At 61.0% G+C, this 115,343-nt stretch carries 86 protein-coding genes and 1 tRNA gene (1 of these 87 running past the window's edge); 45 read left to right on the top strand and 42 right to left on the bottom strand.

Annotation, left to right across the window (positions count from 1 at the left end; translation table 11 throughout):
• The 4 genes in view from C8D82_RS09450 to murJ are tightly spaced (at most 7 nt apart) and all read left to right on the top strand, a layout consistent with a single transcriptional unit that may run on beyond the window.
• On the top strand, positions 1-59 hold the end of the coding sequence (locus tag C8D82_RS09450) for a riboflavin synthase (protein ID WP_116884034.1). The gene continues 592 nt to the left of window position 1, outside the view; only the last 59 of its 651 coding nucleotides appear in the window; its start codon lies off the left edge, out of view; the stop codon is at positions 57-59.
• Positions 56-880, top strand: coding sequence for a hypothetical protein (locus tag C8D82_RS09445; RefSeq protein ID WP_116884033.1), 825 nt, complete (start codon positions 56-58; stop codon positions 878-880). The genes C8D82_RS09450 and C8D82_RS09445 overlap by 4 nt, the downstream gene beginning before the upstream one ends.
• Complete coding sequence (locus C8D82_RS09440) at positions 874-1,593, top strand: pyridoxine 5'-phosphate synthase (protein ID WP_116884032.1); 720 nt, start codon at positions 874-876, stop codon at positions 1,591-1,593. Before C8D82_RS09445 ends, C8D82_RS09440 begins: the two co-directional genes overlap by 7 nt.
• Positions 1,594-1,600: 7 nt before the next feature.
• Positions 1,601-3,223 (top strand): murein biosynthesis integral membrane protein MurJ, encoded by a 1,623-nt coding sequence (gene murJ / locus C8D82_RS09435; protein WP_116884031.1) that lies wholly within the window; start codon positions 1,601-1,603, stop codon positions 3,221-3,223.
• On the opposite strand, the gene C8D82_RS09430 is transcribed toward murJ, so the two are convergent.
• The 5 genes from C8D82_RS09430 to C8D82_RS09410 form a co-directional block, all read right to left on the bottom strand.
• Entirely contained in the window at positions 3,220-3,633 is a 414-nt protein-coding gene (locus C8D82_RS09430) for an EamA family transporter (RefSeq protein ID WP_116884030.1), read from the bottom strand. The two genes, murJ and C8D82_RS09430, sit on opposite strands and share 4 nt — an antisense overlap.
• 82 nt (positions 3,634-3,715) lie before the next feature.
• Positions 3,716-5,365, bottom strand: coding sequence for a right-handed parallel beta-helix repeat-containing protein (locus C8D82_RS09425; protein WP_116884029.1), 1,650 nt, complete (start codon positions 5,363-5,365; stop codon positions 3,716-3,718).
• Positions 5,362-6,804, bottom strand: a complete 1,443-nt coding sequence (locus C8D82_RS09420) for a glycosyl hydrolase family 28-related protein (protein WP_165832973.1) — start codon at positions 6,802-6,804, stop codon at positions 5,362-5,364. The genes C8D82_RS09425 and C8D82_RS09420 overlap by 4 nt, the downstream gene beginning before the upstream one ends.
• 50 nt (positions 6,805-6,854) lie before the next feature.
• On the bottom strand, positions 6,855-7,532 hold the full coding sequence (locus C8D82_RS09415) for a prepilin-type N-terminal cleavage/methylation domain-containing protein (protein WP_116884027.1): 678 nt from the start codon (positions 7,530-7,532) through the stop codon (positions 6,855-6,857).
• A 14-nt stretch (positions 7,533-7,546) separates the two neighbouring features.
• Complete coding sequence (locus C8D82_RS09410) at positions 7,547-8,542, bottom strand: LacI family DNA-binding transcriptional regulator (RefSeq protein ID WP_116884026.1); 996 nt, start codon at positions 8,540-8,542, stop codon at positions 7,547-7,549.
• Between the two features lie 234 nt (positions 8,543-8,776).
• On the opposite strand from C8D82_RS09410, the gene C8D82_RS09405 reads away from it, so the two are divergent.
• From C8D82_RS09405 to C8D82_RS09395, 3 genes are all read left to right on the top strand, one after another.
• On the top strand, positions 8,777-9,526 hold the full coding sequence (locus C8D82_RS09405; RefSeq protein WP_165832972.1) for an SDR family NAD(P)-dependent oxidoreductase: 750 nt from the start codon (positions 8,777-8,779) through the stop codon (positions 9,524-9,526).
• Between the two features lie 76 nt (positions 9,527-9,602).
• On the top strand, positions 9,603-10,406 hold the full coding sequence (locus C8D82_RS09400; protein ID WP_116884024.1) for a metallophosphoesterase family protein: 804 nt from the start codon (positions 9,603-9,605) through the stop codon (positions 10,404-10,406).
• A gap of 73 nt (positions 10,407-10,479) precedes the next feature.
• Complete coding sequence (locus tag C8D82_RS09395) at positions 10,480-12,129, top strand: ArnT family glycosyltransferase (protein WP_116884023.1); 1,650 nt, start codon at positions 10,480-10,482, stop codon at positions 12,127-12,129.
• Positions 12,130-12,141: 12 nt separating this feature from the next.
• Here the strand turns inward: C8D82_RS09395 and C8D82_RS09390 are convergent, their stop codons facing one another.
• On the bottom strand, positions 12,142-12,840 hold the full coding sequence (locus tag C8D82_RS09390) for a hypothetical protein (RefSeq protein ID WP_133245136.1): 699 nt from the start codon (positions 12,838-12,840) through the stop codon (positions 12,142-12,144).
• 151 nt (positions 12,841-12,991) lie between these two features.
• Between C8D82_RS09390 and C8D82_RS09385 the strand changes: the two genes are divergently transcribed.
• A complete protein-coding gene (locus C8D82_RS09385; RefSeq protein WP_116884021.1) occupies positions 12,992-13,705 on the top strand; it encodes an LOG family protein in 714 nt (237 codons plus the stop codon).
• Between the two features lie 188 nt (positions 13,706-13,893).
• On the opposite strand, the gene C8D82_RS09380 is transcribed toward C8D82_RS09385, so the two are convergent.
• Entirely contained in the window at positions 13,894-14,454 is a 561-nt protein-coding gene (locus C8D82_RS09380) for an NUDIX domain-containing protein (protein ID WP_165832971.1), read from the bottom strand.
• Positions 14,455-14,625: 171 nt separating this feature from the next.
• Here C8D82_RS09380 and coaE point away from each other — a divergent pair, with 171 nt between their 5' ends.
• The 5 genes from coaE to C8D82_RS09355 all read left to right on the top strand — a co-directional run bounded on the left by coaE (position 14,626) and on the right by C8D82_RS09355 (position 21,189).
• Positions 14,626-15,219, top strand: coding sequence for a dephospho-CoA kinase (gene coaE / locus C8D82_RS09375; RefSeq protein WP_116884019.1), 594 nt, complete (start codon positions 14,626-14,628; stop codon positions 15,217-15,219).
• A gap of 7 nt (positions 15,220-15,226) precedes the next feature.
• On the top strand, positions 15,227-17,140 hold the full coding sequence (gene rho / locus C8D82_RS09370) for a transcription termination factor Rho (protein WP_116884018.1): 1,914 nt from the start codon (positions 15,227-15,229) through the stop codon (positions 17,138-17,140).
• Positions 17,141-17,169: 29 nt separating this feature from the next.
• Positions 17,170-17,481 (top strand): FtsB family cell division protein, encoded by a 312-nt coding sequence (locus tag C8D82_RS09365; protein WP_116884017.1) that lies wholly within the window; start codon positions 17,170-17,172, stop codon positions 17,479-17,481.
• A gap of 101 nt (positions 17,482-17,582) precedes the next feature.
• Positions 17,583-18,707: a muramidase family protein gene (locus tag C8D82_RS09360; RefSeq protein WP_116884016.1), complete on the top strand. Its 1,125-nt coding sequence runs from the start codon at positions 17,583-17,585 to the stop codon at positions 18,705-18,707.
• 148 nt (positions 18,708-18,855) lie between these two features.
• Positions 18,856-21,189: a right-handed parallel beta-helix repeat-containing protein gene (locus C8D82_RS09355; protein WP_165832970.1), complete on the top strand. Its 2,334-nt coding sequence runs from the start codon at positions 18,856-18,858 to the stop codon at positions 21,187-21,189.
• 10 nt (positions 21,190-21,199) lie between these two features.
• Here C8D82_RS09355 and C8D82_RS09350 read toward each other — a convergent pair whose 3' ends face one another.
• Entirely contained in the window at positions 21,200-23,749 is a 2,550-nt protein-coding gene (locus C8D82_RS09350; protein ID WP_116884014.1) for an alpha/beta fold hydrolase, read from the bottom strand.
• Between the two features lie 114 nt (positions 23,750-23,863).
• Positions 23,864-24,751, bottom strand: a complete 888-nt coding sequence (locus C8D82_RS09345; RefSeq protein WP_116884013.1) for a helix-turn-helix domain-containing protein — start codon at positions 24,749-24,751, stop codon at positions 23,864-23,866.
• A gap of 110 nt (positions 24,752-24,861) precedes the next feature.
• Between C8D82_RS09345 and C8D82_RS09340 the strand changes: the two genes are divergently transcribed.
• On the top strand, positions 24,862-26,442 hold the full coding sequence (locus C8D82_RS09340) for an alpha-L-rhamnosidase-related protein (RefSeq protein ID WP_116884012.1): 1,581 nt from the start codon (positions 24,862-24,864) through the stop codon (positions 26,440-26,442).
• Here C8D82_RS09340 and C8D82_RS09335 read toward each other — a convergent pair.
• The 5 genes from C8D82_RS09335 to C8D82_RS09315 are packed head-to-tail and all read right to left on the bottom strand — an operon-like array spanning position 26,439 to position 32,141.
• Positions 26,439-27,050, bottom strand: a complete 612-nt coding sequence (locus C8D82_RS09335) for a 2-dehydro-3-deoxy-6-phosphogalactonate aldolase (protein ID WP_116884011.1) — start codon at positions 27,048-27,050, stop codon at positions 26,439-26,441. The genes C8D82_RS09340 and C8D82_RS09335 overlap by 4 nt on opposite strands.
• A 4-nt stretch (positions 27,051-27,054) precedes the next feature.
• Positions 27,055-28,152 (bottom strand): sugar kinase, encoded by a 1,098-nt coding sequence (locus C8D82_RS09330; protein ID WP_116884010.1) that lies wholly within the window; start codon positions 28,150-28,152, stop codon positions 27,055-27,057.
• A gap of 20 nt (positions 28,153-28,172) precedes the next feature.
• On the bottom strand, positions 28,173-30,239 hold the full coding sequence (locus C8D82_RS09325) for a hypothetical protein (RefSeq protein WP_116884009.1): 2,067 nt from the start codon (positions 30,237-30,239) through the stop codon (positions 28,173-28,175).
• A 19-nt stretch (positions 30,240-30,258) separates the two neighbouring features.
• A complete protein-coding gene (locus tag C8D82_RS09320; protein ID WP_116884008.1) occupies positions 30,259-30,981 on the bottom strand; it encodes a type II secretion system protein in 723 nt (240 codons plus the stop codon).
• A complete protein-coding gene (locus C8D82_RS09315) occupies positions 30,978-32,141 on the bottom strand; it encodes a sialidase family protein (protein ID WP_116884007.1) in 1,164 nt (387 codons plus the stop codon). Before C8D82_RS09315 ends, C8D82_RS09320 begins: the two co-directional genes overlap by 4 nt.
• A gap of 229 nt (positions 32,142-32,370) precedes the next feature.
• Between C8D82_RS09315 and C8D82_RS09310 the strand changes: the two genes are divergently transcribed.
• From C8D82_RS09310 to C8D82_RS09295, 4 genes are all read left to right on the top strand, one after another.
• Complete coding sequence (locus C8D82_RS09310) at positions 32,371-33,243, top strand: helix-turn-helix transcriptional regulator (RefSeq protein WP_116884006.1); 873 nt, start codon at positions 32,371-32,373, stop codon at positions 33,241-33,243.
• Between the two features lie 203 nt (positions 33,244-33,446).
• The gene (locus C8D82_RS09305) at positions 33,447-34,529 is read left to right on the top strand and encodes a substrate-binding domain-containing protein (RefSeq protein ID WP_116884005.1); all 1,083 of its coding nucleotides are present in this window, start codon (positions 33,447-33,449) and stop codon (positions 34,527-34,529) included.
• A 17-nt stretch (positions 34,530-34,546) separates the two neighbouring features.
• Entirely contained in the window at positions 34,547-39,133 is a 4,587-nt protein-coding gene (locus tag C8D82_RS09300; RefSeq protein WP_133245135.1) for a DUF4350 domain-containing protein, read from the top strand.
• Between the two features lie 21 nt (positions 39,134-39,154).
• The gene (locus C8D82_RS09295; RefSeq protein WP_116884003.1) at positions 39,155-39,955 is read left to right on the top strand and encodes a type II secretion system protein; all 801 of its coding nucleotides are present in this window, start codon (positions 39,155-39,157) and stop codon (positions 39,953-39,955) included.
• A gap of 193 nt (positions 39,956-40,148) precedes the next feature.
• Here C8D82_RS09295 and C8D82_RS09290 read toward each other — a convergent pair whose 3' ends face one another.
• Positions 40,149-40,919, bottom strand: coding sequence for an AraC family transcriptional regulator (locus C8D82_RS09290; protein WP_116884002.1), 771 nt, complete (start codon positions 40,917-40,919; stop codon positions 40,149-40,151).
• A 141-nt stretch (positions 40,920-41,060) separates the two neighbouring features.
• Here C8D82_RS09290 and C8D82_RS09285 point away from each other — a divergent pair, with 141 nt between their 5' ends.
• From C8D82_RS09285 to C8D82_RS09270, 3 genes are read left to right on the top strand one after another with little or no spacing between them, the layout of a single operon-like run.
• Complete coding sequence (locus C8D82_RS09285; protein WP_116884001.1) at positions 41,061-41,837, top strand: type II secretion system protein; 777 nt, start codon at positions 41,061-41,063, stop codon at positions 41,835-41,837.
• 23 nt (positions 41,838-41,860) lie between these two features.
• Positions 41,861-43,576 carry an exo-alpha-sialidase gene (locus C8D82_RS20650; protein ID WP_165832968.1) on the top strand — a complete coding sequence of 572 codons (1,716 nt, stop codon included), beginning with the start codon at positions 41,861-41,863 and terminating at the stop codon, positions 43,574-43,576.
• Between the two features lie 24 nt (positions 43,577-43,600).
• Positions 43,601-45,088, top strand: a complete 1,488-nt coding sequence (locus tag C8D82_RS09270) for a sodium:solute symporter family transporter (protein WP_116884000.1) — start codon at positions 43,601-43,603, stop codon at positions 45,086-45,088.
• Between the two features lie 361 nt (positions 45,089-45,449).
• On the opposite strand, the gene pdxA is transcribed toward C8D82_RS09270, so the two are convergent.
• The 6 genes from pdxA to C8D82_RS09245 all read right to left on the bottom strand — a co-directional run bounded on the left by pdxA (position 45,450) and on the right by C8D82_RS09245 (position 49,932).
• A complete protein-coding gene (gene pdxA / locus C8D82_RS09265) occupies positions 45,450-46,388 on the bottom strand; it encodes a 4-hydroxythreonine-4-phosphate dehydrogenase PdxA (RefSeq protein ID WP_165832967.1) in 939 nt (312 codons plus the stop codon).
• A gap of 1 nt (position 46,389) precedes the next feature.
• A complete protein-coding gene (gene thyX, locus C8D82_RS09260; RefSeq protein ID WP_116883998.1) occupies positions 46,390-47,085 on the bottom strand; it encodes an FAD-dependent thymidylate synthase in 696 nt (231 codons plus the stop codon).
• A gap of 64 nt (positions 47,086-47,149) precedes the next feature.
• Positions 47,150-47,482 (bottom strand): hypothetical protein, encoded by a 333-nt coding sequence (locus C8D82_RS20645; protein WP_133245133.1) that lies wholly within the window; start codon positions 47,480-47,482, stop codon positions 47,150-47,152.
• Positions 47,483-47,991: 509 nt separating this feature from the next.
• The gene (locus C8D82_RS09255; RefSeq protein WP_133245132.1) at positions 47,992-48,549 is read right to left on the bottom strand and encodes an ABC-type transport auxiliary lipoprotein family protein; all 558 of its coding nucleotides are present in this window, start codon (positions 48,547-48,549) and stop codon (positions 47,992-47,994) included.
• 13 nt (positions 48,550-48,562) lie between these two features.
• Positions 48,563-49,246 carry a LysM peptidoglycan-binding domain-containing protein gene (locus tag C8D82_RS09250; protein ID WP_116883996.1) on the bottom strand — a complete coding sequence of 228 codons (684 nt, stop codon included), beginning with the start codon at positions 49,244-49,246 and terminating at the stop codon, positions 48,563-48,565.
• Complete coding sequence (locus C8D82_RS09245; RefSeq protein WP_165832966.1) at positions 49,243-49,932, bottom strand: RsmE family RNA methyltransferase; 690 nt, start codon at positions 49,930-49,932, stop codon at positions 49,243-49,245. The genes C8D82_RS09250 and C8D82_RS09245 overlap by 4 nt, the downstream gene beginning before the upstream one ends.
• Before the next feature lie 140 nt (positions 49,933-50,072).
• Here C8D82_RS09245 and thiI point away from each other — a divergent pair, with 140 nt between their 5' ends.
• From thiI to C8D82_RS09185, 12 genes are all read left to right on the top strand, one after another.
• Positions 50,073-51,275, top strand: a complete 1,203-nt coding sequence (gene thiI / locus C8D82_RS09240; RefSeq protein ID WP_116883994.1) for a tRNA uracil 4-sulfurtransferase ThiI — start codon at positions 50,073-50,075, stop codon at positions 51,273-51,275.
• A 109-nt stretch (positions 51,276-51,384) separates the two neighbouring features.
• The gene (locus C8D82_RS09235; protein WP_207776102.1) at positions 51,385-53,109 is read left to right on the top strand and encodes a GspE/PulE family protein; all 1,725 of its coding nucleotides are present in this window, start codon (positions 51,385-51,387) and stop codon (positions 53,107-53,109) included.
• A 15-nt stretch (positions 53,110-53,124) separates the two neighbouring features.
• Positions 53,125-54,813, top strand: coding sequence for a GspE/PulE family protein (locus C8D82_RS09230; RefSeq protein WP_116883993.1), 1,689 nt, complete (start codon positions 53,125-53,127; stop codon positions 54,811-54,813).
• Between the two features lie 52 nt (positions 54,814-54,865).
• Positions 54,866-56,125, top strand: coding sequence for a type II secretion system F family protein (locus C8D82_RS09225; protein WP_116883992.1), 1,260 nt, complete (start codon positions 54,866-54,868; stop codon positions 56,123-56,125).
• 98 nt (positions 56,126-56,223) lie between these two features.
• Complete coding sequence (locus tag C8D82_RS09220; RefSeq protein WP_133245131.1) at positions 56,224-57,318, top strand: mannose-1-phosphate guanylyltransferase; 1,095 nt, start codon at positions 56,224-56,226, stop codon at positions 57,316-57,318.
• 2 nt (positions 57,319-57,320) lie between these two features.
• Positions 57,321-58,031 carry a type III pantothenate kinase gene (locus tag C8D82_RS09215; RefSeq protein ID WP_116883990.1) on the top strand — a complete coding sequence of 237 codons (711 nt, stop codon included), beginning with the start codon at positions 57,321-57,323 and terminating at the stop codon, positions 58,029-58,031.
• Between the two features lie 141 nt (positions 58,032-58,172).
• Entirely contained in the window at positions 58,173-61,382 is a 3,210-nt protein-coding gene (gene carB / locus C8D82_RS09210) for a carbamoyl-phosphate synthase large subunit (RefSeq protein WP_116883989.1), read from the top strand.
• Positions 61,383-61,453: 71 nt separating this feature from the next.
• On the top strand, positions 61,454-62,866 hold the full coding sequence (locus C8D82_RS09205; protein WP_116883988.1) for a PP2C family protein-serine/threonine phosphatase: 1,413 nt from the start codon (positions 61,454-61,456) through the stop codon (positions 62,864-62,866).
• A 129-nt stretch (positions 62,867-62,995) separates the two neighbouring features.
• The gene (locus C8D82_RS09200; RefSeq protein ID WP_116883987.1) at positions 62,996-64,192 is read left to right on the top strand and encodes a nucleoside-diphosphate kinase; all 1,197 of its coding nucleotides are present in this window, start codon (positions 62,996-62,998) and stop codon (positions 64,190-64,192) included.
• Positions 64,193-64,213: 21 nt separating this feature from the next.
• Positions 64,214-65,566, top strand: coding sequence for an ArnT family glycosyltransferase (locus tag C8D82_RS09195; RefSeq protein ID WP_116883986.1), 1,353 nt, complete (start codon positions 64,214-64,216; stop codon positions 65,564-65,566).
• Positions 65,567-65,590: 24 nt separating this feature from the next.
• Positions 65,591-66,307, top strand: a complete 717-nt coding sequence (locus tag C8D82_RS09190) for a hypothetical protein (protein WP_116883985.1) — start codon at positions 65,591-65,593, stop codon at positions 66,305-66,307.
• The gene (locus tag C8D82_RS09185; protein WP_116883984.1) at positions 66,304-68,199 is read left to right on the top strand and encodes a hypothetical protein; all 1,896 of its coding nucleotides are present in this window, start codon (positions 66,304-66,306) and stop codon (positions 68,197-68,199) included. Before C8D82_RS09190 ends, C8D82_RS09185 begins: the two co-directional genes overlap by 4 nt.
• 209 nt (positions 68,200-68,408) lie before the next feature.
• Here the strand turns inward: C8D82_RS09185 and C8D82_RS09180 are convergent, their stop codons facing one another.
• The 4 genes from C8D82_RS09180 to gatB form a co-directional block, all read right to left on the bottom strand.
• Entirely contained in the window at positions 68,409-69,314 is a 906-nt protein-coding gene (locus C8D82_RS09180) for a DUF4886 domain-containing protein (protein WP_116883983.1), read from the bottom strand.
• Between the two features lie 323 nt (positions 69,315-69,637).
• A tRNA-Met gene (locus C8D82_RS09175) sits at positions 69,638-69,712 on the bottom strand.
• A gap of 70 nt (positions 69,713-69,782) precedes the next feature.
• Positions 69,783-70,397, bottom strand: coding sequence for a DNA repair protein RecO (recO, locus tag C8D82_RS09170; RefSeq protein WP_116883982.1), 615 nt, complete (start codon positions 70,395-70,397; stop codon positions 69,783-69,785).
• Between the two features lies 1 nt (position 70,398).
• Entirely contained in the window at positions 70,399-71,838 is a 1,440-nt protein-coding gene (gene gatB / locus C8D82_RS09165) for an Asp-tRNA(Asn)/Glu-tRNA(Gln) amidotransferase subunit GatB (protein WP_116883981.1), read from the bottom strand.
• A 212-nt stretch (positions 71,839-72,050) separates the two neighbouring features.
• Here gatB and xseA point away from each other — a divergent pair, with 212 nt between their 5' ends.
• From xseA to C8D82_RS09135, 6 genes are all read left to right on the top strand, one after another.
• On the top strand, positions 72,051-73,241 hold the full coding sequence (gene xseA, locus C8D82_RS09160; RefSeq protein ID WP_165832965.1) for an exodeoxyribonuclease VII large subunit: 1,191 nt from the start codon (positions 72,051-72,053) through the stop codon (positions 73,239-73,241).
• A 164-nt stretch (positions 73,242-73,405) separates the two neighbouring features.
• A complete protein-coding gene (locus C8D82_RS09155; protein WP_116883979.1) occupies positions 73,406-74,503 on the top strand; it encodes a substrate-binding domain-containing protein in 1,098 nt (365 codons plus the stop codon).
• Between the two features lie 33 nt (positions 74,504-74,536).
• Positions 74,537-75,319, top strand: coding sequence for a prepilin-type N-terminal cleavage/methylation domain-containing protein (locus C8D82_RS09150; RefSeq protein ID WP_408068571.1), 783 nt, complete (start codon positions 74,537-74,539; stop codon positions 75,317-75,319).
• Positions 75,320-75,330: 11 nt separating this feature from the next.
• Positions 75,331-80,031, top strand: coding sequence for a glycoside hydrolase family 2 TIM barrel-domain containing protein (locus tag C8D82_RS09145; RefSeq protein WP_116883977.1), 4,701 nt, complete (start codon positions 75,331-75,333; stop codon positions 80,029-80,031).
• A 227-nt stretch (positions 80,032-80,258) separates the two neighbouring features.
• A complete protein-coding gene (locus C8D82_RS09140) occupies positions 80,259-80,807 on the top strand; it encodes an HD domain-containing protein (RefSeq protein WP_207776100.1) in 549 nt (182 codons plus the stop codon).
• 45 nt (positions 80,808-80,852) lie between these two features.
• Positions 80,853-81,434 carry a DNA-3-methyladenine glycosylase I gene (locus C8D82_RS09135; RefSeq protein WP_116883975.1) on the top strand — a complete coding sequence of 194 codons (582 nt, stop codon included), beginning with the start codon at positions 80,853-80,855 and terminating at the stop codon, positions 81,432-81,434.
• A gap of 43 nt (positions 81,435-81,477) precedes the next feature.
• On the opposite strand, the gene C8D82_RS09130 is transcribed toward C8D82_RS09135, so the two are convergent.
• From C8D82_RS09130 to C8D82_RS09120, 3 genes are read right to left on the bottom strand one after another with little or no spacing between them, the layout of a single operon-like run.
• Positions 81,478-84,798, bottom strand: coding sequence for a hypothetical protein (locus C8D82_RS09130; protein ID WP_116883974.1), 3,321 nt, complete (start codon positions 84,796-84,798; stop codon positions 81,478-81,480).
• Between the two features lie 9 nt (positions 84,799-84,807).
• The gene (locus C8D82_RS09125) at positions 84,808-85,728 is read right to left on the bottom strand and encodes a DUF1559 family PulG-like putative transporter (RefSeq protein ID WP_207776099.1); all 921 of its coding nucleotides are present in this window, start codon (positions 85,726-85,728) and stop codon (positions 84,808-84,810) included.
• Between the two features lie 21 nt (positions 85,729-85,749).
• Positions 85,750-86,775: a LacI family DNA-binding transcriptional regulator gene (locus C8D82_RS09120; protein WP_116883973.1), complete on the bottom strand. Its 1,026-nt coding sequence runs from the start codon at positions 86,773-86,775 to the stop codon at positions 85,750-85,752.
• A gap of 295 nt (positions 86,776-87,070) precedes the next feature.
• Between C8D82_RS09120 and C8D82_RS09115 the strand changes: the two genes are divergently transcribed.
• Positions 87,071-88,363 (top strand): FAD-dependent oxidoreductase, encoded by a 1,293-nt coding sequence (locus C8D82_RS09115; protein WP_133245128.1) that lies wholly within the window; start codon positions 87,071-87,073, stop codon positions 88,361-88,363.
• 754 nt (positions 88,364-89,117) lie between these two features.
• Here the strand turns inward: C8D82_RS09115 and C8D82_RS09110 are convergent.
• A complete protein-coding gene (locus C8D82_RS09110) occupies positions 89,118-90,023 on the bottom strand; it encodes a hypothetical protein (protein ID WP_133245127.1) in 906 nt (301 codons plus the stop codon).
• Between the two features lie 229 nt (positions 90,024-90,252).
• Between C8D82_RS09110 and C8D82_RS09105 the strand changes: the two genes are divergently transcribed.
• Positions 90,253-91,332 carry a GntR family transcriptional regulator gene (locus C8D82_RS09105; protein ID WP_116883970.1) on the top strand — a complete coding sequence of 360 codons (1,080 nt, stop codon included), beginning with the start codon at positions 90,253-90,255 and terminating at the stop codon, positions 91,330-91,332.
• A gap of 340 nt (positions 91,333-91,672) precedes the next feature.
• Here the strand turns inward: C8D82_RS09105 and C8D82_RS09095 are convergent, their stop codons facing one another.
• The 6 genes from C8D82_RS09095 to C8D82_RS09070 form a co-directional block, all read right to left on the bottom strand.
• Positions 91,673-92,137: a hypothetical protein gene (locus C8D82_RS09095; RefSeq protein WP_116883968.1), complete on the bottom strand. Its 465-nt coding sequence runs from the start codon at positions 92,135-92,137 to the stop codon at positions 91,673-91,675.
• Positions 92,134-92,394 (bottom strand): DOMON domain-containing protein, encoded by a 261-nt coding sequence (locus C8D82_RS09090; protein ID WP_133245126.1) that lies wholly within the window; start codon positions 92,392-92,394, stop codon positions 92,134-92,136. The genes C8D82_RS09095 and C8D82_RS09090 overlap by 4 nt, the downstream gene beginning before the upstream one ends.
• Before the next feature lie 81 nt (positions 92,395-92,475).
• Entirely contained in the window at positions 92,476-97,926 is a 5,451-nt protein-coding gene (locus C8D82_RS09085; RefSeq protein ID WP_116883966.1) for a PAS domain-containing protein, read from the bottom strand.
• A gap of 592 nt (positions 97,927-98,518) precedes the next feature.
• On the bottom strand, positions 98,519-99,535 hold the full coding sequence (gene obgE, locus C8D82_RS09080) for a GTPase ObgE (RefSeq protein ID WP_165832963.1): 1,017 nt from the start codon (positions 99,533-99,535) through the stop codon (positions 98,519-98,521).
• Between the two features lie 174 nt (positions 99,536-99,709).
• A complete protein-coding gene (gene rpmA, locus C8D82_RS09075; protein WP_116883964.1) occupies positions 99,710-99,964 on the bottom strand; it encodes a 50S ribosomal protein L27 in 255 nt (84 codons plus the stop codon).
• Between the two features lie 170 nt (positions 99,965-100,134).
• Positions 100,135-101,742, bottom strand: coding sequence for an ArnT family glycosyltransferase (locus C8D82_RS09070; protein ID WP_116883963.1), 1,608 nt, complete (start codon positions 101,740-101,742; stop codon positions 100,135-100,137).
• Positions 101,743-101,952: 210 nt separating this feature from the next.
• Here C8D82_RS09070 and C8D82_RS09065 point away from each other — a divergent pair, with 210 nt between their 5' ends.
• From C8D82_RS09065 to C8D82_RS09050, 4 genes are all read left to right on the top strand, one after another.
• Positions 101,953-102,573 (top strand): DUF3793 family protein, encoded by a 621-nt coding sequence (locus C8D82_RS09065; RefSeq protein WP_116883962.1) that lies wholly within the window; start codon positions 101,953-101,955, stop codon positions 102,571-102,573.
• A 32-nt stretch (positions 102,574-102,605) separates the two neighbouring features.
• On the top strand, positions 102,606-103,106 hold the full coding sequence (locus C8D82_RS09060; protein WP_116883961.1) for a flavodoxin: 501 nt from the start codon (positions 102,606-102,608) through the stop codon (positions 103,104-103,106).
• A gap of 174 nt (positions 103,107-103,280) precedes the next feature.
• Entirely contained in the window at positions 103,281-104,543 is a 1,263-nt protein-coding gene (locus tag C8D82_RS09055) for an acetylxylan esterase (protein WP_116883960.1), read from the top strand.
• A 687-nt stretch (positions 104,544-105,230) separates the two neighbouring features.
• Positions 105,231-105,410: a hypothetical protein gene (locus tag C8D82_RS09050; protein WP_116883959.1), complete on the top strand. Its 180-nt coding sequence runs from the start codon at positions 105,231-105,233 to the stop codon at positions 105,408-105,410.
• On the opposite strand, the gene C8D82_RS09045 is transcribed toward C8D82_RS09050, so the two are convergent.
• From C8D82_RS09045 to C8D82_RS09015, 7 genes are all read right to left on the bottom strand, one after another.
• Positions 105,402-107,717: a glycoside hydrolase family 5 protein gene (locus C8D82_RS09045; RefSeq protein ID WP_116883958.1), complete on the bottom strand. Its 2,316-nt coding sequence runs from the start codon at positions 107,715-107,717 to the stop codon at positions 105,402-105,404. The two genes, C8D82_RS09050 and C8D82_RS09045, sit on opposite strands and share 9 nt — an antisense overlap.
• Positions 107,718-107,742: 25 nt before the next feature.
• Positions 107,743-108,432 (bottom strand): DUF1559 family PulG-like putative transporter, encoded by a 690-nt coding sequence (locus C8D82_RS09040; RefSeq protein ID WP_116883957.1) that lies wholly within the window; start codon positions 108,430-108,432, stop codon positions 107,743-107,745.
• A 13-nt stretch (positions 108,433-108,445) separates the two neighbouring features.
• Positions 108,446-109,513, bottom strand: coding sequence for a substrate-binding domain-containing protein (locus C8D82_RS09035; RefSeq protein WP_116883956.1), 1,068 nt, complete (start codon positions 109,511-109,513; stop codon positions 108,446-108,448).
• A gap of 527 nt (positions 109,514-110,040) precedes the next feature.
• Entirely contained in the window at positions 110,041-110,616 is a 576-nt protein-coding gene (locus C8D82_RS09030) for a class I SAM-dependent methyltransferase (RefSeq protein ID WP_116883955.1), read from the bottom strand.
• Between the two features lies 1 nt (position 110,617).
• Positions 110,618-112,306, bottom strand: coding sequence for a phospholipid carrier-dependent glycosyltransferase (locus tag C8D82_RS09025; protein ID WP_116883954.1), 1,689 nt, complete (start codon positions 112,304-112,306; stop codon positions 110,618-110,620).
• Positions 112,306-113,697, bottom strand: a complete 1,392-nt coding sequence (locus C8D82_RS09020; RefSeq protein ID WP_207776098.1) for a glycosyltransferase family 39 protein — start codon at positions 113,695-113,697, stop codon at positions 112,306-112,308. Before C8D82_RS09020 ends, C8D82_RS09025 begins: the two co-directional genes overlap by 1 nt.
• Positions 113,698-113,814: 117 nt before the next feature.
• A complete protein-coding gene (locus C8D82_RS09015; RefSeq protein WP_116883952.1) occupies positions 113,815-115,191 on the bottom strand; it encodes an MATE family efflux transporter in 1,377 nt (458 codons plus the stop codon).
• Positions 115,192-115,343 lie beyond the last annotated feature (152 nt).

The raw sequence follows: 115,343 nt of genomic DNA, 5'->3' as shown, positions 1-115,343 counted from the left end.
CGGAGCGCCGGGAGTCGTCGATTTCGATGGACACCCTGCGGGAGGCCGGGTTCCTATGACGGTCCGGCTCGGCATCGGCATCGATCGCGAAGGGGCGCTGCTGGCGCTGCCCGACCATCTGCCGCCGGAGTTCCGGGAACTGGAATTCTCCGGCGAGATGCTCGACAGCAGCACGGCGCGCCGCCGGGTCAACCGGTTCGCTCCCGACCGGCTGGCGCTGTCGGTACACGATCTGGTGCCGCCGGAGCTGGCGCGGCTGGTGCCGACCCAGAAACTGGCGCTGCAATTGGAGTTCACGAAGCTCTTCCGGGCGCGCTGCCGCCGGGCGGCGGAGTTGAAGGCGCAGGAGATCGGCGTGTCGTTCGATCTGGAAACGGCGTTCGGCGACGCCCGGTATGCCGCGGAGCTGATGCGGCTGCTGCGGGCGTGCTGGGGAATTCTGGCGGAGTTCCGCCTGACGCTGCGGTTTTCGCTGCGGCTGCCGCCGGAGCCGGGAAAGCCGGAGTTGTCGCGGTTCGTCGAATTCCGCCGGAGTTGTCTCTGCCCCGCGGTGGCGTTCGCGCTGGAGCTGCATCCGCTGGAACCGGGGATGGCGCGGCTGAATAAAGAGGCGTTGAAGCCGCTGCGGTTCTGCAATGAGCTCTGGCGGCTGGAATTTTCGATGGCGGAACGGCGCCAGGTGGATTTTGAGGCGGTGAACCGGGTTTTGAAGGAGTCCGGCGAGCTGCTGCCGGGGCCGCGGCGGGTGATTCTGGCTCCCGCGTGGTTCAACGGCGAGGAACGGCAGTTGAAAAGTCTGGTCAATATGGCCGCTCCGCTGCTGGGAAAACAGGAAGTTGCAATACCCGAAGAGGAAGAAGGAGGGTTGTTATTATGCTGAATCTCGGAGTGAATATCGATCATGTCGCGACGGTCCGCCAGGCCCGCATGGCCGCGAAGCCGGAGCCGCTGGAGGCCGCCATGCTCGCCGAAAAAGCCGGGGCGTGGGGCATCACCGCGCACCTGCGCGAGGATCGCCGTCATATGCAGGACGCCGATCTGGCGCTGCTGGCGAAACAGGTGCGGCGGCTGAATATGGAGATGGCGGTCACCGACGAGATGGTCCGCATCGCGCTGGAACTCAGGCCTCACAGCAGTTGTCTGGTGCCGGAAAAGCGGCAGGAGCTGACCACCGAGGGCGGCCTCGACGTCGCCGGGCAGCTGGAAAAGGTCGGCAGGGCGGTCGAAACCCTGAAGGCGGCGGGCATCGTGGTCAGCCTTTTCATCGATCCCGACCTTGCTCAGCTCGACGCGGCCGCGAAGGCCGGCGCCGACTATGTGGAGTTGCACACCGGCACCTATTCCAACACCGCCGGAGCCGCCCGCGCCGCCGAGCTGGAACGGCTGAAGAAGGCGGCGGAGTATGCCCATAAGCTCGGCATCCGGGTCAACGCCGGCCACGGCATCGACTACGAAAACATCGACGGCATTCTGGAAGTGCCGCATTTGTGCGAACTGAACATCGGCCACTCCATCGTCGGGCGCGCGATCATGGTCGGCATGGAGCAGGCCGTCCGCGAGATGATCGAACTGATGAAGCCTTACCGGTTCTGATTCCGCGATGGCTCACGCACGGCAGACCGGATTCCTGAAAAGTTCGCTGGGGGTGGCGTTCGCGACGCTGCTGAGCCGGGCGCTCGGACTGGTCCGTGTGATGTTCGAGGCGCGGGTGCTCGGCGGCGGCAGCGTCGCGAGCGCGTGGTTTCTCGCCTTTTCGATCCCGAACCTCTTCCGGCGGCTGCTGGGGGAGGGGGCGCTCGGAACCGCATTGATTCCGCTGGTCGCGCAGGCGGAGGCGGAGCACGGCCCCGACAAGGTGCGGCGCGACCTCGGCGTGGTCTTTGCGGTGCTGAGCCTGATTCTCGCGCTGGTGGTCGCACTGATCGCCGGAGGGGCGCTCGGGCTGCGCGCTTTCGCCCGCTCCGAAACCGGTGCGGCGATGTTTCCGCTGCTTGCGACGGAGCGCATGCAGCTGGTGCTGGCGATCCTGCCGCTGCTGATGCCGTACGCATTCTTCATCTGTCTGGTCGGCGTGGTCGGCGCGGTGTTGAATACCCGCAAGGAGTTCGTGCTGCCCGCACTGGGGGCGCTGCTGCTGAATTTCTTCCTGATCGGCGGGCTGGGCTGGGGATACTATCGGGCGATTCCGCCCGCCGGATTGCCGCAATTCCTGAATGTGCTGTCGTTTCTGGTGCTCGGTTCGGGGGCGCTGCAGCTGGTGTTGATGCTGCTGCTGCTGTGGTATCACGGCCGCTTCCCGTCGCTGAAGCGGGAGAGCTTCCGGGACTGCGCGATCCTGAAACAGCTCTGGAAGCTGGTGCTGCCCGGCATGATCGGCGGCGCGGCGCTGCAGATCAGTTTTCTGGTGGACCGGATGCTGGCGATCTGGCTCGGGCCGCAGGCGGTTCCGGCGCTGAACAACGTGGACCGGATCGTCGACCTGCCGATCGGCATTTTCGCGCTCGCGCTCGGTTCGGTGCTGATGGCCAATATGGCGCAGGCCGCCGCGCGGGGCAGCCGCGAGGAGCTGGCGGAGGATCTGGTGTTCAGCCTGCGCCACGTCTACTTCGTGTGCATTCCGATGGCGGTGCTGGTGATGCTCTTCTGGCAGCCGCTGATCCGGATGCTCTGCCTCGGCGGCAATTACACCGAAAGCGATCTGGAGGCGACCCGCTATGTGGCGATTTTCTACGGCGCCGGGATTCCGTCGTTCTGCGTGCTCAAGGTGGTGCTGCCGGTCTACTATGCGCGCAAGATGATGAAGATTCCGCTCTACTCCTCGCTGGTCTCCATCGCGTGCAACATCATCCTGAACCTCTGTCTGATGTGGACGCTGAAACAGGGCGGCATAGCACTCTCTACGGTGCTCGCGTCGATGCTGAACAACACGATTCTGATCACGCTGCTGCACCGGGAGGGCTTCAATCTGCAGGGGCGGCTGATGCTGCTGACCGGGCTGCGTTCGCTGCTGCTGGCCGGAGCGGTCGGCGTCGGGTTGTATTTCCTGTATCCGCAGTTGCGCCGGATGCTGGAGTTGCCGTGGTTCGGGGAGTTTCCGGCCTTCGTGGCGCTGATGGCTCTTTTCGGCGGCCTCTACTTCGGCGCAAGCTTCCTGCTGCGCGCCGCCGAGCCGCGCGAGTTCTTCGACATCGTGCGCCGCCGGAAAAAAACGGAGAAGCTCTAAAGCAGGAGCACCAGCGAACCGCCGACGATCAGCAGCCCGCCGACGATCACATTCCAGCTGACCTGTTCGTGCAGCACGACGATGCCGAGGAAGATCGTGATCGCGACGCTGAGCTTGTCGATCGGCGCGACTCTGGAGGCGTCGCCGGTCTGCAGCGCCTTGAAGTAGAAGAGCCATGACAGGCCGGTCGCGATGCCGGAGAGGACCAGAAAGAGCAGATTGTGTCCGGTCAGCTCCCGGAGCTTGCCGCCGATGCCGGTGGCAAACACGACTCCCCACGTGATCGCGAGGATCACCGTGGTCCGGATCGCGGTGGCGAGGTTGGAGTCGATATCCCGGACGCCGACCTTGGCCAGAATGGCGGTCAGCGCCGCGAACACGGCGGAGAGCAGCGCGTAATATTTCCACATGTCACAGAATCCTCCCATGAAAAAAACGGTTCCGGTACTATACTGCCGCGGAACCGTTTTTTCATCCCCGGATGACCAGATTTTAATCGGAGGAGGGCGATGAAACGGTGCAGTTTTCCGGCGCGAACGGTCCGCCCTGAAACCGTACCGGCGGAGTCGGTTCAGGAACGGCGGCGAGGTTTTCGACGGTGATATCGCCGCTGCGGAGCTTGGCGTTGCCGCCGCCGATTTCAAACACGGCGGCAAGCGGGTGCGCTGCCGTGACTTCGACCTGGTTCCACTGCAGGCCGCGGCTCTGCAGCAGCCGGATCGCGAAGGTGCCGGGTTTGTTTTCCCGGTTGATTCCGGCCAGTTTGAACTCCCGGAAAGAGCTGTCGAAGGTCTGGCGCACGAAGACGGCTCCGGCCGGAGTTCCGGTGATGTCGACCTTCCGCAGGTCGAGGCCGCGGCACTTCTGGATCTCCAGCATGCCGCCGGTCAGGGCCACGCCGTCCAGCCGGGTGCGGTTCGCCGCGAGCCGGGCGGACTCCTCCGGCTTGACCGGGGCGTCGTCGCCGATCAGCAGGAAAGGCGCTCCCGCGATCGCCGCTTGTTCCACGGCGCAGTCGCGGAAGGTGCGGAACCGCCAGCGGCAGCCGTCGGTGCGGAAATTCTTCAGCCGGACGCCGGAGACGCCGCTCAGGTGGACGCTGTCGTTGCGGCAGCCGGAGATGGCGAAGTTTTCGCACTTCACGTCGAATCCGGCGAACCTGGGATCGTCCAGTCCGGCGTTGAACTGCCAGACGTAGAAGCCGGTGTCGCAGTTCCTGAGCTTCACGTCACGGATTTCGATGCCGCGGCCGGCGAGGTACTGCCACTTGTGGCGCGCTCCGACGGCTCCGGCGTCGACGATGATGCCGGAGCTTTTGCCTTCGACTTCGACATTGGAAATTTTCAGGTCTTTCGCTCCCGCGATCCGGATGCCGTTGGCGCGGCCCCCGGCGGAACGGATGTTGGCCGCGCTCGAATTGGAATTGTTCCATTCGCCGAGATCGGGCAAAGAGAACACGGTGCCAGTTTTGCCGGTGAATTCCGGCGCGTAATAGGTCACGAACGCGAGTGTGTCGTCGCCGGTCTCCTCGCCGGTCACTCCGTCGACCGTCACGTTGCGGCAGGCGTTGAAGTGCAGCCCGTCCGCCCAGCTGTTTTTGACCGTGAAATTCCTGACCGTCACGTCGGAGCAGCCCATCAGCACGGCTCCGGTCTGGGCGGAGGCTTCGACCCGGCAGTTTTCAAGCCGGATGCTGCGCAGGGTTTTGCCCTCCTGCGGGAACCCCTCGAAGCGCAGGCCGTCGCCCATGCTGCGGCGTCTGGGCCTGTTTTTCCAGACGATGCTGACGTTGTACAGTTCGATGTTTTCGGCGGGAGCGCGGAAGGTGAGGCCGTGGCCGCCGCCGTTGCCGTCGGCTTCGAGGTTGTCCATCAGCAGCACCGCACCGGGGGCGAAGTTGATCCTGACGTTGCTGACGCCGTCGAATACCGGGCCGCCGCGCCGGGTGCCGATCCGGTAGGTTCCCGCCGGGAAATCGAGGGTGCCGCCGCCGTCGGCTTTCAGGCGTTCGGCCGCTTTGCGAAGTGCGGCGGAGTCGTCGGCGACGCCGTCCCCGGCGGCACCGAAGGTTTTGACGTCAAGCCCGGCAAGCAGCGTGGCCGCGGGCAGCGAGGCGCAGAGAAGGGTGCAGGCGAATTTCATTTGAGGAGAACTCCGTTGAGGTGGATGGTTTCACTGTCGGCGACCGCCGGAGCCGCCGCAGTACGGAAGCCGCGCAGCTCCACGTCGCGGCTGGTCCGGATCGTGACGGCGGAGTCGGTGCGGCTGTCGGTCAGCGTCAGCCCGGCGATCCGGTCGATCGACAGCGGGGCGTTGCGCAGGTCAAGCCCGGTCAGGTGCAGGTTCCCGGCGGCGACTTCGGCGGGGGAGGCGGCTTCGACCGGTTTCGGCTCCATATTGTGCTCGTAGCCGAAGAATCTGCTGCCCTGAATGCCGAGCAGTTCCAGCGGCGCGCCGGTCAGGGAGAGGTTGGCGAAAGCGATGCGGCCGCGCAGGTTCCGCAGCCTGATCCGGCTGTCGGAACGGACGTTGGAGAGGGTCACGCCGGCGACGCTCTGGATGTCGATGCCGAGCCCTTTGATCCGGCTGACATTCAAATTGTTGACATTCAGCGCGAACTCCCAGTTTTCGGCGGGGGCGTCGGGCAGGATGTTCAGACTGCGCACGATCAGTCCCATGTCGCAGTCGCGGATCGAGGCGTTGGAGATGTTGATATTGCGCGAGGCGAGGTAGCCCCAGCCGACCGCGCGGCTCTCCGTGGTGGCGCGGGCCGCGTCGAGCTGGATGCCCGCCCATTTCCCGGAAACCGCGATATTGGAGATGTTGATGTTGAACCCGCCGGAGATGCGCATCCCGTTGGCGTGCCCGCCGTGCGAAGTGATGTTGACCGCGTTGCTGTCGGAGTTGCACCACTCGTTCAGGTCGGGAAAGGAGAACACGGTGCCGGTTTGGCCGGTGAACTTTTCCGCGTAGTAGGTCACGAAGGCGAGCGTGTCGTCGCCGTTGCCGATGCCGCGCACCCCGTCGACGCTGACCCGGCGGCAGGCGTTGAAGTGCAGCCCGTCCGCCCAGGTGTTCACCGGGCTGAAGTTGTTCACGAAAATATCGGAGCAGCCCATGAACACCGCGCCGGTCTGCGGGCTGTTCTCACCGGTGCAGTTCAGCAGGTAAATGCGGGAGATGGTTTTCGCGTCGTCGGGGAAGCCCTCGAACCGGAACGCGTCGCCGGAACTGCGCGAGCTCGCCTTGACCGCCCACTTCACATGGACGTTTTCGAGCCGGATGTTGGCGGCGGGGCCGCGGACCACGACGCCGTGGCCGCCGCCTTTGCCGTCCTTTTGCAGGTTGTCCATCAGCAGCACCGCGCCGGGGGCGAAGCGGATCGTGACGTCGGAGAGGCCGTCCAGCAGCAGTGCGGCGCGCCGCCGGGTGGTGATCCGGTATTCGCCGGAGGGGAAGTAAAGCTCGCCGCCGTTCCGGGCTTTGAGTTCGCGCACGGCCGCGTCCAGCGCGGCGGCGTTGTCGCCGGAGCCGTCGTTTTTCGCTCCGAACTTCGTCACGTCGATGACCGCGGCATTCATTATGATCCCTCCCAGCAGCAGTACGGTAGAACAAAAGAGGCGGCGGAATTTCATTTTTCGATCCCCCGGACAAATTCACTGGTCAGCGGCGCCATCGGCGCGCGGGCGGAATGGCCGTCATAGTACAGCACGTTGGTCGTGTTGGAGTGCGGGTAGTCAACCCGGGTCGACATATTGGCGGTCGTAAATTCAAAATTATCCCAGCCGTCGGTCAGTTGCGGCGCAATGGTGGGGCGCTTCAGCTTGGTGATCTTGAACGACCATCCGTTTGCCTGAGTGGAAGAACGGCCGTTGAACTCCTCGACGAAAGCGGTATCGTAGACGTAGTTGAAGGCGCGGTAGGTGCCGCCGTCGTACGCATGGGTGCGGCGTGCTCTGGGGCACTTCAGCACATTGTTGATGCGCCCGGCCGCCGCCGCTCCGCCGCCGCCGTCGTTGAAATTGAAATTTCCCTTGTTGATGGTCGTATCAATGGAGGAGAGATAGGGGATGACTCCGAAATACCAGCGCCCGTTGCCGAAATGGTTGGCGCGCGGGCTGGTGGCCCAGTCCTGATTGTCCTGCGCGTATCCGAGATGGGCGACTCCGATCTGCTTCAGGTTGCTGACGCATTTGATGGCCTGCGCCTTGTCACGAGCCTGGTTCAGCGCGGGCAGCAGCATCGCCGCGAGTATGGCGATGATCGCTATCACCACGAGCAGCTCAATTAATGTAAAAATTCGTTTCATATGTGGATCTCCTGTTATGATTTTACGGTAACCGAGTTGCGGACTGTCATCTGCATGTGCAAGGTTCGGCTCTCTTCGGGCCGGAAGGTTTTCTGCTGTTTGGCCAGCAGCAGCCGGACTGCGTGTTCCGCGACCTCCCGCACCGGGAAGCGGAAGGTGGTCAGGGGCGGAATGACTGTCGCGGCCTGCGGCACATCGTCGAAACCGACCACCGAAAGTTCCTCCGGGATGGAAAGCCTCTTTTCAAAAGCCCAGCGGTAGACGCCGAACGCCATCTGATCGTTGCCGGTGAAGATGGCGCTGACCCGCTCCCGGCTGAAGATCGCTTCGGCTCCGGCAATGCCGCTTTCGATCGAATCCTCCCCTTCGAAGATCAGCCGGGAGGTGTGCGGTTCGCGGCGGCTCTCCATGAAGGCGGCGTAGACTGAGATGGAAGGGTCGGGCAGTCCGTAAAGCCGAGTGCGCGATGCGATATAACCGATCCGGCGGTGGCCGTTGCTCCAGAGGTATTCCAGCAGTTCGCGGGTCATCCCTTCGTAGTCGAGCCGCAGCGGGGCGGCCTTGTCGCGCAGATGGGTGACCACCGGAACCGTGCCGCACAGCAGCTCCGCCTCGTTGGAATCGATCTGCGGCAGCAGATTGATGATGCCGTCCACCAGTCCGGTCGAAAAACGGCGCAGCATTTCCCGTCCCTTTTCGAGGTTCAGTCCGGTCAGCCCGACCACCGCCTCGTAGGAGTGGCGGGCCAGTTCGGCGGTCAGCGTGTCGATCAGCAGCGCCGGGCCGGGATTGCGGCACTCGTCCGCGACGATGCCGATCAGCCGGGTGGAGCTGTTCTTCATCGCCTGTGCGAAGAAGTTCGGCCGGTAGTCCAGCTCCCGGATCTTTTCAAAAATCCGCTGCTTGACCGCCGTGCTGATTTCGCGCTTGCCGCTGATCGCATGCGAAACGGTGCTCGGAGAAACTCCGACCGCCTTCGCCACATCGATGATTGTCGTTTTTTTCGTCATGATCCCAACTGGATTTCATATATCAATCAAAACGTTTTGATTGTTTCTTTTATTATGGATCAAAAGTTCCCGTTTGTCAATATCCGGATAGAAGAAATTGTACTTTTTTTGTGAAATCCGGTATGAATTTTACAAAAAGGGAATAAAACCCCCGCAAAAACGGCGGTGCTTGATTTTGGCCGCGGCCGGGGATATCTTATGAAGATGATGAAGTCAACTACGGAAATGCAACGGATGGAACATAAAAAGACAGCGGTGATCACCGGGGCTTCCAGCGGGCTCGGGGCGGCGATGGCCGCGGAGTTCCGCCGGAACGGTTTTCATGTCGTGGCTCTGTGCCGGAAAGCTCCGGCACAGGGGCTGGCCGATGAGTTCATCGCGGCCGATCTGACCGATCCGGAGGAGCTGCGGGCGGCGGCGAAGGAGATCGAAACGCGCTTCGGAGCGGTGGACGTGCTGGTCAACAATGCCGGGATCGGCTCTTACGCGACCTGGGAGGAGCTTTCCGACGCGGAGCTGCGGCGGGAGGTGGAACTGGATTTTCTCGCGCCGGTCGCGCTGACGAAGGAGCTGCTCGGCTGTGTGGCGGCGGCGCGGGGAGCGGTGATCAATATTTCCAGCGCGGCGGCTTATATCCCGGTGGCGTGCATGGGGGCGTACAATGCGGTGAAGGCGGCGTTGCGGATGTTTTCGGTCACGCTTCAGATGGAGGTGGCCGGGCGCGGCGTGCATGTGCTGAATGTGTGTCCGGGGCGGGTGGACACCGGATTTTCAAGCCGGGCCCTCGGCGGGCGCAAGCCGCCGGAGACGCCGGGCCGGACCAGCTCCAGCGCGGAGGTTTTCGCGCGGAAAGTGTTCAACGCATACCGGAAGCGGAAGCGGGAGCTGGTTTATCCCGGCTGGTATTGGTTCGCGATCGTGTTCGCGCGCTGGTTCCCCGGCTGCTGCGAGAGGATCAACCGCCGGGTCTGGCAGCTGAAATAGCCGCTTTGCGCCTTGACAGAACTCCGCGCGGCGGGTATCTTATGGAAAAAGACAGTCAGCTAATACGGGATTTCCGATGAAGATCATCCATTTTTCCGATCCGCATGCCGGCGGTCCGGCCGAGGATTGGCTCGCCTATGTCGACAAACGCTGGGTCGGCGTGTTCAACTACAGATTCCGCCGCCAGTTCCGGCACGACATGTCCAAGCTGAAAAAAGCGGTCGACTATATCCTCGACGTGAAGCCGGATGTGGCGGTCTGCACCGGCGACCTGACCAGCACCGGCCAGCCGGGGGAGTTCGAGCAGGTGCGGCCGATCCTGCAGCCGCTGCGCGACTCCTCGATTCCGCTGCTCTATCTGCCCGGCAACCACGACTGTTACGTGAAGCGGCCGAAGTGTGTGCGCGCGGTCAATGAGATGGTCGAATACCTGTCGCGCGGCGACTACAGATTCGCCGAACTGCCGCTGGTGCGGGAGTACGCGGGCGTGGAGTTCCTGCTGCTGAACTGCAGCCGCCCCTCCAATCTGCTCTGCTCATGGGGCTTCGTCGATCCGCGCGATTCGGAGTATCTGGACCGGGTCTGTTCCGCGCCGAAACGGGGACCGCGGGTGCTGCTGTCGCACTATCCGATGTTCGAGGAGCATCCGATCCTGCGGATGCGTCACCGGCTGTTCGGGCAGAAACGGATTCTGGAACTGATGAAAGAGGGTAAAATCGACCTGTCGCTGTGCGGCCATGTCCACCGGCCCTATCTGAAGGTCGATGAAAGGGGACGCGGCGAGAGCTGCGCCGGTTCCGTGACCCGCAACGGCAGCATGGTCGAAGTCGACTGCGATCCGGCCGGCGGGCCCTTCCGGTTCCGCACGATTGCGCTCTGAGGCGATTGCCGCCCAAGATTTCCGCGGTTTGCGGTTGCAAGTTGACGGTGGCGGCCTTATATTAAATGACGCCATGGGAATCTATTCGGAAAAATCAATACCGCGCTGGGCCGGGGTCATCATTCTGATCGCGGCCTTCATCGCCATTTATCAGCCGTGGCTGCTCGGCGACCGGGAGCTTTTCCGCCTCGAAGGGCTGTATGCGGTTTCGGCGACGGAATTCGACCCCTCCATGCCGATGGTGACCGCGCACGGCGTCGCAATCCAGAATGTATTTCCGTTCTTTCCGGCGATGGCTTCGGTTTTTCAGAAGGTGCTGGGCATGCCGATGGAGTTTTCACTCCGTTTTCTGTCCGTGCTGATGATGGCCGCGACGGCGGTGATCGTCTACTTCGCGGCAGCCAGCGAACGCTCCTACCGGGCCGGCCTGGTGGCCGCCGCGATGTACATCGGCACGTTTCTGGCGCTGGAGAAGGGGATCGAGGGATATCCGACCACGACCAACGCTTTTTTTCTGTTGTCGGCGCAGTTGCTGTTCTTTCAGTTCGGCATCCGGCAGACCAACTGGAATGCGGCGTGGATCGTCGGTTCGGCGCTGCTGGCGATGGGTTTTTTCACCGGCGGCTTCCTGATCATTCTGTATTTCGTATTTCCGATGTTCTTCTTCCGCCGGCCTCTGTCGGTGAAGTCGAAGTTCAGGAAACCCGGATTTCCGGTGGGTGTGGCATTGCTGGCGGCGGCGGTGCTGGTCTGGGGGGCTCCATTCTGGCTGATGTCGCACCGGGTGCCGTTTCAGTATCTGGGCTGGGCGGATTCGACGCTGTGGGATTATATCAGTGAGGTGCTGCTTTTTCCGGTGATGCTGCCGGTCCGGCTGCTGCCGTGGGCGCTGATCGCATGGATGCCGTTTTGCGTGGCGCTTCAGGCGCTGGATACGACGCCGATTTTCAGCCGTTATCTGCGGACGCTGACCTTTGCGACGCTGGCGCTGCTGTGGCTGCTGCCGCAGGGAGAGCCGCGTGAGATTTTCTATTTGCTCGGGCCGCTGTCGATCCTGGTCGGAATCAATTACGAACTCGGAATCCGCCGCTATGGGATCAAGGTCCGCAAACTGCTGGTTTTCTGCGAATATTTCACGGTGGGGCTGGCGCTGGCGGTCGGCGGCATCTGCTTCGCGCCGGAACGGTGGCTGAGCTGGTTCATCAGTTTGAACAATACGCTGGATTTCCGGCTCGCCCCCGAATTCCGGCTGACGGCGCTGGTGGCCGTGGCCGTATTGCTTTCGCTGACCGTATTTCTGCACTACTCCCGCAAAACCCAGCCGGTCTGGCTGATTTTGCTGACGACTACGGCGGCGGCCGGGATTTTCTATGGGATTGTGATGCATCCCTACCGGGCGCAGGAGGAGGTGAAGCGGGAGTTCGGAACCACGATCCGGCGGGCGCTCGACGGACAGCCGGGCGGCACGTTGTACAAAAGCAATATCCTTGACCTTTACGGAGAACTTTTCTACTCCGGCGCGAAAGTGGTGAAGCTTCAGAGTCTGGAAGAACTGCCGGAGGATCAGGAGACGGTTTATTTGATCAGCACCGAATTTCCGCAGTATCCGGACCGCAGCTGGAGCAACCTGCTGCCGCCGGATTACTCCTACCGCAACCACCGCCTCTCTTTGTGGAAAGGAGTGAAGCGGGAACGCAAGGCGCAGCCCGCTCCGCTGATCTGATTCGGGCCGCCGCTATTTGATGTATGGTGACGGTGCGCGGAACGGCCTTGAACCGGAACTGCTTCCCGACGGCGACGACGGCATCGAACTGTGCGGCGACGGAGAGTTGCTGATATATGGCGACGGAGTACGCGGCGACGGCTTTTCTTCCGCCGGGGACGGAGCTGTATCCGGCTTTTCCGGCATATTGCTGAACGTGCGCCGCGATGAGGTGTCCGGAACCGGGGAGACCTGTCGGCTTACCGGTTTTGAGCTGCTTTCCGGATTTTTCGGCATTGCGGAATGGGCGGAACCGGCGTCGGGCGAGACGGCCACCGGTCCGACCACTTCTCCTTTGGCATTGTGAAGGAACATCGGAATTCCCGGTTTGCCGTCGGTCGAATTGAAGGTGGTTCCCGTCTTCGGATCATTGTAGATCACGGTGGAGCCGCTGCGGATCAGCATGGAGGCGTCTTTGCCGCCTTTCGGGGAAAGCACCAGATCCCCCGCCGGTACCGCTCCGGCCAGGTTGGCGCGGAGCGCCGCGGAAGAATCCGAGGAGAGCACGGCCGGGACATGGTGCGGCATCACATGGCCGATCACTTCCGGGACGGTGGTGTCCGGCCCCAGGATCAGTTTGCCCCAGGGCGGGGCGGGCGGTTCCGGAGTTTCTCCGGCGGCCAGTACTCCGCAGCAGGCTGCGGCCAGCAGAAATAAGCATGGTTTCATCATGACGACCTCCCGGTTCGCGTGTTTGCTGTTATTATAATTCAATGATCCGAATTTTTCAAGTCTCAAAAGTAAATTGACTTGACAGGCCGTTCAATTACGGCTATATTCATCTCCACGGTGAGATATTTCAAGAATTGAGGAGATATGGATTATGAGTGAACAATTTGAACCCCATCCCGGGGGGGGATACTATGCCAATACCGACTTTATGCCGGTGGACTCCTGGCGCATTCTGCGCATCATGTCCGAGTTTGTCGAATCTTTTGAAACGATGAGCCGGATGCCGGACAATCTGGTGGCGGTGTTCGGTTCCGCCCGGACTCCGGAGGATTCTCCGGATTATCAGGCCGCCCGGCAGACCGGCGCGATGCTGGTCAAAGCCGGCTACGGCGTGATCACCGGCGGCGGCCCGGGCATCATGGGGGCCGCCAACCGCGGAGCCAAAGAGGCGGGCGGCCGGGCGATCGGTCTCAATATCGAACTGCCGATGGAGCAGCATCCGAATGAGTATCAGACTGATTCGCTGTCGTTCCGCTACTTTTTCATCCGCAAAGTCTGCTTTCTGAAGTACGCGAGCGGAGTGATCGTGTTTCCCGGCGGCTTCGGCACGCTGGATGAGCTTGCGGAAGTGCTGACCATGATCCAGACCCGCAAGATCAACCCGATTCCGGTCATCCTCGTAGGCAAGAAGTTCTGGAACGGCTTCCTGCATTGGATCAAGGAAACCCTCGTCTCGGCGGGGATGATTTCCGAGTTTGATCAGGGGCTTTATCACCTGGTCGACTCCGCCGAAGACGCGGTTTCCTATTTGCAGGCCTGTCACCGCTACGGCCGCAACGGCACCGTGCGTTCCGAAAACAAGTGAGCGGGGCGCCCGCTGCCGGCCCGCCGCAAATCAGGACGGGGCGGCTTATTGGGGGATAAGTTCTCAGGCGCCGGCGAGGGGAACCGGGAGAGGTGCGCGACATCTCCCCCGGAGCTATTCGAAAAGCGCCGATCCCGTGCTCACTACCCTCCGGGTCCTTTGAACTGCTGCTTTCCTGGACGAGGAATTCAGAGTTGCAGCGCGACGATCATCGTGTAGATTTTGGAGTCGATGCCGACTCCTTCGGATTCCTGACGTTTCACGAATTCGGCCAGATGAGTGCGGGAAACCCGGAAACACTCGATGCACTCGCTGTCTTCCGGATGCGGAGTCGCATTCCGGTTCCGGGGAGCGTCTCCGTCGACTTCCATGGTCACCAGTGAAATCGCTTCGCCGGTAAGCCCGGGGGAACTGTAGCCGGGCAATGAGACGGAGAGCACTTTCCCGTGATAACCGGTCTCTTCGTAAAGCTCGCGGACTGCGGTTTCTGCGGGCGTTTCGCCCGGATCGATCAGACCGGCGGGGAATTCCAGCATCAGCCTGCCCGTCGGCGGGCGGAACTGGCGCACGAAAAGAATCTCGTCATCCGGCACGATCCGGGCGATGATGAATACGGCGGAAGCCTCGCCGTCACGGTCCACGGCTTCCCAGTGGCGGAGGCGCCCCCGGTCGTCCTGGAAGGACAAATCTTTCAGCACCAGAAACTTTCCGGCGCCGATCACACTGCGGGACAATATTTTTTGCTGCATGGCACAATCCATAAAATTACTGAATTTCTTTTAAGATGCACTTGCAAAATGGAGATTTCAAGTTAAGTTAAAATAAAATCTTTTCAAATCCTATTTCCAAGCAATTCAATAAGCCACTCCACGGCGGCGGTATCATCGGCAGCCGAGGACGCGAGAGAAGTTTTTATTTTTATGATTTTGGGAATTACCGGCGCGTTCGGCTGCGGTAAAAGTGCCGTCCTGTCGCATTTTGCCGCACGGGGCTGGCAAACCGCCGATGCCGATCAGCTTTGTCATGAATTCTATCAGGAACGCGATCCGTCGTTTCTCTCGGCTCTGACCGGACGCTGGGGAAAACAGGTGCTTGACGCCACCGGCGGTGTAAATCGCCGCGCGTTGGGGAAAATCGTCTTTTCGGATCCGGGAGAACTGGCCGAACTGACCCGGTTGATCTACCCGCGGCTCGGAGAGAAACTGAGGACGCTGACCGGCTCGTGGAAAGAACGTGAACTGAATGGAGCGGTCGAGGTTCCGCTGCTCTATGAAGAACGGTATGAATCGTGGTTTGACGCGACGGTTGCCGTCTGGGCGGCAAAAGAGGTCCGCCATGCCCGGCTGACCGCCGCGCGCGGCTTTACCGCCGCCGAGATCCGGCAGCGGGAAGACCGGCAGCTGGCTTCCGACGTGAAGCTGGAGCGCGCGGACTATGCATTGATCAACAACAGCAGCCGCGAAGAGCTTGAACGCCAGATCGATCTGCTTATCAGTCAATTACAATTAAGGTAACGAAAACATGGATGAAATCACCGAACTTCTTCCGGCCGGCGAGGCCGGAAGCGAAACTTCACAGCCCGCAGCCCCGAAACGCCGCGGCCGCAAACCCAAAGCCAAGACTGCTCCCGCGGAAAAAAGCGAGACGGAATCCGCCGAAAAACTGACTGCCGACCTGCCGTTCATCCCGGAGCCGGAAGCGGTTCCCGCCGCTGCGGCTGCGGAACCGGTTGCCGCTCCGGCCGACCAGCAGGCTGAAGTAGCGGCGACCTCCGATGCGGTGATGCGCGAACTTCTGCTGGAGGAGCTTTCGGAACCCGCCCGCGAAACGCCGGTCCGCAAACGTCAGGAGAACTCCGCGGAGGAGAACGGTCAGGCGGCTCCCCGCCGTGGGCGCCCCCGTCGCGAAAACAACAATCGCGACAATAACAACCGTGAAAACCGCCAACCCCGGGAATTCCAGGAGAACGGCAACCGTGAGCCGCGCGAAAACAACAAACGCGAAAATTACAATAAGCGGGAAAACTACAACAACCGCGAGCCTCGCGAAAATTATAACGGCAACCGCGAACCGCGCGAAAACTATAACGGCAACCGTGAACCGCGTGAAAATTATAATAACCGTGAGCCGCGCGATGAACAGCGCGAAGAGCCGCAGCGCGATCATATCGGTCCCTCGCTGAACATCAGCGAGCTTCAGGAAAAGTCGATGCAGGAGCTTGCCGTGATGGGGGCCGAACTCGGCATCGAGGGCATCGGCGCGCTGGATAAGTCGACGCTGGTGTGCGAGATTCTGCGGGCCAATGCGGAAAAATGCGGCCAGATGTTCGGCTCCGGCTACCTCGAAGTGTTGCCGGACGGTTTCGGCTTCCTGCGGTCGCCCTCCTACAGCTATCTGCCCTGTTCCGAGGACATCTATCTGTCGCCGTCGCAGATCAAGCGTTTCGCGCTGAAAACCGGCGACTTCATCGCCGGCCAGATCCGTACCCCGCGCGAAAAGGAACGCTTTTTCGCGATGCTGAAGGTCGAGAGCATCAACAATGACTCGCCCGAACGCAAGAAGGAGATCATCCCCTTCAACAGCCTGGTCCCCTACTTCCCGACCCAGCGGCTGGTGCTGGAGCGCGATCCTGCGGATTATTCCACCCGGATCGTCGACCTGGTCACGCCGATCGGCAAAGGACAGCGCGGCCTGATCGTCGCTCCGCCTCGCACCGGAAAGACCGTGCTGCTCCAGAAAATCGCGAACAGTATCCGCGCCAACAACCCGGAGGTCAAGCTGATCATTCTGCTGATCGACGAACGCCCCGAGGAAGTCACCGACATGATGCGCAGCGTCGACGCCGAAGTGGTCAGCTCCACCTTCGACGAGCCGCCGGAGCGGCACGTTCAGGTCGCCGAAATGGTGATCGAAAAGGCCAAGCGCATGGTCGAATACAAACAGGATGTGGTGATCCTGCTCGACAGCATCACCCGTCTCGCCCGCGCCTACAACACGCTGCAGCCGCACAGCGGCAAGATCCTGACCGGCGGTGTGGACGCGACCGCGCTGCACAAGCCGAAGCGGTTCTTCGGAGCGGCGCGCAACATCGAGAACCACGGCAGTTTGACCATCATCGCGACCGCGCTGGTGGAAACCGGCAGCCGCATGGACGACGTGATCTTCGAGGAGTTCAAAGGCACCGGCAATATGGAACTGCACCTCGACCGCAACGTTTCCGACCGGCGCATCTACCCGGCGATCAATGTGGAAAAATCGGGCACCCGCAAAGAGGAGCTGCTGCTCCATCCGGATGAACTCAACAAGGTGTGGATCCTGCGCAAGGCGATCAACGGCGTTCCGCCGGCGGAAGCGATGGAATTGCTGCTCGGCCGCCTGAAGAAGGTCAAGACCAACATCGAATTTCTGTTGACGCTTCAACCCGGGAACAACTGATTTTCCGGCAACTCGAAAGGGAAACGATTATGGCGGACCTGCGTAAAAAAAATTCGACGGTGTCGGCGTATCTGCTCTTTCTCGTGGTCCTGCTGGTGGTGGCCGCCGCGGCGATCATGCTGTGGCCGGTCTATCAGGATTACCGGAAGAAGCAGACCGAGCTCAACGACCTCAACGCCCGGCTCAATGACCGCAGGGAGGAGTCGGCGCGCCTGAACACCGAGGTCGCCGATCTCAAGCGTTCCCCGGAGGCGGTGGAGAAGGTCGCCCGCGAGAAGTTCGGCCTGGTCGGAGACAACGAAAGTGTGATCCGTTATCAGGTCCCGGAAAAAGCGAAATAATTTGACATTCCGCCGTTGCATTTGCGCATTGTTATTTATATATTATAAATACCAAGGGAAATTCAACCGCGAACCGTCAGTTTTTATCTCAGGAAAGGGATTTGGCAGTGAAAAAAAATATGTATGTGATTCTGGTCGGCGTTGCCGTTCTGCATATCGCCGTTCTGGGCGGCCTTCTGGTCTCCGGCGGCTGCTCCAGCACCGTGATGAATGAACGCCAGTACGCGCCTGCAGCCGGCGGCGAAACTCCGATGGATGAGTTCACCCGGCAGCCTCCGGTTGTCCAGCCGCAGCCCACGGTCAATGAGCTACCTCCGCCCGTGCCGGTTCCGGCCGCTCCCAAAACGCAGCCTAAAGAGGCTGTGAAACTGCCCGTCTACAAGCCGATGACCGGGGTGACTTCGAGCGGTGGAGTCAGTTCCGCGCCGGTTACCGCGGCCGCCGGCGGCACCTATGTGGTCAAAGCGGGCGATACGGTCGGCAAAATCGCCAATGCGCACGGCGTCAGCCTTTCCGCGATGCTTAAGGCGAACGGACTCGACCTCAACAGCGCCAAACGGATCCGCCCCGGCCGGAAGCTGGTGATTCCGACCGGTGGCAAGCCGGTGACTTCCGTAAAGACCAGTGAAAAGAGTGTGACGAAAGGCAGAAAAGGCGTCGCCCCGGTCAAACCGGGTTCCGCCGCGCCGGTTGCCGCCGACGGCACCTACACGGTAAAGGCCGGGGACACGATTCCGGGGATCGCCAAAAAGCTCGGCATCCGGTCGCGCGATCTGCAGAACGCCAACAATCTTTCCGACGAGGCGACCCGCCGTCTTCAGATCGGCCAGAAGCTGGTCGTTCCGGGCAGGGGCGGTTCCGTCAATACGGTAAGCACCAAGCCGGTGCAGCCGACGCCGCCGAAACAGGAAACCAGTATCGATGACCTGCTTAAGGACGCCCAGAGCGCCGAGGTTAATCGCACTCCGGAGATTCCGCCGGCGGACAACGGCGCGCCTGTGGTTCCGGCTGTGACGGAAAATCCGGTTGTTCCCGTCACGGAGAAACCGAACGAGGTCGTGACCGGCAATTCGCAGTTGTTTGAGATCACCGACGACCAGATTTCGCTGGAAGACTTCGCGAAGAAATACAACACCACGGTCAGCGTTCTGAAGCAGCTCAATCCTGAACTGCCCAAGGACAACACGCTTCGCAAGGGCAGCGTGATCTTCATTCCCGCGGAATGATCCGGTTCGCGATGAAACCTCTCCTCCGGGCTTCGGTCCGGGGGATTTTTTTTTGCCGTTTTTTTCGCTTTTCCGCTTGACCGGGGAGGCGGTTTGATTCATGGTATATCCGGGGAAGTCAATGTTTTTATTTCAGGGAGGGAATCAGATGTTCAGAATCCTGCTGGCCGCGCTGCCGGTTGCGGCGGCCTTTGTATTTGCGGCGCCGGCGGCTGATGCGGCGGTCCTTCAGGAAGGCTTTGGCGCTTCCTCTTCTTTTACCCTGAACGGGCTTTTTGTGCAGCTCTCTCCCGACCGGGACACGCTGCGGATCGACACCACCCGGGCCGCGAATGACTGGAACTGGCTGTTCCGCACCAAAGCCGGGATTCTGAAACCGGGAAGAAATTATGTGGCCACTTTCCGCTGCAGGGTTGAGGAGCCGGATGCGGCGCGCCGTTTTTTCCATTTTCTCTGCCGCCCCGTCTCCGCCGCTGATGCTTCACTGGATTCCCTGCGGCACAACGAGGGCGGCCGGACGGAGTTCCGGCCGGTCACTCTGCGGTTCCGGGCCGGGACGGAGGCGGAAGACTACGCTTTTCAGATTCATGCTTTCCGTCGCCTGAAAGGAGAGATCACCGACTTCAAGCTGGCGGAGGGGACGCAGGACGGCTTTATCCCGATTCAGCGGAATCTGGCGCCAGCCGGCCGGAACGATTGGCGGATTCCGGCCGGGGCGCGGGAGTTCGAGGTAGACCGGCCCGATAATCCGGCGGGAGCCATCGTCGATGCCGCGGAGTTCGGTCTGAATCCGGCCGCCCCCGACAACACCGCCGCCCTGAACCGGGCCATCGCGCACTGTCGCGCCGCCGGAGCGGCCCGGCTTCGGGTTCCGCCGGGAACCTATCGCATGACGGCCGACGCCGCCGTCCTGTTCGACGGCCTGCGGGATTTCGTCTTCGACGGCGGCGGGGCAACCTTTGTCTACTGCAAAAAGCGGGAGCCGAATTTCCTCATCCGGCAGTGCGAGCGGGTCGTGTTGCGCAACTTCAAGGTGGATTGGGATTGGGAGAAGGACCCGCTTGCCAGTCTGGTCGAGGTGGCGCAGGCGGCGGAGGAGTTCGTGGACTTCCGGTTCGTCGAATACGACCGGTTCCCCCGCCGGGATCTGCGCGTTGCGATCGTCAGCAGCTTCGACCCGGCGACCCGGTCGGTCGGCGTCGAGGGAGGTTTCGACCGCGGCTTTGAATTCTTTGCCGGCCGCAACCGGCCCGACACCGAATGGCTGTCCGGCAATGTGCTGCGGCTCCGTCAGAAGGGCGGGCTCGGCCGGTTCCGCGAAGGGCAGCTTTTCCGGATGCAGCATTATTACTACGATATGAATTGCTTTGTGATGGCGGACAACCGCCATCTCTCTCTGGAGGATATTGACATCCATTCCTGCGCGGGCCATGCTTTCACCGTCGGCGGCATTCAGCAGTACTGGCAGTTCCGACGGGTCAATATCGCCCCTCCGGCAGGAGTTTCCCGCCGCATGATCACCTGTACGGCGGATCACTGCCATATTTCGCGCTCGCGCGGCTTTTTCAAAATGGAGAACTGCGAATTCAGCTACGGCGCCGACGACTGCCTGAATGCGCACGACAACACCGGATTCGCCGAGAGATCCGGCGCTCATACCCTCGTGACCCGCAACGCCCGGCAGGATACTTTCCGGGTGGGCGATCCGGTTGAGCTGCGCCACGGCGACTACTCCCCCTCCGGCTTCACGGCCACGGTCCGGGAAGTCCGGGCCGTCGACGCGGCCGCCGGCCGGTATGAGCTTTCCTTCGCGGAGGAGCTTCCGGCGCCGCAGGCCGGAGGCTTCATCCTTTTCAACCGGAATTACGGAACGCGCAACCTGATCATACGCAACAATTTCTTTCATGACAACCGCGCCCGGGGACTCCTGCTTCTGGCGCGGGATGTCACGGTGGAGGACAACCATTTCCGGCATAATGAGATGGGAGCGATCAAGATCGAAACCGGCTATACTCTGAATTCCTGGAGCGAGGGATACGGCGCCGGCAACATCGTGATACGGAACAACCGGTTCGATTCCGTGAACCCGCGCGACGTCGGCAATGACGGCAAGGCGCGTGATATCTATCTGGGGGTCTATCTCAGGACGGACCCGTCGACGGAACGCACCGCTTACCCGATCCTTTCGGACATCCTGTTTGAAAACAATCTCTTCAAGGACAGCTTCGGGCTGGTCGCTTTCATCAGCTCCGCGGGGAATGTGACCTTCCGCAACAACACGTTCGTGAATCCCACCGCGCGGAAAAAGCCGCTGTCCTACCGGGCCGGGTTCCACGTGACCCATTCGGAGAATGTCCGCATCGTCGGCAACCGCTATATCGCGTCGCCGCACGTCCCGGATCCCGGCGTTTCCTACGCCCCGGATTCGGTCAGGGATTTGCAGGTCTACGGCAATACGGTCGTAACGGAACAGGCTCCCTGACCCGAAGCAGCTACACGCGCGGCTGCAGGAAAGAGCGGTAGCCGGCGGCGAGATTTTCCATCGCCTCGCGGTAGAAGCGAATCTGGTCGCGGGTGCCGCAGGCGCAGACCGCCCCGGCGGTTTTGCCGTCCTCGGTCGGCTGGGTCAGGTTGCTGATGGTCATGAAGCCGTTGATCTGGAGGTCGCTCAGCGGACTGATGAAGATTTCCGAGTCGCGCAGGATCGAAATGCCCATCGAACCGACGAATTCGCTCATCGCCTCCGGCATCAGCCGGTGGCCGATCTGGTAGAACAGCGGGTGGATCATCGAATAGAGCTCCAGCAGCTCGTAGCTCTCGCTTTCACCGCGCCGGGTGCGCCACAGGCGGCGGTTGAACTCTTTCTGGAAGTTGATGAACCAGCTCAGCGGATTGTTGCGGTCGAAGTAGCGCCCCGCCCGGATAAAGACCAGACTCAGTTCCCGCTCCGCCGGATTGCGCCCTTCGAGGTCGGTGTCGACCGGAAAGAGCATCTTGCCGTTGCGGAAGAAGCGGTGCTGGGCCATTCCCCAGATGATCATTCCGGCGACCGTGGCGGGGCCTTCCATCAGCGTGGCGTACTTTTCATTCAGCTCCCGGCGCAGCGCCAGCAGCGGCTCGAAGTCCACGAAGAAGCGGCAGCGGAACAGCCGGTTGCCCGCGTACTGCACCTCCGGTTTCGCCGCCGGGCTTCCGGCGGGCGGGAACGGCAGCGTCCCGAAGTTCCCCCAGTTGTGTTTCAGGTCGGCGAGCAGTTCCTGCATCGGCATGCCGTCGACCGGCACGTGGTGGTACTGCATCCAGAGGTCGACTTCCCGGAAATCCGGCGTGAAGCGCGCGATCACATTCAGCAGCCCCCAGCCGGGATTGCGGTATTTGCGCAGATTGGGCGTGGCCAGCCGTCTGGCGTTCAGCGCAACCGGATCGTCCGGCAGGAATTCGCAGTGGATAAAGGTTGCGGTCAGCAGCCGCTCCACCAGGTTCTTGAGCTCGAATCTCGCGGCATAGCTGTAGCCGGGCACTTTGCGGGCCCAGCGCCGGAGCCGGGTCGAAAACCGGCGGCTGACCTCCTTGCTGTCGTGGCGGCGCAGGTTGTTGATCAGCCGGACGGCTTCGCGCATCACCGCCTTGACCGCCTCCGTGTCGAGGAGCTGGAAATTTTCACGCCCCGGGTCGAAGTGCATTTCGATCCACAGCAGCTCGCCGGTGCGGTCGTAGAACGCCTCCGCCACATCCGTGAACCAGACCTTGCGCCGTCCCAGCCGGAACCAGCCGGGGCTGGCCGACCAGTGAAGCTGGCTGTGATTGCGGATGTATTCGCCGAGATGGTGAATCAGCTCCAGCCGGGCCGAAACCGGATTGTCGGGGCGGCTGCCGTGATAATAGTTCAACCGGAAGCAGGAGAGCACGAATTTGGAGTATTCACTGCGCAGGAAAATGCCGGTCGCCTTGCGCCAGCCGTTCTCCTCGGCCCTCATGCCGAGCTTTTTCAGCAGTTGCAGCACCTTGATGAAGCCGAGCAGGAAGATCGTGCCGAAGCTCCAGCGGTCGACCAGCCGGGTCATCCGGAGTTTGTAGACGTCGCGCAACTGGCGCAGCTGATCCATCGAACGCTCCCGCAGCGACCGGGATTCCACCACCGGGGCGGCCGCCTTCGCCGGCAGCAGTTCCGTTGACGTTTCCGGCGCGGGCGCCGGGGGAGCGTCCAGCAGGAAATCGGCGATCAGCCTGCCGGTTTCCTCCGGGCACTCCTCCTGCGGCGAATGGCCGCATTCGGGCAGCACCTCCAACCGTGAACCGGCGATGCAGTCGTGGAATTTTTCACCGTCTTCCATCGGGATAATCCGGTCCTGTGCGCCCCAGATGATCAGAGTCGGCAGCCGCAGCTTGCGCAGATCCTGCTGAAAAGCCGGCACATTCGGAATCAGAAACTGTCTGGCCGCCGCGATCACGCATTCGCGCGAACCGGGCAGCCGCATCGCTTCGGCATAGGCTCCGACCAGCTCCTGACTGATCTTCATCTCGCTGGCATAGGCCTGCTGCATGATCAGATAGGCCATCAAATCCTCGTTGGCGAAGCGCAGCAGCGGATTGTCGTGCGACATCGCGGCCAGAGTTTCGATGAAGGCCGGCACCTGTTCGAACATGCCGGCGCTGTCGATCAGGACCAGTTTGTCGACCCGGCTGCGCACGTCGGAGTAGTTCAGGATCAGCGAGGAGATCGCCCCGCCCATCGAATGGCCGATCAGCACCAGATCCTTCAGGTCCAGCGAACGGATGAAGTCGGCGGTGCTGCGGGTGAAGTCGAACAGCGACAGCCGGTCCGGATCGTTCTTGGACGAATACCCGAAGCCCTTCACATCCAGCCGGATGTAGCGGAAATCCGGCGGCAGGTACTCCAGCACCGGTTCCCAGGTGCAGGAAAATTCCGCGAATCCGTGGATCAGCAGCACCGGTTGACCGGCCGCTTCGTTGTCGAAATAGGCGATCCGGGTGATGACTCCATTTTCATCGGCCTGTTCCAGCCAGCGGCGTTCAATCATAAGCGGAAATCATTTCCTCGCATTCGGGCATTGATATTATCATAAAAGAAATATAACATCTCCCGCGCATTTTTACAGTCCCCGGAGCGAAAAAGCACAGAAAAAGCAAGTTTTTCATTCGGAGTTCATCTGCCGGTAGGCGCGCGGCGAAAGCGCGAAGCGGCGAGTGAAGCATTTGGTCAGGTAATTGCTGTCGCAGAATCCGGTTTTCCGGGCGATTTCCGTGACCGGAAGCCGGGAGCTGCGCAGGAGCTCCGCCGCCTTGTCCAGCCGCAGGCGGTTCAGGTAGTCGATCGGGCTGTCGTCCATCGCCTCCCGGAAAAAGCGGGTCAGCGTCGGGACCGAGCAGCCGCAGTGGCGGGCGACTTCCGCCAGCGCGACCGGCCGGGCATAGTTCTCCTCGAAATAGCGGAGGATGCGTCCGATTTTCATCGTCTCCTCCGAGCCGGTGGTTTCACTTTTGGAGAAAGTGCGGCAGATCAGCAGCATCAACTGCAGGAAAAGCAGCCGGGACATCAACTCCCAGCCGGGCGTCTGCCGCTGCTGTTCGCGCCGCATCCTGAGCGTCAGTTCGCGCGCCTGGTTGAACCGTTCCGCCTCCAGCGTCAGCCGGTTTTTGTAACGGGCGCGCCCGGCCAGCAGCGGATCGCTCTCGAAGAACACATAGTAGCCCAGCAGCGATTTGAGCTGGTCCAGTTCCGCGGCGAGCCGGTCGGGCAGATAGAGGAAGTTCGCGATATTGAGTTTTTTCAAATTCCGGTAGCCGTGCACCTGGCGCGGCTTGATCAGGAACACATCTCCGGGATAGATCGGGTAGCTGCGTTCCTGCAACACGTGCAGCCCGCTGCCGCCGAGCACCAGCACCAGTTCGTGAAACTCATGGCTGTGAAGCAGATCGGAATTTTCCGAATAATCCCGGATGCGCAGCGCGACCGGCATATCCCGGTGGAAATGATGGTCCGACGTGATGAAATGCGGCGCTTTGCCGGGGAATTGATCCATGTTTTCTCCTGATTTCAGCGAAATATACCATTCTGTGATCGGATTATCAAGGTTTTTTGGAAAAAATACGGTATAATTGATAATAATGCAACAAAAACAGGGAGTTGGCCATGTCGATTTATAAAAATGCGATCCGGGACGCCCGGATTCGGGAATATCTGCCGGTGCACCGCGTGATGCTGGCGGAACAGGCGCAAAACGCGGAAATCCTGCCGGGCAATCCGGCGATCCAGCCCTCCATTTCGGGTTCCGAACGTCTCTGCATTCTGCAGCCCGGCGGCGCGCTGTTGCTCGACTTCGGCGTTGAACTGCACGGCGGGGTGCGGATCGTGAACCGCTCCGGCGCGGGGCGCATCCGGCTTCGGTTCGGAGAGTCGGCGAGCGAGGCGATGGGAGCGCCGAATCAGGATCACGCGATTCACGACACCGAACTGCAGGTTCCGGCGATGGGGATGCTCGAATACGGCAACACCGCATTCCGCTTCGTGCGGATCGACGCGCTCGACGCGAAGCTCGAACTGATGAACGTGCTCGCGGTCGCGCTGTACCGCGACCTGAAGCGCGGCGGCTCCTTCCGCTGCTCCGACGAACGGCTGAACCGGATCTGGGAAACCGGCGCCTACACGCTGCTGCTGAATATGCAGGATTACATCTACGACGGCGCCAAACGCGACCGGCTGGTCTGGATGGGGGATCTCCACCCGGAAATCTGCGGCATTCTGTCGGTATTCGACGATGTGTCGCTGATTCCGGCCAGCCTCGACTTCGTGCGGGACCACACGCCGCTGCCGCGGGTGATGAACAACATCACCAGCTATTCTCTGTGGTGGATCGTCAACCAGTACGAATACTATCTGCATCGCGGCGACCTCGTCTATTTACAGGAACAGCGGGAGTACCTGACCGGCCTGCTGCGGCAACTGGAGGAGTATGTGAATCAGGACGGCTCCGAAATGGTGCCGCCGCGCCGCTTCCTCGACTGGCCGAACAACGACAATCCGGTCGCGATGCACGCCGGGCTGCAGGGGCTGCTGTGCCGCGCATTCCAGTGCGGCGCGAAGCTCTGCGGCGCGCTCGGCATCGACGCTTCCCGCCCGCTGGAGTTCGCGCGGCGGATGATGGGTCACGTGCCCGACTGCGGCGACAGCAAGGCGGCGGCCGCGATGCTGACGTTGAGCGGAATCGCGGACCGTTCCGACGTATTGGCGCGCGATCCGTTCCGCGGCGTCAGCACCTTCTACGGCTACTACATGCTTCTGGCGCAGCCGACCGCTCCGGCGCTGGAGCTGATCCGCCGCTTCTGGGGCGGGATGCTGGATTACGGCGCGACCACTTTCTGGGAGGATTTCGACCTCGACTGGCTGAAGAACACCTCGCCGATTTCGGAACTGCCGGTGCCGGGCAAAGACGACCTGCACGCCGATTTCGGCAAGTACTGCTACCGGGGATTGCGCCACAGCCTGTGCCACGGCTGGGCGGCGGGGCCGACGCCGTTCCTGAGCGAACGGGTGCTCGGCGTGAAGTTCCTCGAACCCGGCGGCCGCAAAGTGGCGGTCAGCCCGGAACTGTGCGGCCTCGACTTCGCCGAGGGCAGCGTGCCGACGCCGTTCGGCCCGGTCCGGGTGGCGGCGAGCCGCTCCGGCAGGCCGGAGATCGACGCTCCGGAGGGGGTGGAGGTCGTCGCCGGTTAACGGACGGCGGCGGCGTACACCGCTGCCGCCTGCTCGATTTCGGCGGGTGTTTTTCCCGGCTTGTACAGCGCCGAACCGATTCCGACTCCGGCGCAGACGTCCAGAAACGCCGCGATGTTGTCCGTGTCGACCCCGCCGACCGCAAGGATCGGGGCTTTGATGACCGCTTTGAGGTCTTTGACATAGCCCGGGCCGAGTTTCCCGGCGGGGAAGAACTTCAGGTAGTCCGCGCCCGCGCGCAGCGCGGTGAAGGCTTCGGTCGCGGTGAAAAAGCCCGGAATCGACACGAGGCCGAGCCGCTTGGTCTCGCGGATCACTTCGGGATTCGCATCCGGCGAAATGATGAAGCGGCCTCCCGCCGCCGCCACGTCGCGGACATTTTGCGCAGTGAGGACCGTGCCGGCTCCGGCGAGCAGTTCGCCTGCGGCATGGTACTTCGCCGCCGCGTGCCGGATGCTCTCCAGCGCGTCCGGTGAATTCAGGGGGACTTCGAGCAGCCGGATTCCGGCTGTGCGCAGTGCTTCACAGACGGGGAGCATCTCCTCCGGCGTGATGCCGCGCAGGATCGCCACCACGGGGCAGCGTCGGGCCTGTTCCTGAAACGTCATCGCATCACCTCGCCACCCGGCCCGAACCGGAGCCGTTCATCAGCGCGGCGACCTCCTGCCGGGAGCTGTAGTTGTAGTCGCCGGGGATGGAGTGCTTCAGGCAGCTCGCCGCGGCGGCGAAGCGGATCGCCGTTTGCGGTTCGGCGTACTCATCGCTGTAAAGCGCGTAGATCAGCGCCGCGCCGAAGGAGTCGCCGCCGCCGAAGCGGTCGACGATGTCGCGGATCTCATACGGCGCATAGTTTCCCGCCGCGTCGAGCGGGGCGAAAAAGGCTCCGGCTTCGCGGTCGAAGAGCATCGCCCCCCAGTTGTTGTGGTCGGCGGAGACGCTTTCGCGCAGCGTCACCGCGACTTTCGACACCTTCGGGAAACGTTCGAGCAGCCGCTTCGCGACCTCCCGGTAGCCGGCGGCGTTCAGTTTGCCCGCCTCGACTTCGGTCGCCTCGGAGCGGATGCCGAACACATCGGCGGCGTCCTCCTCGTTGCAGATGAGCCAGTCGGCCAGCGGCACAAGTTTGCCCATGCACTCGGCGGCCAGCTCTTTCGGGGCGGTGCCGGGGCGCCAGTTCCAGAGTTTTTTGCGGAAGTTCAGGTCGCAGGAGATGGTCACGCCCCGCGCCGCCGCCGCCTCCGCCAGCGCCTGCGTCGAACGGCAGGCGTTTTCGCTGAGGGCGTGCGTGATTCCGGTGAGGTGCAAGTGACCCACGTCTTCGAGCATCGCGTCGAAGTCGTACTCCTCCGGGGTGAGCAGCGCGATCGTCGACCCCTCCCGGTCGTACACCACGTTCGAGCCGCGCTGTGCCGCGCCGTGTTCGGCGTAGTAGACTCCCATGCGTCCCCGCGGTTTCCAGTTGATCCGGGTCGTGTCGACGCCGAGGCCGCGCAGTTCCGCCGCGAACGCCTGGGCGACCGGATTCGGCGGCAGCGCGGTCAGGCAGCGGGCTTTCGCGCCGAGCATGGCCAGCGAAGCGCAGACATTCGCCTCGCCGCCGCCGTAAGTCGCTTCAAGAGGGCCCGGCAGGCTCTGGGCGAACCGTTTCCTTCCCGGCGGGCAGAGCCGCAGCATCACCTCGCCGAAACCCGCGATATAATTTTTATTCATAGATCAACTCCCTGTTGGTTTTATCGGTTGCGCCGGAACTTCAGCGCGGTCATCGACGCCGCCGGAAACTCGTGAACGAAGCTGCCGGAGGCCGGTTTCACCGCGACCGGGCGCGGAATCGTATCGGCTGCGGTCTCCGGGGCCGCGGCGGCCAGCACGACACCGGAACCGGCTGCGGCGTCGAAGTTTTCCAGCTTCACCTCCGCCCGGACCGGCTTTTGCGGATCTTTATTGAATACCGTCAGATAGAGGGTGCCGCCGTCGGCGCTGCGGCTGGCGAGCGCCGTCAGGGTGCGGTAGGCCGGGAACACCGGCTGGGTTTCGAGCGCAAAGCGCAGGTTGCGGATTTCGACCGTGCCGGAGAGCGGAGCAGAAACGCCTTCCACACGGAACAGCACTTTGCTTCCCGGAGTGTCGGGCAGCACCTGATAGCTGCCGGTGAATCGCTTCCACTGCGTTGCGGCCTGAATGCCGGAAATCGAAACGGCGGAGGCGGTTTTCTCCCAGCCGCGGCTGTCGACCATGCCCAGGCCGAACGCTCCCGACGGGCGTTCTCCCGGCCGGTCCGGCGTATATTTCGCCTCGAATGAGATCAGATAGCGGAAAGCATCTCCGGCGGGGATCTGTGCCGGGCGCGGCAGTTCGGCGAATTCAGGATAGGCGCTTTTGCCGTCGAATCCGTCGAACCGGATCGTCAGCGAATCCTTTCCCGCCGCGGCCAGTGCGATTCCGGCCGGGAAGTGTTTCCCGGAGATCGCGCCCGGCTTTGCCTCCCCGGCGGGTTCCGGCAGGAGGAGCCGCCCGCCCCGCGACACTGCGAGACCCGGAACCGGAGCCGCGTCGAGGCGCGGCGCATCCGCAACGGCAGTCTGCACAAGTTCGCTGCCGGTATAGCCGCCCCAGGTTTCAAAGAAGGAAACCGGAGCGCGCCGGAGGGTGATTTCACCTTTTTCGTTGCTGCGGAAACTGCCCCAGTAGCCGTTGACCACCTGCCAGTAGTTCGCGCACAGGATGCCGTTTTCCGGCTTCAGCCAGATGCGCTGCAGGTCGGCGTTCATCAGCCCGGCGAGGAAGCTGAACCGCCACGGATACGGCTTGTTGCCGGTCGAACCGATGTTGAATTCGGTCATCGCCAGCGGCAGTTCCCTGCCGGTCAGGGCGCGGGCCTGCTCCCGGTACTGCTTCAGCCGGAATTCTACCTGATCGCCGTAGGCGAGGACGGCGGCCAGCGCCTGCTGCGGCGTCTGGTCCGCGATGCGCGGCGCATAGAAGTGGAGCACCACGAAATCCGCCTCCTTTCCGGCCTGTTCAAGCACGGTGCGGTTCCACGGCGAATCGTACTGTTCGCCGGTTCCCGGCTCCATCACGATCCCGAGCCGCACGGCCGGATCGACCCGGCGCATCGCCGCGGCACAGGAGCGGAAGTAGGCGGCGTACTCCTCCGGCGTGTAGTGGCGGCGCGGCACGAGGTTGTGGCTGCCGTGGCTGCTCTCGTTGCCAAGCTCGAAGTAGCGGACGCAGTACGGTTCTGGATTCCCCCACTTCGCGCGCTTCATCGCCCATGGGTGTTCCGGCGTCGCGGGGGCGTTCAGGTACTCCACCAGTTCGGCCATGTGTTCCGGCAGCTCCTCCGCCGGCAGCGCGTAGTCGGTCATCGTGATGATCGGCTCGGCGCCGAGCGCCCGGCAGAGCCGGATGTACTCGTCGATGCCGAACTTCCAGTCGGGCCGTTCCGAAAGTGGTCCGACCGCCTGCTTCCAGTTGTAGTTGTGCGCGAGGCAGCCGCCCGGATAGCGCATCATGCCGATGCGCATTTCGCGGAGTTTGCACACGATGTTCGGATGGGGCCGGTTCGCCGCCGGGTCCCAGGTCCCTTCGCCCTGCGCGACCGCGTGCGGATTGATCGGCGCATTCAGGGGGCGGTCGAAAATCCCCCGGTCGTCGGCCGCTTCGATGTTCGCTCCGAAGACCAGCGGGTTGACCGGTCCGGCGCTTTTCCCGGCGTCGACCGTGATGCGGGGAGTGCCGGCTCCGGCCGGGAGGAGTGCGGCCAGCGCCGCGATCAGGGAAAACAGTCTGTAGTTCATGGGAAATCTTTCCTGAGGGTTACATGGTCGGCGCGTCTTTGGCGTTCCAGTGGCGGTTCCAGAGGACCTTGCTGCCGCCGAGGTTCAGGTCGTCGTCGATCCGGAACATGATGTTGTCGACGTTGCCGCCGAGAAACAAATAAGTGCCGAATGCGCCGCCGTGCGTCCACTGTCCGTCGGAAGTGCCGGAGGCGACCGAGAAACCGAATTCGATCGATTTGCTGTTGCGGAAACACTGCATCGCCGCATCCGGCTGGCACGTCAGCGAAATCAACTGGGTCGGCTTGTTGCGGACCCGGTTGACCGCCCCCTGCAGACAGGTCGATGCGTCGGACCAGAGGTAGCCGTTGCAGCGGTAGCTCTTCGGCGGGAACTCCGTCGCGGTCCTGACGATTGCGTCTTTCGGGCAGCGCACCAGTTTGATGTCGTCGGATTCCGGGATGTAGCCTCCCTTGATCAGCCAGTGTTCCCACGACCTGCCCGCCTGCGTGGTTTCCGGCAGGCGGTCTTTGAAGTCGCCGGTGTACATCAGGATGGTCGTGCCGATCTGTTTCAGGTTCGATTTGCAACTGATCGCCTTGGCGCGTTCCCTTGCCTGATTCAGCGCCGGCAGCAGCATCCCCGCGAGGATCGCAATGATTGCAATCACTACGAGTAGCTCGATCAGGGTGAACCGGGCAAAAACGGGGAAAGAACGAAGCCCGGACAGGGCGGACGGTTCCGCCAGGGAAAATTTTCTCATGGTACCAACTCCATTTCCTGTTTGTTCATAGTTTGATGGGCAGCGGTTTCCGGCCGGCCGGACAATGAATGGATCACGCGCGGCGGATGCGGGAGGCTTCCCGCCCGGAGATCCGCCTCGGTGAATTCCGCGAGCAGGATTTCGCCTGCGCCGTACCGGTCGCGGTCGTAGACGCAGAGGATCGTTCCGTCGCTCTGCTGGGCGAAATCCGGGTAGGAAACGCCGGTGCGCGGGTCGATCATCATGCCCGGCGTCCAGCTTGCGCCGTCGTCGTCCGAAAGGCAGGCCTCCAGTTTTTCGCGGACCGGGCTGAAAGGGCCGTCACACCGGTGGTTGACCAGCAGCAGCGCCCCGGATTTCAGCCGCCGCAGCGCGAAGCGGGAGCCTGGGCCTCGCAACCGGGAACGGCGCGGAGGCGTCCAGCTCCGGCCGCCGTCGGCGGAGACGGCTTCCGCGATGCCGTAGAGCGTGCGGATCAGCATCAGCAGCGACCCGTCGCGCCGTTCGACGAAGAGATGTTCATCGAAGATCCGGCCCTCCTCCACCCGGACAAGGCCCCGGCGGTGGAAACTTCTGCCGCCGTCTTCCGATACGAAGAGATTCGCCCCCGAATATGCGCGCAGCGATTCGGGGAGGCGCCCTCCGCCGGTTCCGTCACCCCAGACGGAGACCGGCAGCAGCCAGTCGCCGTTCGCCGCGACCGTCGGCTTGTTCAGCATGATTCCGTCGCAGATCCGTTCCGGGCGGCTCCATGAGAGAACCGGGGCGTCCGGCGCGGCGCAGACGCTCTGCCAGACGCCGTTGACGCCGTCGGAGACATCCTTGCCGGTCTCCCGGCAGCGCGACTGGCTCCAGAAGAGCCGGAGATTTCCGGCGGGATCGAGCCACAGCCCGGCGTCGAAACAGCGGATTTCCCGCCCCGGATGATCTACGCGCAGCACGACCGGCCATTCGCCGGGAAGCTGCGGCGTGCAGCGCGCCACCATCAGGTAGTTTTCGGGGCCTTCCCCGTCGCCGCCGCCGTACCAGACGGCGAAGCGGTTCCCGCCGGGCGTCACCTCCACGCCGGGAATCCCCTGAAAACGGGACGGCTCATCGGAGGCTCCCGGCAGAAAACACGGCGCGAGCAGCGGTGAATTCAGTTTGTCAACATCGGTCATTTCAATTTCCTTTTTACATTCGTGCCGCGTCCGGCAGCTCCTGTCACGTTATAATTATACCACCGTTTTGGGGAAAAGCTTCCGGAATTCTCCGGATTTATTCCATTATTTTGATATTTCAACGGATTTGCATTCTGGCGTCGCATGAAGTATATTCTGCTGGCAGTACGGGGAATAGCCCGGATCTGGCGGGCTGTCTGTTTATTCACAATATGGCGGAAAAATCATTATGAAGATCCTGCATTGGGAAACGCTCAGCTTCCGTTCCTCCTCCATCCTGAAGCTGTTCAAACACCATTTGCCGACTGGCGGAGAGATCGAGGAGCACCGGCACGATTTCCACGAAATTTTCTGGATTCTCTCCGGCGAGGCGGAACACGAGGTCAACGGGGAACGGAGCCGCCTCCGGCACGGCGACCTGGTCTGGATCCGGCCGCACGACCGCCACCGGGTGACCGGGGCCAGCCGGCAGCCGCTGCAATTCTACAATCTCGCATTTCCGGCTGAAATCATCGGGGAGCTGACCGCCCGTTACGAGGAGTTCCGCTACTATTTCGGCAGCGACAACCGGCAGCCGATCATGATACCCTTGTCGGAGTCGCTGTTCGAGTGGCTCGACCGCGGCGCGGCGGGACTGCGGAACAATCCTGAATCGCGGCTTGCCCTCGACCGTTTCCTGATGAATCTGGTCGGCGAACTTTCCACGATGCTGGCGAATCCGTACCGCCGCTGCCCGGCATGGCTGCAGGAGGCGGCTGCGGAGCTGGAACGGCAGCCGGAGCACCTGAAGCTCGGCAGCCGGGCGCTGGCGGTTCTCGCCGGGCGCACGCCGGAACATGTCGCGCGCGAGCTGAGGCGCTTTGCCGGCGTCACGCCGAGCGAGGCGGTAAACCGGGCCCGCGCCGACTACGCCGCCCGGCTGCTCTCCGGCAGCGACCTGACGATCACGCAGATTGCATACCAGTGCGGTTTCGGCTCGCTGAGCGGCTTTTTCCCGGCGTTCCGGCGGTTTTACGGGGAGACGCCGCTGGAATACCGCAGGACGCACCGGATTTTCGCGAACATCTGTTTTCCGGACGCCAACGGCTCCCGACGGTACTGAAAGAGTAACTCCGCCGTCCGGCGGGCAGTTTCCTGTGTCATTTTTCCCTGCCGAAAAAAGCGGAGGATTTTCTTTTGTAAATTGGTACTATATTGGTTTAATTGGTTGTATATTTATTCATTTTTTTACAATATGGTATTGACTTTGTTCAAAAATATTGTCATAATATATAACGTGATGATCAAAACGAAAGGATACGGTTCATGATAAAACATGCGGCGGTCAGCCGGAATAAAAATGATTCTCTGTTTCTGGAACTGCAGGAGGCAATCCGACAGGGGCATTTCCCGGTCGGGACCCGGATTCCGACCGAACGCGAACTGGCCGTGAATTATGCGTGTTCGCGGGCGACCGTCCGCAGCAGCCTGCGCAAGCTGGAGGAATTGAAGTTCATCGAGCGGGTGCGCGGTTCCGGCACTTATGTGCGGGAGACGGGCTGCCGGGAACAGGCGGTGTGCTACCGCGTCGCGATCTTTCTGGAAGGCAAGGGAACCTTGGGAGAGGACGATCCGTTTTACAGCAGGATTCTCTCCGGGTTGTTTCAGGACGGCAAAATGGGGTTCCTGCCGGAGATCCATCAGGTCAGAAGCCGGGAGTCGTTTCCGTGGAGCGAGCTGGACCTTTCCAGTTACGCGGGGCTGATCATCGGCTTCCAGTTGTCGCGGGAGGAGGGGGAGGACCTGAACAGGGTCGGTATTCCGTTCGTCGCGCTTGAAAAGCCGGAGGGCGACCTGAGTGTCTCCTACGTCGCGGTGGACAACCGGACCGGCGCCGGGATCGCCACGGAGCACCTGCTTGAATCCGGCCGCCGGAATCCGCTCTTTCTGTGCGGGGAAACTTCGCTGCACATGAACCGGAACAAGATATGCGGTTTTTTCGAGGCGCTGGAAAAGGCCGGAGTTTCGGCCGATCCGGAGCGGATCGTCGAAATCGTGCCGTATGACGAGAAAGCGACCGCCGAAATCATCCGCCGGGAGCTGCCGGAACGGGCCGGTTTCGATTCGCTGCTGATCTACGGGGACTGGGCGACCTGGGCGACGGTCAACTATCTGCGCGAACGCGGGATGCGCATCCCGGAGGATGTCGCGGTGATCATGTACGACGAATTCAACTGGGTGTCGCGGGCGCTGGAGCTGCCGCTCACGTCGGTCCGGCAGCCGCATGCCGAACAGCTGCGGACCGCGCTCGCGATTCTGATGCGCAAGATTCGGGATATGCACCAGCCGCAGGTCGTGCAGACGATCCAGCCGACTTTGCTGGTCCGGCGTTCGAGTATGAACTATTGAGTTTACGGGGGAATATTATGAAAATGAGAGTTCGGATGAGTTTCGCGCTTTTCTGCTGTGCGTTGCCGTTCCTGCCGGCCGCGGCGGCGGAAGGCGCCGGGCTGGCGAGTTGGCTGTGCTGGCCGCCGGGCAAACTCCAGGTGGCTGCCGGGGCGGAGGATTCCCTTGTTTTCGACCAGTTGAACAACACCGGCTTCTTTTCGCTCCCGGTAAAAAAGGCCGGCAGCGTGCTGCGGGAGGTCCGGTTCCGCATCCGGAAACTGCAGGAGAGCCGGGTGGGGAAACTCGAAGTGATGGTTCAGGAAAAGGGAGGCGAGATTTTTTTCCGCGAGATCGAGCTTGCACCGGAGTGGCGGAACCACTCGTTCCGGCTTGATTCGCTGCGGCTCTATCCCTACGGCGGAGCGAAAATCGAGGATGGCAGGCTCGATCCGGCGGCGGTGGAGAGACTCCGCTTCAACGGCTGGCCCGCCGGGCGCAAATTCGAGATCGCCGGTCTCGAACTGGTGTATGCCGAAGAAAGTCCCGACGGCACCGTCCGGGAGAGTGTCGAGTTCGGCAGCGCCGAATGGCACTGCTGGCCGGCCGGCAAGGTCGGCGTGAAACCGCTCGACCGGGACCGCGCCCTGCTCGACCTGATGAAGCCCGGCCACGCTTCGCTGCCGCTTCCCGCGGGCGAGTTTGCCGGAGTGTCGTTCACGGCCCGGCTCGCCGCCGGAGAGACTCCGCTGGAGCAGGAGGTGATGCTGGTCGAGAACGACGGAGAGATCCACTTCACGACGGTGACGCTGGAAAAGGAGGCGAAGCGGTTCAACCTGCCGGTGTCGGCGTTCCGCCTCTACACCTACGGCAATGCGAAAAAGGCGGACGGCAGGCTTTCCGCATCCGGCATCGCCCAGTTGCGGTTCAACGGCTTCGGCAAGCCGAGGCAACTGGAGCTTTCCGATCTGGAACTGCGGTTCGGCGCCCGGAAAAAGGAGGAGGCCTCCGTGGCCGACCGCTTCACCATCAGGCCGATCGAGTGGAAGCCCGCCGGAGAAAAATTCCATTCATATTATCCCGGCGCGCAGGATGTCGGGATCGCCGGAAATGCGTTCACCCGCAATGGCCGCCGCACCTTCCTGCTCGGCGGCTGGCAGCTCGACGTGGAAGGGCCGCCGTGGCTGATGCGCATGTTCGGTGTGGATGTGATGATCTACAACGCGGATGAAATCTATACGCTTTACCCGCCGCGGCGGCTGCCCGACGGCAGGCTTGAAGTGAGCTGGAGCGAAAATCCGTGGTATGAGGCGGTGATGCGCCGCTTCCTCGGCAACGGAATCCGCTTCTGGCACGAACACAAGGCGCACCCGCAGTACAGCCAGCTGCGCAAGCTGCCGGAGTTCAGCGAGGTTTACAAAGCCGGGCACTTTGTGCCGTATGATCCGTTTCACCCGCAGGGCGAGGCGATGTATATGGAGATGTTCAAAACGTGGATGCGCTATACGCGGAAGTACCCGGTTTTCTGCTATGAGCTGTTCAACGAGATGATCTACAACAATCCGCACCGGACCAGCCGCGAAGCGTTCGGCCGGGCGATGGAGAAGAAATTCGGTTCCATTGAAAAGGCGAACCGGGCGTGGGGAACCGCGTTCCGGTCGTTTGCCGAGGTCAACCCGCCCGGCTATGTCGCCGACGGCGGCAGAAACGGGGCGCTTCCGCGCGAAACGCTGGCGGCGCGCGAGGGGCGGATGTACCCGAATCTGCTGGTGGACTGGGAGAAGTTCCAGGAGGAGCGCAGCTATCAGGCCTCCCGCTCTTTGATGGCGAAGATGCGTGCGCTCGATCCCGATCCGAAGGTCTACTCCACGCTGCAGAGCCACCTGAATCTCTGGCTCGACTACACCGGAATCGGCATCAGGCCGGAGATGCTGACCGATTTTTCGGATTTCTATTCGCACGAAGCCGGAATCAACTATCCGGAAACCGGCGGCAGCCGCAGCTTCCACAATCTGGCCGGAGTGCTCAAACCGCTGTTTTTCAGCGACGCGGTGCGCGGCTTTTCGCCGGATAAACCGGTGTTCAATGCCGAGGCGCCGTTGAGCGTGAATGTCCGCGGCGCGCACAAGACGGAGCTGATCGAGAGCGATCTGGCCGGACTGCACCGCAAATGGAAATTTTTCGATGCGACGCAGGCGGAACCGGCGGGCTGGCGGGAAAAGGCATTCGACGACCGCGACTGGGGAAAAGTGACCGTTCCGGCGATGTGGGGCAGCGACGGTTACCGCCTCTGCCAGGTCGGGCTTTACCGGACGGGGTTCAAAGTTGCCGAACCGGCGCCGGGCCGCGTTTACCTGAACGGGCAGGGCTTCGCGGACAAGGCCGAACTCTGGCTGAACGGCCGGAAGATCGGTTCGGCGGACGGCTTCGATGCGAGTTTCACCTTCGACATCACGGATGCGCTTGAACCGGAAAATGTGCTTGCGGTCCGGATTGAAAACCGTTATTTCCTCGACGGCACCTATTACGGCGGAATCCGCGGCTTCGTTTCGGTGAATACGGCCCGGCTGGTGCCGGATTTCAAGTGCGGCGTGGAGGAACGCCATCTGCGCAGCTTCCTGTGGTCGCAGGCGATCCGCGGCACCTCCGGCGTGATGCTCTGCTACGAAGGGAATTTCCTGAAACCGGCGAGCCGCTTCCTGCCCGGCGTGAAAGCCGAGCTTGAAAACCTCGCGGACATCATTTTCGATCCCGCCGCCCGCCGTCCGGCGCAGGTCGGCATGATCTATCCGCTGGAAACGCTGCGCGCCCTCACGCACAAGGACTACCTCGAAACGATCACCAGCCCGGCCACTTCCGACCTGATGCCGTACTATGCGGGCGCGCTGTTCACCCGCAGCGGCGGAGTCGACGTGCTGCGCAACGGCGATCTGGAAAACGGGAAACTGCCGTACCGCGCGTTGATCGCCGCCTCGAATCTGCGTTCCACTCCCGCCGCCGTCGCCGCGTTGCGGCGTTACGTGGAGCAAGGGGGCACGCTGCTGGCGGAGTACGGTTCCTTCACCGTGAACGACGACACCCACGAGCCGCTCGATGCGTCGGCGCTGACCGGGGTGAAAATCCTGGGCTGTGAAACCGCGCCGGCCTCCTGCACTCTGCCCGGCATCGGCACGGTGAACACTCATCCGCGCCGGATCGACGGAACCACCCGCGCCTCCCTTGAGCTGTGCGGCGCAGTTCCGGTGCTTTCGTATGCGGACGGGACGCCGCTGCTGGCCGAACATAAAATCGGGAAGGGGCGCGTCCTTTTCCTGAACGGCACGCTGAAGGCGGAGGCGGTCCGGGAACTGACCGGCCGCCTGCTCCGGGAGAGCGGAGTTGCGCCGCTGGTCGAGCTGGACTCTTTGCCGGGGACCCCGCTGCCCGGCAGCGTGGAGACCGTTTTGTACCGCGACCGCGCGGGAAGGAACGTGCTGTTCCTGCAGAACTTCGACCCGGACGGCGCCGCCTTCGCGAAACTCGCCGGGCTTCCGGCGGGGAATTACCGGATGCGCAACGCTTCGACCGGGCGGAAGATCCCCTCCGTGTCGGGAAAGGCCCTCTGGAGCGCGGAGGAGCTGGCGAAGCCGTGGCCGGTCCGGCTGAACCAGTACGATCCGGTGGTGCTTTTGCTCGAACCGGAAAACGTTGAACCGCTGGCGCTTTCCGGCATCTCGCCGGTCCGGCTTGCAATGCTGAACGAACTCTGGCGCGTCGCCCCGGAGAAACCGGGCCGGCCGACCGTTGCGGTCGCTCCGGTCAGCGGCAGCACCATCGACGGTGCGGTCGGAATCGCGCCGACTGCGTACCGGCTGCTGGCGGACCACGGTTTCAATGTGAAGTTGTTTCGCAACGGAAGTTCGCTCGACGGCGTCGACGTGCTGCTTTTGCAGAACCGGACTTTCCGATTGTCCGAGCCGCGGAAAATCCTCGATTTCGTGCGGAACGGCGGTGCGCTGCTGGTCTGCGGCAACGCATTTCTGAACTATCACGTCGACGGGCGCAATCCGCAGCTGCTCGAAGGGCTGGGACTTGCGGAAGCCGGTCTGGGCGGAGTGCTTTACAATAAAAGTGACGCGCCGCCTCCGGCGGACAAGTTGCGCGTGACCTGCCGCGACTTCACGGCGGACCCCGTCACGGAGCATGTGGAGAGTTTCGTGACCTCCGCCGCGACCTGGCTTACAAAACTGCCGGAGGAGGCCCGGGTGCTGCTGAAAGCGCCGGAGAGTTCGACCGCGCCCGGCAAACCGCTTCTGGCGGAATTTCCGTTCGGCAAGGGCAAGGTCATCTGGATCGGCGACGGCTGGTTCCTGCGCCCGCTGAACCTTGAATTGGGCGGCAACGCCCAGTTGCTGCTGAATATCGTGAACAGGCTCGCGGGCAGGCCCGTCGCCAGGCTGACGCAGGCGGAGCTTGATTCGGCGTTGTTCATCACCGCGGCGAAACTCGAACAGGCGGAGCAGGATGAGAAGGCCGGGCGGACCGTATTCGACCGCCCCGTCTCCGCTCCGCTTTATACGGGCGACGACACCGGGAAAGTAAACGGCATCGCCGGCGGCGATCCGATTGTGGATTTAATGAGGTAATCACAGCGAAAGGAGTGATCCATGAAAAGAAATTTTACTTTAATTGAGCTGCTCGTTGTAATAGCGATCATCGCAATTCTGGGCGGCAAGGTGCCGCCGCCGAGTAACGGGATGTGCGTCGCTTCGCTCCTACTTATCCCGCTGGTGGGCTTCGCCCCCCCGGCCCCCCGGAAGAGGCGCCATTTCACCCTTATTGAGCTGCTCGTTGTAATAGCTATTATTGCAATTCTGGCGGCGATGCTGCTGCCCGCACTGAATCAGGCCCGCGAACGGGCGCGTGCGGCGAGTTGCATGAGCAACGTCAAACAGATCATATTTGCGAACAATATGTATCTCGGAGATAACGACGGAGTGTTTTTCAGCAAGGGCAATTCAAATTGGAGGGATTGGGAGAATCTTGGATTGCATTTGTTCCAGAAGCTCGCACCGTACTGCGGCATTTCCGGCGACTGGAAGGAGTGGGACGGTTCGACCGATCTGATCCGGCGCGAGGCGAAGGTGTTTCTATGTCCCACTGCTCCGAACCGGAAAACGAACTACAGCTACGGCTATAACACCTGGGGGCTGGTCGAGTATCTGGAAAAGGAGTCCCGGTGCTGGCAGCCGAGCATGACTTTTGTGATCGCCGATGCACGCCGCAGCAAAGGCGGAATTTACGATTACAACTGTTTCGGAGATTCCGTCAGCAATTTCGATTACCGGGCCTGGTCGATCAACGAGGGCAGGCACAACTCCTCGAATCAGGTCGGTTTTCTGGACGGACACGCCGAAAATGTGAAAATCAATACTGACGGTGTCCCGTTCAAATATTCAGGTCGGTGATCCGGTGTGATCCCGTGACAGGCAGTCGGAGGCGATTCGCCTGGGGAAGCCTGCCGTTTTGAAGGCAGGCGGGCCTGTCCTTCCTGCGGGCGGCAGACCTTGTGCGCCACGCGGCCTGATTTGCAATCAGGCACCGGTAGCTGAGCGAAGCGCCTCCGGCGGCCGGAGGCACGCCCCGTATGCCCGGAGCCGGTCACGGAGCGAGGAATTTCACGTCGTATTCGCGGCGCGGCAGGGCGCGGTATTCGCCGGGCGTGCAGCCGTGGACTTTACGGAAGATCCGGCAGAAGTAATAGGCGTTGCGGTAGCCGCACTGTTCCCCGATTTCAGAGATGGTCAGGCGGCTGTTGCGGAGCAGTTGACGGGCGTGGCCCATGCGCAGTTTTTTGATGTATTCCGCCGGACTGACCTGCATGTGCTTGTGGAACAGCGCGTTGAAGTAGCTCGGGCTCATCCCGTTTGACGCCGCGATTTCTCGGATCGCCAGTTCCCGGTGGAAGTGGTAGGTGATGAAACGGATCGCAGCGGCGAGTCCGGCGGGAATTTCGGCGGTGCCGTCGATGCTTCCTTCCAGCCGGGTGATCCGGGCCAGCAGCGCCGGCAGCAGGAGGCGGCACTGGTCGAGTGCCTGTTCCTGATAGAGCAGCACCAGTTGTTCCATCCAACTGCGGACGAACCGGTCGGAGCGCACGTCGATCGAGCGCAGGTCGTTGCGGAAAACTCCCGGCTTGGCTTCAAAGACCACATAAAAGGTGCGCACGAAGCCGAGATCGATCTGGCGGTGCTCCAGTTCGGGCGGGATGATCAGGAGTTCACCCGCCGCGATTTTCCGGTCCCGGAACGGGATGCGGTTTTCGCATTCGCCCTCGACGATATAGACCAGTTCGGTTCCATTGTGGCGATGCAGCGGCGTGCTGCGGGTGCTGGCGTGGAACCCTGCGTAAGAAAATTCGACTTCCGGCATCTCCGGCCCTTTCAAAAAAGTAGATTTGTACTATAATAACCGATAAAAGTGATATTGTCAACACTTGGTGCGGAAAAAGTTTTCCGGTATAATATAAGCAGACATGGAATTTCCGTAACCAGGCATCGGGAGGTTATGACAATGACGATTGGCCGAAACACACATTTTACCCTCATTGAGCTGCTCGTGGTAATAGCCGTGATCGCGATTCTCGCGGCCATGCTGCTGCCCGCGCTGAACAAGGCGCGGGACCGGGCGAAACGGACGTCCTGCCTCGGGCAGACCCGTGAACTGAACAACGCGCTGCTGATGTACGCCGGGGACAGCGGCGACATGCTGCCGTTCGTGCGTTCGCAGCCGAACTCGCATCTGCCGTATTCGTGGGAACGCGGTTCTTTCGTGGAGCCGCTCGCCCGTTATGCCGGTTCCGTGAATACGCTGCTGAAGCTCGGCGTCTGCCCGGCATCGGTGACCACGCTCGACGTCGTGAAGAACGAGCGCCGCTACGGGACGGCGGACACCCCCGCCGAATACTGGGAGGTGGACATGCTCTACATCGGCGCGCTCTGCGACCAGCCCTACGGCTACTGGATGGAAGGTCCGCCGCGTTCCGGGGCGCGGCAGAAGCTCACCAAGTCCAAGCCCGGCGACGTGATGGTGGCCGACCAGAATATCTGGATGGAGGGCCGGACCGACTCCCGGATCAACCACGCGGGCGGCCGCCTGACCGGCAAGCTGGAGTTCCTGACCTTCCTGAGCATGATGACCGGCGGCAACCGGGCACACGTCGACGGCTCGGCGCGCTGGATTCCGTGGACCGAGAGCGGCAAGTGGACCGTCACGGAACGCGGGCGGCGGCCGAAAGCCGCCACCGACGGCCACTATCAGCACGGCGGCGGCCGTCCCTACTTCTGGTAATTCCCGGCGAAAGGAACCGAATTGTGAAAATTCTCTGTAAAACCGTTTCCCTTATTCTTCTGATCCTGAACACCCTGCGGCTCGGCGCGCTCGGCGTTGCGGAGTGGCAGTTCTCGGGAGCGTCCCGGCTCCCGGCCCCGGACGAAGTCGCCGGAATTCCGGCGGCCGCCTCCGGGGATGCCTCCCGGCTGGCGCTCCGGGAGGGCGTTCAATTCCGCAACCGCGACGCGGCGGACGACTGCGGCGCCTATCTGCGGATTGCGGACCAGCCGTCGCTGACCGGCCATGACAACGGCAAAAACGGGCTGGCATCGCTGAATCTGGCGGTGCGGTTCCGGCCGGAAACCATCCGTCACGCGGTGCTGCTGCGCAAGACCGATCCGGGAACCGACTTCGGCTATCAACTGTTCCTGACCGGAGAGGGAAAGGTCGCGCTGCGCATCCGGAACCGCGGCGGCAAAACCGTGAACGTCGTCAGCAGGAACCGGGTCCGTCCCGGCGAGTGGAACATGGCGGACGCGACCGCCGACTCGGCGCGCACACTGTACAATCTGCAAGTCCGGCTGAACGGAGTCGTGACCCGGGCCAGCGGCGCTTTCACTCCGCTCTCCGACACCTCCGGGGCGCTGACTGTCGGCGGCCTTGAGCGGGGGCCGGGCAAATCCGGGCAGTACTTCGACGGAACGATTGCTTCGGCTGCCGTTTCCGACGTGACCCGCGCGCTGGACGAACCCGGCGCGGTCGATCCTGCTCCGGCGGACATGACCGGCACACACCTGCCCGGCATCGAACGCATGGAGTTCGTCTATCAGGAGCCGCCGACTCCGGAGTGCCACGCCGCGACGGTCGCGGACCTCGGCAACGGTGAACTGCTGGCGGCATGGTTCGGCGGCACCTGCGAGGGGCACCTTGACGTCGGAATCTGGACGGCCCGTTATTCCGGCGGGCGCTGGTCCAGGCCGGTCGAAACCGTGCAGCGGCTCTATCGGGACGGCGTCTATTACCAGCTCTGGAATCCGCTGCTCTTCCGCCACTCCTCGGGAAAGCTCTTTTTATTCTACAAGTACGGCCGCCCGTTTGAACATTGGGACTGCGCCTATTTGACTTCGGACGACGGCGGCAGGACATGGAGCGCCCCGCATTATCCGGGCGGCAGGCTCCACGGACCGAGTAAAAACAAGCCCGTGGAGCTGGAGGACGGCACCATCTACTGCCCCGCCGGGGGCGATAAAATGGAATATACGCCTGATCTCGGCAAAACTTGGAAGGTCGTCCGTTTCGACAATCCGGAAAAATTCAGGGGCGTGATCCAGCCGGCCCTGCTGCGCCACGGCAACGGCGTGCTGCAGGCGCTCTACCGCACGATGGGCGAAAAGCATCTCGCCGAAAACTGGTCGCATGACAACGGGCGGAGCTGGTCGGCGCTGAAGATGATTTCCCTGCCGAGCAACAACTCCGGCTTCGATGCGGTTGAATTGAAGGACGGGCGGTTCCTGCTGGTCTACAACCACGCCGAAACGCCGGATGGGCGCTGGGGCGGCAAGCGGACTCCGCTGAACGTCGCGGTTTCATCGGACGGGAAGGAGTGGAAGCCCGCGCTGATCCTGGAGGACGGACCCGGCGAATATTCCTATCCGTCGGTGATTCAGGCCGAAGACGGCAAAATCCACGTGATCTACACCTGGAACCGCGTTCGGATCAAACACGTGGTGCTCGATCCGGCAGCACTGGAACGGTAACACTATCTGATCGGAGAAACAACCATGTTCAGACTCGGAGACCTGCTGGCACTGGTGCTCTATTTCGTCGCGATGGCGCTGATGGGCGTCTACTTCGCCCGGAAAAACAAAAGTACCGAGGACTACTTCCTCGGCAACCGCTCTTTTCCCGGCTGGGCGGTCGGGCTGTCGATGCTCGGCACCTCGATCAGTTCGGTGACTTTTCTGGCGCTGCCGGCGGCGGCCTATGCGCTGGATTTCCGGCAGTTCGCGCAGTCGCTCGGCATTCTGGCGGCGGCGGGGATGGCCTATTACTTCTTCATCCCGTTCTTCCGGCGCGGCAGGATGACCAGCGCATTCGAGTATCTCGAAGCGCGCTACGGCAGCGGTGTGCGCTGTTATGCGGCGGTCAGCTTCATCATCCTGCAGTTCGTCCGGCTTGCGACCATCCTGTACCTGATCGCGCTGCCGATGGCGGAGATGACCGGTTTCCCGCTTTTTGCGATCATCGCGGTCACCGGAATCGTAGTCGGCGGCTATACCGTATTCGGCGGCTTCGAGGCGGTGATCTGGACCGATGTGGTGCAGACGATCCTGTTGCTCGGAGGCGGTGTGCTCTGCTTTACCCTGATCGCATTCAAGATGCCCGGAGGCTTTGCGCAGATTTTCGACATCGGCATGGAGTATCACAAATTCAGCCTCGGCCCGATGAGCTTCGCGCTGAACGACCGCACTTTTCTGGTCACGCTGCTGGTCGGCATCGTCGGCTTCATGACCGAATATTCCAGCAACCAGAATGTGATCCAGCGTTACATCGCCGCGAAATCCACCCGTGAAGCGCGCAAGGCGACGCTGCTGTGCATCTTCATGAGCCTGCCGACGTGGGGAAGTTTCTTCTTCCTCGGCGTCTGCCTCTTTGCGTTCTACCATGTGTTCAGTGACGAAACCGTCGCCGGGCTGGCCGCCGACCAGGTGCTGCCGCACTTCATTTTCGCGGAGTTGCCGCCCTTCGTGGCCGGAGGGATCGTTGCGGCCTGTTTCGCGGCGGCGATGAGTTCGCTCTCCAGCTCGATCAACAGCATCGCGACCATCGGCACCGTCGATTTCTACAAACGGTTCGGCAAGGGTAAAACCGACAGTGAGGCGCTCCGTTTCGCAAAAGCCGTGTCGCTGCTGGTGTCGGCCGGCATGATCGGCGGCGCGGTCGGAATTCATTACATCCCCAAAGAGAGCATCAACGATATGACCATCATTCTCGCGTCGCTTTTCGGCGGCGGGCTGCTGAGCATCTATCTGCTCGGATTCTTCACGCGCCGGGTCGGGAACGGCGCGCTGCTCACCGGGCTTGTGATCGCCCTCTGCTTCAATGTGCTGATGATGCTTTCGTCGTTCGGCGTGATCCGGATGCCGTTCCACTCCTACTGGACCAGTATCCTTGTGAACGGTATTCTCGCGCTGATCGCGTGGCCGCTCTCGTGGCTGCTTCCCAACCGCAGGAACCTCGACGGCCTCACCGTCTGGACCCAACGGTAAATGACCGATAGATTTCACTCTACCCCTTGGCCTTCGGAGGTGAGCCGTGGGGAAAGCCTGCCGTTTTGAAGGCAGGCGGGTCTGTCCGCCCTGTCGGTCGGCAGACCTTGTGTGCTACGCGGCCTGATTTGCAATCAGGCTCCGGCAGCTGGGCGCTTCGCGGCGGCAAGCTGCCGCTGCCGTGACTGTCTCCGACGGCCGACGGTTTCACCGTTGGATCACGACCGGCAACGTGCCGGTGCGGCAAATGGCCGATAGGCCTCACGCAACCCATTATTAATACCCCCGGTTTTGAATTTTTACGCAGCAAAAATTCAAAACCGTACCCGGCGCCGGAGGCACGTTCCGGCACGGGGTAAAGTTACGCGCGGCGGATGGCCGTGTCGATGGCGGCGTAGAAGCTGCCCGGATCGGCGACGCCGCGCCAGGCGATGTCGAAGGCGGTGCCGTGGTCGGGGCTGGTACGGACGATCGGCAGTCCGAGCGTGGAGTTCACCCCCGAATTGAACGCAAGCATCTTGAAGGGGATGTGCCCCTGGTCGTGATACATCGAAACGATCCCGTCGTAACGCTCGCGGGTGGATTCGATGAACAGCGTATCGGGGGGAAAGGGACCGTCGATATCGATTCTTTGTTCACGCAGCGCGGCGAGGGCGGGCTTGGTGACGGTTTCATCTTCGGTTCCCATGCAGCCGTTTTCGCCGGCGTGGGGATTGATCGCGGCGGCGGCGAGCTTCGGATGCGGCACGCCCTCGCGCCGGATCACTTCGTCGAGCAGCTTCGCGACGGTCACAATCCGGCCGGGCGTGACCTGCCGGGGGACTTCCGCCAGTGCGATATGGGTGGTCACGAATACCACGCGCAGCCTGCCGGAGGACTGCATCATCACGAAGTCGCGGCAGCCGCAGAGTTCGGCGATGCGCTCGGTGTGGCCGGTGAAGGGGATTCCGGCGAGGTTCACCGAATACTTGTTCATCGGGGCGGTTACGATCGCGGCGACTTTGCCGGCGATCGCATCCTGTGTGGCTAGGGTCAGCGCGTCGTAGGCGAGCTTGCCGCAGCGGGCGGCGGCCTTGCCGATTTCCAGCTCGGCGAACGGGAGCGTCCCGGCTGAAACGACTTCGGGAAGCCGTCCGTGGGTCCACCGTCTTGCCGCTTCGGCGAGGATGGAGGGTTCGCCGTAGATCACGAAGCGGCAGCGGTCCGACCAGCGGAAATCGTCGGCGGCCCGAACGGCGAGTTCGGGGCCGATTCCGGCGGGGTCCCCCATGGTGATCGCGATGACCGGGAGCGTATTCATATTACCAGACCTGGCCTTTCTTCTCGTAATAGGCGGCCACATTCGGCACGATCGGCTTGATCAGCTTCTTGATCGCTTCGGCGTATTCGCGGATTTCGGCCTGGGCGTGGTCGCTGTCGCGCAGTTCGAGGAAGTGGAGCAGATTGGAGAGGTCGACGGTTCCCCAGAAAGTGACCATCATATTCTGCGGCAGCACGCCGCGGGCCTGTTCGCGGCAGACGCCGGCGCCGAGCAGTTTCTCATAGAGGGCGAGGCTGGCCCGGTTGTGGGCGTCGATCTGCGCCTTGAGGTCGTCGCCCTTGAAATCCGGATCGAGGAAGGAGGCCTGCCGGTTGTTTTCGGACTGGCGGCGCAGCGTGCCGGGGGTGTAGAACTCCATGTCGATCTCGGTGTAGCGGCGGGAGATTTCGTTGTAGCTCCAGGTGCGGTGACGGTGCCACTGGCCGCGGATGAACAGCGGGCAGTGTACGCTGAACGTGAACACCACATGCTCCAGCGGGCTGGTGTGGCGGTTGTCGATCAGGTAGTCGAGCAGCTTCACGTCGCGCTCGTCCATGCTGGACTTGAGCTTGCCGAAGGAGACGCGGGCGGCGTTGACGATGGTGGCTTCGCTGCCGAGGTGGTCGATCAGGCCGACCCAGCCCTGGCCGTCGAGGACTTTGACATGATTGGCGGGGGGGACGTTGAGGTGTTCCATGAAACTTTCTCCTATGATTAAAAATGAAAAAATAAAAAACAAAAATAAATCCGCCAAAGGCGGCTTACGCCACCGGCAGCTTGCCGGACGCGGTCCAGCTCTCCCAAAAATAAAAATCTAAAATAACAGCCGCTTTAGCGGCGTCGCCGCCCCGTGCTACGGGGACGCGGTCCAGCGGCGGAACGCTGGTCGGCTGCTGTCGAGCTGCGCCTGCGCAGCTCAGAAGCAGACGAAATGCAAGGTCCGCGAATGCGGACCGCAACCGCAACGATACCACCCGCGCAAAAGCGCTTGCCGGAATCAAAAATAAGCAACGCGAATTTTTGTTTCCGGCGGTAAGCGCGTTGCCGCCGCCATCACCTTTACGGCTACCGAAAAGCGATGCTGAGTTCTGCAACTTTGCCGTTTTTTTCCCTGTCTGACTGATTTATCTGACAGTATAAATACTTCCTTCTGAGTGTCACTACCCCCAACCCCAATGAACTCATACTTCCAGCACCGGTTTCCTGTAAGACTGTTTTCTTCGCCACTTAAAAAGTTTACCCGGTTTAAAGTATTCCAAAGGCGCTTCACGTCGTGGGAGGCTCATGCCCCCGCGTGGCCGTATCTTCAATTATAAACAACCGTTGCCGCCCCTTGCGGCGGCTCCGCGCTCAGAACCGACAGTTTCAAACTTGCTTCGCTCATTTGAAACTGTCGTGCGCTCCGCCGAGCGGTACTGTTCCGGTTGCGGTCCGCATTCGCGGATCTTGCATTTCGCTGTGCTCCGGGCCGCACCTGCGCGGTCCTCCGCACTGCGACCAGCGTTCCGCCGCTGGACCGCGTCCGGCAAGCTGCCGGTGGCGACGGCGGCAAGCCGCCTGTTCTTTTTTTATTTATTTTTTGAGGTCGCCTGTTCTTTTTTATTTATTTTTTTGAGAGGGAAGCGATCAGTTCCCTTACCGCTTGCGCCGCTTTTTCGGCATTTACCGCCATCGCTTTCGCCGCCGCCTCCGGTGCATCCCCCTCATACGGTGTTTCGTACGTGAGCTGCGAAGTCCGTTCCGTCACATCCCCGGCTTTCCCCGAAAACTCCACACTCAAAACCGCGGTATGCCGCGCCCGGTCGAATTCAAACCGGTAGATCGTCGCATTCAGGCGCACGCTTTTTCCCATCTCTCCCGCCGGGTCCGGCAGTTCGGTGCGGATTCGCCGCTGCAACAGCAGCTCCGGGCTCAGCAGCCAGCGGTTGTATTCGTCGGAAGAGAGCCGGTCGCCGCTTTCGCGCACCAGAAATCCCCGGTTGGAGCCGGACAGGTTGCGGAACACCCCGAACCGGATCGGCAACGCCGCCGGTTTGACCGCTTCCGCCGCCGGAACCCCGAGGTCGAAGTCGACCGGCTCCGTGTAACTCGGTCCCATCAGCACGCAGCCGCCCAGCCCCAGAACGAGCATCGGCAGCATCAGCAATCGCATTGGTTTCATTGTTTGTTCTCCTCTATTCCGAAGCGGGGATTTTCAGCACCTGCCCGACCCGCAGCCCGGTACTGCTGCCGAGGTTGTTCGCTTCCATGATGATCCGGTATTTATTGGCGGAACCGTAGAACTGTCGGGCGATTTTACCCGGTGTGTCTCCCGGTTGAACAGTATAACTGCGCTCGCCCGGAACTTGCGGAACCGGCGGCGGCTGTGGTGCGGCCGCCGCGCTTTTCAACTGTGCAATGGCGCGTTGCTGGTTGAGCAGCAGCCGCTTGAGCGAATCCAGCCGGTCGCGCAGCACCTTATTTTCTTTCCGGAGCATCGCCAGCTCGTCGTCCGGCGGCGTCGGCAGCTCCTCGCGGGTCAGGGCGCGCAGCAGCTTGGCTCGGGCGAGCCTGCGGTAGCCCTCGATCAGCTCCCGGTCCGGCGAATGCGGGTCGAGGCGCAGGAACATATTGTAATGGTAGAGCGCCGCCGCCGGATCGGCCAGCGATTCATCGTACAACGTGGCCAGCGTCCGGTGGCCGAGCGCCGAATCGGGGCGCTGCTCCACGAATTTCAGGTAAAATTTCTCGGCGAGCTCGAAGTTGCCCTCTTTGCGGTACTGGTCGCCCTTGAGCATCATCGGGTGTCGGGCCGGATCGCTCTGGCCGCAGCCGGTCGCGAACAGCAGCAGGATTGCGAAAAGGAGTCCATATTTCATCGGCCCGCCTCCGTGATCATCCGGCGGAGTACCGCCAGCCCGCAGACGGCGGCGGTTTCCAGCCGGAGCACATAGGGGCCGAGGTTCAGCGCATGGATGTTCGCGTGCGCCATCGCCTCCTCCTCGGCGGCGGTGAAGCCCCCTTCCGGGCCGACGAACCATGCGACGTTTCCGGCGGCGGGCCGGGGCGCCTCGGCGCCGGGATTTTCCACTGCGCCGAAGTAACCGGTTCCGGAAAATTCCGCCAGCGCGGCGGCCAGCTTTACCGGCGGCGCAATCTTCGGCAGGAACGGATTCCCGGATTGCTTGCACCCCTCCTGCAGCAGCGTTTCCCAGCGGTCGCTCCCCTCCGGGGCCGCGACGGAACGCTCGCAGAGCAGCAGGCGGATCTCCCGCACTCCGAGTTCGGCGGCCTGCTTGAGCAGCGTGTCGAATTTGGCCTTGCGCGGCACGGCGGTATAAAGCAGCAGTCCGGTTTCCGGCTCCGGGACCTGTTCCCGGGAGACGGTCAGCAGCACCCGTCCCGGCTGCACCGTCGCGAGCGCGCGTCCGCCGCGCCCGTCCAGCAGTTCGACGGTGTCGCCGGGAGCGGCGCGCAGCGTCTTGAACAGGTGATCGCTTTCGCGCTTCGCCAGTTCGACCGGTTCGCCGGCCTTTCCCAGTGTGTTGCAGAAAAAACTGTGCATGATCCGTATCCACATCTCCATTTTTGATAATCTAACCTGTAAACCGTTAAAATTCAATGTTCTGATTTGAATTTTAGCGGTCGGGAGGCTATCTTTGAAGCGGATTTTTTTGTTTTGAATCAACGGAGTATCTCGTTTCCATGTACAACTGCATCATCTGCCGCTATCACGAAATCGCCACCAAAGGCAACAACCGCAATATGTTCGAGCGGTGCCTGGTGGATAATCTCAAACACCAGCTTAAAGAGCTCGGAATCTGCAGGGTTCACCGGGTGCGGGGGCGCATCTGGATCGACCGCGCCGATGGCGGCGCATTTTCGGCGGAGGAGCTGGATGCGATCCGGCCGCGCATCGCCGGAACCTTCGGGCTGGAATCCTTTTCCCCGGTGGTCCGGCTGCCGGTGGATATGGATGCGATCCGCCGCGCCGCGCTGGAGATGGCTCCCGAAGAACTCGGGCCGGTGCTGGCGGAAAAAGAGTGCGTGACCTTCCGGGTGCGCGCCCGCCGCAGCAACAAACGGTTTCCGTTCCGCTCGCAGGAGATTGAAATCGACCTGGTGACCAGTCTGGCGAAGAAGTTCGGCGACGGCAGGTTCAGGATCGACCTGAAGCACGCCGAAGTGACGCTGGGCTGCGAGGTGCGCGACGAATTCGCGGCGCTTTTCTGGCACCAGTATCCCTGTCCCGGCGGCTTGCCGGTCGGCAGTAACCCGAAGGTGCTGACCCTGCTTTCCGGAGGGATCGATTCACCGGTGGCGGCGTGGCAGATCATGAAGCGCGGCTGCCCGACCGACTTCATCACCTTCCACAGCGCGCCCTATACGCCGCCGGAAACGGTGGATAAGGTCAGGGGGATTGCTGAGCATCTGAATACGTTCCAGCAGCATGGCGTACTGCACTTGTGCAACCTCGCGCCGATGCAGAAGCTGATCCGCGACAACTGCAATGAACGGTTCCGCACCGTGCTCTACCGGCGTGCGATGCTGCGGATCGCCGAACAGGTCGCGAAAAACACCGGCTGCCGCGCGCTGGTGACCGGCGAGGCGGTCGGACAGGTCGCCAGCCAGACCATCGTGAACATGAATACGATCAACCGGGCGGTCGATATGCTGGTGCTGCGTCCGCTGGTCGGGGCGGACAAGCTCGAATCGATCCGGATTGCCGGGGAGATCGGCACGCTGGAGCTCTCCAACGTGCAGGTGCCGGACAGCTGTACGGTGTTCGCGCCGAGCCAGCCTTCGACGGCGGTCCCGGAACCGCTGGCGGAGGCGGAGGAGCTGAAAATTCCGGGATATCCGGAGGTAATCGAAAAAATCGTCGCAGATATCGTGTCTGTCGCTTGAATTTTCGGCTCCGAAGTATTAACTTCTCAGTAAGAGTAAATTTTAAATTGGAATTCGCCGATCCGCATCACCGGAACCGGGTCGGCACACAGTTACCGGGGGTAGAGGTTTGGCCAGAGATACCGAATACGTGCTCAGTCTGCTCGAAGAATACGGCATGGTGACGCCGGAGCAGGTGGCAAAAGCCCGCGAGGAAGCGGAGACGACCGGCGGATTGACGGACGCCGTCGATATTCTGAAGAAAAACGGCGTGATTCAGGAGCAGGAGCTGCTCGCGATGCTTGCGCAACAGTACGGAATGGAGCTGGTCGATATTTCCAGCTTCGATATTCCGCAGGGGGTGATCGATGCGCTCGGCCCCGACGTGGTGCAGCACTACCGGGTGGTGCCGGTCGCGAAGCACGACAACATCCTGACCGTCGCGATGAGCGACCCCTCCGATATGGAGACGCTCGATACGATTCGCTATATTCTCGGCGGAGACGTCGATGCGGTGGTCGCGCCGCAGAGCCAGATCGAGAAACAGATTCTGAAGCACTATGCGGATGAATCCGAGCAGGTCAAGCATTATGTCGACGACAACGCGATCGGCGATGCCGACATGATCATCGAAAACGGCGAGAACACCAGCGCGTTGGGGGACGCCGAAGCCGACGACGACGAAAACGCTCCGATCATCCGCCTGGTCACGATGCTGATCATCGACGCCTACAAGATGAAAGCGTCGGATATTCACCTCGAACCGATGGAAAAGCGCTACCGCGTCCGCTACCGGGTGGACGGCGCGCTGCGCGAGGTGGACGGCCCGCCGAAATTCATGCAGGCGAACTTCACCAGCCGCGTGAAGATCATGGCCCGGCTGGACATTACCGAAAAGCGGATTCCGCAGGACGGGCGCATCCAGGTGACGGTCGGGGATAAGGATATCGACCTGCGCGTGTCGTCGATTCCGACCACCCACGGCGAGAGTATCGTCATGCGTATTCTGGACAAGGCGAGCATCCAGCTCGACATTCCGAAGCTCGGCTTCTATGCGGACGACCTTGAAATGGTCAACAGGATCATCAACTATCCGGACGGCATCTTTCTGGTGACCGGCCCGACCGGTTCCGGCAAGACCACTTCGCTGTACGCGTTCCTGAATACGATCAACACCACCAGCCGCAAGCTGATCACGGTGGAGGACCCGGTTGAATACCAGCTCGCCGGCATCAACCAGGTGCAGGTGGACCGGCATGTGGATATGACCTTTTCCGCGGCGCTGCGCTCCATGCTCCGCCAGGCGCCGAATATCATCATGGTCGGTGAGATCCGCGACTTGGAAACCGCTGAAATCGCGATCAACGCGGCGCTTACCGGCCACCTGGTGTTCAGTACGCTGCACACCAACGACGCCCCGGGTGCGATCACCCGACTGGTGGACATGGGAGTGAAGCCGTTTCTGGTGGCGACCGCGTTGCGGGCGGTGATGGCGCAGCGGCTGCTGCGCCGGATCTGCCCGGAGTGCAAGCAGCCGTACACGCCGACCAAGTCGGAGATCAAGATGCTCCGCCTTTCCGACGAGTATCTGGCCAATCACCAGTTTTACAAGGGGGCCGGATGCAAGCGGTGCGGCAACACCGGCTACAAGGGGCGTATCGGTATTTATGAAATTTTCCAGGTGACCGAAGACATGGCACGGCTGATCTTCGCGAATGAATCCACCGGCGTGATCCGCGAAGCGGCCCGTCTGGCGGGAATGCGTTCGCTGCGCGAGGATGCGATGCGCAAAGCCGAAGCCGGCATCTCGACGCTGGAAGAGGTGATCTTCGTTACTTTGATGGATGAAAACTGAGGCACGGGTAGAAAAATGCTTGATATTGAAAGTTCAGCCCTGATCGACCTTCTGGTCAACGAACGTGCGAGCGTCCATCCGCAGCTGCGTGAGCAGCTCCACGATGTGGTCGAGGAAGTCGAGCGCTCCGGCAAGCCGCTGATGGAGGTGATCGAGAATTACGGTTTGTTCACGAAGCAGGAGATGCTCCAGATGATGGCCGACAACCTGGGGTCCTATGTGTGGACTCCAAAGAACTCCCCGGATATCGAGGAGTCGGTGATCAAGATGGTGGAGAACAACACCGCGCGCAGTTACGGTGTGATCCCGATCCGTTACGAGGACGGCCAGCTGGATCTGGCGATGCGTTCGCCGCTGGATTACCAGACCGCGGAGACGCTGCGTTTCGTGGTGAATGCGAACATCCTGCCGGTTCCGGTGGACCCGGACCAGTTCGACGAGGAGCTGGAGCGGTACTACCCGGAAAAGATCGACTCGGTGGCCGATATCATCGCGGAACTGACTCCGGCGGAGCTGGAGGCGGTCGACGAGGACGAGGACCATGCCAACGACGCTCCGATCGTGAAATTCGTGGATGTGGTGATCCAGCAGGCGATCAAGGACAAGGCGTCGGACATCCACTTTGAACCGTTTGAAAAGAACTTCCGGATCCGTTACCGGGTGGACGGCGCGCTCTATGAGATGCCGCCGCCGCCGAAGAGTCTGGCGGTGCCGGTGATCAGCCGCGTGAAGATTATTTCCGGCTTGAATATTTCCGAGCGCCGCCGCCCGCAGGACGGCCGTATCCAGCTGAAAGCCAACGGCAAGCCGGTTGACCTGCGTGTCTCCTGTCTGCCGACCAGCTATGGAGAATCGGTGGTGCTCCGCGTGCTCGACCGTTCCGTGGTGAACCTGAGTCTCGACTCGCTGGGGATCGGCGAGGATGTGCTGGAAAAGCTGCGCGAGCTGATCCATCTGCCGAACGGCATTCTGCTGGTGACCGGTCCGACCGGTTCCGGCAAGACCACGACGCTGTACTCCGCGCTCGGCGAAATCAACAATCCCGAGGACAAGCTGCTGACCGCAGAAGACCCGGTCGAATACGATATCGAGGGGATCATTCAGTGCCCGATCAACGATGCGGTCGGCATGACCTTCCAGCGGGCGTTGCGCGCATTTCTCCGTCAGGACCCCGACCGGATTCTCGTCGGTGAAATCCGTGACTTTGAAACCGCGCAGATCGCGATCGAAGCGTCGCTGACCGGACACTTCGTGTTCAGCACACTGCACACCAATGACGCCGCCAGCACGGTGACCCGTCTGGTGGATATGGGCGTGGAGCCGTTCCTGATCAGTTCGTCGCTGGCGGGGGTGCTCGGCCAGCGCCTGATCCGCCGGGTCTGCAAGAACTGCCGGGCGTTCTATACGCCGACCGACGAGGACCTCGACCGGCTCAATATGGACCGCGACGAAATCGGGGACCACCAGTTCTGCTACGGCAAAGGCTGCCAGATCTGCAACTATACCGGCTACAAAGGCCGGAAGGCGCTGACCGAGCTGCTGGTGGTCAACAGCGAGATCCGCGAGCTGATCTCCGAAAATGCGCCGACCACGGTGATCCGCGACAAGGCGCGGGAGCTGGGGATGCGCACACTGCGCGAAGACGGCATGCTGGCGCTGTACAACGGTGAAACCAGTGTGGACGAAGTCGTTCGCTACACATAATATAAGAAAACCGCAGAACGCGGGTCCGAAAAACGAAACGGAGAACTGAAAAATGCCGCAATTTATCTACACTGCGATGGATGGCAACGGCAAGGAGCAGAAGGGCAAGATCGAAGCTGCAAGCGAAGACGCCGCCAGTTCCGCCCTGAAAGCCAAAGGACTCTTTCCCACTTCACTGAAACCGGCGGTGGCCGCCGTGAAAAAAGGGGCTTCCACCCGCACCGGCAAGAAGAAGGGGGGCGGCATGAATATGGCGCTCGGCCCGGTGGTGATCAAGCGTAAGGAACTGACCGTGGTGACGCGCCAGCTGGCGATTCTGCTCAGCGCCGGGTTGCCGCTGATCCGTTCGCTGCATACCCTCGAACGCCAGGCGAAAAACCCGGCGGTGAAGATCGTGCTCAGCAAAACGGCGGAGACGGTCGAGGGCGGAGCGACGTTCGCGGAGGCGCTGGCGCAGCATCCGAGGTCTTTTGACAAGCTCTATTTGAACATGGTCCGGGCGGGTGAGGCTTCCGGTGCGATGGAGATCATTCTCGACCGCCTGGCCAGTTTCATGGAAAAAGCGGCCCGTATTTCGGGCAAGGTGAAGTCGGCGATGATCTATCCGTGCGTGGTGCTGACCATCGCGCTGCTGGCCGTGGTCGGCCTGATGATCTTCATCGTGCCGAACTTCCAGAAGATCTTCACGGAACTGCTGGGGCCGAACGAGCCGCTGCCGGACATCACGCTGCTGGTGATGGGGATCAGCAACACGCTGGTGTCCCACTGGTACTACTATATCGGAGGCGTGGTCGGCGTGGTCGCCCTCTATCAGGTGATCGTTCATATTCCCGCCGGCAAGTGGGGGGTGGACTGGTGCAAATACAACATGCCGCTTTTCGGGCCGATCATTTCCAAAACGGCGATTTCGCGTTTCAGCCGCACGCTGGGCACGTTGATGTCCTCCGGCGTGCCGGTGCTGAACGCGCTGTCGATCGTGAAGGAGACCAGCGGCAATGAAACGGTCGCCTCCGCGATCCAGAAAGTGCACGACGCGGTCAAGGAGGGCGAAGGCATCGCCAAGCCGCTCAGCGGCACCAAGATCTTCCCGGAAATGGTGATCAGTATGGTGGAAGTGGGCGAGGAAACCGGTAAGTTGCCGGAGATGCTCGACAAGATCGCGAACACCTACGACGAGGAAGTGGACAACGCGGTGAGCGCGCTGACCAGTATGATCGAGCCGTTGATGATCGTGCTGCTGGCCGTGATCGTCGGCGGCATCGTGATCGCGCTTTTCCTGCCGCTGACCAAGATCATCGAAAAACTCAGCTGAGGAAGCGGCGCTTCCGCGACGGCCGGCCGGAATTGTTCCGGCCGGATTTTTCCATTTTTCGGGAAGGGGGGATTCCCGCCGGTATCGGGATTTCAGTTATGAACAACAATATCTATGCCGTTATCATGGCCGGCGGCCGCGGTGAACGTTTCTGGCCGCGGAGCCGCAATGCGCGGCCGAAACAGCTGCAGAAGCTGCTGGGGGACCGGACGATGCTGGAGATGACGGCATCCCGGCTTCAGCCGCTGGTGCCGCCGGAGCGGATTCTGGTTGTCACCAACCGCGATTATGCCGGGCAGATCCGTTCCGTATTGCCGGAGGTGCCGCCGGAGAACATCATCGGGGAGCCGGCTGCCCGCGATACCGGTCCATGCGTCGCGCTGGCGGCCGCGCTGGTCGCCGCGCGGGGGGGGGCGGATGCGGTGATGCTGACGCTGCCCGCCGACCACGCGATCGAACAGGCCGGGCAGCTGCGCGCGGTGCTGAAGGACGCGGCGGAACTGGCCGCGACCCGGCCCGGCTGGCTGTTCACCATCGGCGTCAATCCGACGGAACCGGCTACCGGCTACGGTTACATTCACTGCGGGGGGGCGCTGGAAACCGGCACCGGGACCCGTTTCTTCCGGGGGCTTGGCTTCAAGGAGAAGCCGGATGCGGCGACGGCGGAACGTTTTCTGGCGGCGGGATGCTACCGCTGGAACAGCGGGATGTTCATCTGGCAGGTCCGTTCGCTGATGCAGGCGTTCGAGCGGTATGCGCCGCAACTGGCCGGGCTTTTCCGGGATGTTCTGGAGATGGAGCGGCGCAATGCGCTGGAAACGGAGCTGCCGGAGCGTTTTGTGAAGGAGCCCCGTATTTCCATCGATTACGCGGTGATGGAAAAAGCGGAGAACGTCGGCGTCGCCGAGTGCCGTTTCGACTGGGACGACCTCGGCAGCTGGCCCGCGTTGCGGAACCACCTGAAGCCGGATTCCGACGGCAACCTGGCCGACGGCCTGTTTGCCGGTGTGGATTGCCGCAACCTGATCGTCTCCGGCCGTCCCAGCCATCTGGTCGCCGCGATCGGCGTGGAGGATCTGGTGATCGTGGAGACGGAGGATGCGACCCTGGTCTGCCGGGCAGACCAGGCGCAGCGGATCAAGGAGCTGTTGAAGCTCGCCGATTCCCGTCCGGAACTCAGGGAATTTCTGTAACCATGCTGACTCTTCTGAATATCGGCAACACCCATGCCCAGCCGGCAATCTGGCATGACGGCTATCTTGAGCTCCTGCCGCGGATTCCAACCTCGGAATTGACGTGGGAACGGTTGCCGCAGGAGTATCCGGTCGCCGCCGCTTCGGTGGTGCCGAAGGCTTCGGCGCGTCTGGCCGGTCACGGTATCTATTTTCTTTCCGCCTATGACTGCGGGGGGCTGATCGACTTTTCCCGGGTGGATCCGACTACGCTCGGAGCGGACCGGGTCGCCAACGCGATTGCGGCGGCGGAGTTTTATCCGCTGCCCGCGCTGGTGGTGGATTGCGGCACCGCAATCACCATTGAGATCGTCGACGAACGGCGCCGTTTTCTGGGGGGGGCGATCGCTCCCGGGCGGCGGCTGATGCGCCGGGCGCTGTTCGAGGGGACGGCACAGCTGCCGGAAATTCCGTTTTCGCAGGAGCTGCCGGAGGAACCGGGGCGCAACACGGTTGAGGCGATCCGGTTCGGTGTGGACCGCGGCGCGGTCGGGCTGGTGCGGGAGCTGGTTGCGGCTTCGCTGCGCTCCTGCGGGATCGTCTCCTGCCTCGCGGCGGGGGGCGACGCCGGCTTCTTCGCCGCCGCGTTGCCGGAGCTGAAGGCGGTGGAGTCCGATTTCACACTGCACGGGATCCGGCTGGCATGGGAGCGGAGGCGCGACAGGCAGGCATAAAATCCCGTAAAAAGTGGGAATTCCGGTTGCATTGAAGCTGGGATTGCGGTATATTACATTCTGGTTTGTGCACAGTCAATTTGATGAAATTGGCGCTACTTAATATACTGGACAAGTCAGGAAAGGTAAGGTACGTTTTTTATGTCGAAACGGGAAGATGTCAAGAAGATATTGATCATCGGTTCGGGGCCGATCATCATCGGTCAGGCGTGCGAATTCGATTACTCGGGCACCCAGGCGTGCAAGGCCCTGCGTGCGCTCGGATATGAAGTCGTGCTGGCCAATTCGAATCCCGCGACCATCATGACCGATCCCGGCATGGCCGACCATACCTACATTGAGCCCCTGACTGTCGACAGCATCGAAAAGATCATCGCCAAAGAGCGTCCCGACGCGTTGCTGCCGAACCTCGGCGGCCAGACCGCGCTGAACCTCGCGATTTCACTTCACGACGGCAAGATTCTGGAGAAATACGGCGTGCAGGTGATCGGCGTCGACCTCGAAGCGATCAAACGCGGCGAAGACCGGATCATTTTCAAGGAAACCATGAACCGGCTCGGCGTGCCGATGGCGAAATCCGAACCCTGCTATTCGGTCGAAGAGGCCGAGAAGATCGCGTCGGAGCTGGGTTATCCGGTGGTGCTGCGCCCGGCCTACACGATGGGCGGCACCGGCGGCGGCATCGTCTACAACGTCGAAGAACTGCGTGAAGTCGTCGCCCGCGGCCTCGCGGCCAGTCTGGTCGGCCAGGTGCTGGTCGAAGAGTGCGCGCTCGGCTGGGAAGAGCTGGAGCTGGAGGTCGTCCGCGATGCGAAGGGCAACAAGATCACCGTCTGTTTTATCGAAAACGTCGATCCGATGGGCGTTCACACCGGCGACAGCTTCTGCGTCGCCCCGATGCTGACCGTGCCGGAGTCGGTGCAGAAGCAGCTTCAGGATTATGCGTACCGGATCGTCGATGCGGTCGGCGTGACCGGCGGCACCAACGTGCAGTTCGCGCACAACCGCGAGGACGGCCGGATCATCGTGATCGAGATCAATCCGCGCACCTCGCGTTCCAGCGCGCTCGCTTCCAAGGCGACCGGCTTCCCGATTGCAAGCGTTTCGACGCAGCTTGCCGCCGGGATCACTCTCGACGAGATGCCCTACTGGCGCGACGGTTCCCTCGACAAGTACACCCCCTCCGGCGACTATGTCGTCGTGAAGTTCGCCCGCTGGGCGTTTGAGAAGTTCCCGCAGGCCAAGGATCATCTGGGGACCCAGATGAAGGCGGTCGGCGAGGTGATGAGCATCGGCCGGGATTTCAAGGAGGCGTTCCAGAAGGCGATCCGTTCGCTGGAGATCGGCAAGAGCGGCCTCGGCCTCGACAAGAAGATCGAAAAGCTGTCGCTTGAGGAACTCAAGCCGCTGGCCGCGAATCCCTCCAGTCTGCGCTTTTTCCATCTGTATGAGGCGTTCAAGAAGGGGCTTTCCGTCGAGGAGGCGCGCAAGCTGACCGGCATCACCGAATTTTTCCTGAAGGAGATGAAGGAGCTGGCCGATTTCGAAGTGAAGCTGGCGGCCTATACCTGGATGGCGCTGCCGGATGAGATGCTCGTGCAGGCCAAGAAGTTCGGCTTTGCCGACAAGTATCTGGCGAAGCTCTACAACGTTTCCGAAAAAGAGGTGCGCGAGTGCCGTACCGACCTGGGCTGCGTCGCGACCTTCTGCCGCGTGCCGGTTTCGGGCGTGGCCAATAACGAAGATTACTACTACTCGACTTACTCCGGCGTGCCGGATGAAGTTGCGGTCAGCGGCAACCGCAAGATCATGATCCTCGGCGGCGGCCCGAACCGGATCGGGCAGGGGATCGAATTCGACTACACCTGTGTGCACGCCGCGTTCGCGCTGCGCGACGCCGGCTATGAATCGGTGCTGATCAACTGCAACCCGGAAACCGTTTCCACCGACTACGACACCAGCGACAAGCTCTACTTCGAACCGCTGACTACCGAGGATGTGCTGGCGATCTACGCCAAGGAGAAGCCCGAGGGCGTGATCGTGCAGTTCGGCGGCCAGACTCCGCTGAACATCGCGCAGGAGCTGAAAGATGCCGGCGTGAAGATCATCGGCACCCAGCCGGAGGGCATCCGGCTGGCCGAGGACCGCGAATACTTCCGTGAGCGCATGATCGCGCTCGGCATCAAACAGCCGCAGAGCGGCACCGCCCGTTCGCTGGATGAGGCGGTCCAGCTCGGCCGCGAAATCGGCTATCCGGTGATGGTGCGCCCGTCGTTCGTGCTGGGCGGCCGCGGCATGGCGGTGCTCTACGACGAGGAGATGCTCGTGCGCTATGCGATCGAGGCGATTCAGGTCAGCCCGGAATACCCGATGCTGATCGACCGTTTCCTCGACAACGCGATCGAGTGCGAAGTCGATGCGATTTCCGACGGCGAAGACACCTTCGTCGCGTCGGTGATGGAGCATATCGAACTGGCCGGCATCCATTCGGGCGACTCCGCCTGTTCGATTCCGCCGGTCACGCTGCCCGAAAAGCATATCAGGGCGATCGAGGAGCAGGCGGCGGCGATCGCGAAGGACTTCCGCGTCAAGGGTATCCTGAACGTGCAGTTCGCGGTCTGCGAGGATCAGGTCTGGATCATCGAGGCCAATCCGCGCGCTTCGCGTACCGTGCCGATCGTCAGCAAGGTGACCGGCATGCCGCTGGCCCGCATCGCGACCTACCTGATGCTCGGCCATAAGCTGGCGGAGTACAAAGATATTCTCAAGCCGCATCCGCAGACCTACTTCGGCGTGAAAGAGGCGGTGTTCCCGTTCAATATGTTCCCGGAGGTCGACCCGCTGCTCGGGCCGGAGATGCGCGCCACCGGCGAAGTGATGGGGCTGGCGGCCACATTCGGCATGGCCTACTTCAAGTCGCAGCAGGCGGCCGGTTCTCGGCTGCCGCTCAAGGGCACGGTGCTGGTCTCCGTGTCGGAGCGCGAGCGCAAGTACCTGCTGCCGATCGTGCAGACGCTGCATGAGCTCGGCTTCAAGCTGGTTGCTACCGAAGGGACCGCGGCGTTCCTTGAAGCGAACCGCATCCCGCACACCACGGTGAAGAAGCTCAACGAGGGCCGTCCGAACGTGGCCGACCTGATCAAGAACCGTCAGGTCGAACTGATCATCAACACTCCCATCGGCCGTCTCGGCAAGATCGACGACAGCTGCATCCGGATGATGGCGATCCAGTACAAGATCCCGTACATGACCACCATTGCGGCGGCGAAAGCCACCGCGGCGGGCATCAAGGAAGCGCTTCACGGCGAACCGGTCGTGAAGTCGCTGCAGGAGTACCAGGCCGGAAAGTAAAACGGCTTAAATGAGTCTGTCCCGGCGGAGGGGGAAAGAGCGCCGGGACGGATCTGGAAACAGGGAAAAAAATGGCTTGGATCATAGTCGTTCTGGTGATTCTGCTGCTGCCGGTGGCGATTACGGCGGTGCATTTCTGGCGCCGTTCCGCCGAGCTGGCGCGGCTGCTGGATCATGCCAACGAACGGCGGCGTGAAATCGGCAGCTTCCTGAACCGGTTCTCGACTGGCCTGCAGTCGGAGGAGGGTGTCGCGGGTGCAATGCATGCGGCGGCCCGCCATGTGGCGGAGCAGACCGACGCCGAAGCCGTCGCGATCTACGAGATGGCGGGCGACGAACTCCGGGCCATCGGAGTGTGCGGCACTTATCCTCTGGTGCACAGTACCAACAAGGTGCTTTTTTCCAAGCATCACCATCTGTTCGAGGCTCTGCGGCGGGAGCGGATCGCTCCCGGGCAGGGATTTTTGGGCGGGATCGTGGTGAACCGGCAGGCCGAACTGGTGCCGGACGCGTCGGCGGACACCCGTTTCGTCGAATATCCGGAATATTCCACACTCGGCAGTGTGATGGCGATTCCGCTGCTGCGGGACGGCATGCTGGTCGGCGTGGTCTGCGCGGCCACCAACCGTCGGCGCCCCGGCAGCAGTTTCTCCGAGGCGCAATTCGAGCGGCTCCGGCTGCTTTCCGGCCAGGTGCTGATGGTGCAGAATCTGGTGCAGGTCTACAGCGAGATCAGCCGCCGCGAGCGGATCGACCAGGAGTTGGAATTCGCGCGCCATCTGCAGATGTCGCTGCTGCCCTCGGCGTTTCCGGCGTGGGATCAGTTTTCGATCGATGCGTACACCCGTTCGGCCAAGGAGGTCAACGGGGATTTCTACGATTTCGTGGAGATCGACAACAACCGGCTGCTGATCATCATCGGCGATGCGTGCGGCAAGGGAATCCCGGCCTGCATGCTGACCGCGATGACCCGGAGCTTCGCCCGCAGTCTGGCGGACAACTTCACCACGCTGTCGGATTTCCTGAAGCAGGTCAACAACAAACTGCACCGCGACACGGACGCCGACCGCTTCATCACTCTGGGCTGCTGCCTGCTGGACCGGAGCAACTCCCTGATCGAGTTCGGCCGCGCCGGACACACCGACCTTGTGACTTATGTGCACGACCATATCCGGATCGTGTCGCCGGACGGGACCGCGCTCGGGATCCTGCCGGATGACTTCGCGACCTTCGATACGATCTGCCTGGCGTTTGAGCCGGGCACCACGCTGATGATGTTCTCGGACGGGTTGTCGGAGGCGCTGGATAAAAATGCGGAAGAATTCGGGATCGAACGGTTGACCGAAGTATTCCGCCGTTCCTGCGAGCAGGGGGGGACGCCGCAGGTGATCATGGACCGGATTCTGAACGTAGTCGCCGACTTTGAAGAAGAGCAGAACGACGACCAGACCATTGTGCTGATCCGCCATACCGGAAAAATTTAAGAAAAAATCCGTCTGCAACGAAGTTCCCCCCATTCTCAGATTTGCCGAAACCGTCTTTTTGTGATATATTTACTAAATATATCAGTCGGAAAAGGAACAGGATAAGCGATTCTCATCAGGGAGAACAACATGGCAACCGAAGTATCGTACATCATCATCACCCCGTACAGCCTCCTCAAATCCAGAACCGGCGGCATCATCGCGCGTCTGATGTCGCGGACAGATCTCGAATTCGTTGGCGCGCAGATGCTCGCTTTCACCCGTGAAATGGCCGAAAAATACGCGCAGAGTCTGGAAGACGCGGCCAGCCATATCTCTTCCGAAACCGGCAAGCTGCTTTCCGATTATGTGCTGGCGAATTTTCCGCCGCGGGAGGACGGCCGCAAGGAGCGGGCGCTGATGCTGCTGTTCCGCGGCGAGGACGCCTGCCGCAAACTGACCGAGATCACCGGGCGGCTGTCTCCGTATTCGCCGCGCTGCCTGTCGGCGGGCGAAACGCTTCGCGACACCTACGCCGACCTGGTGGAGGATAAGGACAATCCGAGCGTGGTCCGTTATTTCGAGCCGGCGGTGCTGACTCCGCCGAACATTTATGAAGCGATGGTGAAACTCAAGATGTTCGCCGATTTCGCGTCGTCGTCGCCGAACCTGATCGACAACTCGCTGGGCAGCAGCCCGGACGACGAACGCACCCTTGTGATCATCAAGCCGGACAACTGGCGCCATCCGTCGAGCCGTCCCGGCAATATCATCGACATGCTGAGCCGCACCGGGCTGCGGATCGTCGGCTGCAAGGTGCACCGCATGAGCGTGAACGACGCGCTGGAATTCTACGGACCGGTGCAGGGGGCGCTGCACAGCAAGCTGGCTCCGAAGATCGGCGAGCAGGCGAAGGAGCTGTTTGAAGAGCACTTCCATGTGAAGCTGGATGAAAAAGCGCAGGAAAAGCTGACTGAATCGGTCGGTGTTCCCTATGCGGACGATCAGTTCTCGCAGCTGATCGAATTCATGTCCGGCCGGCGCCCGGAGGATTGCAACGAATTCGAGCGCCAGCAGCAGAACAGCCAGGCGAAGTGCCTGGTGCTGATCTACGAAGGGCCGAATGCGATCAGCAAGATCCGTTCGGTGCTCGGACCGACCGATCCGTCGAAGGCTCCCGGCGGCACCGTGCGCCGTGATTTCGGCAGCAATGTGATGGTCAACACCGCCCATGCTTCGGATGCGCCGGAGAGTGTGGAGCGCGAGATGAAGATCATCCGCATTCACCAGAATTCACTGGCTTCGCGTATTTACGAGTTCCTGGCGGAAGCGCAGGAAGAGGCGTAATCCCCTCCGGAAAGGGTGGGAATGATATTTTCTCAATGGAAGCTTTTCTGCAGCCGTAACCGGTGGCTGCTGCTTTTGCTGGCGGCAGCTTTCGCGGTGCGGCTCGGTGTGGCGCTGCCGGGGATTCTGGAAGACCCTGCGGCGCGTTTTTCCCGCCCGGATACGCCCGGCTATCTGGAGCCGGCGCGGGCATTGGCTGCGGGAGGAACGCCGCTTTCCGCCGGGCGGGCGCCGGGCTTCCCGCTCTTTGCCGCATTGGTGTTCCGCTGCTTCGGCGTGGAGGCTTACGGCGCTCTGGCGGTGCTGCTGGTATTGGTCAATACCGCGACGCTGATTCCGGTCTGGCTGGCCGGGCGCGCGGCGGGGTCCTCCACCGCCGGAGTGATCGCAGCCGCTTTGCTCGGCCTGAATCTGACCATGACGGCACAGGCGCCGATGTTCCTGTCGGATACGTTGGCGGCATTCTTCGCGGCGTGGCAGTTCTATTTTTTCGTGCGTTTCTGGAAGCGGCGCGAGAGGTGGAGTTTCCCGGTGATGATCGCAGTCGCGGCGCTGGGGGCGCTGATCCGGCCGATCAATTCGGCGTGGATCTGGCCGGCGCTTTTTCTGCTGGCGGTGCTGCCGGAACTGCCGTGGCGGCGCAAGCTGGCGCTGGGGGCGGTTTCACTGGCGGTGTTCGGCGCGATCCTGTTCCCGCGCATGGCGCACAACGCGGCGCGCGGCGCGGGCTTCTGCATCGACACCAACACCGGCGCGATGTACCACCAGAACGGCGCGATGCTGCTCGCCAAGGTCAACGGCACCGACTATGAAGCGGAAAAACAGAAGATTCTGGCCGAACTGGACCGGGAGTTCGCGGACAAGGAGCGTTACCCGGATGAAAAAAGCCGGGTCGATTACCGCCTGAAGCGGTTCAAAGAGCTGATTCTGGCGCATCCTTTCGCGTGGTTTCCGCAGCATCTGCAATGGCGCATCCTGTTGCCCGATGCTCCGACCTTTCTGGAAATTCTCGGCGCGACCACTTCCGACCGGGGGACGATGAACGTGCTTCAGGCGCAGGGAGTTTGGGCGGCGGTCCGGTTTTATTTCGACGGAAAACTCTATTTGCTGTGGCTGCTGGCACCGCTGCTGGCGGTGACGGGGATTCTGTATCTGGCTGCTTTCGGCCTGCTGGCGAGCTGGTTCTGGCGGTGGAAGAGCAAGTGGTACGCGATTTTCGTGTTTCTGGCGTTTGCGGAATACTATTTCTTTCTGCCGGGGCCGATCACTGCTCCGCGTTACCAGCTTCCGGCGCTGCCGATTCTGACTTTGATGGCCGCTTTCGGGCTGATTCAGGGCTGGGATTGGGTGAAAAGACGGCGGAAAGAACGATAATCCGTAAAAATGGGTGTGTGAAAGATGGAAATGCAGAGGCATTCCGGCGGCAAGCTGTCTCCGGAAGAGGCGGAACGGCTGGAGATTTGCGAAGCGACGATCGATTCGGGGCTGAAAACCTTCTGGGAGGTCGGCGTCGCGCTGGCCGAAGTGCGCGACAAGCGGCTGTGGTACGGCGCTTATGCGAGCTTCACCGAGTATCTGGATAAGAAGTGGCATCTGCGCCGCTCCTATGCGGGCAGCCTGATGCTGGCTGCCGATATCCGCATGGAGCTGGCGGAACGTGTCGCCGAACGCCGCGAAAAACTGCGCGCCGCCCGTCCCGCCGAGGCTCCGGAGCCGGAAGCCGACGACGGTCTGCCTCCCTTTGACCTGCCGGATTCGGTGGAGAGCGCCTGCGCGTTGCGCAAGCTCGACACCGAGGATAAAATCCGGGTTCTGGAGGAGTTGAAATCCAGGGAACTTCCCGCCAGCAAGAGCAACATCAAGCAGGTGGTGGACCAGATTCTGCCGCCGTCGCCGAAGATCCCGAAGCTCTCCTACGGCACGATCCGCAACAGCATTGATGCGATCGTCCGGCAGGCGGAGTTTTTCGATTCGCTGGACCCGGACCGGATCGGCGAACTTTTCCAGTCCCCGGAACACCGCGAACAGGCGGTCGGCGCGCTGAAGAAAATGGTCGGCATTCTCGAAAACCGGCTTGCCGTGCCGGACGATGACGAGGACGAGGAAAATTGTTGAAAGAAAAGCTCCGCCGTCTCCTTTCCCGGTTGCTGTGGCTGGAGCATCCCCGTTCCGGCGCGATCTTCGGCGCCGGGCTGTTTTTGTGCATTGCCGCTTTTGGTCAACTGCTGATATATGTACTGGATGGCGTGGCCCGGGCTGCGGGGGGACAAGAGGAATCATTCGGGACGACTGTTGTGGCTTCGGTCGGTCTGCTCATCCTTGTTTACCGTCTTGTGCTGTTCGGTGTCTGCTGTTTCCGGTATTGCCGGGAATGGCTGCCGGAATTGCGTCTCCGGGTTGTGGTTTTGTGGAGCATCCCTGCCGCAGTGTTTCCGGAGATTGCGTTGATCCCGCTGGCGGTTGCCCGGCGGAACTGGCGGGCGGTTGCATTGTCAGGTGCTTATGCGGTCATTGATGTGGTTGGTATTCTGGATATATCCGGCCTTGTTATCGGGTTGTCGCCCTGGGTTGTCGATTATGATTGGGACCTGCTTTTGTTGATTGTTACGCTTCTGCTGCTGCCGGACGGGCGACGTATCGGTTATTTCTGTTGGTCTCCTTACTTGCTGGCGCTGTTGATCTGGGCAGGCAGTTTCGGAGTTGAGGCGTATGCGGCACACCGGTTAAACGCGGCCCGGCGGAAGTTGAATGAAATCGCCGGCAAAGAGCTTTCGGCGCAATCCCTCTGGGAAAAGGAGCGGTCGGGAATGCCGACCGATCAGGAACCTCTGGCGTCTTTGCTGGAAGGCCCGCAGGCGCTCGGAGAAGTCAAGCCGATTTTGCGTTCCGACTGGGCGGCGGGGGCGGAAGTCTATGAACTGGCCCGTAAGTTCCGGCATGAACAGGCGGCGCAGATTGCGTTGCTGGATCGTTTTACGGCTGGAGAGATTCCACATTTTCAGGAGAAGCCTGCCAGGATTCTGTTGCATATGCAGGTTGTGGCTCCGATCCGGTTGCGCAATTGGGCGCGTTTCTATAATAACCGGATGATTCTCGGGGCATTGGAAAAAGATCGGGAGGCGATTGAGGACGGCAATCGCCGCATCGGACGTATCCGGGATTCACTTGTCGGCGGCTATGGATTGATCCGGGGCTTGCTGGCGATCACGGTGGAATGCCTGCGCCTGAATGGTCTGGAACAGGCGGTTACCTCTCCGGCGCTGACGGATGCCGAGCTGGCCGTGCTGCAGCAGGAGTGTGCCGACTGGGCTGGGCGTTGGCCCGGTATCCACCGGCGGGTATTTGAAGAGGATATCGTTATTTTCATTGATTATGTGGATATTTATTGCAAAAACGGAGGATTATGGCGCCCTGTTCCATCAAAGCATGGTTTTTCCGAAAAGGAACTGGACAAGGATTCAAGGCTTGTGAAACGATTTATCCGCGCTTGGAATGACTGGGAGCGGCAGGCCATGTTAAAATATATGGGGAACATGATTCAAACGCTGGATGAACCGGGTTTGGGTGCGAAAGAGCGGCAGGAGAGGTTTCAGGCGATCTATGCCGGTATTCCGAAGGTATTTTCAGCGGCGCGGATGATTCTTTCCACCTCCTATGGAAAGTGGTTGAAAAAGGGTATGGAGATGATCGACTACGAGCAATCCGTGGCTGCCGGAGTCGCAGTGGAGCGTTACCGGCGGAAATACGGAAAATTGCCGGAAGAGCTGAAACAGTTGGTCCCGGAGTTTCTGCCGGAGGTGCCGCTTGATGTGAAGAACGGCCTGCCGCTGCTCTACTTAAAAGGAAAAATTCCGGTGGAGGACTCGGCTGGGAAACGTCGCTGGATCGATGGCTGCCGGGTTTATTCCCGTGATATCAACGGGAAAGACGATCAGGGAACACGTAAGAAAGGGCGGTTCTCCTTTACTGTGTTGTTTCCGGAAAGGCAGAATGTTTTGGAGTTGTAATGGGCGATCGGAGGCTATTTGCCTAGGAAGCCTGCCGTTTTGAAGGCAGGCGGGTCTCTCCGCCCTGTCGGTCGGCAGACCTTGGGGGCGCAGCAGCGCACAAATGTCTCCGACGGGCGAAGCGCTCCCGGCCGCCGGAGGCAAAGCCGGAAATGAAACAGGCAGCCGGTTCCGGCGAATCGGCTGCCTGTCTGTTCACAACAGCGGGATTACTTGGTTTCCACCTGTTTGTAGGTGTCGACCGCTTCCTGTGCAAGTTCGCGGATGAACTTCGCGTCTTCCGGAGTTACCTCTTTCGGCACGAACTTGATTTCCGAAGTCGGCCGGTTGTAGAGCAGCGCGAACCAGACGCAGGCCTGCAGATAATCGCCGCGGCGGTTCAGATGGGCCGGATCCTTATGGAGTTTCCAGCCGTCCTTCCGCTTCCACCAGCTCAGGCCGGTCACCCACGACCCGGCTTCCGACGGAAGCGCATCGGGATATTTCAGGCCTTTGAGGGATGCCGGATCATAGGGCTGATACTTGACCGGCTGCTTTTCCCGGCCGAGCTGAACCGCATAGCCGGTCGGAATCACACGCAGCTTGTGCGCTTCCGCCGCTTTCCGGTAGGCCTGGGTCAGCTTGTCGTACATCTCCTGCTGGCCGATCTTCCAGCCCTTGTAACGGTTGTCGTCGAACCGGTAGGCCCAGGTCTGCTGAATCACGATTTCAGCGGTCGGGGCATATTTGCGGATATAGTCGATCAGGTTGGTGAGATAGGGTTCATAGGATTCCGGTTTCCAGCTCAGATGGCTCGCCTGCTGAACGGTCACGATATCCCATTTCTCCTTCTGCAGCATATCCTTCAGGCTGTACTTCTTGCCGTGATAGGCTTTGTCCGCCGGATTTTTCTCGTTGGCTTCCACGAGCTTCCAGTGGCGGTCCAGCGGACAGCCTCCGAGGTTGGCGCGATCCATCAGGATCTTACAGCCGGCGGATTCCGCCACCTTGGGCAGGTAACGGAATGCACTGTCCGCAAAGCTGTTGCCGACTGTCAGAATTTTCAACTCGTCCGCCGCCGAGACCACCAGTCCGGTCAGCAGAGCCGCCATCAGAAAACCGATTTTACGAAACATTCAATTTTTCTCCTGAAATTGAGTTGGGATAGTATTTACAATACCATTATTTCAATGATAATTCAAATTTTCAGCGCGCTTCTTTACTGTAATATGGATACTGGCCGATAAAATTCCTCGATACAAACCTGTCCGATGGGGCTATCTTCAGTACCACGACCATTTTTGTATATCGTGATGTTTATCCAACTTGATTGTGAAACGGTGTCCGGTATAGAAATGGAAAACAATGCGGCGATCAACCCGGTGGCGGGAACTTTTGGCGTAATCTACTGGACACAAATGAAAAAGCCGATCACTTCTGACCGGCTGAAACTGAAAAATGGTAGCGGGGAATGGAATCGAACCATTGGCCTTCAGGTTATGAGCCTGACGAGCTACCACTGCTCCACCCCGCAATGTTTTGTATTTTATGAATATATCATAAAGGAACAAAAAGTCAAGCGGATTTCTTGAAAAAATCCGGTTTTATCGGGCCAGCTTGTGATAGTCGAGCAAACTGGAAAGCCAGCCGTTCAATGTTTTCCAGTAATCGGGACGGCACTCGGGCAGCGGGGAGTCTTCGATTCCGGCGGCGACGAGCTGTTCGAGAAAGTCGCTCTGTTCCGGCGAAGCGGCTTCGGGAAGCAGGCCGTTTTCGTACAGATAGGTGATCTTCAGCACCACCGAACACTGTTCCATCGTCCAGCGCCCCTGAACGTCGTCGTCAAGACAAAGCTGGGTCAGTATCGAGCGGAGCGCGTCGTAGGTGAACGGCTGCGGCACGCCCGGCACCGCGTTCTTCAGCAGAAAGCCGCCGATTCGCCCCGCCAGCTTGAAATGCTGCGGCTTCAGCGCGATCCGGTCGAAGTTGAAGATCAGCTCCAGTTTCTTCGCGGTGTGCAGATCGGAATTGCCCGAATCATCGAACTCCACCTCCAGCTCCCGGAACAGGTCCGCCGCCGGAAAGTCCTTCGCGGAAAGTTTCTGGGCGCCGTTGGCGACCAGGCTGACCCGCCCGTAGTCAGGACTCAGGCCGCCCAGCAGCAGCGCGTTTTCCTTGTAAGGCTGTTTGGAGAGAACGATGAGCTGTGTCGAAACCATATCAATCCAGTTGTTTCTTGAGTTCGGCGATCACCAATTGCGGGTTGGCCTTGCCTTTGCTGAGTTTCATCACCTGGCCGACCAGGAATTGCAGCACTTTGGCGTTGCCTGCCTTGTACTGTTCCACCTGCGCCGGATTCGCGTTGATCGCATCGGTGACCACCTGTGCGATCGCGCCGGAATCGCTGACCTGCACCAGACCTTTTTCTTTCACGATCGCCGCCGGAGCTTTGCCGGTCGCGAACATTTCGGCGAAAACCTCCTTGCCGATCTTGCCGTTGATGGTCTTGTTTTCGATCAGGTCGACCAGTTCGGCGAGCGTCGCCGGAGTGATTTTACACTCATCGATCGCAACTTTCTCCTCGCCGAGCAGGCGCAGCAGCTCGGAAATGATCCAGTTGGCGACCAGTTTCGGAGACTTCGACAGCTTCGCCGCCTGGTCGAACCACGCCGCCACCGAACGGTCGGCGGTCAGCACTTCAGCGTCGTATTCGGTCAGGCCGCATTCCGTGACGAACCGGGCGCGCATCGCGCCGGGCAGTTCCGGCAGCGTCTTGCGGATCGCGTCGATCTCCTCGTCGGTGAAGGTGACCGGCATCAGGTCCGGGTCCGGGAAATAGCGGTAGTCGTGCGCCTCTTCCTTGGTGCGCATCAGGTAGCTTTCGCCTGCGTCGTCGTTCCAGCCGCGGGTCTCCTGTTTCATCGAACCGCCTTTGTCGAGGATATCGGCCTGCCGCCACATCTCGTATTCCACGGCGCGGTGGGCGGCGCGGAAGCTGTTCAGGTTCTTGAGCTCGATCTTGGTGCCGAACTCCTTCTGCCCGAACGGGCGCAGCGAAATGTTCACATCGCAGCGCATCTGGCCCTTTTCCATGTCGCAGTCGCTGATGCCGCCGTACTGCATGATCTCCTTGAGCTTGGTCAGATAGGCGTAGGCTTCGTCGGCGCTGCGCATATCCGGTTCGCTGACCACCTCCAGCAGCGGCACGCCGGAGCGGTTGTAGTCCGCACCCGAGACGCCGCCGGCGTGGGTGAGTTTGGCGGGGTCCTCTTCGAGGTGGATGCGGGTGATCCCGATGTATTTGTCGGGAAGTTCCGCACTCGAAAAGCCCTTGCCGGAGAGGTGCAGCCGCCCGGCGGTGCAGAAAGGCAGGTCGTACTGGCTGATCTGGTAGTTCTTGGCGAGGTCCGGGTAGAAATAGCTCTTGCGGTCGAATTTGCTGAATTTCGCGATGGTGCATTCGGTGAGCAGCCCGGCGCGGACCGCTTTCAGGATCGCCTCGTGGTTCGGCACCGGCAATGTGCCGGGATAGCCGAGGCAGACCGGGCAGACCAGCGTATTGGGTTCGGCTCCGTACCGGTTGGGGCAGGAACAGAACATTTTACTTGCCGTCCGGACCTGGACGTGCACTTCGAGACCGATGACCGCTTCGTATTTCATTGCACAGAGAATTTCGTATTAAGGGTTGAACAACATCATTCGGTTATAATTTACTGGAATGTGGCGGGTTTGTCAATCCGGGCAGGTGGTTTTTCGGTGATTTTCCGGAGCGGTACACTGGATTTGGCGCGGGAGCCGTGCTATAGTTGAAAACGGTTGCCCCGCTCCGGTGGTACGGTTGCGGCCTTTACATGATTGTTTATTTGGTTTTTATGGAAAATACGGAACAAATCTGGAGCGTCTCCGACGTCAACCGCGCCGTCCGCGAAATCGTCGAAGGCAGTCTGCTGCCCTTCTGGCTTCGCGGCGAAGTCGGTTCCCTTGTGATTCACCGCTCGGGCCATGTCTATTTCACCATCAAGGATACCAGAAGCCAGATGCGCGGCGTCTTTTTCGGCGGAGCCGCAGCCTGCACCAAGCTCGGCGTCGCCAACGGCACACTGATCGAGGCATTCGGCAACCTGACCGTCTACGAGGTGCGCGGCGAATACCAGTTCAGCGCCCGTCAGCTCCGGCTCGCCGGAATCGGCGACCTTCAGCAGCGGTTTGAGGCGGTTAAGAATAAACTGGCCGCCGAAGGGCTGTTCGATCCCGGGCGCAAACGCCCGATCCCGGTGCTGCCGCGCCGGATCGGGGTGGTGACCAGTCCGTCGGGAGCCGCGATCCGCGATTTTCTGCAGATCATCAACCGCCGCTTCCCGAATGTGAACGTCCGCATCTATCCGTGCGCGGTGCAGGGAGCCGGCGCCGCCGAACAGGTCGCGCGCGGCGTCGATTTCTTCAGCCGCACCCGCGGCGCCGACGTGGTCGTGGTAACCCGCGGCGGCGGCAGCATGGAAGACCTGTGGCCCTTCAACGAGGAGGTCGTCGCCCGCGCGGTGGCGGCCTGTTCAGTGCCGGTGATCAGCGCGGTCGGCCATGAAATCGACTTCACGATCTGTGACTTCGCGGCGGATCTGCGGGTTCCGACCCCCTCCGCCGCCGCCGAGCTGGTGATCGGCAGACGGCAGGAGATGAGCGACCGCCTCAACCGCTTCGAAAAGGACCTGCACAATACCTTGAACCTCGCCCTGACCCGGCTGAAAAGCCGCCTCGACCGGGCGGCGGGCAGCTTCGTCTTCAAAGAACCGGCCCATCTGGCGCGGATGCGCCGCCAGCAGCTCGATGAGTTGGAAAACCGTCTCCAGGGCTCTGCCGAACGGTGGCTGCTGGCCAATCGCGCCAGACTTGACCAGCTCGCCGGGACATTGACCACGTTGAACCCGAGCCGTCAGTTGGAGCGCGGTTACGCGATCCTTTTCGATCCCGCCGCCGGCAAGCCGGTCACAACTTCCAAAGTCGCCGCCGGCACCCGGCTGCAGGCCCGCCTCGCCGACGGGGAAATGACCGTCGAAGTCCAATAACCTTCCTGTTGTCGAAAGTCCGGGGCGCCGGCATAGAGTGCGCAATCTTCCGGCGGACGCTTTCCGCCTTTGAGTTGCGCCTGAGCATAAAGATTTTTTTCGGAAATAATTCATATTGCCTATTGACAAATGGGTTATTGTTTGGTATAATTATAGTATCTTTAATGGAATCTTTATGGTATCTTATGATTAAAGGGCATAGATCCGGTATGGAAGCGGTAAATATCAGGACGGTTCGGGAGCCGCTGTACAATCGGCTGAAAGTACAACTGTTGGAATATATTGAAAGCGAGAATCTGCAGATATTGCCGACTGAGAAGGAACTGATGGCTCGATACGGGGTTTCGCGCAATACCTTGCGCCGGGCAGTCAAAGAGCTGACCGCCCAGAAGGTGCTTCAGCCGGTACAGGGGTTGGGAACATTGGTTTACCCGGTGCCGGAGGTCACCAAAAACAGCCGCATTCTGGTACTATGCGATTACTATTCGCAGCCGTTCCAGAACGAGACATTCAATAAACTTCTCTTTATGTTGAACAGCAGTCACTTGAACAGCGTGGTGATGATGGTTGACCATGAGAACATCGATATCGCGCGGTTTGAAGAAGCGCTGAAGGATTGTGACGGCGTCATCGTCGATTGGTTTTCCAGCTATATCAGCGAATTGCTGGAAATTGTCGTGCGCAGCGGTAAAAAAATCATCTGCCTCCGTAGCCCGATGGGAAACGGGGTGCCCTATCTGACCGAAGATATCGCCGCCGGGTATTACAAAATCACCCGACATCTGCTGGAACTTGGGCATACCCGGATCGCATTCATCGGGAACAGCAATGACCCGGCCCGGATGGACGGTATGCGCAAGGCGTTGAAAGAAAGGGGGCTTTCTCTGCTGCCGGAGTTGATGGTCTACTATGACAGCAATTTCCGTTTCACCGGTTTTGAGGGAACGGAAATTCTGCTTGAGCGTAAAGTTCCCTTTACCGCCGTGATCGCCCACAACGACGATACGGCATTGGGGATACAGGAACGTTTGCTGATTGCGGGGAAGCGGATTCCGGAAGATATCTCTGTGATAGGATTCGACAATCTGAGCTGTTCCGAATTTTATCCGGTTCCGCTGACGACATGCAGCGGCGACGCCGAAGCAATGATCCGGGCGGCAATCGCCTATCTCTTCAGCGCCCGCAATTCCGGGATGACTCTCAACCGTTTTTTTACTCCCGAGCTGGTGATCAGAAAATCAACTGCGCGTCTTAAAGCATAAGGACACAGGAATATGAAACCAAAATACTTCACTATGACCGAATTTCTTGCCGTGATAATGAACAATGCCCTGCCACTTTCCCGGAGAAAACATAGATTTACATTGATTGAATTACTTATCGTAATTGCGATAATAGCAATTCTGGCTGCCTTGTTGCTGCCGGCGTTGACACGCGCCCGGGAGAAGGGGCGCGCGGCGCAATGCCTTTCCAATCACCGCCAATGTTCCATCGCATTGAACACTTATGCCAACGATTATGACGGAATGGTCATGTTCGTGGATATGAGCATGACCGAGACTCCGGTATGGACCGCGCTGTGGATCAAGAACAACTATCTGCCCTTCAGCGTGATCGCCTGTCCCGGGGAGGAGAGGGAGAACCATAACCAGAGCAGTTACAGCAGCTATATGAATACGGCGGACGGGGTTATGCAATGGTACTGGACCTCGGCCTTTTTCACTCCCCTGCGGGGACGGAAGGAGGGGGCCGACTGGAGATTTTTTCTCGCGCTGAAGAAAAGCAGGCAGCCGGGTAAGGGGATGTTCACTTTCGACGGCATCGGATACAGCGCCTCCAAAGGGAAATTCGTACAGAACCTTCAGGCGAACCTCGGCGTATCGGGAACAACTGCGACGAAAGCCCATTTCCGGCATGCGAACCGCGTTCAGGCATCCTTCTGGGACGGCCACGCCGCCGCAGTGAACCCGACGGACTGGAAAACAAATATCTTTCAGGGATTTCTTCAGACCGGAAACGTGGAAACCGTCCGGGCATTCAACGATGGATATCAGGAAATCGACCTGGTCGTAAAGTGAGAGTCGCCGATATGAAAACAGTCATCACTTTTCTGGCGCTTTGCCTGTTTTTCTGCACCTCCGCCGGGCAGATTCTGTGCGGAGGCGGTTCCTACCGCAGGCACAGTGCAAATCTGTTGAACGAATCGACCCTGTTCAAAGGAAAAATTCAGGGTGTCTCCGCCGCGATGGAGAACGGCAAGGCCGCTTTTTCCGTGGAGAGTTCCTGGGCGTCGTGCAACAACCGGATTCCGATTCCGAACCTGGAATCCGGCTGGAAAAACCCGGTGCTGCTGGTACGCTTTAAAATGAGGTCCGCCGATTGCGTGCGGGGGAAAGAGGGGTGGCAGAATGCACGGTTGGACCTCTTCTTTCTCGACGCGGCGGGGAAACGGATCCCGCCATACCTGAAAACCAACCAACTGGTCGGAACGAATCCGTGGCGGGAATATGCGGACGCATATCCGATTCCGCCAAACGCCGCTTTTTTCGATCTTCTCCCGATCAATTACGGTCCGTCCGGAAAGCTTGAGATCAAGGAACTTGAAGTCATCCTCGCCTCCGAGGAGATCGATGTGGCTCCGCCCGACGGAAGAACAACGGCGGAAGTGTTTTCGCTCAATGATGCCTGGCGGCTCTCCACACCGACCCGGGAACAGATTTCTCTGAACGGACTGTGGCAGTTCCGCCCCTGTATTCAAAAGGAAGACAGCGCCGCCGTTCCGGCGCAAGATACCGGCTGGGGCTGGTTCAAAGTACCTGGTCACTGGCCGGGCACACTTCGCAACAACAGCCGTCTGGGCAGTGCGACGCCGTTCTACCTGAGTTCATATATCAGGCGGAAGATGCCGCGGACTCTTTATTCGGCATGGTATCGTCGCGTGATTGCGATTCCCGGGGATTGGCGGGGACGGCGGATTTTGCTGAAATTGGATCTGGTCCAATCGAAAGCGGCGGTCCGGATCGACGGCAAATCGGCGGGAGTCCTGTTTTTCCCCGGAGGCGAACTGGATGTTTCTTCCCATGTAACGCCGGGCGGGAAACATGAGATTGCGATCCTCGTGGAAGCGGAACCGCGCATCCTGACCGTCAATATGGGAGAAACACGGGCGTATACGGAACTCCGGGAGATGGACAACCGCGGCCTTTGTGGCGAGGCGATGCTGGAGGCAATTCCCCCCCGGCACAGCATCTCCGACACGGCGATCCGGACTTTCGTCGGAAAGAGGCAGATCGAATTCGACGTCGGCTTTCACGAGCTGGTTGCCGGCACTTATTTGCTGGAGGCGACTGTCTCCGGGCCGGATGGTTTTTCGCGGACCTTTCCTGCAAAAACCGTTATGGCCGATGGAAAAGGTGGTACGCGTTTTTCGCTGATTTACGACTGGATCGCGCCGAGGCTCTGGGATATCGACACTCCCGAAAATCTGTATACCGTGGAGATTTCACTCAAAGACCTGCAGGGACACATTCTGGACCGGTTTTATCCGGAGGAATTCGGCTTTCGGGAGTTCGGCATCGAGGGACGGAATTTTCTGCTGAACGGTAAAATTATTCACCTGCGCGCCCTGCCGATCGATAACAGCGGCGCATCGTCGATCGCCGATGAAGCATCCGTTACGGAGCTGGTGAGAAAGATGAGGGAATTTCACGTCAATTTCCTGATCGACAGCGTTTATTCGTTCAATCCCGGTACGTTCTGCTATCAGGACGCATACCGTAAAACGACTTCCCGTCTGGGGATACTGACCTCTATTACCATGCCGCGTTCCCTGGATTTTCCGGGACTCTCCGGGAATCCGGAACTTCAGGAACGGTTTCGGAAGATCGCGGGATACCGTCTGCGCCGTTACCAGAATCTTCCCGGACTTGTGATGTTGGCGACCTCCCATAATTATGCGGGGTACAGCGATCATCAGAATCCGTTGAAAATCGCCAATGGCTTCACACCCGAGCGGCATGGAATCTGCACAGGAACCAGGATGGAGGCTCTCTGTGCAGACGGATTACTGAAGAAGCTGGATCCGACCCGTCCGGTTTATCACCACGACGCGGGGATGCTCGGAGCGGTTCATGCCGTCAACCTCTATCAGAATTGGGCACCGCCGCAGGAACGGAGCGACTGGCTTGAGGATTGGGAGAAAAACGGCAAAGCTCCTGTTTTTTTCACGGAATACGGGATGCCCCACATCGCCAGTTGGAGCAGCAACCGTGGTCCCGGTTTCATCTGGCTGCAAAAAGCAGTCCAGTGCTTCTGGCTCGATGAATTCAACGCCGAAACACTCGGAGAACAGGCCTATCGGCAAGAGGAGAAAAAGCGGGAGTACTTTTCGCGTAAGTCAGTAACTTCCAATCAGTCGGGTAACCGTCCGCGCTGGTTTTTCTGGCCGGAATCGCCTCAGCTTGATCAGGTGCGGGCCGCCTACGTGTGGAAAAATATCCGGGATTTGCGGGGACGCGGCATTTCCGCGCTTCTGCCGTGGGATAGCTTTGCCTTCCACTCCCGGCAGACCTCCGTTCCCGACACGGTTCCGAATCCGGAGCGGTTCCGGAATCTGAAGTGCCCCGGGCTTGTTCCGGATTACAAGGCGGCGTTTCAGAATCACTGTTTTTCCGATCCGCTCAACACCTACCAATATTCTTTGACCGGGAAGGCGCTGGAAGAGGCCTTTCGGGAGATTCTGATGTGGATCGGCGGGGCGCCCGGTGATTTCACTGAAAGTTCCCTGCATTTTTCTCCCGGAGAAACCGTGGAAAAATCCATTGTCATCCTCAATGACAGCCGGCAGGAGCAGAGTTTTGACTGGTTGTGGAAACGGAACGGGACGAAGGAAGAAGCAGGAAACTGTCGCCTTGCTCCCGGAACGAAAACGGAAATTCCGATCCGGTTCAGGCTGTCGGCGGAATCCGTCACCGTCACCGCGGAGGTGCGTTCCGGGAATGGGGAGCTTTGGAGCGATTCAATCACATTACACCCGATTCAGCCGCCGGCGGTCAGGCTGCAGAGCAAAGTCGGACTTTATGATCCGGAGGGGACGGCCGCGCCACTGCTGGACAAACTGGGTATCCCCTATCAGGCCGTCTCGAAAACGGCGGAACTGGACGACGTCGAACTGTTGATTCTCGGGAGGCACGCCCTCGATCGGTTTCCGCTGCATCTTGAGGAAGCGCTGAAACAGGGAATGAAGCTCCTGATTCTGGAGCAGAGTGCCCGGACGCTGTCCAGAATCGGAATCCGGAGCAATACGCAGGGGCTGCGCACCGTATTTCCGGCCGGCCGGGAATTTCCGGAGCTTCTTGAAAATTGGCGCGGAAGCTCCACGCTGTTGCCGCCGTATCTGGAGTTGCCGGAGATCGCGCACGGCTATCCCGCCGAAAATTGGAACGGCTTCATCAATCGGCGCATCTGGCGTTCCGGGAACCGCGGCAACGTCGCGGCGGTTCTGCCGGAGAAGCCGAGCGTGGGGAATTGGCTGCCGCTTTACCAGGGCGGATTCGATCTGCAATTCGCTCCGCTTCTGCTGATGACGGAAGGTAGAAGCCGGATTTTATTCTGTCAACTCGAAATTTCAGCCCGCACGGTTCAGGATCCGCAGGCGGAACAGACGCTGGCGAAGGCGCTCCGTTATCTTGACGACACTTCTCCGGCGCCGGTACGGAAGGTCTGGTATTCCGGCAACGAAAAGCTGCGCACACAGTTGGAGCAGACCGGGGTTGTGTGTGAAAAAATCGATCCGGCCAAGCTCTCCTCCGGTGATTTGCTCGTTCTCGGTCCCGGGGAAGCGGTTCCGGGGAATCTGCGCAGGCGGATTCAAGGCGGGCTGAACGTTCTGGCTTGCGGCCTGACCGGCGCGGAGCTTTCCCGGTTCGTCCCGGAGGTAAACGCATCCCCGGGCGAATGGATGAGCGATTGGGTGGATGGACTCGGGGAGCGGCCGGAGTACCGGGGGATCGGTAATGCCGAGCTTCACTTCCGCTATCCGCTCCGGTTCGACGGCTTTCCGAAGGATTCCACAGGCGGAATCTCTCTGAACAGTATTCGGATCGGTCGGGGTATCCTTGTAATGATGCAGCTTCCACCGTGGAGGTTCGACCGGAAGGTGCATGCGACACGCACAACAGCCCGCCGGGCGGATTTTCTGCTGATGCGGCTGCTGGCCAACCTCGGAGCGGAATTCCGGACCGGTTTTTTCGCGATGTTTGATGGGATGAATCATGGAAATTTCTCGTTTCCGCTCGCCGAAGGCTGGAAGGGAAAATTCGACCCTGAAAATTCCGGCAAGTCGAACGGCTGGCAAACCGCTCCGGCGGATGGGTGGAAAAACGTCAAAGTTGGTACGCCTTTGGAGTCACAGTTCCCGGAACACGCCGACTATGACGGCTTATTCTGGTACCGGCTCGAATTCGACCTGCCGGAAGCCTGCCGGAACGGAGAGTACGAATTGCGGATCGGTGCGGTGGACGACGAGTCGTGGATTTGGCTGAACGGCCGCTTCACCGGCGAAGTCACAGCGCAAACGCATCCGGAAAATTACTGGAATTTCAATCGGAGCATTGTCCTGAAGAAGGAACTCCTGTCTTCAGGTAAACAGGTTTTGACGGTGCTCTGCAATGATTTGAGAGGGGTTGGCGGTATGCTCGCAGTTCCCCGGATTGTTCCCCGGAGCTGCCGCTTCTTCCATGTGGACCGGCCGGAAGCGACCGACGACCCATACCGTTATTACCATTGGTAAGCCGGTTGCTCCGATACGGTCCATTCCGGGCCGCTTCCTCGGGAGCTGACCGGAGGTTGAAATCTTCGGGAAGTGGATTGTTTTGATTTGCAATTTACATTTCTTATGATACTCTAGGACAGGACGGCGAATTTGCCGCCGACGTATCAGGAGATGGAAAAAAGATGATTTGCAATCGGGAAAACAGTGGAATAGCCCGGGATGGTGCGGATGCCGGCGGAAAGGCTTTGGCGATTTTGTATTATTTCTACCCGGAGGACACGCCGCTGCGGCGGATGCTGGTCAGGCATTGCGAACAGGTGCGGGAGAAGGCGCTGGCGATTCTGGTGGATTCCGGCGTGGAACTGGACGCGCGGCTGGCGGCGGACGGGGCGATGCTGCACGATATCGGCATCGGGCGCTGCGATGCCCCGAAGATTCTGTGCGAAGGCTCCGAGCCTTACATCGCCCACGGCGTGATCGGGGCGCGGATGCTGCGCGAATACGGGGCGGCGAACGGGTTGGACCTTGAGGCCTTCGCCCGGATCTGCGAACGGCATACCGGCAGCGGAATTACCGCTGCGGAAGTACGTGCGCAGGCGCTGCCGATCCCGGTGCGGGATTATCTGCCGGAAACGCTGGAGGAGAAGCTCGTGTGCCTTGCCGACAAGTTTTTTTCCAAATCCGGCGATATGAAGGAAAAGCCGCTCGACCGCATCCGTTGTTCCATGCGGAAGTTCGGCCCGGATGCGGCCGCTCGGTTCGATGCGCTGTGTGCTCTTTTCAAGGTGGAATAGTGTGGGAGTCCCGGTGCGGTTTATGCAAAAGAACGGAGAAATCTGATGGATGAAAAAACAAGATGCCCGTGGCCGGGCGATATTCCCGTCTATGTGGAGTACCACGATCACGAATGGGGGCGGCCGGTGCATGACGACCGGAAGCTGTTTGAAATGCTGATCCTGGAGGGAATGCAGGCGGGGCTTTCATGGATCACCGTGCTGAAAAAGCGCGAGGCGTACCGGAGGGCGTTCGACGGATTCGACCCGGAGAAGATCGCCCGCTACGATGAGGCGAAGATTCAGGAGCTGATGACCGATCCGGGCATTATCCGCAACCGCCTGAAAATCCGTGCCGCGGTCACCAACGCGAAAGCCTTTCTGGAAGCCGTTCGGAAGCACGGCAGTTTCGACCGGATGATCTGGGCTTACGTGGACAACACGCCGATCGTCGGCCATTGGAACAGACTGGAGGAGGTGCCCGCCACCACGCCGCTCTCCGACCGGATCAGCTGTGATTTGAAGAAGATGGGCTTCAAATTTGTCGGTTCGACCATCGTTTACTCCTTTATGCAGGCAGTCGGGATGGTCAACGACCATCTGGCCGGCTGCTTCGTCTGCCGCGAAACGGCGGCGAAGGAAAAATAACGAAGAATCATGCCGCAAACGCGGCATGATTTTCCTCCGATGGTCAGCGCACCAGCTCGTAGGCGAATACCACATCGGAATTGTGGAACGTATCCGCAGTGAATGCGATTCCATTTTCGTCCTGCTGAAATTCGACTGTACCGAGCCGTTTCCCGGTGAGGGCGAGGCGGTAGAGCTTCCAGCCGGAGCCGGTGGCGTTCAGCCGGATTCCGGCAATGGCCCGCCTGGCCAGCAGTTGACCGTCGCCGCCGGAGGTCATCACCTTGCAGTCCGGCGCGGTGAAGGCGATCGTTTCCGCTTTCACATCGGCGAGGTGAAGCAGCAGCAGCCGCCCGCTTCGGGCCAGCGGTTTTCCGTCCAGAGCGATCACGCCGACCGTCGCGAAGTTTTTACGGCACTCCGCCGACAGGAAAGTTCCTTTGACGGTTTCGCCCTCGGGAACGACGAGCGCCTCGCTGCGGGAAGTAACCGCGGTGAAGGTCTTGCGGCTGAAGTCGGCGGTCAGTTCGCCGGTGGAGCTTTGGAAACGCTGCCGCTTCAGATCGGCCTGCCCGGGGCTGAGCAGATGGCGTTCCTGCATTCCCTCAACCAGTCGGGAAAAATCGGGCGCATTGAAAACCGGGAGCGCCGTATCGCGGGAATTCAGCTCCCGGTCCAGCGAATAGACCAGCCGGGAATCCGCTGGCAGCGCCGGATTGAACCCGCCGTTTCCATAACCGACCGAACCGACCTTGCCGAAGAACATCAGTTCGCAGGCCGCCTGCGGGTATTCGCCGCGCCACGGATAGTCCCACGGATTTTCCGGCACCGCGACCGGATAGGAAACCTGTGACGGGGCGACGTCCCGGCGGGTGAAGAACGCGATGCCGAGTCGTTCGCCGAGCAGCCGCACCGGATCGTTGACTGTGTCGAAGGTGGTGATCGTGGTGTCGCCGGTCAGCATGTATTTCGCATTGTGGGAGTAGGCGAACCGGTACACCGCGTCCCAATCCTGCATCGCCGCGTAAGCTCCGAAAATCGGCGCTCCCTCGCTGCGGAAGCTGTTCGGGTAGCAGAAGTCGAACTCCGTGACCGTGAAGGGCTTGCCGAACACCCGCGACGGGGCGATCGCCTTCGGCACCAGCAGCCGGACGTTCAGCACGCTGCAGTTGTTGAATTTCGCGGGCAGACTCCACGCGGGGCCGAGAAACTGCGGGTGGTCCCAGTAGAGGTGGTTGTCCACGTAATCGTAATCACGGCGCTGCAGCGTCATCTCCGGAGCGGCGATGTAGTTCTGGTCGGTCAGCGGCGCCCTGACGCCGAGACCGCGCACGAAGGCGGTCAGTTCGTTGCAGCTGCGGCGGTAGGCGTCGATCAGGAAACGGTGGAATAAGGTTTCCCGGTTCTGCGGCGTGACGGCGAGGCTTCGCGCTTTTGTCCAGGCGGCGAACTGCGCTTCGGCCAGTTTCTGAATTTTCGGCGCTCCCTTGCGGTACAGGAACATGAAGCTGTTCTCATTGACCAGGCTCAGGCCGGCCAGCGCCGGGTCTTCGGCCAGCGTCAACCCCGTGTGGGGATTGCGGCGGGTCAGCAACCGGCGGGTGAACTCCTTCAGGTTCGCCATCGCTTCGGGGGAGAAGATGCAACCGAGTTTGTAGTCGCCAAGTTCCATATCGGGAATTTCCCGGTACTCTCCGGCGGCAGGATAGCGGTGGGTGAAAAGGTCGAGCGTGAAATAAATGCCGCGCCGTTTCATCGCGTGGATCAGGTAGTCGAACTGTTCCTGCGCTTTCGGGTCCATGGTCAGGCTGTCCGGCGCCTTGCGGTTCATCAGGTCGCGGTCGAAGTGGTGGAGCCGCACCGCGTTGTAGCCGATCCTGGCGAACCGTTCCGCCAGAAGGTCGGCGGCGTCATGCGCCATGAAGTTCGCGGTCAGGACGAGGTTCGCGCCGTAGAACCGGACCGGTTGGCCGGGACGCCGTTCAAACTCGAAGTGTCCGTCGGGAGTCGTCCGTACTGCGCCGTATTTTCCGGCCGGGGCGTCGAGCAGGAAGGAGAAATCCAGCGCGCTGCCCGGTTCGATTTCCCGTTCCGTCCGGAACGGTTTCCAGTCGGCGTTGCGGTAGAGGGTGAAGCCGGCCGGCGCAGGCAGCCGCACCGTATCCGGGGAGGCGGAGACGGCGGCGATCATCCAGACGGATTTGCCGTTGGATTCAAAGCGGATCTTTTCCACCGGCCTGCCGGGGAGCGGGAAGCCCGCGAGGTAAAGCCCGACCGGGCTTTCCGCGCTGTAGCCGCTGTAGCCGATCACCGCATTTTTGGCCGGGCTGGGCGCCCACCAGTTGTCCACATCGCGCCGGGCAATCACCGGAACCGCCGTTTCGGAGCCGTCGCTGTGAAGTGCCCGGATCGTGCCGATTTCCTCCTCGCCCTGCGGCGGCCAGGCGATCGCGTGGAGCAGGAACAAGGTGCGCAGCGGCCGTCCTCCCGCCGGAATCTCGGCGGATTTCGGGAAATACCGCCGTCCTCCTCCGCCCAGCACAATGCAGCTTTTGCCGCCGTTGGCGGCCGGATCGGCGATCCGGAACGCGACCGGTCCCGCGGTCAGCCTGCCGGAGGGAAGAGCGCGCAGGTCGTTGGTCGGCCCCTGATCGGTCCAGCCGCCTTTGCGGTCATCGGCCGTTTCGTCCGCGAATCCCATATTGGCGGCGGACTCCAGCGGCAGCGGGGAGATGGAGTAGGGATGAAACGTGAGCCGGAGCGACAGGGCGGCGTGTGTCAGGCGGGCCGCCTGCGGTTCCAGCGCGATCCGAAGCGTGAATTTATCCTGCTTGTAAGCGCGGACGTCCAGCACCTGAACAGCAACCGGCGTTTCCGGCTCCGCCAGCAGCCGCCCGGAAGCCAGCGGCAGCTCGATCCGGCGCACGTTCTTCTGTTGCGCGATTACGCCGCCCCGGAACTTCACCGGAAGCGGAACCGGCTTGTTGTCCAGCAGCAGTTCGGTTCCCGCACCGTTCAGCACCGGCAGGTCGATTTCGAGCGCCGCCGCTTTGGTCGGCACCCCTTCTGGACTGTCGAGCGAAAGGGAGAGTTGCAAGGTGCCGGAGTCCGGGGTGCGCAGTTCGGTACGGAATTGCGGATGCACTGGCGATTGCCGCAGCTTCCAGACGCCGGACCAGCTCCGCACTCCGTCGCGCTCGGTGAATTGCGTATTGAAACTGCCGTCGCCCTGCCGGTTGGGAACCCAGTTCTCCCCGTAGTGGAGAAGCTGCACAAAAGCGGTATTGTCCACTTTGATTGTGCCGTTACGTCCGGTTTCAAATACCGACGCGCAAAGGGGCAGGCCGCCCAGCAGCAGCGCCGCGGCCGCACAGAAAACTCTCATGGGGAACTCCTATTTGTTGTTGTATTTGTTGCTGTAGGGGCGGGTCGCATCCGGATACCAGAAGAACGGCGCCAGTTCGTTCTCATTTCCCCAATGGGTATACGCCTTGTCGGGGGCCGAGGCGGCATGGCCGTCCACCAGCAGATAGTTGTGCGCTCCGGCGTGCGGAAAGCGGGCCGCGTTGCACCGCCAGTTGCGTCCGCTCTGGTCGAACGCGTTGTCGTTGTTGATCATCACCATCGAAGGCTGCCTGACCCGCCCGACCTTCAGCCACGGATTCGACCCCGGACTCAGGTAGATGCTCTGGCCGTAGCCGCCGAAACCGACTTCATAGAGGTCCTCGTCGTTGCCGACCTCGTTGCCCAGACAGTCGCGCCATCTGGAGCCGACCGTATAGGAGGGGCAGAGCGGCACGGAATAACGCTGCATCTCCTGCGGCCACAACCCGAAAAAGCCGCCGTTGGGAATATAAAGGCCCTTGCGGTATTTCATCAGGAAAAGTTCGCGCGCATACGGTCCCAGCGCCAGAGGCCAGCGCACCGACTGTTTCGCTCCATACGGCGAAACCGCCGAATCCGACTGCACCCGGCACGGCGCGATGAAGTCATCGTTGTCGCCGGAATACATCTGATGTGCCATTCCCATTTGCTTGAGCTGGTTGATGCAGGTGGCGCTGCGCGCCTTCTCCCGTGCCAGATTCAGTGCCGGTAGCAGCATGCTTGCCAGTATTGCGATAATGGCAATCACAATAAGCAATTCGATCAGTGTAAATTTTGCATTGATCCGCTCCGGGCGGAAGCACGCCGCTTCCGCTTTCCCGGTCCTGGGGCTTTTGCACTGGGCGTATCCGGGAGAGAGCATGGCGGGGACGGGGATGTGCCGGGAAGCTGAACTTCCCGGTAATTCGATTTGGGTGAAACATTTCTTCATCTGCGGGCCTCCACTGTTATTTCATTTTTTCCGGCGGCAGGGAGCGACGGAGTCGCGCCGGTGCAGTTTCCCGACCAGCCGTATGGAGGCGTTGGCGGGATCGCCGGTTTTGTTGATTTTATCCAACAGCAGCCGGGCGGCTGTACGTCCCATCTCCCCGACCGGAATTTCGATGCAGGTCAGTGCCGGATTCACGAAAGCGGCGACCTTCGGGTTGTTGAAGGCGGCGACGCTGACCTCCTCCGGAACCCGGAGGCCGCGCTTGCGGAGCAGGTATTCCACCCGCAGCGCATCGGTGAAAGCGTAGGTCACGAAAGCGGTCGCTCCCTGCGCCAACGCTCCGTCAACCGTTTCGGCGGCGTTGTGGTCGGAGTCGAGGCCGGGCAGCAGCGGCATCAGTTCCCGTTCGCGGCAGAATTCCAGATAGGCTTCGGCCCGCTCCACCACGCTGTAGTGATTCTCCTGAAACTCAAAGTGAACCACTTCGCGCGACCGGTAGTGGCTGACGTAGCCGATCCGGCGGTGGCCGAGCCCATACAGGTAATCCAGCAGCAGAAAGGTATTGGCCCGCTCGTCGACCAGCACGGAAGCCCCGTTCGGACCGGCGATGCCGTTCAGCGAAACATACGGGATGCCGCTGGCGTCGAGTTCGGCAATCTGGCCGGGCAGCCGCACGTCGACCGCGACGGCCCCGGCGACTTTCCACGGCGGCACGCCGTAATTGCGGCGCTGCTCCTGCGGGCAGCTCAGGTAGTGGCTGCTGTAACCGAGCCTGAACAGCTCCTCGCTGAGACAGTCGATGCCTTTGGAAATGTCCGCCCCGCCCATGATGTGCAGCAGATAGGGGAACAGGATCGAAATCTGGCGGTTGTCCTTTTTACGCATCGCCTGGTACATCGGATTGGGGGCGTAACCCAGCTCCGCGGCGCGGGCGAGGATTCTGCCGCGCAATTCCGCCGAAACGGAGAAATTCTTGGACTGATTCACCACTCGGCTGATCGTCGACGGAGAGACTCCGAATTCCGCGGCCAACTCTTTCAGATTCATTGCAGCTTTCCTGTTTTATTCTTACGCAAACTGTTTGCCTGATTGTTTTGCAACCTCGCCGGGATCTCTTTTCCGGGAGGAAACGCCATTGAAACAGGGTAAGGCAAACTGTTTTCCTTAATATTATACGATAAATCGAATCAAAAAGCAACCCCCTGTCCGTTTTTTTTTGAAAAATTACCGGAATCACCGGAAAACAGCGGGCGGAACGGAATTATGCCGATTGTTTTTTCTCCTCTGCCGGTTGCAAAAATCTCCGCGCGGCGGTATTGTTTCGGAAAAGGAGGACGGTGCGATGGATTTCGTTCATGAAAAGGCCGGGGAGGTGCCGGTCGCCGGGGAGTTCGATGTGATCGTCGCGGGCAGCGGCCCCGCCGGGGTTTCCGCCGCTTTGCGCGCCGCGCGCGCCGGAGCGCGCACATTGCTGCTGGAGCAGGGAGGATGTCTCGGCGGCATGTGGACCGCCGGGCTGCTCGGCTGGATTCATGACCACTCCGGCAAGTCCGGGCTGGTCGCGCAGCTCAAGCGGGAACTGCTCCGGCGCGGCGCGGCCGAGGAACCGCCCTGTTCGCCCGCCTTCGCCTTCGAACCGGAGGCGATGAAACTGCTGCTGGAAGAACTTTGTCTGGAATCGAGCGTGACCATCCGCCTCTATACGATGGCCGTCGATGTGTTGTGGAACGCTTCCGGCGGGATCGATTGCCTGCTGACCGAATCCAAATCCGGCCGCGAGGCGTGGAAGGCGCAGATTTTCATCGACGCCACCGGCGACGGCGATATCGCCGCGCTGGCCGGCGCCTCCTTTGAGCAGGGGGAGCCGGGCACCGGCAAGTTGCAGCCGATGTCGCTGATCGCGATGCTGGCGGGAGTGCGGCCGGAGGAAATACGGCCTTACGTGAACGGCTGGACGTGGCGGGCCGAAGCGGTGGCGAACCTGCGCGAACTGCTGACCGCCAACGGCGCGCCGCCGACGTATCACGATGCGTCGCTGTTCCACCTCAGCGGCGAACTTTTTTTGTTGATGGCGAGCCATCAGTATCAGGTTTCCGGAACCAGCGCCGCCGACCTGACCGCCGCGACGATCGAGGCGCGCCGCGCCATTCATGCGCAGGTTGCCGCGCTTCGCCGCAGCGGCCCGCCGTGGGACAGGATACGGCTGGTCAGCACCGCCGAGCGCATCGGCGTGCGTGAAACCCGCCGCGCCGCCGGGCTTTATACGGTCACGGCGCAGGATCTGGCGGAGGGGCGCCGCCACGCCGACGCGGTCTGCCATGTGAACTTCGGCATCGATATTCACGCTCTGACGCCTGGAACCGGACGAGGCACGGTGGGGCCGAAAATGGAGTTTCACCCATACGACATCCCGCTGCGCGCACTGATCAGCCGCGACATTCCGAATCTGCTGCTGGCGGGGCGGTGCATTTCGGGGGATTTCTACGCCCATGCCAGCTACCGGGTCACCGGCAACTGCGTCCCGCTCGGGGAGGCGGCCGGAACCTTGGCCGCGCTGGCGGTCCGGGAGAAAACGGCACCGGCCCGGATTCCCTTCTCCGTGTTTGAAGCGGCTGGTACATTACACCGTGTGTAAGTTTCCTGAACCGGGATTTCGCTCCTTTTGGAGCGACCAAGGCGCTTCGCCCTTGGAACCCGACCGGCAAGGTGCCGGCGCCGGGTACGAGAGCCGGGAAAGGCGTGCCGCCTTTCCCTCCGGGGGGGGAGGCTCCGGTAGAGACAGGCATGGTTGTACAGGAGCGGCACACCGCTCCGGTCGGCGCAAAGCCTGCTTTTTTGCAGGCTTTAGGCACTCCCTGCGCCTGCTGCCGCCGGAGGTCACGCTCGGAACCTCCAGATGCTGACCAAATAATAGACAGATACCCTGATGGAGGCTGGTAAGAGTTTATCTGCCGATATACGCAAAACGAGGTCAGGCAACAATGCAATTGTCATATCACAGGCAAGCATATCTTTGAGTACGAGCCTTACTGAACCTTGCCTGTATGAAAAGGCAGGGGAGAGTTCAGCCTCCATCAGAGTAACTTCACATCAGATGGTTAGCATCTGGAGGTTCCGAGCGTGACCTCCGGCGGCAGCAGGTGCAGGGAGTGCCCGGCGTCGGCAAAAAAGCCGACGCGGTCGCCGACCGGAGCGGTGTGCCGCTCCTGTACAACCTTGCCTGTCTCTACCGGAGCCTCCCCCTCTTGGAGGGAAAGGCGGTAAGCCTTTCCCGGCTCTCAAGTATTCGGCACCGGCACCTTGCCGGTCGGGTTCCAAGGGCGAAGCGCCTTGGTCGCTCCGAAAGGAGCAAAATCCCGGTTCAGGAAACTTACACACGGTGTAATATACTAACTCCAACTGATACAGACGAGTCCTGCCAGCGCGCACGCGAGGCCGAGGCCCGGCAGCAGGCGGAGCTTCTCTTTCAGCACGACGCTGCTGTAAAGCGCGAAGCCGACCATGCAGCTGCTGACCAGAACCGGATAGCTGACCGCGCCCGCCCCGGCTTCCGCGACCAGGTTGAAGCCGCGGTACATCAGGAAGTAACCGCTGACCAGATTCACTCCGGCGAGCAACCCGGCGTAGCGCCAGACCGCGCCGCCGCGCAGCAGGGCGCGGTATTCCGGCGTGAAAAGGCCGCGGCCCTGCATCAGCAGGAACGCCGCCAGCGTGCCAAGCTGGCCCGACAGGGAGCGGCTCACGCTGCCTACCGCGGCGGCCTCCGGAAAATAGCTGGGGAGGTTTGAGAGGTTCTGGTTGATCCCGGCCAGCAGAAAAGAGCAGAGGGCGGCCCGCCGCCAGTCGCTGCCGGTAGAGTTGTTGTCGCGGGCGAGGCCGAAGCAGGCCAGCGCCGCGAGGATTGCTCCCAAGCCGGTGAGGCGGAACGCGGTCAGCGCCACGCCGAAGAAAATCACGCCGGCCAGAAACGGGAAGATCAGCGCGGATTGGACCATCGCCCAGACGATGCCGTTCGGACCGGTCTTCATCGCCTTTCCCATCAGGTTCAGCACGAAATAGTTGAGGAAGCCGGAGCCGAAAATGGAGAGCATCGTCAGCAGCCGGACGTGCGGGGCGCATTCCGGGTCGGGATGGATCAGCAGTACGCCGATGCTGACCGGCAGCATGATCGCGGCGCTCAGCGCCTGTACCGACGGGACTGGAATATTGCGCCGGGCGGCGTGGCCGATCACCGCGCCGAGCACCACCCAGCTTGTTCCGGCGGCGATCAGAAGTGCGATTCCGAGAAGCATCACGCCACCTCTCCCCGGAACGGTTTCAACTTGAACGCGGGCGGCGGCAAGGCGATCTCCGCAGGGGTGGAACAGGCGGAACCAATCATTGTGAACTCCTTTGGTTGTGGGAATGATTCTTTTCTACTATATTCGCTTCCGGGGACAATGTCAATGATATTAATGGTGATTATAGTAATTATTTTGATTCCGCCATTGCATCGGCCCGGAATGGAGGCTATACTATGCGGATATGGATAGGATACCGAAAATTGAAGCCGGTTCGAGCATCCGGTCGCAGATCGTCGCCTTTTACCGGAACCGGATCCGGTCGGGAGAGCTGGCCGCCGGCGCGGTGCTGCCGCCGGCGCGGCTGCTGGCCGCGCAGCTCGGGACCGCCGAGGCGAATGTGCACCACGCCTTTGCCGCGCTGGTCCGCGAGGGGCTGATCGCCCGCCGCCCGCGCGCCGGAACCGTGGTGATCGCCGGGGAGCGCCCGTACCGGGTCGCGTTCTACTTTTCCAGCTACTATACTCTGGTCGGCGAACGGTTCACCCGGCCGCTGATCGCCGGAGTCGAGGCGGAACTCGCCCGGCACGGCATCGAATGTCAGGTGATCTATGAAACCGGTTCCGGCGAGGGGCGAACTTTGCTGGAACAACTGGCGAAGGAGCGGAGCATTCAGGGCGTGATCCTGCGTTCGCTGGCCGCCGGGGAGGCGGCGCAGTTCAAGCGGCTGCCGGTGCCTTTCGTCGCGATTTCCGGGCAGGACGGTCCGCACGGCGTCACATTTTTCACAGAATGCTTCGCCGATCAGGCGGCGCTGGCGCTGAAACTGTCGGGAGGCAGGCGGGCCGGCGTGATCTATACCGGAAAGCTGCATCGCTCCGGCGGCGGCCTGAAAGGGAGGCTGCAGGCCGCTGCCGCCCGGCACGGCGTGGAGCTGCCGGATGAGCTCTGTTTCGACGGCGGATGCGCCGCGGCGTCGGGAATCGACGACTTCGATCTGTTCGCCGGGCATGCGCTCGGAACACTGCTGGACGCGGTCCGGCCGCCGGATTCGGTGCTGCTGCTCTCCGACAATCTGGTGCCCGGCGTGACTATGGAACTGTACCGCCGGAAACTGAATGTGCCTGACCAGCTCCGCATAGCGGTTCACCGCACGGTCGAGAATCCGATCGGTTTCCCGTTCCCGTGCATGCTGGTGGAAAACCGCATCGATGAGCTTGCCGGGCTTCTGGTCGGGCGGCTGCTCGACCTCCATGCCGGGCGTCCGCCCCGCGCCGGGGAGTTGAGCGTGGCCTGCCGGGAGTGGCTGCCCGTTCAGAGATAGACATCCTGCTCTTTGAGTACGGCGCGGAGTGACTGCGGGTCGAGCCCAGCGCCGCACGGTCGGCGGAGATGCAGCGTCCCGCGACCAGCAGCACCGTCGATCCGCTTCCGCCGGATGGCAGGCGTCGCCGGAACCGGCTTCGCAGCCGTGCCCGCCGTCGGGATCGTGCATATCGATGTAATTGGCGTGGCAGGCGACCGCATCCGGGAATTTCCGGGCCGTCATCACCTCCTCGCGGGTCAACACCGGCATGCCGCGCAGCCGCCGGCCATGCAGGAATCCTCGACCAGCAGGGTTTTCGCGCCGTTGCGGGCGGCGGCGAGCGCCGCGCCGATTACAATCACATCGTAACTTTTGTGAAGTCGGCGATATCGGGGTAGCGGTCGCGGTCGATCATCTCATCCGGGTAGGTTTCGACCTTCAGGACCACGTTGACCGGATAGTTCCGGATCAGTTCGGCCGTGTCCATGTGCTCTTTCTGGCCGAGCTGGGCGCGCGTCCATTGCAGGCCGAGGTTGCAGCAGACCTGCATCACCTTGCCGGGATCACAGTGCAGCTTGCGGTTCCACCGGATTTCTCTGATCAGCCAGAGTTTCATGCCGAAGCGGTAGCCACTGTCGCGCACTTCAAAGCGGAGGGTTCCCGCCAGCGGCGCTTTGTTGCTGACCGTGACCGGCAGCCGGACCATGCTGCCGGTTTCAAAGACGTTGCACGGTACGGGCTGTCCCACCGTAAGTTCCAGCGCTCCGGTCGTGAAAGCGGCCAGACTGAGCGGCAGCAGGAATCCCCATTGCGTCTTTTTCAATTTTCACTTCCCGGCTGCAGTTTCAGCAGCGACCATCTGGAAGGATCTTCGGTGGAGAGGTCTTCCACGTCGCCTGGATCGATCTTCCAGCGGGGATGGGATTTATCCGCGTCGTTCACCCGCAGTTCCAGTGCGAGGACCGCACCGGGTTTCGCGTCGAAACCGGAAAGCTCCCGCCACGGAATCGCCAGCTCCGCCTTCCATCCTTTCGGATGGATTTCCGCCCGGTATTTTGCTCCCGGTACCGGTGCGATCATGTCGTTCCGGCGGTTGGCCACCCGACGGAATACCGGCTTGCCGGCGCGGGAGGCCTCCTGTTTCCGGAGGGGCGGGAGGTGTTATAGATAAAAGCCGTTTTCCAAGGTGCGTCCTTCCTGGAAGCACTCGATCAGTTTGCGAAGCTTTTCCAGCGTCAGCGGCTTGAGCATGATGTCGTCGAAGTACTCGATGCCGAAGTTGGTTTTCGCCTCGGTGTCGGCGGTGACGGCCACGATCCGGATGCGTTTGCCGTCCGGCAGCCGGCGCACTTTTTCCGCCAGTTCGGTGCCGTTCATTCCCGGCATCCACATGTCGGTCAGGATCATATCGGGAGTGAACGACTTCAGTTGCTCCAGCGCCTCGGCGCCGGAAGAGGCGCACTCGGTGGAAACTCCGAGCTTTTTGAGCATCGCCGCCAACACCTTCAGGTTCATTGCGACGTCATCGACAAGCAGAAGCGAAAGCGGCCGGATAAGAACCGGCTCCTGTTCTCCGGGAGCTTTTTCCGCCGCCTCCGGCAATCCGGTCCTTTCGTACCGGACATGCTCAAGGATCACGGTGAAACAGCTTCCTTCGCCGACTTTACTGTCGAGCGCCATTCTGCCGCCCATCTGGCCGATCAGCCGCGAGGAGATGGTCAGGCCGAGGCCGGTCCCCTGATAAGCGTGGCTGCCCCGCACTTCATGGTCCTGTACGAAGGGTTCGAAAATCGTTTTCTGGCCCTGCTCGGAAATGCCGATGCCGGTGTCGATCACCCGGATCGTCAGGGTTCCGGCTTCATCGGATTCCGGCCGGAAGTCGATCACAATACGGATCGAACCGGCTTTGGTGAATTTCATCGCGTTGCCGGTCAGGTTCAGCAGGATCTGCCGCAGCCGCAGATTGTCCAGATAGAGATAGGGCAGTTCCGGATCGCATTCGAGGGTGAACTCCAGTTTTTTCTCCGCCGCCTGCAGCCGGAAGATCGAATAGATCTCCCGGCAGAGCGCCTGGAAGTCGTTCCGCTCCGGCGTGATCACAATCTGCCCGGCTTCGATCTTGGAGAGGTCGAGGATATCGTTGATCAGTTTCAGCAGGGCGTTGCCCGCGAAGTTGATCGACTGCAGATATTCATTCTGCTCGCTGCGCGGCAAAGTATCGTTCCGGAGCAGCTCCGAGAAGCCGATCACCGCATTCAGCGGCGTCCGGAGTTCATGGCTCATCGTGGCCAGGAAATAACTCTTGGCCTTGCTGGCGTTCTGGGCATCGAGGACCGCACGGGTCAATTTCTGCTGGATCTGGTTGAATTCCGTGATGTCCAGCATGGTTTTGAGCACATAGGCCAGCCGGCCGTCGAGCAGGATCGGGTTGGCGGTGATCAGGAAATCTTTACCGCGGATATGCATTTCGCAGCAATGCTCGGCGTGGTCGTCGAGCGACTGCCGGACCGGGCAGTTGGAGGGGCAGTTTTCCTCTCCGCAGAAAATCCGGTTGCAGGGGATATGTTCGGCGGCGGCGGCGGCCGGATCGATCAGCGCGATCCGCTGGGCGGCATTGTTCGCGCGCAGCAGGTTCATCTCCCCGTCATACAGGATGATCGGAGTCTTGATCGTATCCATGATCAGCTTCTTTTCGTATTCGCTGCGTTCCAGTTCCTGCTGGCGCACCTTGCGGATCAGGGCGATTTCGATCAGGCGGGCAGTCGCGGTCAACATTTTCTCGGCGATCTCCGGGTAGGGGATCAGCTTGCGCACGTAATCGAAACCGATGAATCCCCAGAGCGTCCCGTTCAGCCAGATGCCGGTGACCAGGATGGAGCGGATCTGCTGCCGTGACAGGGTCTCGTAACCCTCCCGGACGGCGGCGCACTGATCCGGCGCGTCGAGGTCGGCGGAGAAGATCACTTCACGGTTCTGCAGCGCCGCTTCCCATGCCGGGGAGAGTATCAGCGGCAGGTCCTGCAACGTATCGATTTCAGCGGCGATCCCCGGCGCCGTCCACTCGAACTCATTGCAGGAGCACTGCTTTTCGTAATCGCGGGAGAAAATATAGCACCGGTCGGCATCGGCCTGCTCGCCGATCTGCCGCAGCACCTCCCGGATGGCCGACGGGAAATCCTCGGAAAGCAGGATGCTCTCCAACGCCGCGTTGAGGGCGCGCTGCTGTGCTCCGTATACCTGCAGTTCCCCGACCAGCTCCTGTTCCTTGGTCACGTCCATGCTGATGCCGAGCAGCAGCCGGCGTCCGTCTTCATGCGTGACGACTCCCTTGATGCAGCGCAGGGCATGCCGGTGGCCGTCAGCCAGGATCACTTCCTCGTGGAAGTCGGACACTCCGCCCGCTTCCAGGGCGGCGCGGTCGCTTTCCCCGCAGAGCCGGGCGTTTTCCGGCAGCAGCAGTTCGGGATCGCACCGGCCGATCACTTCCCGCCCGGTCAGGCCGAATGCTTCGGCGAACACCCGGTTGTACATCAGGTAGCGGAATTCATGATCGGCATCCTTGACGAACAGTGCGCACGGCAGGTTGTCCATGATCGCATGCAGCAGCTCATTGGATTTCTTCAATTCATTGCGGTTTTCCGTCAGCTCGGTGATATCCACGCCGATCCCCAGCAGCAGGTCGTTGCCCGATTCGCGGTGCAGCCGCACCTTCCGGGTCTGCAGCCTGATGAAACGGCCGCCGGGCCGGGGAAGCTCCTCGATGATGATCTGCGATCCGCCCTGATGCATCGCCTGTGCGTCGTCGGCCTGGAATTTCTTTGCCTGTTCGATCGGCATGATATCGAAATCGGTGCGGCCGATCAGCTTTTCCCGCTCCGTTCCGAGTGCGTCAATGCAGGTCCGGCTGGCGAACAGATAGCGGTCTTCGTTGTAGAAGTCCTTGATGAACAGCGGGGTCGGCAGGTTGTCGAAAATATCCTCCAGCAGCCGGTTCTTCTCGTGGAGCTGCGCTTCCATCTTCAACTCCCGGGTAATGTCCACGCCGATGCCGAGCAGCAGCCGGGTTCCGTCCGGCCGGGCCAGCACTGTCTGGACCACCTTCAGATCGTGGGCATTTCCGAAGCGGTCCGTCAATGTGATCGTGACTTCGCTGCGCCCTTCGGCGAGGGCCGCCGCGTCCGCCCGCCGGAATTGTTCCGCGCTTTCCGGCGGCAGGAATTCGGCGTCGGTTTTGCCGACCAGTTCATTTTCCTTCTGCCCCACCAGCAGGCCGACCTTGCGGCTGACCATCAGGTGACGCAGCCCCTGCTCAATTTCCTTGACCCAGATGTAGCCGGGGATGTTATCCAGCACGTCATGGAGCAGCGCGGAGGTGTTCCGGTAGCCCAGTTCCCGTTCGCGGAAACCGGTTACGTCGCGGATGATGCCGAAAAACTCTTTTTTTTCGCTGACCGGAGAAATATCGTCGAACATCAGAATTTCGTAATAGCGGAATTTTTCCGCTTTCTGAAGCCGGTAGAGCTGCCGGAATTCCCGCCTTTTTCCGGAAAACAGCTCCTCACGGCAGTTCTGCAGTTCCGGCAGGTCGCCGGGATATATCCACTCCTCGACCTTCTGCGGTTTTCCATCACGTCGGGGCCAGAAGGCCTCATTCGCCGCCTGCAGGAATTCCCGGTTTTCGTCGCAGCGGAAAAAGGTCATCTCACCCGCCGTCAGGGCTTTTTCCAGGACTGCCTTCTGGACATGCAGGCGGTCGCGCCGCTCGTACTCGGCAGTCACATCGCGGAAGACCAGAACGGCTCCGGCAAGGACGCCGTTGCGATCGATGATGGGGGCGGCGCTGTCGGCAATATGGCGGCGCGTTCCGTCTTTTGCGATCAGATCGGTATGGTTCGCCAGAGTCACGATTTCCCGGGTCTGCAAAGCTTTGCGCAGCGGAGACGAAACCGGGGACTGGTCGACATAGCTGACGATATTGAAAATATCTTCGAGCTTCTTTCCCGCAGCTTCCTGAGGGGAGAAGCCGGTCAGGTCGGCGGAAACCTGATTCAACAGCGTGACCCGCTCCTTTGCATCGGTGACGATTACTCCGTCGCCGATGGATTCCAGCGTCAGGCGCATCTGTTCGGCGGTCTCCTGATATTTGAGCCGCAGCCGGTGCAATTCCTCAATGTCGAGGGAGGCCCAGAGCACGGCTTCGGTGCCGAACACCTCACGGGGCAGTTTCCGGAAATCGGCGCGCCGGAGGCGGCCGCCGAGCCCCGGATAATTCACCGAAAGCGGTTCCCCGGTTTTCAGCACCTGCTGGGAGCTTTCCCACAATACCGTGAATTCCTCTTTGAAAATCCGGCGGAGGGTGAGCAGCTCATCCCGGAACGGGTCCTGGTCGCCGGTCCGGGCGAACAGGACCTTGCCGGTGGCGTCCACGACCATCAACCGGGCCGGAGAAGCGTCGAAAATCGCGCGCATGCGCCGATTGTAACGGTTGCGCAGCAGCGCCCAGGCCAGCAGGCCGAGCAGGAGTCCCCCCAGCACCATGCTTCCGGGCAGCAGAATGTCCGCGTATTTCCGGGAGAAGGAAGGAGGCCGGTTCAATACAACCGAACCGGAAGGAAGGCGTGAGGAGGAGATGCCGAACGCCTGCAGCTTCCGGTGATCGAACCGCTGTTCGGTTTCCATTTCCCGTATCGGGAGGCTGGAAGGAGAAGCGCCGCGCAGAACCTGCTGGAGCAGTTCGCCGGTCCGGGCGCCGAGTTTTTCGCCGGAAACCATCACCCCGCCGATCGCGAATTGACGCTGGAGCGGAATACTGTCGGTATTGATCAGAAGAGGAACATGCGGGGTGTTTTCCAGCAATTTCTCCTGCAATGTGCTCCGGGAGAGCTTCGGGCCGTCGTCGGAGGTGAACCAGTCGTTGTAGAGGATCAGCGAGTCAGCCGGGAGGTGTTTCAGGTACGTCAGCAGCTTTTCCGTCGAAATGGCACTGCCGCTCAGGATGGTCAGTTCACCCGGGAAACTGATGTCGGCGCGGTAGCTTTCAAGCTGCTCCGCGACAGCCTGGCCGTCGGCGGCGGGATTGGTCAATACCACGATTTTTCTGAGTGTCGGGAACAGCTTCATGCCCAGTTGAATGTTCATCCGGTTGGTGAGCGGCATCGTGATTCCGGTCATGTTGGGCAGATACCCGGCGCGCTTCATCCGGGGAGACTCCCAATAGCTTGAGAACACGATCGGGGTCTGATCGGGAGTTTTCAGTTTCCCCTGCAGGAAAAGCTCCAATGCCGGGTTGGAAAGCACCACGATCGAGTCATAGCGATAGCTGTCCAGGCGGGTCTGGAGACGGGCGATATCGCCTGTGCGGGGCCGGGCGTCCGGCTGCGTGCTGACATTCAGTTCGAAAAGTTCGATTGCAGCCGCCAGATCACTGAGCTGCAGATTGCGGCGCAGGCCGTTGAGAATGTCGTTGGCCCACTGGTAGTCGGCGCTGTAGGAGATGATGCACAATACGTTTTTATTCGGCGAGTTGCCGTTTGAAATGGCAGGAGTGAAAAACAACACCGCAGCCAGCACAAGCATGCCATGCCGGATCCGTTTGGAACAGATGACTCTCATTTGAACTTATACCTGGAAAATAGTTGATTCCGGATTTTCGGGGAAATGACTACGGCGCACAATCGGAAAAATCTTATCGGCGAATTCGAAAAAACATCTTTTTCAAATTGACGCTGAAAAATAAAGGAACTTGATTGTAAAATAGATGCGTTTCATTAAAAAAGCAAATGAGGATGCAACATACTTTCGCAAAAAGTCACTTCCTGACGAATCCGGTGACCGCGGGGAAGGTTCACCTGGCGGAAACTCCGGCGTCATGGCCGGAGATATTGAAAAATTAACGCCGTGTGCGAGTTTCTTGAGCCGGGATTTCGGCTTCGACCGGATAGCACCCGGAGGCAGGTACTGCCGATAAAGCTGTGATAGACGTTACACGCCCCCGGCCGCCGGAGGCGAGTCGCAAGGGGAGCCTGCCGTTTTGAAGGCAGGCGGATCTGCCTGCCCTGCGGGCAGCAGACCTTGTGCGCTATGCGGCCTGATTTTCAATCAGGCTCCGGTAGCTGGGCGCTTCGCGGCGGCAAGGTGCCGCTGCCGTGACTGTCTTCGGCGACAAGGGGCGACGCGCCCCCGGCCGTCGGAGGCATCCCATCCCCTAGAAGTCAAACGGGGACTTTTTGCGTTCCTCCACCATCGCGCGGAGTTTTTCCTTCAGTTCGCCGATTTCGCCGGAAGCGGCGGAGGCCGGGACGATTTCAATCGGCTCGCTGGCCAGTTCGGCGCGGAGAAGCTCAAGGTTTTCCGCGGCGCCGGGCAGGTCCATCTTGTTCGCGACGACCAGTGCCGGGCGCTTGGAAAGTCCTTTCATATACAGTTCCAGCTCCTCGCGGAGATGCGCGAGGTCATCCCACGGCAGGCGGCCGTCGACGCCCCCCATGTCCAGCACGTAGGCGAGTACGACGGTGCGCTCGATGTGTTTCAGGAATGCATGTCCGAGGCCGACGTTGTCATGCGCTCCCTCGATCAGTCCCGGAATATCGGCGACGGTCAGCCGCGAATAATCCGGGTATTCGATCACGCCGACCACCGGATGAAGCGTGGTGAAGGGATACGGCGCTACTTTGGGGCGCGCCGCCGAAACCGCGCGCAGCAGCGTGGATTTCCCGGCATTCGGATATCCCACCAGGCCGACATCGGCGATGGTTTTGAGTTCGAGATTCAGCTCGCGCTCCTCGCCCGGTTCGCCCGGCTCCCATTCGCGCGGCGCGCGGTTGGTGTTGGTCGCGAAACGGGGATTGCCCCGGCCGCCCCGGCCGCCGACTGCGACGGTGACCTGTTTGCCGTTTTCCTCCATGTCGGCGATGAGTTCGCCGGTGGTGCGGTCGGTGATCACGGTTCCGACCGGAACCTTCAGGATGATGTCCTGCGCCTTGCGGCCGTGCATGTTGGAGCCTTTGCCCTGCTCGCCGTTTCTGGCCTGGTAATGGCGGTTGTAAATCAGGCTGACCAGGCTCTGTTCGCTGTTGGTCGCTTCGAGGATCACATTGCCGCCGGCACCGCCGTCGCCGCCGTCCGGACCGCCGCGCGGCACGAATTTCTCCCGGTGGAAACTGCAGCAGCCGTTGCCGCCGTCACCGGCTTTGACCGTGATGGTCGCTTTGTCTACAAACACTTCATGACTCCTCAGATAAAACTGGTTATGACTTCCGCATCTCAATACTGATGTTAATGTACCGCCGAATCCGGAATTTACAACTTTCCGGGGAACAGACACCAAAAAACCCCGGAAATCACAGTAACTTCCCGGGGTCTTTCGTTATCAAACAGAATCGCTTCGGATTTCCGCTCAGTTGGCGGAAGCCGGAACGATGCTGACCTTGCGCTGCTCCTTGCGGAACTCGACGGTGCCGTCGCAGAGGGCAAAGAGGGTGAAGTCGCGGCCGCAGCCGACGTTGTTGCCCGGACGGAAACGGGTGCCGCGCTGACGCACGATGATGGAACCGGCAGAGACGGTTTCGCCGCCAAACGCCTTGATACCCAGAAATTTCGGCTTGCTGTCGCGGCCGTTGCGGCTGCTGGACTGACCTTTTTTGTGTGCCATGATTCAAAAATCCTTGCGTTATATGAAAAATTTTGTTTAAACACAAATCATCTATCGACGAATTATTAAAATAACCCTTCTTTCTGGAAATTCAAGCCGGTTGACGAAAAATCTTGCCGAATCTCCCCGCTCCCGTGAAAATACGGCAGCGGCAACGGCTTCCGGAAGGCTCATTTCCGAACCGGCGGCGGCTCGGAGGGCAGTATATACACGCGGTGGGAGTCGGCGAATTCCATGCCGCCTTCGATCCGCTTGTTGCGCAATATCCACAGCTCCGGGGATTTGCCGTCGTAGCCGGCGGCGTCTTTGCGCACGCGCACATTGCGTTTCAGATAGTAGTTCGCCGCGCCGGAGGTGCGTTCGGGAGGATCGTACAACACCAGTTCCGCACCGGTGCTCCGGGCCTGACCGGAACAATATTCGAACAGGCCCCGCAGCGACTCCTTTTCCTGCCGGTGATGCCACACGATCGATTCGACCGTTCCGGTCAGGAATCCGGCGGCAATCAGCACCAGCAGCACCGCCGCCGAAACCCGCCGTTTCCGGAGGAGATTACAGGCGGCAACCGCTGTTCCGATTGTCAGAGTGCCGGCCGCGAAGCCGGGAACTCCGCCGAACGCCCCCGCCAGCCCGGCGACGGCAACGCCCGCCGGAACCCATCGCACGATTTTCAGGAGCGCCGCCGCCCCTTTCCAGCCGCAGTCGCGCCAGCGGGCAACCGCCCACAGCGCGAACTCCCCGGCGATCAGCGCGGAGGGTGCGCACAGCGGCAGCAGATACACCATCCGTTTGCTGGAGGAGGCGGTCAGCAGCAAATAGGGGAACAGCAGAAAACAGAGCAGAAAGAGGGCTGTTTCCCGCTTCTCATGCCGGAACTGCCGAACAAGCAGCCAGATGCCGCCGAGCAGCAGCACCAGCCATGGCTGGAACTGTTCGGGCAAATGGAGCAAATATTCGTAGACCGGCGCGAGATGATCGCCCTGACTGCCGGAGAAACGTCCGAGATTGTTGGTGAAAACCACCGTATCGAAAGCTCCCTGTCCTTCGCGCTGGAACAGCAGCCAGAGCCAGATTCCCACCGGAACCAGCGAGACGGCCCCGCCCGCCGCCATCGCCAGATAGTTTTTCCAGCGGAATTTCCGCTCCAGGATATCGCGCAGCACCAGAAAGCCGCCGAGCGCGACCGCGGGCAGCGCCGCGCCGACCAGCCCCTTGGTCAGAATCCCCGCCGCCAGTCCGGCCGTGCCGACGCACCAGAATCCGAACCGCTTCGCGCCGTTCCGTTCGGTCAACATCGCGTAGAAGCCGTAAACCGCCAGCAGCACCGCGAACGCCAGCAGCATATCCACCCGGCAGGAACGGGCGTTCGACAGATATTGCGCACAGGTCAGCAGCAGCACGCAAGAGAGAAACGCCCCGATGCCGGAAAAGCCGAGGCGCCGCCCCAGCGCGAACAGTGTCAGCACTCCGCCGAACGCCGCCAGCGCCGCCGGAACCGCCGCCGCAAAGTCGTTGATGCCGAACAGCGAAAAGCCGATCGCCTGCAACCAGTAGAACAGCGGCGGGTACTCCAGGAAAGGTTCGCCGTTCAGCCGCGGCACCAGCCAGTCGCCGCGGAATACCATTTCGGCGCTGATCCCGGCCACCCGGGTTTCGTCGCCGCTTGCCACGCCGTTGGTCCAGACGCCGCATCCGATCCACACCGCCGCCAGGACCGCCAGCCAGACCAGATAGTTCCGGGCGGGAATCCGGCCCAGTTTCAGGAAGAATTCATTCATATTTCTTGTTCTCCGGGTTGTTTTCCTTATAAGATAGCATATCGGAGCGCATCTGTCACTTGATATGATCGGATTTTAATCAATCCGGGCGGAGAAAAAGAATTTTTCAAAAAAATTAGATCAATCTAAGTTTTCGTGCTTGAATTATTTCCCTTTTTGGATTATGTTGTAATTAGACAAGACTAATAGCAAGAATGGAGAATCGCGCGAATGAGTCAGACCAAATGTCCCTTTCTGCGGCAGCTGCTGCAGTATCTGCTGGTGAAACTCGCACCGGTGATTCTGCGGGTGAAGCCGGCCGGGATGCTCCGGCTGACCAATTGCCGGCAACTGGCGGGCGGGCGGCAGTATGACCTTTTCTGTGTCCACCAGCGCGAAGTCATGGAATCGCTGAAGCTGGAGTGCCGGATTCTCCGCAGCGAAGCGGGAGAATCGGTGGTGCTGTTCTTCGACCGTGCCCGGCTGGCGCGGGCTTTGGCGGAACCGGAGGCGGCGGAGTTTCTGCAAAGTTGCGGCTATCCTGTAACACAGGAACTGGAACCGCTGCTGGAAGAACTGATTGCGCGCTGCCGGAGCGGCAGGGAATTTCCGCATGAAATCGGCATTTTCCTCGGATATCCGCTCAAGGACGTGCGCGGCTTCATCGAAAATTCCGCGGCCTGCCTGGCGGTGCCGCGCGGCCTGTGGCGGGTGGCGGGGGACCCGGCAGAGTCGCTCCGGGTGATGGAGCAGTACCGCTGCGCGGAGCAGACGATTCAAAGTGTATTGGAGCGTTCGGTCTCCTTCGACCGGGCGTTGAGTCGGATTCATCGGGTAATTGCGGCGGCATAACGTCCGCCGGTCAGTATAGAAAGAGGTGAGTAATGAGTAAGAATATCCGGATTATTTTCGGATCGAGCACCGGCAACACCGAGCGTGCCGCCGGACGCATCGCCGGGGAACTGGGCGGAAACGCCGTGAACGTGGCGCAAGCCGGAGCGGACGACTTCAACGCCGATCTGCTGATCCTCGGCACCTCCACCTGGGGCTGCGGGGAGTTGCAGGACGACTGGATCAACGGGCTGCCGCTGCTGGAAAACGCCGATCTCAAAGGTAAAAAGGTCGCCTTCTTCGGACTTGGCGACTCCTCCGGCTTCGGCGACACCTTCCTGAATGCGATGGGGGAATTGCATGAAAAGGCGGTGCGGCGCGGCGCGGAAGTCGTCGGCAAATGGAGTGCGGAAGGCTACTCCCATGTGATGTCCGCCGCGCAGGAGGGCGACAGCTTCGTCGGGCTTGCCCTCGACGACGACAACGAGCCGGAGCTGACCCCGGACCGGATCGACCGCTGGTGCGATCAGTTGAAAAAGGAGGCCGGTTTGTAACCGTTTCCTTTCAAGAAAGTTTCTCCATGGTTGGCCGCCCTGCCGGACTCGGGTGATTACGGCAGGGCGGTTTTTTGTCTTTTCCATAGGAAAAGCCCTTGTTTTTTGAGGAATGACGGGGTATGTTTCCCGATAGATACAAATTGATCCATATTGCAGAATGCGAGGTGCCCTATGGTAAGAGTGGACGTGCAGCCGTTGTATGACAAACTTTGCCCGGAGTGGAATCTGCCGGATGCGGCGGAAAAGCCGGCGACGCGATTAGGTGTGCGCAGTCTGGTTCCGGAGGCGGTTTATGCGCCGGGCGAACCGATCACCTTCCTGGTTGCGATGATTGAAAACAACCAGTACCGTTCCGGCGTCGGACTCAAGTGCCGGATGATCCGCGACTACCACGAACCGGTCGAATTTCCGCTCGTGACGCGGGATACCCCGGTCGAAGTCAGCACCGAACTCGAACGCCCCGGATTCGTGCGGCTGGAAGTGAGCCTCGGCGAGCTTTCCGCCGCCGCCGGAGCCGGAGTCGAGCCGGAAAAGATCGCCGCCGTGCCGGACATCACCGGCTTCGACTCCTTCTGGCGCGCCCACCGCAGATGGCTCAATATGGTGCAGCCGCGCGTCCTCAAGCGCGAAGTGATCCCGGCGGTCCTGCCGGAGTACGGCGAACGGGTGCGCTGCTTCGACGTGCAGGTGGCCTGCGCCGGAGCCAAGCCGGTTTCCGGCATCCTGTCGATGCCCCGCGGGGCCAAGCCCAAATCCTGTCCGGCCTACGTGTTCTTCCATGGCGCCGGCGTCCGCCCGGCCTTCCAGCCCCTGACCTGGGCGGCGCGCGGGCTGCTCGCTTTCAATGTGAATGCGCACGGACTCTACAACGATCTCTCCGAAGCCGATTACCGGGCGCTGGCCGAAGGGCCGCTCAAGGACTACGCGAAACAGCCGGTCTATTCGGCGGAGGATTCCGTGTTCCGCGATATGAACCTGCGCGTGCAGCGCGCACTGGAATTCATGAAAAGCCTGCCGGAGTGGGACGGCCGTTTCCTGATCGTCCACGGCGGCAGCCAGGGCGCGCTTCAGGCGCTCGCCGCCGCCGCTCTCGACCGCGACGTCAGCTTCGTGGTCGCCAACGCTCCGGCGATGTGCGATCAGGCCGGAGAGCTGGCCGGGCGGATGTCGCCGTGGCCGCACGCGATTTCGCAGGCCGGCATGGAACGGGTTGCCCCCTTCTTCGACGGCGCCGCATTCGCCCGCCGGATCACGGCTCCGGTCCGCTTCACCGTCGGTTTTTCGGATACGGAGTCGACTCCGTCGTCGGTCTACGCCGCTTTCAACGCGTGCGGCAGCTGCGACAAGGAGATCCTGAACTTCCCGGACTGCGGCCACGCCGGAGCGGTCTTCTGGACCGCTGAAGCTGAAATCATGGAACACCTCGGCCGCTGATACGGCTTTCAGCCGGGGACTTTGCCTCCGGCGGCCGGCGGAGCGTAACATCTATCAGTTTATCGGCTCTATCGACAGTACCTGCCACCGGGTGCTACCCGGTCGGAGTCAAGGGGTGAAGCGCCCTTGTCGTCGAAGACAGTCACGGCAGCGGCACCTTGCCGCCGCGAAGCGCCCTGCTACCGGTGCCTGATTGAAAATCAGGCCGCGCAGCGCACAAGGTCTGCTGCCCGAAGGTGCAGGATACAAACCTGCCCGATAGAGCTATCTTCAGTACCACGACCATTTTTGTATATCGTGATGTTTATCCAACTTGATTGTGAAACGCTGTCCGGTATAAAAATGGAAATCAATGCGGCAATCACCTCGATGGCGGGAACTTGGGGCCTTGAAAACTGCCGTACTCTGCATCAATGACTTACAGATTTTACAATTCTCAAAAACTCTTTTTGAAGTCGCTCTCGTGTACCTACGATGTACCCATGGAACACCCCTGCGAAATATTTTAACATAACATATATGCTCTGCAAAAGCAAATTGTAATTTCCCTGCCTCCTGGAAGAAAATTATCATCTTATTGCGGCTGAAAAATGAATTTCCGACTCGATTTGAATAGATTCAGGCAGTATATTATCTTTGAGCAAAAATTAAGATAAGAAAAATCTATAAAATCAGGGAGCAAAGGATATGCCGAAATTTTCTATCGAAAGAAAAAATCCTTTTCTGCCTTTCGAGTTTTCCTGCACCGCCGATGACGATCCGGCGGCGCCTTATACGCGGCTGCAGGTTTCCACCAGCAGCCCGAACCGGGCGGATGCCGCCGCGATCCGGTTCGGGCCGCCTTGGCAGGCTCCCCTGTCAGAATAACGTGACGGCGAGCGGGCGGCTGCCGATGCTGAGTTTCAGGATCAGGTCGTTGCCGTCCGGGAAGGAGGGGACGTCGAACCGCTTGCCGCTGAGCAGGTCGAGTCCGACGGTCTTTCCGGCGCTTGCCGCCTTTCCGGCGATCCGGACTTCGGCGAAACGGGGCGAAAACTCCCCGCCGACCGGCCTCGCATCCCAGACCGCGAGGCGGAGGCCGCCGTCGGTGCGGAAAAGCCGGGCGTGGATGCTGTTGTCCGCATTCATCAGCGCCTTGCCGTTCTCATCCCAATCGATCAGCAGGCCGCGCTTTCCGGCCCGGTGCAGCGGCTGATCCTCGATTTTGACCTGCGCGTCGAGCCGGGAATCGCTGTGCACGCCGTTGAAAAACGTGGCCAGATTCTGCAACGCGAAATAGGCCGGTTTCGGGGAGTAGTCCGCCCGGAGCAGGCCGAAATTCGCTTCGGGATCGAACTGCCTGCCCTGAAAGTCGTCCAGAAAGTCATATTGCAGCGCGGCTTTGATTTCGGGCCGGGTGAAGCAGTACAGATAACGCCGCACCAGATAGACAGCCTGCGCCTCCTCGGTGTAGGCGGCGAAAGTGTATTTCCCTTTTTCCCTTTGACCGCCATAGAGATAGGTGGTGTATCCGAATTCGGTGTACCAGAGCGAGAGGTCGGGGCGGCCGATTTCACGGAAGGTGCGCAGGAACGCCTGCACGACTTCGGAGAAATGCAGATTGGGGCCGCCCGCTTTCACGCCGTCGCGCCCGTCGAAGGGGGTGCCGAATGCGTACAGTTCCGGCGGCGTCATCGCGCTGTAAGGATGGTCGGTGATCCCGTTCAGATTCGGGGAAATCCCGTTCTTCAGGAAGCGCAGGATGCTGGAGGTCACGTAACCGCCCGAAATCACGACCGCATCGGGTTTCAGCTCCCGGATCAGGTCGGCGGCGGCGTTCACGTATTTCGCGTGTTCGATCAGCCAGCGGGAGGTGGAGTTGTCCTTTTCGCGGGCGTTCCAGGTGCCGCCGTACTTCTGGATCCAGCCGCCGAAGTTATTGGGCTCGTTGCCGATTTCATACACGTCCACCAGGCCGCGGGTTTCGGTCACGAACGCGCGGACGTTTTCCAGAAAATAGTCGAGCGTCTGGTCCGCCATGGTCGGCAGCATCGCGATGGTGTTGAGGCCGTGCGCCTTGGCGGCGCGGAGCCGGGCCAGCTGCTGCGGCGTTGCGCCGGGAGTGCCGTCGGGGCGGCGCATCCAGTAGTCGTCCCGCACCCACTTGAGGCCTGCCGCCGCGATTTTGTCCATCAGCCGTTCATACGGATACCACGCGGCATAGCCGCCGGTCGGTTCGGGAGCGAAACAGAAGTGGGTGCCGGTACCGAGAATCGAAGCGGTGACTTCGGAGCTTTTCAGGCGGCGTTCCCAGTCGGGCGAATCAGCGCCGCGCAGCAGTACGGCCCGCTCGGCGCAGGAGCCGTCCGTCAGCCGGAGCGCCGCGCCGATCCGATAGGTGTTGAAAGGATTGCCTCCGAGCGTCAGCGGCGCTTTCCAGAGATGGCGGGCGGTCCTGCCCGGTTCGACCGCAAACCGGGCCGTCTGGTCGCGGAACATTTCCGGGAATGTCAGGACCACTTCCCCGGCGGCTTCCGCCAGAGCGGAAATCGCCAGCTCCAGAACCGGAGCCGCGCCGTTGCGCCAGTTGCCGGTCACGGTGCAGCCGAATGCCTCCAACCTGAAATTTTCCCCCGTGAACGGCCTGGCGTTGATGAAGGGGGCCTCAAGTTCGACGCCGGCGAGCCGTACCGTAACTTCCGGCTCTGCCGGGCGATTGAGCAGCAACTGTATCTCGCGGATCGGCGGTACGGGCCGCGAGGCATTCGTGCTGCCGCCCCATGCCCCTTCCCAGCGGGTACCGTCCAACTTCAGCGGCAATGTGGTTTCACGCCCCGAAGCCAGTTTGAAACGTTCTGTCTGGAAGTTGCGCCCGGAGGCATCCAACAGCCGGAGGCCCGCTTCCAGTTCCCGGTCGGCGGTGACCCGGAAATTCAGCTTCGTGACACCCGGCGGCAGTTCGGGGGCGTGGATTGCGCCCACATAGGCGCTTTCGCCGGTGAAACCCGCCCGGATCAGGAGGCCGCCGGTCGCGGCGTCCCGTTCCAGCCGGGCCGTCGCTCCCGGAGTTTCACCGAGGTTGAGCCGCCAGACCGCCGGATCGGCGGCGGAGCTGAGCGGCGCGGTCCCGGCCCATACGGCGCCGGCGGCCAGCAAAAAGGAAACGGAACAGGCCAGTTTACAGAAGAAATTCATGGTCAGACACTTTCGTTTTTGAAACTTATTCGACGTCATAGCCGCGCCTGGGGTCCGTGGAGTTCACATGACCGAACCAGTTGAGGTCATAGACCGGCCCCGCGTTCATCACCGCCCACGGCGAAACATGCAGATCCGCGAACGCGGCGTTGAACAGCACACGGGCGATCATCGGCTGGCCTTCGCGGATCGATTCAATGCCGGTGCCGTCGTGATTGGCGGTCACCTCGTACATCAGCACCTGCCGCGACGGATACTTGTACATCGGCAGCGTGGTGCCCCGGTGGGAGAGCGTTTCGCCGCTGTAGTAGGTCAGGAAGCGCAGCCGGTAGCTGGTGGTGTACCAGTAAGCCTCGTCCACCGTCGGCGGCAGCGGCTTCACATTGCCGTCGAGGTTCGGATTTTTCATGTCCGACGGGCAGTGCACCGCCGCAAAACCGCCGATGTAGTCGAACATCAATGACGGCCAGCTGAATACCTTGTTGCCCGCCGCCGCCTCCACTTCGGTCATCTTTTTGTTGTACGGCAGGAAGTCGCGGTTGTCGGCCCCGTAAAGGCTCAGGCCCTGTCCGAGCTGCTTGAGGTTGTTCACACAACTGATCGCGCGGGCTTTCTCCCGGGCTTTGTTCAGCGACGGCAGCAGCATCGCGGCGAGAATCGCAATGATTGCAATTACTACAAGCAATTCAATTAAAGTGAATCGGCGCAGTTTCATTTGTAAAATCCTTTCAGTTGATGGGATTGCAGGTTCGCACGGAAGCCCGTTCCATGATTTTCATCGGAATCGTCGTTTTGAAGGCGGGGCAATGCCCGTCCAACTGGGCGGCAAGCCCGGTGAAAGCGGCTTCGACCTCCGCTTTCAGGTCGGCGCAGACGGCGGTCAGGGCGGGGTGATAGTATTGGCCGACCTGTTCGGTGGAGTGCGCCATGATGCCGACGTCGTCCGGCAGTTCGTAATGATATTCGCGGAGCGCGGCCATGATGCCGGGCACACTTTCGCCGGAAACTGAGTAAACGGCGGTAAAACCGATCCTGCCGTCGTGTTCTTCCAGATAGTTTTTCATGCCGAGATAAGCTTTGTGCTGGGCAAATTCGCCGCTGGAAGTCAGGCAGTCGATCATGATGGTCTCCATTTCCAGAAAATCAGCCATCCGTACAAATGCCGAAATCCGCTCCATCGCCGGCAGCGCGTGCGGTTCACTCTGCACCAATGCAATCCGGCGGTGCCCTTTCCGATGGAAATACTGACAGGCCAGGGCGGCTCCATCGGCGTCGGCGGACTTGATGTTGCTGATTTCAAAGCTGCCGGTGTCGACGTTAAGCAACACCATCGGGATGCTCTGCGAAGCCAGCCACAGCATATCCGGCCGGGAAATGCTGGTGCTCGGCATCATCAGGATCGCCGCATCGTACCCATCGGTTGTGATCGAGCAGATGGAGTCGCGGTCCGGCGTCAGCAGGATCTTGCTCAGTTGCCAGCCGGGATGATTCTCCGTATACTGCGTTGCGTAGACGCCCCATTCGATCACCAGTTCGCTCGGCCAGTCGGGAAGCATCAGCAGCACCTTGCGGGCATCGGGCTTACGGGTGACGTTGCTGAAGATTCCGACCTGCGGCACACGGGAAATCAACTGGTCTTTTTCGAGCCGCTCCAGCGCCTCGTCCAGCACCCGGCGGTGGCATTTGAACTTGTCGAGCAATTTGCGCACGGAGTAGAATTTAACTCCGGCCGGGAAATTGTCGAGCTCCCGGTCCAGTGTCCGGCAGAGCTGTTCCACTTGTGGTTCCAGTTTCATCTTGTGTGTCTTTCAATTGCGTTCCGTTACTTATATTGTACCGGATGCACACAGTAAACACAATAGGTGTGTGCAAAAAAATCCGAATATTTCAGCGCACACGGCTGGATACGTAGAAGGAACTGCGGCCTGATTTGCAACCGCATCTCCGGCAGCCGGGCGCAGTAGCGGCGGTAAGCTGCCGCTGCCGTGACTGTCTCCGACAGGCAAGGCACTTTGCCCGGTTACCGAAGCCGACGTTCGGCGGAGGCGAGTCACGGGGGAGCCTGCCGTTTTGAAGGCAGGCGGGTCTGCCCGCCCTGTCGGGCGGCAGACCTTGTGCGCTGCGCGGCCTGACTTTCAATCAGGCTCCGGTAGCTGGGCGCATAACGCACAAATGGCCTCCGGCGGCCAACGGTTTCGCCGTTGGATCACGACCGGCAACGTGCCGGTGCGGAGTATCGCCGATAGAGCCGATAAACTGATAGATAGTAATTCCGGTTTTGCAATTTTTGCGCAGTAAAAATTCAAAACCGTACCCGGCAAGGTTACTTGCGGCAGCGGTAGACCAGTGCGGGGGGCAGGTTCTTCCAGACCACCCGGCTGGTGGTCACTTCGCTGAACAGTTCATTCAGCAGTTTGCGGAAACGGATTCCGGCGGGGAGCATCAGTCCCTGCAAATAAGCAAAGGTTGCGAAGTAACCTCCCTCCGAAAGATTTTCGACCAGCGCACCCAGGATTTCACGCTGCAGCGACTCCGGAAAGACCGCCCACGGCAGCCCCGAAACCACCGCATTCACCGGAGGCAGCCCGCGTTCCTTCAGGATGCCGCCCAGATTCGAGGCGCTGTCGTGGCAGATTTCGACTTCGGGGAAAGTCCGTTTCAGGTGCTCGCAAAGCAGTTCATCCAACTCCACCGCCAGCAGCTTGCCGTTCTCCGGCAGGCGGCGGACCAGCTCACGGGTGATCACGCCGGTCCCCGGTCCCAGTTCCACGACCAGCCCGGCGTTTTCGACGCCGATTTCGGAAGCCATCGCGCGACACAGCGCGCAGGAGGACGGGCAGAGCGCCCCAACCTGAGTCGGGTGTTGCAGGAACCGTTTGAACAGAACCGCTTTTCCCATCTTACTTCACCTCCTCCGCAGCCGGAAGCGGCGGGAAATAAATCGCTTTCATCTCGGCGATCACCGCCTCTTGGTGCGGAAACGGCTCCGGGAGTTTGAATTCCCGGCTTTCGCGGGTGATATAGACAACTCCGGGACGGCCGGGCTTCTTCAACAGCTTCACCAGCTCGGCGGTGGAAATGAAGACCCGCGGCTCCCCGCGCTTTTCCGCCTCGCCGTCGCCGTAATCCAATTCACCGACCGTATTCAGCGAACGCACATCCGGGCGGTGATACACCCACGCCACCGCGTGCATATAAGCCGGATGGGTGACCAGCACCGCCTTCCGCGTGTCGAAGCCCAGCTTTTCCGGCAGCTGTTTCAAGGCCCGTTCCGGCATCTTGTCGCCGATCATCCCTTCCGGAATCGCCCAGCCGCCCAGCGCCAGCACCGCCGCGAAACCGGCGAAAAAGATATAGAGCCGGACCCGCCACACCTGTTTTGCGGTCAGCAGCAGCGCCAGCCCGTAGACCAATCCGGCTGCGCCGGTCAGCACCGCGAGCACCCGGTGTTCGGCGAAGTAGGATTCAAAGCCGCCCAGTTCGATCACCAGCACCCCGGTTCCGGCCAGCACCAGCGCGCCTCCCCAGAAGTTCATCACCCGGTGGAATGCCCGGCTGCGGCCGTCGCCGGCTCGGAAATAACAGGCGACCGCCCCCGCTCCCAGCACCGCCAGCGGCGGGAAACAGGGCAGGATGTAGGTGCCGAGCTTACCGCTCGAAGCAGAGAAAAACAGAAACGGCAGCACCGCCGCACACACACAGAACCGGTACAGCGGCTGAGCCAGCAGTTTCCCCCATGCTTTGCGACCGATCGCAAACGCCGCCGGGGCCAGGAACGCCGCCGGAAACACGCCTCCCAGCAGCACCGGGATATAGTACCAGAAAGGTTCGGGATGCTGCCCTTCGGTTTTGGCGGTGAAACGCTGCACATGCTCGATCATCACGAAGTAGTTCCAGTAATCCGGTTCCGCCCGGTGCACCGCCAGCGCCCACGGCGCGACGATTACCAGCGCCACCACCGCCGGAATCCACGGCAGCAGGTAAAACTCTTTCCAGCGCCTTTCCCAGATCAGGAATCCGGCCATCGCCAACCCCGGCACCACCCATGCGATGAACCCCTTGGTCATGAAGGCCAGCCCGGCGAACAAACCGCACAATGCCAGCAGCAACACCCGTCTCCGGGTGAAACCCGGCTCCAGCACCGCCAGAAACGACGTGACCAGAATACCGGTGATCAGGCCGGTGGTCTGACTGTCCAGCACGGCAAAGGTGCTGACGCTGTAGACCAGCCCGGAGGTCAGGAACAACATCGACGCGAGCGCCGCGAGCTTGTCGTCCCGCAGCGTCTGGTTCACCAGGAAAAAGATCAGGAACGCCGCCAGCCCTGCGCCGAGCGCACACGGCAGCCGCAGCGCAAACGCGTTCTGTCCGAAGATTTTAAACGAGCCCGCCGTCATCCAGTAGCCGAGCACCGGTTTCTCGAAGTAGCGCACCGTCAGCAGATGGGGAGCCGCATAGGAGCCGGAATCCATCATTTCGCGCGGGATTTCCGCGTAACGGAACTCATCCGGCGGCACCAGCGGCCGTCCGCCCAACGGCACCAGGTAGGCGACCACGAAAAACAGGAACGACAGCCAGAAATACTTCATCAACGCTTCTCCTTGAGCGAATCATAACACACCACATACCACCTGCCGAAACGGAAGTAGGTCTTCGGATCAGGCAGCTTCGCAAGGTCCCGCCGGTCATCCGTCACCACCACCAGAGTCCGGGACGGGACTCCGGCCGGCTCCTCCGGCCCGCCGTCTCCCGTCCACTGCCGGACATCGTCCCGCTTCAGCGTCCATGCAACCGCCGCGCGGACTCCGGGGCGCGCGACGATCACCGGCTCCGCATCCAGCCGCGATTCCAGCACCATCCCGAGAAACGGCTCCGGCGCCACACCGCGCAGCATCCGCTGCGGCAGCGAACCCGGCGCTGCCAGCAGCAGAAAGGCGACGCCGACACAGAAAAACACGAATTTCAACTGCTGCCGGTACTCCCGCTCCGCCATCCGGAGCCAGACCAGCGTCACCACCAGCGCCAGCACCGGCATGAAATAATTTTCATTCCTGCCGTACACCACAAACTCCGGCGGAACCTTGCCGGTGAAACGGGCCGCCGCCTGAAGCAGAAACAGCAGCAGCGGCAGCGGCAGGAAAATCCGCACCAGCGAACGCAGCACCGTATTCACGTAGACCAGATCGCCCGCTTCGCCGTAACGCACGAGGCCGCCCGCCATCAGGATCGCCAGCATCGGGAATCCGGCCGCCGGCGCCCCGTCCGGCAGCCGGCCGTTCCACAGGATCACGGCGGCCAGCCAGACCGCAACGGCCGCCGCCGGGATCAGGAAGATCGGCTGTTTCCGGTAAGCCGCCCCGCCCAGCCGGAACCCCTTCAACGCCGCGGGCGCAAAGAACAGCCACGGCAGCATGCCCGCCAGCAGGAAAAGCAGCGTTTTCCACAGTACGAAACCGGGAGCCGCTCCGCCTGACATGCCGTACCAGACCGCCAGCGCCGCCGAGACGGCCGCTCCCGCGCCTCCGGCGATGCGGACCGGCAGTTTCCCATCGGACAACGCCCGGATCAGGCCGGCCGCAACTCCGGAGCAGAACAAGGTGAAAAACGCGCCGGTTCCGGCGGCGGTGCCGAAAGCGAACACGAAGAAGGTCGTCAGGTAGATCAATGCGGCCGCGTCCCCGGTTTTACGGTTGCCGCAACCGGAGGCCACGGCACGGATCAGCAGAGCGGTCAACAGCACTACCAGCGCGTTCGGCAGCCGCACCGCGAAAAGGTTCGCCCCGAAGAGCTTCACACTCCATGAGCCCAGCAGCGCCACGCCGTTTCCGCCCGCGACGGCGGTTCGGCGCAACAGCTCGGCGGCATTGATTTCCGCCGGAAAGAACAAAGGCCGCTGCCAGATCGTGCCGACATACAGCACGGCGGGAAGCGCAAACGCCAGATATCTATAATATCGCTTCATCGACTCCAATACAAACACACAATCCTCCCGGATTCTTTCCGGAAACGGCGGCGCAGTCCGCCTGCCGCGTGATTCAAGCACAACGTCTTGTTCAATATACTCCCGGATTCCCTCCCTGTCAACGCCGGAGCGGATTTAATCCCCCTGAAACATTCCCAGGCGCCCTTCCGCAACCGCGCGGTGTCGTTTTCTCAACCGATGGATCACGATATGGTAAACGATTCCCAGCTGCAGAGTGGCCCCGAGCCATGCCAGCGGATTGGCCAGGCAGATCCCCCAGTAGCCGAACGGCATCGACAGAAAGAGCGCGGCTCCCATGCGCAGCGCCATTTCGATGATTCCGGAAAGCATCGGCGCCACCGCATGCCCCATCCCCTGCAGCGCATGGCGGTAGACCTGCAGCACGCCCAGCGCCCAGTACATTCCGGCGGCGGTCAGGATGTAGAGCCGCACATCGTTGACGATCTCCTCCGACGGGTGTTCGAGGAAGATCCGGATAAAGGAGTTGCCGAACAGCAGAAACACAAAGCCCGCCGCCAGTGCAAAGTAAAGCTCCATCCGGAACGCCGCCGAGAACCCCTGATAGATGCGCCCGTACCGTCCCGCCCCGTAATTCTGGGCGGTGAACGTTCCCATCGCCACTCCAACCGAAAGCATCGGCTGCAGTACGATCTGATCCAGCCGCAGCGAAGCGGTGTAGGAGGCGATCGCCTCGGTGCCGAAGTCGTTGAGCTTGAACTGCAGCACGATGCTGCCGAGCGCCATGATCGAGAATTGCAGCGCCATCGGCAAGGCGATGCGCAGGTGTTCGCAGATGAACGGCCAGTCCCAGCGCCAGTCCCGCTTCCTCATTCGCAGGATCGGGAATTTCCGGCGGATCAGCAGCAGACAAAGCCCCCCCGACAGCGCCTGCGAAATCACCGTCGCCGCGGCGGCGCCCCGTACTCCCCAGCCGAAGCTGGTCAGGAACCAGTAATCCAGCCCGATATTGACCAGACAGGAGAAGATCAGGAAATACAGCGGCGTGACGCTGTCCCCCAGTGCGCGCAGGATGCTTGAAAGCATCACATAAAAGACCAGCGAACAGGAACCGCCGAGGATCAGCGTCAGGTACTGCTCCGCCTCCGGGAAGATCGACTGCGGGGTATGGAGCAACTGGAGCATCCATCGCGCTCCAAAGACGAATACCAGCGAACAGATCGCCGTCAGGGCGGCGGCGATATAGGCAGACATCGCGACCGAATGGCGTACTCCGTCGTGGTCGCCCGCCCCGAACCGCTGGGCGGTCACGATCGTCAGACCGCTGGTCAGCCCGAAAAACAGGCCGAACGGCAGGAATTGCAGCGCCGTCGTCGCTCCGACCGCCGCCAGCGCCTCCGCGCCCAGCACCCGGCCCACGATCGCGGTGTCGGCGATGCCGTAGCAGAGCTGGAAGATATTGCCGACCAGCAGCGGCAAAGCAAAGCGGAGCAGCAGTCCGAAGGGCCGCCCGCGGGTCATATCCTGAATCATGCGAAAATTTTCCTTTTGGCGGCAGCCCCGGTTTACCGCATTAAGAGCTTATCTCTACTAAAGTTTTCCTGAAACTGGTTCAATGAGAAGTACTATACAACGGAGAAAATGGAAAAGCAAGCAGAAAATCCGTGGGAGCTGAAAGATTTTCT

Origin of the sequence: Victivallis vadensis (assembly GCF_003096415.1) — a bacterium.
Lineage (GTDB): Bacteria > Verrucomicrobiota > Lentisphaeria > Victivallales > Victivallaceae > Victivallis > Victivallis vadensis.
The sequence above is the reverse complement of the archived record's forward strand: the minus strand, read 5'-3'. Positions and strand labels throughout refer to the sequence as shown.

What these genes read in the sequence shown, in the direction of transcription:
- C8D82_RS09445 (WP_116884033.1), top strand. Translation starts at nt 56, where the DNA reads ATGACGGTCCGGCTCGGCATCGGCATCGATCGCGAAGGGGCGCTGCTG.
- C8D82_RS09440 (WP_116884032.1), top strand. Translation starts at nt 874, where the DNA reads ATGCTGAATCTCGGAGTGAATATCGATCATGTCGCGACGGTCCGCCAG.
- murJ (WP_116884031.1), top strand. Translation starts at nt 1,601, where the DNA reads ATGGCTCACGCACGGCAGACCGGATTCCTGAAAAGTTCGCTGGGGGTG.
- C8D82_RS09430 (WP_116884030.1), bottom strand. Translation starts at nt 3,633, where the DNA reads ATGTGGAAATATTACGCGCTGCTCTCCGCCGTGTTCGCGGCGCTGACC.
- C8D82_RS09425 (WP_116884029.1), bottom strand. Translation starts at nt 5,365, where the DNA reads ATGAAATTCGCCTGCACCCTTCTCTGCGCCTCGCTGCCCGCGGCCACG.
- C8D82_RS09420 (WP_165832973.1), bottom strand. Translation starts at nt 6,804, where the DNA reads ATGAATGCCGCGGTCATCGACGTGACGAAGTTCGGAGCGAAAAACGAC.
- C8D82_RS09415 (WP_116884027.1), bottom strand. Translation starts at nt 7,532, where the DNA reads ATGAAACGAATTTTTACATTAATTGAGCTGCTCGTGGTGATAGCGATC.
- C8D82_RS09410 (WP_116884026.1), bottom strand. Translation starts at nt 8,542, where the DNA reads ATGACGAAAAAAACGACAATCATCGATGTGGCGAAGGCGGTCGGAGTT.
- C8D82_RS09405 (WP_165832972.1), top strand. Translation starts at nt 8,777, where the DNA reads ATGGAACATAAAAAGACAGCGGTGATCACCGGGGCTTCCAGCGGGCTC.
- C8D82_RS09400 (WP_116884024.1), top strand. Translation starts at nt 9,603, where the DNA reads ATGAAGATCATCCATTTTTCCGATCCGCATGCCGGCGGTCCGGCCGAG.
- C8D82_RS09395 (WP_116884023.1), top strand. Translation starts at nt 10,480, where the DNA reads ATGGGAATCTATTCGGAAAAATCAATACCGCGCTGGGCCGGGGTCATC.
- C8D82_RS09390 (WP_133245136.1), bottom strand. Translation starts at nt 12,840, where the DNA reads ATGATGAAACCATGCTTATTTCTGCTGGCCGCAGCCTGCTGCGGAGTA.
- C8D82_RS09385 (WP_116884021.1), top strand. Translation starts at nt 12,992, where the DNA reads ATGAGTGAACAATTTGAACCCCATCCCGGGGGGGGATACTATGCCAAT.
- C8D82_RS09380 (WP_165832971.1), bottom strand. Translation starts at nt 14,454, where the DNA reads ATGCAGCAAAAAATATTGTCCCGCAGTGTGATCGGCGCCGGAAAGTTT.
- coaE (WP_116884019.1), top strand. Translation starts at nt 14,626, where the DNA reads ATGATTTTGGGAATTACCGGCGCGTTCGGCTGCGGTAAAAGTGCCGTC.
- rho (WP_116884018.1), top strand. Translation starts at nt 15,227, where the DNA reads ATGGATGAAATCACCGAACTTCTTCCGGCCGGCGAGGCCGGAAGCGAA.
- C8D82_RS09365 (WP_116884017.1), top strand. Translation starts at nt 17,170, where the DNA reads ATGGCGGACCTGCGTAAAAAAAATTCGACGGTGTCGGCGTATCTGCTC.
- C8D82_RS09355 (WP_165832970.1), top strand. Translation starts at nt 18,856, where the DNA reads ATGTTCAGAATCCTGCTGGCCGCGCTGCCGGTTGCGGCGGCCTTTGTA.
- C8D82_RS09350 (WP_116884014.1), bottom strand. Translation starts at nt 23,749, where the DNA reads ATGATTGAACGCCGCTGGCTGGAACAGGCCGATGAAAATGGAGTCATC.
- C8D82_RS09345 (WP_116884013.1), bottom strand. Translation starts at nt 24,751, where the DNA reads ATGGATCAATTCCCCGGCAAAGCGCCGCATTTCATCACGTCGGACCAT.
- C8D82_RS09340 (WP_116884012.1), top strand. Translation starts at nt 24,862, where the DNA reads ATGTCGATTTATAAAAATGCGATCCGGGACGCCCGGATTCGGGAATAT.
- C8D82_RS09335 (WP_116884011.1), bottom strand. Translation starts at nt 27,050, where the DNA reads ATGACGTTTCAGGAACAGGCCCGACGCTGCCCCGTGGTGGCGATCCTG.
- C8D82_RS09330 (WP_116884010.1), bottom strand. Translation starts at nt 28,152, where the DNA reads ATGAATAAAAATTATATCGCGGGTTTCGGCGAGGTGATGCTGCGGCTC.
- C8D82_RS09325 (WP_116884009.1), bottom strand. Translation starts at nt 30,239, where the DNA reads ATGAACTACAGACTGTTTTCCCTGATCGCGGCGCTGGCCGCACTCCTC.
- C8D82_RS09320 (WP_116884008.1), bottom strand. Translation starts at nt 30,981, where the DNA reads ATGAGAAAATTTTCCCTGGCGGAACCGTCCGCCCTGTCCGGGCTTCGT.
- C8D82_RS09315 (WP_116884007.1), bottom strand. Translation starts at nt 32,141, where the DNA reads ATGACCGATGTTGACAAACTGAATTCACCGCTGCTCGCGCCGTGTTTT.
- C8D82_RS09310 (WP_116884006.1), top strand. Translation starts at nt 32,371, where the DNA reads ATGAAGATCCTGCATTGGGAAACGCTCAGCTTCCGTTCCTCCTCCATC.
- C8D82_RS09305 (WP_116884005.1), top strand. Translation starts at nt 33,447, where the DNA reads ATGATAAAACATGCGGCGGTCAGCCGGAATAAAAATGATTCTCTGTTT.
- C8D82_RS09300 (WP_133245135.1), top strand. Translation starts at nt 34,547, where the DNA reads ATGAAAATGAGAGTTCGGATGAGTTTCGCGCTTTTCTGCTGTGCGTTG.
- C8D82_RS09295 (WP_116884003.1), top strand. Translation starts at nt 39,155, where the DNA reads ATGAAAAGAAATTTTACTTTAATTGAGCTGCTCGTTGTAATAGCGATC.
- C8D82_RS09290 (WP_116884002.1), bottom strand. Translation starts at nt 40,919, where the DNA reads ATGCCGGAAGTCGAATTTTCTTACGCAGGGTTCCACGCCAGCACCCGC.
- C8D82_RS09285 (WP_116884001.1), top strand. Translation starts at nt 41,061, where the DNA reads ATGACGATTGGCCGAAACACACATTTTACCCTCATTGAGCTGCTCGTG.
- C8D82_RS09270 (WP_116884000.1), top strand. Translation starts at nt 43,601, where the DNA reads ATGTTCAGACTCGGAGACCTGCTGGCACTGGTGCTCTATTTCGTCGCG.
- pdxA (WP_165832967.1), bottom strand. Translation starts at nt 46,388, where the DNA reads ATGAATACGCTCCCGGTCATCGCGATCACCATGGGGGACCCCGCCGGA.
- thyX (WP_116883998.1), bottom strand. Translation starts at nt 47,085, where the DNA reads ATGGAACACCTCAACGTCCCCCCCGCCAATCATGTCAAAGTCCTCGAC.
- C8D82_RS09255 (WP_133245132.1), bottom strand. Translation starts at nt 48,549, where the DNA reads ATGAAACCAATGCGATTGCTGATGCTGCCGATGCTCGTTCTGGGGCTG.
- C8D82_RS09250 (WP_116883996.1), bottom strand. Translation starts at nt 49,246, where the DNA reads ATGAAATATGGACTCCTTTTCGCAATCCTGCTGCTGTTCGCGACCGGC.
- C8D82_RS09245 (WP_165832966.1), bottom strand. Translation starts at nt 49,932, where the DNA reads ATGCACAGTTTTTTCTGCAACACACTGGGAAAGGCCGGCGAACCGGTC.
- thiI (WP_116883994.1), top strand. Translation starts at nt 50,073, where the DNA reads ATGTACAACTGCATCATCTGCCGCTATCACGAAATCGCCACCAAAGGC.
- C8D82_RS09230 (WP_116883993.1), top strand. Translation starts at nt 53,125, where the DNA reads ATGCTTGATATTGAAAGTTCAGCCCTGATCGACCTTCTGGTCAACGAA.
- C8D82_RS09225 (WP_116883992.1), top strand. Translation starts at nt 54,866, where the DNA reads ATGCCGCAATTTATCTACACTGCGATGGATGGCAACGGCAAGGAGCAG.
- C8D82_RS09220 (WP_133245131.1), top strand. Translation starts at nt 56,224, where the DNA reads ATGAACAACAATATCTATGCCGTTATCATGGCCGGCGGCCGCGGTGAA.
- C8D82_RS09215 (WP_116883990.1), top strand. Translation starts at nt 57,321, where the DNA reads ATGCTGACTCTTCTGAATATCGGCAACACCCATGCCCAGCCGGCAATC.
- carB (WP_116883989.1), top strand. Translation starts at nt 58,173, where the DNA reads ATGTCGAAACGGGAAGATGTCAAGAAGATATTGATCATCGGTTCGGGG.
- C8D82_RS09205 (WP_116883988.1), top strand. Translation starts at nt 61,454, where the DNA reads ATGGCTTGGATCATAGTCGTTCTGGTGATTCTGCTGCTGCCGGTGGCG.
- C8D82_RS09200 (WP_116883987.1), top strand. Translation starts at nt 62,996, where the DNA reads ATGGCAACCGAAGTATCGTACATCATCATCACCCCGTACAGCCTCCTC.
- C8D82_RS09195 (WP_116883986.1), top strand. Translation starts at nt 64,214, where the DNA reads ATGATATTTTCTCAATGGAAGCTTTTCTGCAGCCGTAACCGGTGGCTG.
- C8D82_RS09190 (WP_116883985.1), top strand. Translation starts at nt 65,591, where the DNA reads ATGGAAATGCAGAGGCATTCCGGCGGCAAGCTGTCTCCGGAAGAGGCG.
- C8D82_RS09180 (WP_116883983.1), bottom strand. Translation starts at nt 69,314, where the DNA reads ATGTTTCGTAAAATCGGTTTTCTGATGGCGGCTCTGCTGACCGGACTG.
- recO (WP_116883982.1), bottom strand. Translation starts at nt 70,397, where the DNA reads ATGGTTTCGACACAGCTCATCGTTCTCTCCAAACAGCCTTACAAGGAA.
- gatB (WP_116883981.1), bottom strand. Translation starts at nt 71,838, where the DNA reads ATGAAATACGAAGCGGTCATCGGTCTCGAAGTGCACGTCCAGGTCCGG.
- xseA (WP_165832965.1), top strand. Translation starts at nt 72,051, where the DNA reads ATGGAAAATACGGAACAAATCTGGAGCGTCTCCGACGTCAACCGCGCC.
- C8D82_RS09155 (WP_116883979.1), top strand. Translation starts at nt 73,406, where the DNA reads ATGGAATCTTTATGGTATCTTATGATTAAAGGGCATAGATCCGGTATG.
- C8D82_RS09150 (WP_408068571.1), top strand. Translation starts at nt 74,537, where the DNA reads ATGACCGAATTTCTTGCCGTGATAATGAACAATGCCCTGCCACTTTCC.
- C8D82_RS09145 (WP_116883977.1), top strand. Translation starts at nt 75,331, where the DNA reads ATGAAAACAGTCATCACTTTTCTGGCGCTTTGCCTGTTTTTCTGCACC.
- C8D82_RS09135 (WP_116883975.1), top strand. Translation starts at nt 80,853, where the DNA reads ATGGATGAAAAAACAAGATGCCCGTGGCCGGGCGATATTCCCGTCTAT.
- C8D82_RS09130 (WP_116883974.1), bottom strand. Translation starts at nt 84,798, where the DNA reads ATGAGAGTTTTCTGTGCGGCCGCGGCGCTGCTGCTGGGCGGCCTGCCC.
- C8D82_RS09125 (WP_207776099.1), bottom strand. Translation starts at nt 85,728, where the DNA reads ATGAAGAAATGTTTCACCCAAATCGAATTACCGGGAAGTTCAGCTTCC.
- C8D82_RS09120 (WP_116883973.1), bottom strand. Translation starts at nt 86,775, where the DNA reads ATGAATCTGAAAGAGTTGGCCGCGGAATTCGGAGTCTCTCCGTCGACG.
- C8D82_RS09115 (WP_133245128.1), top strand. Translation starts at nt 87,071, where the DNA reads ATGGATTTCGTTCATGAAAAGGCCGGGGAGGTGCCGGTCGCCGGGGAG.
- C8D82_RS09105 (WP_116883970.1), top strand. Translation starts at nt 90,253, where the DNA reads ATGGATAGGATACCGAAAATTGAAGCCGGTTCGAGCATCCGGTCGCAG.
- C8D82_RS09090 (WP_133245126.1), bottom strand. Translation starts at nt 92,394, where the DNA reads ATGATCGCACCGGTACCGGGAGCAAAATACCGGGCGGAAATCCATCCG.
- C8D82_RS09085 (WP_116883966.1), bottom strand. Translation starts at nt 97,926, where the DNA reads ATGAGAGTCATCTGTTCCAAACGGATCCGGCATGGCATGCTTGTGCTG.
- rpmA (WP_116883964.1), bottom strand. Translation starts at nt 99,964, where the DNA reads ATGGCACACAAAAAAGGTCAGTCCAGCAGCCGCAACGGCCGCGACAGC.
- C8D82_RS09070 (WP_116883963.1), bottom strand. Translation starts at nt 101,742, where the DNA reads ATGAATGAATTCTTCCTGAAACTGGGCCGGATTCCCGCCCGGAACTAT.
- C8D82_RS09065 (WP_116883962.1), top strand. Translation starts at nt 101,953, where the DNA reads ATGAGTCAGACCAAATGTCCCTTTCTGCGGCAGCTGCTGCAGTATCTG.
- C8D82_RS09060 (WP_116883961.1), top strand. Translation starts at nt 102,606, where the DNA reads ATGAGTAAGAATATCCGGATTATTTTCGGATCGAGCACCGGCAACACC.
- C8D82_RS09055 (WP_116883960.1), top strand. Translation starts at nt 103,281, where the DNA reads ATGGTAAGAGTGGACGTGCAGCCGTTGTATGACAAACTTTGCCCGGAG.
- C8D82_RS09050 (WP_116883959.1), top strand. Translation starts at nt 105,231, where the DNA reads ATGCCGAAATTTTCTATCGAAAGAAAAAATCCTTTTCTGCCTTTCGAG.
- C8D82_RS09045 (WP_116883958.1), bottom strand. Translation starts at nt 107,717, where the DNA reads ATGAATTTCTTCTGTAAACTGGCCTGTTCCGTTTCCTTTTTGCTGGCC.
- C8D82_RS09040 (WP_116883957.1), bottom strand. Translation starts at nt 108,432, where the DNA reads ATGAAACTGCGCCGATTCACTTTAATTGAATTGCTTGTAGTAATTGCA.
- C8D82_RS09035 (WP_116883956.1), bottom strand. Translation starts at nt 109,513, where the DNA reads ATGAAACTGGAACCACAAGTGGAACAGCTCTGCCGGACACTGGACCGG.
- C8D82_RS09030 (WP_116883955.1), bottom strand. Translation starts at nt 110,616, where the DNA reads ATGGGAAAAGCGGTTCTGTTCAAACGGTTCCTGCAACACCCGACTCAG.
- C8D82_RS09025 (WP_116883954.1), bottom strand. Translation starts at nt 112,306, where the DNA reads ATGAAGTATTTCTGGCTGTCGTTCCTGTTTTTCGTGGTCGCCTACCTG.
- C8D82_RS09015 (WP_116883952.1), bottom strand. Translation starts at nt 115,191, where the DNA reads ATGATTCAGGATATGACCCGCGGGCGGCCCTTCGGACTGCTGCTCCGC.